This window comes from Arenibacter sp. P308M17 (assembly GCF_003426735.1).
GTDB lineage: Bacteria > Bacteroidota > Bacteroidia > Flavobacteriales > Flavobacteriaceae > Arenibacter.
Map to the genome: position 1 here is coordinate 230685 of NZ_QVON01000006.1, position 115343 is coordinate 346027.

General features: G+C 41.5%; 97 protein-coding genes, 1 tRNA gene and 1 other RNA gene (2 of these 99 cut by a window edge). 50 read left to right on the plus strand and 49 right to left on the minus strand.

What is annotated here, in order from left to right; translation table 11 throughout:
- The 7 genes from D0S24_RS15480 to D0S24_RS15510 all read left to right on the plus strand — a co-directional run.
- A protein-coding gene (locus D0S24_RS15480; RefSeq protein WP_117020728.1) for a DUF3857 domain-containing transglutaminase family protein crosses the window boundary here: on the plus strand, positions 1–646 show its final stretch. The gene continues 1268 nt to the left of window position 1, outside the view; 646 of the gene's 1914 nt are visible here — the last part of the coding sequence; its start codon lies beyond the left edge, outside the window; the stop codon is at positions 644–646.
- An 8-nt stretch (positions 647–654) separates the two neighbouring features.
- On the plus strand, positions 655–2670 hold the full coding sequence (locus D0S24_RS15485; protein ID WP_117020729.1) for a transglutaminase domain-containing protein: 2016 nt from the start codon (positions 655–657) through the stop codon (positions 2668–2670).
- A complete protein-coding gene (locus tag D0S24_RS15490; protein ID WP_117020730.1) occupies positions 2670–2996 on the plus strand; it encodes a nucleotide pyrophosphohydrolase in 327 nt (108 codons plus the stop codon). Before D0S24_RS15485 ends, D0S24_RS15490 begins: the two co-directional genes overlap by 1 nt.
- An 80-nt stretch (positions 2997–3076) precedes the next feature.
- Positions 3077–4306 carry a 3-phosphoshikimate 1-carboxyvinyltransferase gene (locus tag D0S24_RS15495; RefSeq protein ID WP_117020731.1) on the plus strand — a complete coding sequence of 410 codons (1230 nt, stop codon included), beginning with the start codon at positions 3077–3079 and terminating at the stop codon, positions 4304–4306.
- Between the two features lie 95 nt (positions 4307–4401).
- Positions 4402–5451: a tRNA preQ1(34) S-adenosylmethionine ribosyltransferase-isomerase QueA gene (gene queA / locus D0S24_RS15500; RefSeq protein ID WP_117020732.1), complete on the plus strand. Its 1050-nt coding sequence runs from the start codon at positions 4402–4404 to the stop codon at positions 5449–5451.
- Between the two features lie 75 nt (positions 5452–5526).
- Entirely contained in the window at positions 5527–6573 is a 1047-nt protein-coding gene (rlmN, locus tag D0S24_RS15505; RefSeq protein ID WP_117020733.1) for a 23S rRNA (adenine(2503)-C(2))-methyltransferase RlmN, read from the plus strand.
- A 169-nt stretch (positions 6574–6742) separates the two neighbouring features.
- A complete protein-coding gene (locus D0S24_RS15510; RefSeq protein ID WP_117020734.1) occupies positions 6743–7720 on the plus strand; it encodes a polyprenyl synthetase family protein in 978 nt (325 codons plus the stop codon).
- A 79-nt stretch (positions 7721–7799) separates the two neighbouring features.
- Here the strand turns inward: D0S24_RS15510 and D0S24_RS15515 are convergent, their stop codons facing one another.
- Positions 7800–8066: a zinc-ribbon domain-containing protein gene (locus tag D0S24_RS15515; protein WP_117020735.1), complete on the minus strand. Its 267-nt coding sequence runs from the start codon at positions 8064–8066 to the stop codon at positions 7800–7802.
- Between the two features lie 125 nt (positions 8067–8191).
- Between D0S24_RS15515 and dnaG the strand changes: the two genes are divergently transcribed.
- On the plus strand, positions 8192–10171 hold the full coding sequence (gene dnaG, locus D0S24_RS15520) for a DNA primase (RefSeq protein WP_117020736.1): 1980 nt from the start codon (positions 8192–8194) through the stop codon (positions 10169–10171).
- Positions 10172–10359: 188 nt separating this feature from the next.
- On the opposite strand, the gene D0S24_RS15525 is transcribed toward dnaG, so the two are convergent.
- Both D0S24_RS15525 and nadE read right to left on the minus strand, forming a co-directional pair.
- Positions 10360–10989, minus strand: a complete 630-nt coding sequence (locus tag D0S24_RS15525) for a response regulator transcription factor (protein WP_117020737.1) — start codon at positions 10987–10989, stop codon at positions 10360–10362.
- A gap of 169 nt (positions 10990–11158) precedes the next feature.
- Positions 11159–11947, minus strand: coding sequence for an NAD(+) synthase (gene nadE, locus D0S24_RS15530; protein ID WP_117020738.1), 789 nt, complete (start codon positions 11945–11947; stop codon positions 11159–11161).
- Positions 11948–12040: 93 nt separating this feature from the next.
- Here nadE and gldB point away from each other — a divergent pair, with 93 nt between their 5' ends.
- Together gldB and gldC are read left to right on the plus strand one after the other, a co-directional pair.
- A complete protein-coding gene (gldB, locus tag D0S24_RS15535; RefSeq protein ID WP_117020739.1) occupies positions 12041–13006 on the plus strand; it encodes a gliding motility lipoprotein GldB in 966 nt (321 codons plus the stop codon).
- A 27-nt stretch (positions 13007–13033) separates the two neighbouring features.
- Positions 13034–13369 (plus strand): gliding motility protein GldC, encoded by a 336-nt coding sequence (gldC, locus tag D0S24_RS15540; RefSeq protein ID WP_117020740.1) that lies wholly within the window; start codon positions 13034–13036, stop codon positions 13367–13369.
- A gap of 148 nt (positions 13370–13517) precedes the next feature.
- On the opposite strand, the gene yihA is transcribed toward gldC, so the two are convergent.
- Positions 13518–14132, minus strand: a complete 615-nt coding sequence (yihA, locus tag D0S24_RS15545; RefSeq protein WP_117020741.1) for a ribosome biogenesis GTP-binding protein YihA/YsxC — start codon at positions 14130–14132, stop codon at positions 13518–13520.
- Positions 14133–14169: 37 nt separating this feature from the next.
- On the minus strand, positions 14170–14934 hold the full coding sequence (locus D0S24_RS15550) for an alpha/beta fold hydrolase (protein ID WP_117020742.1): 765 nt from the start codon (positions 14932–14934) through the stop codon (positions 14170–14172).
- A gap of 266 nt (positions 14935–15200) precedes the next feature.
- Between D0S24_RS15550 and mraZ the strand changes: the two genes are divergently transcribed.
- From mraZ to D0S24_RS15650, 20 genes are all read left to right on the plus strand, one after another.
- Entirely contained in the window at positions 15201–15665 is a 465-nt protein-coding gene (mraZ, locus tag D0S24_RS15555; protein WP_117020743.1) for a division/cell wall cluster transcriptional repressor MraZ, read from the plus strand.
- On the plus strand, positions 15652–16548 hold the full coding sequence (gene rsmH / locus D0S24_RS15560) for a 16S rRNA (cytosine(1402)-N(4))-methyltransferase RsmH (RefSeq protein ID WP_117020744.1): 897 nt from the start codon (positions 15652–15654) through the stop codon (positions 16546–16548). Before mraZ ends, rsmH begins: the two co-directional genes overlap by 14 nt.
- A 90-nt stretch (positions 16549–16638) precedes the next feature.
- Complete coding sequence (locus D0S24_RS15565) at positions 16639–16962, plus strand: FtsL-like putative cell division protein (RefSeq protein ID WP_117020745.1); 324 nt, start codon at positions 16639–16641, stop codon at positions 16960–16962.
- Positions 16962–18968 carry a penicillin-binding protein gene (locus tag D0S24_RS15570; RefSeq protein WP_117020746.1) on the plus strand — a complete coding sequence of 669 codons (2007 nt, stop codon included), beginning with the start codon at positions 16962–16964 and terminating at the stop codon, positions 18966–18968. The genes D0S24_RS15565 and D0S24_RS15570 overlap by 1 nt, the downstream gene beginning before the upstream one ends.
- A complete protein-coding gene (locus D0S24_RS15575) occupies positions 18965–20428 on the plus strand; it encodes a UDP-N-acetylmuramoyl-L-alanyl-D-glutamate--2,6-diaminopimelate ligase (RefSeq protein ID WP_117020747.1) in 1464 nt (487 codons plus the stop codon). Before D0S24_RS15570 ends, D0S24_RS15575 begins: the two co-directional genes overlap by 4 nt.
- 53 nt (positions 20429–20481) lie before the next feature.
- Complete coding sequence (gene mraY, locus D0S24_RS15580; RefSeq protein ID WP_117020748.1) at positions 20482–21705, plus strand: phospho-N-acetylmuramoyl-pentapeptide-transferase; 1224 nt, start codon at positions 20482–20484, stop codon at positions 21703–21705.
- 1 nt (position 21706) lies between these two features.
- A complete protein-coding gene (murD, locus tag D0S24_RS15585) occupies positions 21707–23041 on the plus strand; it encodes a UDP-N-acetylmuramoyl-L-alanine--D-glutamate ligase (protein ID WP_117020749.1) in 1335 nt (444 codons plus the stop codon).
- A 3-nt stretch (positions 23042–23044) separates the two neighbouring features.
- Entirely contained in the window at positions 23045–24238 is a 1194-nt protein-coding gene (locus D0S24_RS15590; protein ID WP_117020750.1) for an FtsW/RodA/SpoVE family cell cycle protein, read from the plus strand.
- Positions 24225–25319 carry an undecaprenyldiphospho-muramoylpentapeptide beta-N-acetylglucosaminyltransferase gene (gene murG / locus D0S24_RS15595; protein ID WP_117020751.1) on the plus strand — a complete coding sequence of 365 codons (1095 nt, stop codon included), beginning with the start codon at positions 24225–24227 and terminating at the stop codon, positions 25317–25319. The genes D0S24_RS15590 and murG overlap by 14 nt, the downstream gene beginning before the upstream one ends.
- 4 nt (positions 25320–25323) lie before the next feature.
- Complete coding sequence (gene murC, locus D0S24_RS15600; protein ID WP_117020752.1) at positions 25324–26685, plus strand: UDP-N-acetylmuramate--L-alanine ligase; 1362 nt, start codon at positions 25324–25326, stop codon at positions 26683–26685.
- Between the two features lie 10 nt (positions 26686–26695).
- Complete coding sequence (locus tag D0S24_RS15605; protein WP_117020753.1) at positions 26696–27415, plus strand: cell division protein FtsQ/DivIB; 720 nt, start codon at positions 26696–26698, stop codon at positions 27413–27415.
- 3 nt (positions 27416–27418) lie between these two features.
- Entirely contained in the window at positions 27419–28747 is a 1329-nt protein-coding gene (ftsA, locus tag D0S24_RS15610; RefSeq protein ID WP_117020754.1) for a cell division protein FtsA, read from the plus strand.
- Between the two features lie 45 nt (positions 28748–28792).
- On the plus strand, positions 28793–30718 hold the full coding sequence (gene ftsZ / locus D0S24_RS15615; RefSeq protein ID WP_117020755.1) for a cell division protein FtsZ: 1926 nt from the start codon (positions 28793–28795) through the stop codon (positions 30716–30718).
- Positions 30719–30812: 94 nt separating this feature from the next.
- Positions 30813–31262 carry a GatB/YqeY domain-containing protein gene (locus D0S24_RS15620; RefSeq protein WP_117020756.1) on the plus strand — a complete coding sequence of 150 codons (450 nt, stop codon included), beginning with the start codon at positions 30813–30815 and terminating at the stop codon, positions 31260–31262.
- 182 nt (positions 31263–31444) lie between these two features.
- Positions 31445–31702 (plus strand): GIY-YIG nuclease family protein, encoded by a 258-nt coding sequence (locus tag D0S24_RS15625; RefSeq protein WP_117020757.1) that lies wholly within the window; start codon positions 31445–31447, stop codon positions 31700–31702.
- Positions 31680–31753 (plus strand) — tRNA-Arg (locus D0S24_RS15630). Before D0S24_RS15625 ends, D0S24_RS15630 begins: the two co-directional genes overlap by 23 nt.
- A 24-nt stretch (positions 31754–31777) precedes the next feature.
- On the plus strand, positions 31778–32179 hold the full coding sequence (locus D0S24_RS21165) for a hypothetical protein (RefSeq protein ID WP_181938117.1): 402 nt from the start codon (positions 31778–31780) through the stop codon (positions 32177–32179).
- Between the two features lie 231 nt (positions 32180–32410).
- Complete coding sequence (locus D0S24_RS15640; RefSeq protein WP_117020759.1) at positions 32411–32653, plus strand: type II toxin-antitoxin system ParD family antitoxin; 243 nt, start codon at positions 32411–32413, stop codon at positions 32651–32653.
- Complete coding sequence (locus tag D0S24_RS15645) at positions 32640–32933, plus strand: type II toxin-antitoxin system RelE/ParE family toxin (RefSeq protein ID WP_117020760.1); 294 nt, start codon at positions 32640–32642, stop codon at positions 32931–32933. Before D0S24_RS15640 ends, D0S24_RS15645 begins: the two co-directional genes overlap by 14 nt.
- 318 nt (positions 32934–33251) lie before the next feature.
- The gene (locus D0S24_RS15650) at positions 33252–35048 is read left to right on the plus strand and encodes an arylsulfatase (protein ID WP_251795803.1); all 1797 of its coding nucleotides are present in this window, start codon (positions 33252–33254) and stop codon (positions 35046–35048) included.
- A gap of 228 nt (positions 35049–35276) precedes the next feature.
- On the opposite strand, the gene D0S24_RS15655 is transcribed toward D0S24_RS15650, so the two are convergent.
- The gene (locus tag D0S24_RS15655; RefSeq protein WP_117020761.1) at positions 35277–35750 is read right to left on the minus strand and encodes a hypothetical protein; all 474 of its coding nucleotides are present in this window, start codon (positions 35748–35750) and stop codon (positions 35277–35279) included.
- Positions 35751–36250: 500 nt separating this feature from the next.
- Here D0S24_RS15655 and D0S24_RS15660 point away from each other — a divergent pair, with 500 nt between their 5' ends.
- Positions 36251–37900 carry a sulfatase gene (locus D0S24_RS15660; RefSeq protein WP_117020762.1) on the plus strand — a complete coding sequence of 550 codons (1650 nt, stop codon included), beginning with the start codon at positions 36251–36253 and terminating at the stop codon, positions 37898–37900.
- A gap of 19 nt (positions 37901–37919) precedes the next feature.
- Here D0S24_RS15660 and D0S24_RS15665 read toward each other — a convergent pair whose 3' ends face one another.
- The 4 genes from D0S24_RS15665 to D0S24_RS15680 all read right to left on the minus strand — a co-directional run bounded on the left by D0S24_RS15665 (position 37920) and on the right by D0S24_RS15680 (position 39848).
- Positions 37920–38351 (minus strand): PIN domain-containing protein, encoded by a 432-nt coding sequence (locus D0S24_RS15665; RefSeq protein WP_117020763.1) that lies wholly within the window; start codon positions 38349–38351, stop codon positions 37920–37922.
- Positions 38341–38595 (minus strand): DUF6364 family protein, encoded by a 255-nt coding sequence (locus D0S24_RS15670; RefSeq protein ID WP_117020764.1) that lies wholly within the window; start codon positions 38593–38595, stop codon positions 38341–38343. The genes D0S24_RS15665 and D0S24_RS15670 overlap by 11 nt, the downstream gene beginning before the upstream one ends.
- 200 nt (positions 38596–38795) lie before the next feature.
- Positions 38796–39248 (minus strand): hypothetical protein, encoded by a 453-nt coding sequence (locus D0S24_RS15675; RefSeq protein WP_117020765.1) that lies wholly within the window; start codon positions 39246–39248, stop codon positions 38796–38798.
- A gap of 219 nt (positions 39249–39467) precedes the next feature.
- Positions 39468–39848, minus strand: a complete 381-nt coding sequence (locus D0S24_RS15680; protein WP_117020766.1) for a DoxX family protein — start codon at positions 39846–39848, stop codon at positions 39468–39470.
- Positions 39849–39960: 112 nt separating this feature from the next.
- On the opposite strand from D0S24_RS15680, the gene D0S24_RS15685 reads away from it, so the two are divergent.
- Positions 39961–40323, plus strand: a complete 363-nt coding sequence (locus tag D0S24_RS15685; RefSeq protein WP_117020767.1) for a helix-turn-helix domain-containing protein — start codon at positions 39961–39963, stop codon at positions 40321–40323.
- Positions 40324–40406: 83 nt separating this feature from the next.
- On the opposite strand, the gene D0S24_RS15690 is transcribed toward D0S24_RS15685, so the two are convergent.
- From D0S24_RS15690 to kduI, 4 genes are all read right to left on the minus strand, one after another.
- Positions 40407–41936, minus strand: coding sequence for a pyruvate kinase (locus D0S24_RS15690; RefSeq protein ID WP_117020768.1), 1530 nt, complete (start codon positions 41934–41936; stop codon positions 40407–40409).
- A 159-nt stretch (positions 41937–42095) separates the two neighbouring features.
- Positions 42096–43274, minus strand: a complete 1179-nt coding sequence (locus D0S24_RS15695; protein ID WP_117020865.1) for a DUF4861 family protein — start codon at positions 43272–43274, stop codon at positions 42096–42098.
- 10 nt (positions 43275–43284) lie between these two features.
- Complete coding sequence (locus D0S24_RS15700; protein WP_117020769.1) at positions 43285–44079, minus strand: gluconate 5-dehydrogenase; 795 nt, start codon at positions 44077–44079, stop codon at positions 43285–43287.
- Positions 44080–44084: 5 nt separating this feature from the next.
- Positions 44085–44927 (minus strand): 5-dehydro-4-deoxy-D-glucuronate isomerase, encoded by an 843-nt coding sequence (kduI, locus tag D0S24_RS15705; protein WP_117020770.1) that lies wholly within the window; start codon positions 44925–44927, stop codon positions 44085–44087.
- Positions 44928–45070: 143 nt separating this feature from the next.
- Between kduI and D0S24_RS15710 the strand changes: the two genes are divergently transcribed.
- Positions 45071–46087: a LacI family DNA-binding transcriptional regulator gene (locus D0S24_RS15710; RefSeq protein ID WP_251795804.1), complete on the plus strand. Its 1017-nt coding sequence runs from the start codon at positions 45071–45073 to the stop codon at positions 46085–46087.
- 74 nt (positions 46088–46161) lie between these two features.
- Entirely contained in the window at positions 46162–47391 is a 1230-nt protein-coding gene (locus tag D0S24_RS15715) for a glycoside hydrolase family 88 protein (protein WP_117020771.1), read from the plus strand.
- A gap of 83 nt (positions 47392–47474) precedes the next feature.
- Here the strand turns inward: D0S24_RS15715 and D0S24_RS15720 are convergent, their stop codons facing one another.
- The 10 genes from D0S24_RS15720 to D0S24_RS15765 form a co-directional block, all read right to left on the minus strand.
- On the minus strand, positions 47475–48467 hold the full coding sequence (locus D0S24_RS15720; protein WP_117020772.1) for a YpdA family putative bacillithiol disulfide reductase: 993 nt from the start codon (positions 48465–48467) through the stop codon (positions 47475–47477).
- Entirely contained in the window at positions 48467–49126 is a 660-nt protein-coding gene (gene rpe, locus D0S24_RS15725; RefSeq protein WP_117020773.1) for a ribulose-phosphate 3-epimerase, read from the minus strand. The genes D0S24_RS15720 and rpe overlap by 1 nt, the downstream gene beginning before the upstream one ends.
- A gap of 111 nt (positions 49127–49237) precedes the next feature.
- Positions 49238–50473 (minus strand): DEAD/DEAH box helicase, encoded by a 1236-nt coding sequence (locus tag D0S24_RS15730; RefSeq protein ID WP_117020774.1) that lies wholly within the window; start codon positions 50471–50473, stop codon positions 49238–49240.
- Between the two features lie 62 nt (positions 50474–50535).
- Positions 50536–52737, minus strand: coding sequence for a radical SAM protein (locus D0S24_RS15735; protein WP_117020775.1), 2202 nt, complete (start codon positions 52735–52737; stop codon positions 50536–50538).
- 234 nt (positions 52738–52971) lie between these two features.
- Positions 52972–53835, minus strand: coding sequence for an RNA polymerase sigma factor RpoD/SigA (locus D0S24_RS15740; protein WP_117020776.1), 864 nt, complete (start codon positions 53833–53835; stop codon positions 52972–52974).
- Between the two features lie 205 nt (positions 53836–54040).
- Entirely contained in the window at positions 54041–56260 is a 2220-nt protein-coding gene (locus D0S24_RS15745; protein WP_117020777.1) for a polyribonucleotide nucleotidyltransferase, read from the minus strand.
- Between the two features lie 226 nt (positions 56261–56486).
- Positions 56487–56756 carry a 30S ribosomal protein S15 gene (rpsO, locus tag D0S24_RS15750; RefSeq protein WP_031442673.1) on the minus strand — a complete coding sequence of 90 codons (270 nt, stop codon included), beginning with the start codon at positions 56754–56756 and terminating at the stop codon, positions 56487–56489.
- Between the two features lie 117 nt (positions 56757–56873).
- Positions 56874–57734, minus strand: a complete 861-nt coding sequence (gene accD, locus D0S24_RS15755) for an acetyl-CoA carboxylase, carboxyltransferase subunit beta (protein WP_117020778.1) — start codon at positions 57732–57734, stop codon at positions 56874–56876.
- Between the two features lie 25 nt (positions 57735–57759).
- Entirely contained in the window at positions 57760–58827 is a 1068-nt protein-coding gene (fbaA, locus tag D0S24_RS15760) for a class II fructose-bisphosphate aldolase (RefSeq protein WP_117020779.1), read from the minus strand.
- A 60-nt stretch (positions 58828–58887) separates the two neighbouring features.
- Entirely contained in the window at positions 58888–61431 is a 2544-nt protein-coding gene (locus D0S24_RS15765; RefSeq protein ID WP_309545102.1) for a BamA/TamA family outer membrane protein, read from the minus strand.
- 75 nt (positions 61432–61506) lie between these two features.
- Between D0S24_RS15765 and D0S24_RS15770 the strand changes: the two genes are divergently transcribed.
- Positions 61507–62229: an RNA methyltransferase gene (locus D0S24_RS15770; protein WP_117020781.1), complete on the plus strand. Its 723-nt coding sequence runs from the start codon at positions 61507–61509 to the stop codon at positions 62227–62229.
- A 3-nt stretch (positions 62230–62232) separates the two neighbouring features.
- Here the strand turns inward: D0S24_RS15770 and D0S24_RS15775 are convergent, their stop codons facing one another.
- Both D0S24_RS15775 and ubiE read right to left on the minus strand, forming a co-directional pair.
- A complete protein-coding gene (locus tag D0S24_RS15775; protein WP_117020782.1) occupies positions 62233–62928 on the minus strand; it encodes a porin family protein in 696 nt (231 codons plus the stop codon).
- A 107-nt stretch (positions 62929–63035) separates the two neighbouring features.
- A complete protein-coding gene (gene ubiE / locus D0S24_RS15780) occupies positions 63036–63764 on the minus strand; it encodes a bifunctional demethylmenaquinone methyltransferase/2-methoxy-6-polyprenyl-1,4-benzoquinol methylase UbiE (protein WP_117020867.1) in 729 nt (242 codons plus the stop codon).
- Between the two features lie 345 nt (positions 63765–64109).
- On the opposite strand from ubiE, the gene trkA reads away from it, so the two are divergent.
- Together trkA and D0S24_RS15790 are read left to right on the plus strand one after the other, a co-directional pair.
- Positions 64110–65459, plus strand: coding sequence for a Trk system potassium transporter TrkA (gene trkA / locus D0S24_RS15785; protein ID WP_117020783.1), 1350 nt, complete (start codon positions 64110–64112; stop codon positions 65457–65459).
- 1 nt (position 65460) lies between these two features.
- Positions 65461–66951, plus strand: a complete 1491-nt coding sequence (locus D0S24_RS15790; RefSeq protein ID WP_117020784.1) for a TrkH family potassium uptake protein — start codon at positions 65461–65463, stop codon at positions 66949–66951.
- A gap of 70 nt (positions 66952–67021) precedes the next feature.
- Here D0S24_RS15790 and D0S24_RS15795 read toward each other — a convergent pair whose 3' ends face one another.
- Together D0S24_RS15795 and D0S24_RS15800 are read right to left on the minus strand one after the other, a co-directional pair.
- On the minus strand, positions 67022–68206 hold the full coding sequence (locus tag D0S24_RS15795; protein ID WP_117020785.1) for a pyridoxal phosphate-dependent aminotransferase: 1185 nt from the start codon (positions 68204–68206) through the stop codon (positions 67022–67024).
- Between the two features lie 14 nt (positions 68207–68220).
- Positions 68221–69324 carry an acyl-CoA desaturase gene (locus D0S24_RS15800; protein WP_117020786.1) on the minus strand — a complete coding sequence of 368 codons (1104 nt, stop codon included), beginning with the start codon at positions 69322–69324 and terminating at the stop codon, positions 68221–68223.
- Between the two features lie 116 nt (positions 69325–69440).
- Between D0S24_RS15800 and rsmG the strand changes: the two genes are divergently transcribed.
- Complete coding sequence (gene rsmG, locus D0S24_RS15805) at positions 69441–70076, plus strand: 16S rRNA (guanine(527)-N(7))-methyltransferase RsmG (RefSeq protein WP_117020787.1); 636 nt, start codon at positions 69441–69443, stop codon at positions 70074–70076.
- Positions 70077–70456: 380 nt separating this feature from the next.
- Here the strand turns inward: rsmG and pruA are convergent, their stop codons facing one another.
- Together pruA and apaG are read right to left on the minus strand one after the other, a co-directional pair.
- A complete protein-coding gene (pruA, locus tag D0S24_RS15810; RefSeq protein ID WP_117020788.1) occupies positions 70457–72085 on the minus strand; it encodes an L-glutamate gamma-semialdehyde dehydrogenase in 1629 nt (542 codons plus the stop codon).
- A 101-nt stretch (positions 72086–72186) separates the two neighbouring features.
- Positions 72187–72573, minus strand: a complete 387-nt coding sequence (gene apaG / locus D0S24_RS15815) for a Co2+/Mg2+ efflux protein ApaG (protein ID WP_117020789.1) — start codon at positions 72571–72573, stop codon at positions 72187–72189.
- A 660-nt stretch (positions 72574–73233) separates the two neighbouring features.
- On the opposite strand from apaG, the gene D0S24_RS15820 reads away from it, so the two are divergent.
- The gene (locus D0S24_RS15820; RefSeq protein ID WP_117020790.1) at positions 73234–75636 is read left to right on the plus strand and encodes a transglycosylase domain-containing protein; all 2403 of its coding nucleotides are present in this window, start codon (positions 73234–73236) and stop codon (positions 75634–75636) included.
- A gap of 262 nt (positions 75637–75898) precedes the next feature.
- On the opposite strand, the gene D0S24_RS15825 is transcribed toward D0S24_RS15820, so the two are convergent.
- From D0S24_RS15825 to D0S24_RS21170, 4 genes are all read right to left on the minus strand, one after another.
- Positions 75899–79069, minus strand: coding sequence for an efflux RND transporter permease subunit (locus D0S24_RS15825; protein WP_251795805.1), 3171 nt, complete (start codon positions 79067–79069; stop codon positions 75899–75901).
- Complete coding sequence (locus D0S24_RS15830) at positions 79053–80261, minus strand: efflux RND transporter periplasmic adaptor subunit (RefSeq protein WP_117020791.1); 1209 nt, start codon at positions 80259–80261, stop codon at positions 79053–79055. Before D0S24_RS15830 ends, D0S24_RS15825 begins: the two co-directional genes overlap by 17 nt.
- Before the next feature lie 12 nt (positions 80262–80273).
- Positions 80274–81671, minus strand: a complete 1398-nt coding sequence (locus tag D0S24_RS15835) for an efflux transporter outer membrane subunit (protein WP_117020792.1) — start codon at positions 81669–81671, stop codon at positions 80274–80276.
- Between the two features lie 411 nt (positions 81672–82082).
- Complete coding sequence (locus D0S24_RS21170; protein ID WP_181938118.1) at positions 82083–82235, minus strand: hypothetical protein; 153 nt, start codon at positions 82233–82235, stop codon at positions 82083–82085.
- 389 nt (positions 82236–82624) lie between these two features.
- Between D0S24_RS21170 and D0S24_RS20945 the strand changes: the two genes are divergently transcribed.
- On the plus strand, positions 82625–82882 hold the full coding sequence (locus D0S24_RS20945; RefSeq protein WP_147321471.1) for a CBU_0592 family membrane protein: 258 nt from the start codon (positions 82625–82627) through the stop codon (positions 82880–82882).
- On the opposite strand, the gene D0S24_RS15850 is transcribed toward D0S24_RS20945, so the two are convergent.
- Positions 82873–83481 carry a TetR family transcriptional regulator gene (locus tag D0S24_RS15850; RefSeq protein ID WP_117020795.1) on the minus strand — a complete coding sequence of 203 codons (609 nt, stop codon included), beginning with the start codon at positions 83479–83481 and terminating at the stop codon, positions 82873–82875. The genes D0S24_RS20945 and D0S24_RS15850 overlap by 10 nt on opposite strands.
- 163 nt (positions 83482–83644) lie before the next feature.
- Between D0S24_RS15850 and D0S24_RS15855 the strand changes: the two genes are divergently transcribed.
- The 4 genes from D0S24_RS15855 (at position 83645) to D0S24_RS15870 (ending at position 91093) form a co-directional block, all read left to right on the plus strand.
- On the plus strand, positions 83645–86890 hold the full coding sequence (locus tag D0S24_RS15855) for a TonB-dependent receptor (protein ID WP_220377774.1): 3246 nt from the start codon (positions 83645–83647) through the stop codon (positions 86888–86890).
- Positions 86891–87020: 130 nt separating this feature from the next.
- A complete protein-coding gene (locus D0S24_RS15860) occupies positions 87021–88793 on the plus strand; it encodes a RagB/SusD family nutrient uptake outer membrane protein (RefSeq protein ID WP_117020796.1) in 1773 nt (590 codons plus the stop codon).
- A 35-nt stretch (positions 88794–88828) separates the two neighbouring features.
- Positions 88829–89674: a hypothetical protein gene (locus D0S24_RS15865; RefSeq protein WP_117020797.1), complete on the plus strand. Its 846-nt coding sequence runs from the start codon at positions 88829–88831 to the stop codon at positions 89672–89674.
- Between the two features lie 180 nt (positions 89675–89854).
- A complete protein-coding gene (locus D0S24_RS15870) occupies positions 89855–91093 on the plus strand; it encodes an alkaline phosphatase family protein (protein ID WP_117020798.1) in 1239 nt (412 codons plus the stop codon).
- A 57-nt stretch (positions 91094–91150) separates the two neighbouring features.
- On the opposite strand, the gene D0S24_RS15875 is transcribed toward D0S24_RS15870, so the two are convergent.
- The 8 genes from D0S24_RS15875 to D0S24_RS15915 all read right to left on the minus strand — a co-directional run bounded on the left by D0S24_RS15875 (position 91151) and on the right by D0S24_RS15915 (position 100099).
- Positions 91151–92683, minus strand: coding sequence for a M81 family metallopeptidase (locus tag D0S24_RS15875; RefSeq protein WP_117020799.1), 1533 nt, complete (start codon positions 92681–92683; stop codon positions 91151–91153).
- A 511-nt stretch (positions 92684–93194) separates the two neighbouring features.
- Positions 93195–94082: a type IX secretion system membrane protein PorP/SprF gene (locus D0S24_RS15880; RefSeq protein ID WP_117020800.1), complete on the minus strand. Its 888-nt coding sequence runs from the start codon at positions 94080–94082 to the stop codon at positions 93195–93197.
- Positions 94083–94118: 36 nt separating this feature from the next.
- Complete coding sequence (locus D0S24_RS15885) at positions 94119–96350, minus strand: gliding motility-associated C-terminal domain-containing protein (protein WP_117020801.1); 2232 nt, start codon at positions 96348–96350, stop codon at positions 94119–94121.
- A gap of 840 nt (positions 96351–97190) precedes the next feature.
- Positions 97191–97817, minus strand: coding sequence for a Crp/Fnr family transcriptional regulator (locus D0S24_RS15890; RefSeq protein WP_117020802.1), 627 nt, complete (start codon positions 97815–97817; stop codon positions 97191–97193).
- A 245-nt stretch (positions 97818–98062) separates the two neighbouring features.
- Positions 98063–98248 (minus strand): Arm DNA-binding domain-containing protein, encoded by a 186-nt coding sequence (locus D0S24_RS15900; RefSeq protein WP_117020804.1) that lies wholly within the window; start codon positions 98246–98248, stop codon positions 98063–98065.
- Between the two features lie 324 nt (positions 98249–98572).
- Positions 98573–99553, minus strand: coding sequence for a HipA domain-containing protein (locus D0S24_RS15905; protein ID WP_309545103.1), 981 nt, complete (start codon positions 99551–99553; stop codon positions 98573–98575).
- Complete coding sequence (locus D0S24_RS15910; protein WP_117020805.1) at positions 99540–99875, minus strand: HipA N-terminal domain-containing protein; 336 nt, start codon at positions 99873–99875, stop codon at positions 99540–99542. The genes D0S24_RS15905 and D0S24_RS15910 overlap by 14 nt, the downstream gene beginning before the upstream one ends.
- Complete coding sequence (locus tag D0S24_RS15915) at positions 99872–100099, minus strand: helix-turn-helix domain-containing protein (RefSeq protein ID WP_117020806.1); 228 nt, start codon at positions 100097–100099, stop codon at positions 99872–99874. The genes D0S24_RS15910 and D0S24_RS15915 overlap by 4 nt, the downstream gene beginning before the upstream one ends.
- Before the next feature lie 2196 nt (positions 100100–102295).
- Here D0S24_RS15915 and D0S24_RS15925 point away from each other — a divergent pair.
- Both D0S24_RS15925 and D0S24_RS15930 read left to right on the plus strand, forming a co-directional pair.
- Entirely contained in the window at positions 102296–102547 is a 252-nt protein-coding gene (locus tag D0S24_RS15925) for a type II toxin-antitoxin system ParD family antitoxin (protein ID WP_117020808.1), read from the plus strand.
- On the plus strand, positions 102534–102836 hold the full coding sequence (locus D0S24_RS15930; RefSeq protein WP_181938119.1) for a type II toxin-antitoxin system RelE/ParE family toxin: 303 nt from the start codon (positions 102534–102536) through the stop codon (positions 102834–102836). The genes D0S24_RS15925 and D0S24_RS15930 overlap by 14 nt, the downstream gene beginning before the upstream one ends.
- A gap of 121 nt (positions 102837–102957) precedes the next feature.
- Here D0S24_RS15930 and D0S24_RS15935 read toward each other — a convergent pair whose 3' ends face one another.
- Both D0S24_RS15935 and ssrA read right to left on the minus strand, forming a co-directional pair.
- Positions 102958–104178: a site-specific integrase gene (locus D0S24_RS15935; RefSeq protein ID WP_117020810.1), complete on the minus strand. Its 1221-nt coding sequence runs from the start codon at positions 104176–104178 to the stop codon at positions 102958–102960.
- Positions 104179–104415: 237 nt separating this feature from the next.
- Positions 104416–104814, minus strand: a transfer-messenger RNA (tmRNA) gene (gene ssrA / locus D0S24_RS15940).
- A gap of 495 nt (positions 104815–105309) precedes the next feature.
- On the opposite strand from ssrA, the gene D0S24_RS15950 reads away from it, so the two are divergent.
- Entirely contained in the window at positions 105310–106530 is a 1221-nt protein-coding gene (locus D0S24_RS15950; protein WP_117020812.1) for an NAD(P)-dependent oxidoreductase, read from the plus strand.
- Positions 106531–106871: 341 nt separating this feature from the next.
- Complete coding sequence (locus D0S24_RS15955) at positions 106872–107231, plus strand: DUF1801 domain-containing protein (protein ID WP_117020813.1); 360 nt, start codon at positions 106872–106874, stop codon at positions 107229–107231.
- A gap of 99 nt (positions 107232–107330) precedes the next feature.
- Here the strand turns inward: D0S24_RS15955 and D0S24_RS15960 are convergent, their stop codons facing one another.
- Both D0S24_RS15960 and kdsA read right to left on the minus strand, forming a co-directional pair.
- Positions 107331–108938 carry a sulfatase gene (locus tag D0S24_RS15960; protein WP_117020814.1) on the minus strand — a complete coding sequence of 536 codons (1608 nt, stop codon included), beginning with the start codon at positions 108936–108938 and terminating at the stop codon, positions 107331–107333.
- Between the two features lie 477 nt (positions 108939–109415).
- Complete coding sequence (gene kdsA, locus D0S24_RS15965) at positions 109416–110234, minus strand: 3-deoxy-8-phosphooctulonate synthase (RefSeq protein WP_117020815.1); 819 nt, start codon at positions 110232–110234, stop codon at positions 109416–109418.
- A gap of 169 nt (positions 110235–110403) precedes the next feature.
- Between kdsA and typA the strand changes: the two genes are divergently transcribed.
- Positions 110404–112203, plus strand: coding sequence for a translational GTPase TypA (typA, locus tag D0S24_RS15970; RefSeq protein ID WP_117020816.1), 1800 nt, complete (start codon positions 110404–110406; stop codon positions 112201–112203).
- A 281-nt stretch (positions 112204–112484) separates the two neighbouring features.
- On the plus strand, positions 112485–113273 hold the full coding sequence (locus tag D0S24_RS15975) for an SDR family oxidoreductase (RefSeq protein WP_117020817.1): 789 nt from the start codon (positions 112485–112487) through the stop codon (positions 113271–113273).
- Positions 113274–113660: 387 nt separating this feature from the next.
- Here D0S24_RS15975 and ppgK read toward each other — a convergent pair whose 3' ends face one another.
- The gene (gene ppgK / locus D0S24_RS15985; RefSeq protein ID WP_117020819.1) at positions 113661–114413 is read right to left on the minus strand and encodes a polyphosphate--glucose phosphotransferase; all 753 of its coding nucleotides are present in this window, start codon (positions 114411–114413) and stop codon (positions 113661–113663) included.
- Positions 114414–114717: 304 nt separating this feature from the next.
- Positions 114718–115343, minus strand: the final stretch of a protein-coding gene (locus D0S24_RS15990; protein ID WP_251795807.1) for a sulfatase. Its footprint extends 778 nt past the window's final position; 626 of the gene's 1404 nt are visible here — the last part of the coding sequence; its start codon lies beyond the right edge, outside the window; the stop codon is at positions 114718–114720.

The following is a 115343-nucleotide window of genomic DNA, read 5'->3' on the forward strand; positions in this document are numbered from 1 at the left end:
TAAGTACGGGCCATCAGAAAATACCCAAGTTACAGATGCAGAGTTGCAGATACTGGAAGACGGAAGCGTTGAAGCCAGTGTTACCATTGTTTCAAAAGGCATACCCTACGGTAACAAATATCATTTAGAAAGGGAAGAAAGTCGTGAACAGGATAAATATTTCAAAAATCATTGGAATTATATTGGCAATATGAGCATTGATGAAATGAAGTTCTTTAACGATAAGGAAAATGTTGCGTTTACACAAGAAGTGAGTTTTAAGGCCATCGATTTTTGTTCCTTTACCGGGGAGCGAATTTTATTTACTCCCAATGTTTTAAATAGGAATACGAATACCCCAAATAGGTATCGCAATAGAAAATTACCATTACAAATTGAAAGAGGATTTATAGATAAGGATGAATACGAAATCAATTTGCCAAAAGGGTATACCGCTGAGTTTATACCGGAAAATGTTTCCTTAGAAAATATCTTTGGTAATTATACCGTGGCAATTGAAAAAATAACCGATACCAAATTAAGGTATGTAAGAAAGTTTGAGATTTCCGGAGGTTTTTATCCTAAGGAGCAATATGAAAACTATAGAGATTTTATAAAGGAAGTTTCAAAAAACGATAATGCCAAAATTGTATTAACAAAACAATAACCAACCCTATGAAAAAATTATTACTGATTTACCTAGCCCTGAACATTCAATTTTTGATGGGTCAGGATTATGATTTCGGAAAAGTCTCCAAAGAAGAATTATTGGAGGCGTTTAATCCATCGGATTCTGCTGCCACCGCTTCTTATTTATACAAGTATAGGAAGTCGTTTTTCGAATATTCAGAGGATAGTGGCTTTCAATTGATAACTGAGATTCACGAAAGAGTTAAGATTTATAACAAGGAAGGATTTGATTATGCTACCAAAAAAATAAATCTATTCAAGGATGGGGGCGAATACGAAAAGATGACAGAGTTAAAAGCCATTACCTTTAATTTGGTAAATGATAATATAGAGGAAAGCAAACTTAAAGGTGATGGTGAGTTCGATATTGAATTGTCCAAATTCTATGATCAAAAGTCATTTGCCATGCCAAACGTTAAGGAGGGTTCTGTGATCGAGTATAAGTACAAAGTACGATCTCCTTTTGTTTCTGTGGTGGACGAATTTAAGTTTCAACATGACATACCGGTAAAGAAATTGGTTGCGATATTCGAGGTGCCGGAGTATTTTAATTACAGTGTTAATGTTAAAGGATATATGTCCGTTGTTCCAAAAGTTGAAGTTCTTAACGGGGATATAACCTTTAATACAAAGTCAAGGTCTGGGGGTTCTTGGACCCCATCAAAAACAACCTTTAATACTTCCAAAATTTCCTACCTAAAAAACAGATCTTTGTATGAAATGAACGATGTTCCCGCGTTAAAAAGTGAACCTTTTGTGAACAATATAGACAATTATCGGTCATCCGTTAAGTATGAGCTATCCTACACTAAATTTCCCAACACCGGGCTTAAATACTATTCAACAACATGGGAAGATGTTGTGAAAACAATTTATGAAAGTTCCAATTTTGGTAGTGAATTGAACAAAACCGGATATTTTGAGAAGGATTTGGAGGCCCTCTTGTTAAATGTTATGGATCCTTTGGAGAAAACATCAAAGATTTTCGATTTGGTCAAATCAAAAGTGAAATGGAATGGCTACTTTGGCAAATATACCGATATTGGGGTAAAACAGGCCTATAAAGAGGGTAGTGGCAATGTTGCCGAAATTAATTTGATGCTTACCTCCATGCTTAGGAGTATTGGTTTAAATGCCAATCCTGTTTTGGTAAGTACCAGGGATAATGGGATTCCCATTTTTCCAACAAGGGAAGGTTATAATTATGTAATCTCCGGAGTGGAGGTTGCCAATGACACTATTTTGTTGGATGCCACCAGCAGTTATAGTACACCGAATATTTTACCATTAAGGGCGTTGAACTGGGAAGGTAGAATGATCAAAAAGGAAGGTAGCTCGGTAACCGTGAATCTATATCCTAAGGATAAGGCCCTTGAGTCGGTAACCTTTGATGTAAAGATAACGGATAATGGGGATTTGGACGGTATGCTAAGGAGAATCAAGAAAGGTCATGGCGCCATGTATTATAGGGGGGAGTATAATGACGCCAATGAAGACGAATTCATTGAAAAACTTGAAAATAAATATGGGAGCATGGAAATCTCGGGTTTTGAGGTGACTAATAAGGACGATTTATCCCAAGCTATTACGGAGTCCTATAAATTTAATACAGAAGATCAAATAGAAATTATTGGGAATAGGATGTATTTTTCACCTATGTTTTTTTTACGGACAGGGGAAAGTCCCTTTAAATTGGAAAAGAGGGAGTTTCCAGTGGATTTTGGGTATCCATCGGAAAGCAAATACCGGATAGGGATCAATATTCCCGAGGGATATGTTGTTGAAATTTTACCTGAACCCGCAATGCTAAAGTTACCGGATGGCTTGGGAAGCTTTACGTATAATCTTTCTGCCTCTTCCGATCGTATACAATTAATGGTGAACACTAAATTGGAGCAATCGGTCATAGCTCCCCTCTATTATGATACGCTCAAAGAATATTTTAAATTAATGATCGGAAAAATGAACGAAAAAATAGTTTTGTCCAAAAATTCTAAATAATGAACATAGAAAACGCACAGGAAGCCGTAGACGAATGGATAAAGGCCCATGGAGTACGCTATTTTAACGAACTTACCAATATGGCCCAGCTTACGGAGGAAGTAGGGGAGGTGGCCAGAATTATTGCAAGGCGGTATGGGGAGCAAAGCGAAAAGGAGTCTGACAAGGATAAGGATCTAGGGGAAGAACTGGCAGATGTGCTTTTCGTAGTACTCTGTCTGGCCAATCAGACGGGCATAAATTTACAGGAGTCCTTCCATAAGAAATTAAACCTTAAGGCCAAACGCGATCATAATCGCCACCACAATAATAAAAAGCTGAAATAGTGTTATATTTGTAGCTTGTTTTTGTTTCTTCGATCAGAAATAACAAATAATGTAAATAGGTATTAAAAATCCCATAAAAATTGAAGCTACATTTATCAGCCCCTTCAGAAACCCTTATTAAATCAGAAATAAAAATTACTGGATCCAAAAGCGAATCCAATAGGTTGTTGCTGTTACAGGCCTTATTTCCTTCTATAAAAATAAAGAACCTTTCCAATTCCGATGATGCGGAAGTGATGCAAAAAGGCCTGCAGATCGGCAAAGGAGTTGTGGATATACATCATGCCGGTACGGCCATGCGTTTTTTAACCGCCTATTTTGCGTCACAGGAAAACAAGGAAGTTACCCTCACAGGGTCTAAAAGAATGACCGAAAGGCCCATCAAAGTTTTGATAGAGGCATTGCGGGGCTTGGGAGCGGAAATAAGTTATTTAAAGGAAGAGGGTTATCCGCCCATTGCCATAAAGGGTAAAAGGTTGACAAAGCATAAAGTTAGTTTGCCTGCGGATATCAGTAGTCAATATATTTCGGCCCTGCTTCTGATAGCCCCAAGTTTGGAAAATGGAATCGAGCTGGAGCTGGTCGGTAAAATTACATCGGTACCCTACATAAAAATGACCTTGGGCCTACTTTCCCAAATTGGGGTAACGGGTTCTTTTCAGGGAAATACGATTCGGGTATTGCCAAAAACTACTGTTGAGCCCTACACCCTGGTAGTGGAATCGGATTGGAGTTCCGCCTCCTATTTTTATAGTATAGCGGCACTTTGTGATTTAGGTACGGAAATATCTTTGTCCGCCTATACTAAGAACAGCCTTCAGGGAGATAGCGTACTCCAGGAAATTTACCGGAATTTTGGTGTGGAAACCCATTTTCAGGACCACAAAGTTGTTTTGAAAAAAATTGCCGCTCCCAACAATATCATTTTCAATTTTGATCTGGCCAATGCCCCGGATATAGCACAGACCATTGCTGTAAGCTGTTTGGGTTTGGGAGTAGGATGTCATATAACGGGCCTTCATACCCTTAAAATCAAGGAAACCGATAGGTTGGAGGCATTAAAGACGGAAATGACCAAGTTGGGCGCATCCATATCCGTAACCAATAATAGCTTGACGCTGGAACCTTCCCAAGAAATTAAAAACGAAATAGCCATAGATACCTATAATGATCACAGAATGGCCATGGCCTTTGCTCCCTTGGCGCTAAAAACTCCTCTGTACATCAACGATGCGGAAGTGGTATCCAAATCATACCCGGACTATTGGGAGGATCTGAAAAATCTCAATTTCAAGGTGCAGGCCGTTTGATTTTTATTTATATAGGGATTTACTTGACATCGCCCTCTGCATAATCGTATATTTGCAGCCGCTAAACATGAATCTAAATTTAAGGAATATACTAAATGAAATTATCGCACTTCAATTTTGAACTTCCAAATGAATTATTGGCAGAGTATCCGGCAGAGAATAGGGATGAGTCCAAACTAATGGTCATTCATAGGAGTACAGGAAAAATAGAACACAAAATGTTCAAGGATCTAATTGACTATTTTGATGAGGGCGATGTTATGGTGCTGAACAACACCAAAGTTTTTCCTGCTAGATTATATGGTAATAAGGAAAAGACCGGTGCAAGGATCGAGGTTTTTTTATTGCGTGAATTAAATGAGGAACAACGTCTTTGGGACGTACTGGTAGATCCGGCACGTAAAATAAGAATAGGGAACAAGCTTTATTTTGGCGATGATGAAACCCTTGTGGCCGAGGTGATAGACAATACCACCTCAAGGGGCAGGACTTTGAGGTTCCTTTATGATGGCTCCTATGCCGATTTCAGAAGAAAACTAAAGGAACTTGGCGAAACACCATTGCCCAAATATATTAAGCGAAAGGTGGAGGCCGAGGACGAGAAAAGATATCAGACCATTTATGCAAAGCATGAAGGTGCCGTTGCGGCACCCACTGCCGGGTTGCATTTTTCCAAACATTTGTTGAAAAGATTGGAAATAAAGGGAATCGACTTTGCAGAGGTGACCCTACATGTAGGTCTGGGAACTTTTAATCCTGTGGAAGTTGAGGATCTTTCCAAACACAAGATGGACAGTGAGGAATTGATCATAGATGAAAGGGCAACGGAAATCGTTAATGCCGCCAAGCTAAAGAAACGTCGTATTTGTGCGGTAGGGACCACTGCAATGAGGGCCTTGGAAAGTGCCGTCTCCTCGCAACAGACCTTGAATACCTTTGATGGTTGGACGAACAAGTTTGTTTTTCCTCCGTACGATTTTAGTATTGCCAATGCCATGGTGACCAATTTTCACCTGCCAAAATCGACCCTCTTAATGATGGTTTCGGCCTTTATGGGACATGATTTGATGAAAAAGGCATATAAGGAAGCCATCTTGGAAGGATATAAATTTTATTCCTACGGGGATGCCATGTTGATCATTTAAGTATACAAATTAGTATTATAATCCCGTCAGTAGCGCAGATAATTGTGGATTGACGGGATTTTTTATCTTTAGGATGTGGAAGTTGTAAAAAACAAAAGGGATATAAGGGCCTATACCAAGGACCAGCTTAGGTCGTTTTTTGAAGATCAGGGGGACAAAGCCTTTAGGGGCAACCAGGTCTACGAATGGCTGTGGCAAAAGGCGGCCCATTCCTTTGCGGATATGACCAATATTTCCAAGGAGACAAGGCAGATGTTGGAAGATAATTTTGTGATCAACCATATAAAGGTAGATCAAATGCAACGGAGTAGCGACGGCACTATTAAAAATGCAGTCCGCCTGCACGATGACCTTATAGTAGAATCTGTCCTGATCCCCACAAAAACAAGAACTACCGCCTGTGTGTCCAGTCAAGTGGGCTGTAGTTTGGATTGTAAATTTTGTGCTACTGCCCGACTAAAGCGGATGAGAAACCTTAATCCGGACGAGATTTATGACCAAGTGGTGGCCATAGACAATGAGAGTAGGCTGTATTTTGATCGCCCATTGAGCAATATTGTGTTTATGGGCATGGGAGAGCCCTTAATGAATTATAACAATGTGCTTTTGGCCATCGATAAGATTACCTCCCCGGAGGGCTTGGGGATGTCTCCCAAACGTATAACCGTTTCGACTTCGGGGGTGCCCAAAATGATCCGTAAAATGGCGGACGGGGAAGTGAAGTTTAAATTGGCGGTTTCCCTGCATTCCGCCATAGAGGAAATAAGGACTTCCATAATGCCCTTCAATGCAACCTTTACCTTGACCGACCTAAGGGCGTCACTTGAATATTGGTACCAAAAAACAAAAAGTAGGATTACTTATGAATATGTGGTCTGGGAGGGTATCAACGACACTCGAAGGGATGTTGATGCCTTGGTAGATTTCTGTAGGTTTGCCCCTTCCAAGGTGAACCTTATCGAGTACAATCCAATAGACGATGGGGAATTTAAGCAGGCGAACAATGCCGCCATTGAAATGTACGTAAGTACACTGGAAAAAAATGGCATAACGGTAACGGTAAGACGTTCCAGGGGTAAGGATATTGATGCGGCATGCGGACAGTTGGCCAATAAATCCTAGATAAATCGGATCGTGGGGGGAAGTACCTTGGTTTTTGCCGATTTCCTCTACAAACTCGCCAAAATCTATAAAATAGGGTTACATAACCATTGCGGGCCGTTAATTACTATCTTTTTTTACCTAATTTTACGGAACTGAACAAACAGTCCAAAATAGCCCAAAAAATCCCTTGAAAGTTGTATCCCAAATAAAGGAACCGATTAATCAGGAAATGGAACTTTTTGAAAAAAAGTTTTATGAATCCATGTCTTCCAAGGTTGCCTTATTAAATAGGATTACGTACTATATTGTTAACCGAAAGGGGAAGCAGATGCGCCCAATGTTCGTATTTCTTACGGCCAAATTGCTGAATAACGGAGAGGTAAACGAAAGGACGTACAGGGGAGCATCGGTCATAGAACTTATACATACTGCCACTCTGGTCCATGACGATGTTGTGGACGATAGCAATAAACGTCGTGGTTTCTTCTCGGTAAATGCCCTATGGAAAAATAAGATTGCCGTTCTGGTGGGCGACTACCTACTTTCAAAAGGGCTTCTATTGTCCATAGACAATGGGGATTTTGATCTTCTCAGCATTATTTCCGTAGCCGTACGTGAAATGAGTGAGGGGGAATTGCTTCAGATTGAAAAGGCGAGGCGTTTGGATATTACCGAGGAGGTGTATTACGATATTATAAGGCAGAAGACGGCCACCCTGATTGCCGCTTGCTGTAGTTTGGGGGCCTGTTCCGTAAAACCGGATTCCGCGGATGTGGAAACTTTTAGGAAGTTTGGGGAGTTGATCGGTATGGCCTTTCAAATCAAGGATGATCTGTTCGATTACGGGGAGGAAAGAATTGGCAAGCCTACAGGGATAGATATTAAGGAGCAAAAAATGACCTTACCGTTGATATACGTACTTAATCAATGTTCCAAGACCGAAAAAAAATGGTTGATCAATTCCATCAAAAACCACAACAAGAATAAAAAGCGGGTAAAGGAAGTCATCGCCTTTGTAAAAATGAACGGAGGCCTTGAATATGCCGTGGAAAAGATGTTGGCGTACAAGGAAGAGGCATTGGCCTTGTTGGATACCTATCCGGATTCGGAATATAAAAGTTCACTTAAACTCATGGTGAACTATGTGGTAGATCGAAAAAAGTAGGTCTTGCCTGCCGTAATTCATTATAACATATCTTCGGGATGGCGTTTTTATTTTTAATATTAGAGTGGTCGGAACGATCTTAGTTTTTAGATTCGATGCCTGTGCTGGTACCAATGCCGCGTTCCATTTCTTCCGTAAATTCATCCTTATAATAGGTTCTTTTGCAATGGGAGCAGCTAATGGTCGTATGGGTGCCCACTTCAAAAAGGGAGATCCAGAATAGGTGAAAATAGGTGGTACCCGTAACCGCTGTTAGGGTTCCCTTGTTTTCGCAATAGGGGCATTCCACACTTTGAAGCAATTTTGAAGTGGTCTTTCCCGGTTTGGTGCCTAGAAATAATATCATTTCCTGTTCGTTTATCCTTCTATAATGAAAATTGCAATTTAACCAATATTTATTTTATAAGGATGGCTTTTCCTTTTTTCAACAGGCCTTAAAGTACTATCTTTAACTTGAAAAAAATGTAAAGATTGATATCTAAATCCACCATAGATAAAGTATACGAAACGGCCCGATTGGAGGAGGTGATAGGAGATTTTGTACAATTGAAAAAATCCGGTGCCAACTTTAAGGGACTAAGTCCCTTTACCGATGAGCGCAGTCCCAGTTTCATGGTCTCCCCGGTAAAACAGATATGGAAAGATTTTAGTAGTGGCAAAGGGGGGAACGTGGTGGCCTTTTTGATGGAACATGAACACTTTTCCTATCCGGAGGCCATAAAATATTTGGCCAGGAAGTACAATATAGAAATTGAGGAAACGGAACTCAGCAGCGAGCAAAAGGAACAGACCAATGAACGGGAGAGTATGTATCTGGTTTCCGAATTTGCAAAAAAATATTTCTCTGAAGTTTTATGGGAAAGGGAGCAGGGCAAGGCCATTGGTTTAAGTTATTTTAAGGAACGCGGATTTACGGACGATACTATCAAGAAGTTCGATCTGGGCTATTGTCTGGATCAGTGGGACGGTTTTACCAAAGCCGCCCTGGACAAGGGATATCAATTAAACTTTTTGGAGAAAACCGGCCTTACCATTGTCAAGGAGGATACGGCCGCTGGGGACAACCAAAAGACTTTTGACCGTTTTAAGGGCCGTGTTATGTTTCCCATACACAGTATGAGTGGTAGGGTGCTGGGTTTTGGGGGAAGGATATTGACGAACGATAAAAAAGCGGCCAAATATCTAAACTCCCCGGAAAGCGACATTTACCACAAAAGTAAGGTACTGTACGGTATTTATTTTGCAAAGCAGGCCATTGCCAAGGAAGACAATTGTTACTTGGTAGAAGGCTATACGGATGTTATCCAGATGCACCAATGCGGTATTCACAATGTAGTTTCTTCCAGTGGTACGGCCTTGACCTCGGATCAGATCAGATTGATCAATAGGCTTACCAAGAATATAACGGTTTTGTTCGATGGGGATGCGGCAGGATTACGGGCATCCCTTAGGGGAATAGATCTAATTCTGGAACAGGGGATGAACGTAAAGGTATGTTCCTTTCCGGAAGGAGAGGATCCGGATAGTTTTTCCAAAAACAATGACTATGGGGAGGTAGTGCTCTACCTACAGGAAAATTCCAAGGATTTTATTCAGTTCAAAGCCTCCTTGTTGGTGCAGGAAGCGGCCAATGACCCTATTAAAAGGGCGGATACGGTTAGGGATATTGTTAATAGTATCTCCAAGATCCCGGACCGGATACAGAAGGAAATCTATGTACAGGAGTGTGCGCAGATTATGAATATTTCCGAGGAGGTCCTGTTCAATACCCTGGCGCAGATGGGGAAAAAGGAGGTGTCCGATGCCAATAAAAAGATGAAGCAGGAGCAGCAGGCATTTGATGTGGTCAGGAACGAACCATTGCGGCAGAAGGTTGATGTGCAATATGAATTGGAGCGCAAAATTATAGAGATGTTGTTGCTTTATGGGGGCTCGGAACAGCAATTCGAGGATTTGGTCCTAAAGGAAAACGAAAAGGGCGATCTGGAGCTGGAGCCCGAGTCCTTGGAGGCCAAAGTATACGAAAAGATATATCTGGATCTTCAGGACGATGAAATTGAGCTAGCAAATGAGCAGTTCAGAAATATCTATTATAGATTGATGGAAGATCTTAATGGGAAGGAAATATTTTCCATTACCGGCTTCATGGCGAATTTGGACCAAGAACTGGCATCGGAAATTTCCTCTATCCTAATGGAAGAAGAAAAATACGTGCTACATCAGTGGGAACGAAAGGATATATATCCGAAAGATAAAAAAGTAGGGATTTCCCAGTTGGTGAGCGAAACCATTTTAACGCTGAGATGCTATTTGATAAAAAAGCGGATCGGTTCCCTACAGGAGAATACCATAAACAATGAGGACGGAAATATGGAAACCATGGAAGAGATTATGAACTATATACAGCTCAATGTATTGCTGAACAAAAAATTGAACAGGGTTCTTTCCTAGGGATTTGATAAAAAAAGACCGAAGTCCTATGGTAAGGAAATCGGTCTTTTTTTATTAGCTGTTGTATTGTTATTTTAAGTATATTTTGTCATTGAATTCAGGTCTCTCCCGATAGCTATCGGGATCCTCGACCGGACAATCGATAGTCACTTCGAGCGGAGTCGAGAAGTCAATCACGTTGACTAACACTAGTACAGTTCCAGAGCTTTGGCCTGCTGCAACAAATCCACTAAATTGTCAACGTTTAGTTTACGCATTAAGCGCGCTTTATAGGTACTTACCGTTTTTTCGTTCAGGTCCAGGCCTTGGGCCACCTCTTTATTTCGCTTTCCACTGGCGAGGAGCTTTAGGACCTCTACCTCCCTTGTGGAAAGCTTTCTAAAGAACCTTCTTGGTTTTTGTGTGCCTTCGTCAAAAGCAAGGCGTTGCGCCAATTCGTTGGTAATAAACATATTGCCTTCGCTAACTTTTCGTATAGCACTGATAATATAGTCTATTTCCGATGTTTTGGAAAGGTAACCAAATGCACCGGCACGGATGGTACTCAGGGCATAAACATCCTCAGATTGACCGCTATAGATCAAAACCTTTATGTGAGGGTACTCCTTTTTTATTTTTCTAAGGGTAGCAATGCCATTAATTTCCGGAATATCCATTTCCAGAAGAATCACGTCCGGATTAAAAAGTTCCAGCTTATGGAATAATTCCGTGGTGGTAGATGCATCGGCGATAACTTGGATATCCGATACCGAATCCAAGACTTGTTTTACGCCCATCCGTACTATGGGATGATTATCGGCAATTAAAATTTTGATCATTTTAGGTTATTTTTCTAGATTTCAACATCAATAATCATGTCTAAAAATACTGACATGCAATGTAGGGTTAAAATATCTAATTAGGTAAACAAAGCTTCATTTTTTTATCCGAAATCAAAAATTTTTACATGTTTTTTCGATTTAATCACTTGGTTCCTAGGTGAGAGGTTCATTTTAACGAATTTGGAATTTCACAAACGGGAATTGGTACCATCTTATGGTGGTTGGTACGGTTAAATCTTTTGTATATCCGAAAAACTTCTTTTTGCCTATCCGAAAAATCCGTATCCACTATTCCTTTTTCATCCATTTGCATGGCCCACTCCAATTCTGGATAGGACGCCCCAATTTGATCTTCGTCCGTTCTGTCATCGCCCCATAGCCCATCTGTGGGAGCCGCCTTAATAATGTCTTCATTAATGCCCAGCACCTTGGCAATCCCATATACCTCGGTTTTAAGTAGATCGGCGATGGGACTTATATCCACCCCACCATCCCCATATTTCGTATAGAAGCCTACGCCAAAATCCTCCACCTTGTTTCCGGTTCCCGCCACTAGCAACTTGTTCAAGGCGGCAAAGTAATACAGGGTGGTCATTCTTAACCTGGCCCTAGTGTTTGCCAAGGACATAAATCTATCTTCCTCATTGTCAACTTTGGGCAATGCATTTACCAAACTATCAAATGTGGGCGTAAGGTTTACCTCTAAACTTTCAACATTGGGGTAGTGTCCTTTAAGCCATTTTATATGCTCAGAAGCCCTGGTAACTTGGCTTTCGGCCTGGTGTATGGGCATTTCCAGACATAAAAGTTGTAGTCCCGTCCTTGCACATAGGGTAGAGGTTACAGCGGAATCTATACCACCCGAAATTCCAATTACAAAGCCTTCAATATTTGCTTTATTGGCATATTCCTGCAACCATGTTACAATGTGGCCAATAACTTTTTCGGTCTGCATATGAACAATTTATAAGGTTTAAAAACTTAACTTTGCACCGTAAAAATAAAGCCTAGAGTTCAATATTAAAAACATTAACCGAATTACTTTACAATGCGAAAGGCCATAATCCTTGTTTTGATCCCAATTATTATTTTTTGCAGTTGTGATGGCGGCGATAATTTGGCCAATGAGGTCGCCAAAATAAATGTAGATGTAAAGGTGAACAGGTTTGATAGGGAATTTGCCGAAGCAAAACCTTTGGATATTCCAAAGTTGAAAGAAAAGTACCCCTATCTATTCCCTGCCAATTATCCGGATAGCATATGGGTGGCCAAATTGCAGGATACCCTGCAAATGGAAGTTATGGAGGAGGTTGGAAAATCTTTCCCCGATTTTAAAAGTGAAAAGGAGGATTTGGAGTGGTTGTTCAAGTATATAAAATATTACTTTCCTAAATTTAGGGTTCCGGAGGTTCTTACACTAACCAATGATGTGGAGTACAACTATCGAGTTATCTTAACGGATAGCTTACTTCTTGTTGGCCTTGATAATTATTTGGGGGGTACCCATAAATTTTATCAGGGTATTTCCAAATATATCGCCAATGATCTGGATAAGAAGTTTTTAACCAGGGACGTGGCCAGTGCCTTTGCCAAAACCGCTATAGTGCCCCCGCGAGACCGTACCTTTTTATCGCAACTTGTTTATTATGGCAAAGAACTTTATTTAATGGAGAAGCTTATGCCCCAAAAAAATGAAGCTGTCATTATGGGCTATACACCAGAGGAATTGGATTGGGCCATAGCCAACGAGGAACAGATTTGGCGCTACTTTATTGAACGCGAATTGCTGTACAGTACCAACAGTAAATTGGGCCCTCGATTTCTGGATCCGGCTCCTTTTTCGAAGTTTGAATTGGAATTGGATAATGAATCGCCCGGTAAAATTGGGCGGTATATGGGTTGGCAAATCGTCAAGGCCTTCATGGAGAACAATACGATTAATTTAAAGGAAATGTTGACCCTCCCCGAGGAGGAGCTTTTTAAAAGGTCCGGATATAAACCTAGAAAACTGTAAAGGACAATACAAATAAAAAATTATACAATGGCAAAACTGCATACATCGGAAATTACGTTAAGGGTCGGATTGGATGAAAATAGGGTTCCCGAAGAGCTCAGGTGGTCTGCGCAAGATGGGGGCATAGTCAATGAAAAGGCCAAGGCAATGCTATTGTCCGTTTGGGACAGTAAAAACCAGGAATCCTTAAAGATCGATCTATGGACAAAGGACATGCCGGTTGATGAAATGAAAGTTTTTTTCCACCAAACCCTTGTTTCCCTATCCGATACTTTTATGAAGGCTACGCAGGATGAAAAAATGACGGCCACTATGAAGGATTTCTGTAATTATTTTGCAGAAAAATTGGAATTGAAAAAATAGTTGCCTTAGGTTGAACTTTGGGCCTGAAACTTTGAACTTTAAAGCTGCCAACTGTCACTGCCAACTGAAGACTATTTAATCTCCCGCTAGCGCAGGTGTCACGCCCGTGCCTGCGGAGTCGGGAAGAACTTTCACGCTTAGCAGTACACTAATTTATGGCCTTGAAAAAATTGGAGTTTAAATTATCAATAAAGCCAAGCAATTCTTCCTGGCCCATACCATTGGATGAAGAAGTGACAAAATAATGGGGAGCCTCTTCCCAAACCCCTTCCATTAATTCTTTAATATAGGCGTTTACGTGGTTTTCTATGGCCTTTGGTTTCAGTTTGTCCGCTTTGGTAAAGATCATGGAAAACGGAATCCGGTTTTCTCCCATCCATTCCAGAAATTCCATGTCCACCTTTTGGGGTTCGTGCCTTATATCGATCAAAACAAAGGCACATACCAATTGCTGACGTTCTAAAAAGTAATCGGTAATATATTTTTGAAAGGTTTTCTTGTCCTTTTTGGATACACGGGCATAGCCATAACCAGGTAAATCTACCAAAAACCAATTTTCGTTTATTTTAAAGTGATTTATAAGTTGAGTCTTTCCAGGTCTTCCAGATGTTTTGGCCAAATTTTTTCTTTGGGTGAGCATATTGATCAAGGAGGACTTTCCAACATTGGAGCGACCAATAAATGCGTATTCCGGCAAATGATCCTTTGGGCAATTTGCTACGTTGGAATTGCTCATGACGAAGTCGGCCGACTTAATTTTCATTGGTTCGTTTTTAAAGGTTACAGGTCTTGACCAGCAATTAGAAATTTCTTTTTACCAGCCAGGCGTCAAGAACAGTGTTGAATTCCTGTGGATGTTCCATCATTGGGGCATGCCCACACTTCTCGATCCAGAATAAATCGGAATCCGGAAGCAGCGCATGGAATTCTTCGGCCACATTGGGCGGTGTTACATTATCGTTTTTTCCCCATATTATACAGGTAGGGGTAAACATATGTGGTAAATCTTTGGACATATTGTGCCTGATGGCACTTTTTGCAATGGCCAAAGTTTTTACCAGTTTAATACGATCGTTCACAGTAGCAAAGACTTCGTCCACAATTTCCTTGGTGGCTACTTCCGGATCATAAAATACATCCTGGGCTTTTTTCTTTATAAACTCATAGTCGCCACGCTTGGGATAACCATCCCCCATGGCACTTTCGTATAATCCGGAGCTACCGGTAATTACCAGTGCTTTTACCTTTTTTGGGTATAATTTGGTATGGAGCAGGCCAATATGCCCGCCTAATGAATTGCCTAGAAGAATTGACTCTTTAAGGGCCTTGTGCTCTATAAACCCTTGCAAAAATTTAGCAAAGTTCATTACATTGGTCTTGAGCAATGGCATATCGTAAATTGGAAGCTCGGGGACCAATACCTTATATCCCTTGGGCGGAAAATGATTCATGACCCCATGAAAATTGCTCAATCCCCCCATTAGACCGTGTAATATTATAATAGGTGTTCCTTCACCCATTTCAATATATCGGTATTTCCCCTCTTTAATTATCTTTTTTTCCATTTAAGGACAGCTTCTGGTCTTAGTTGGCAAATATAGGCATTTCAATATAATGCAAGTATAGGCAAGTTTTCGGAACGGCAATATTTAATGATAAATTTTTGTTGAAAGATTTTTTTGCGGAGGAATTCCAAAAAATTTTTCGATCACAATCAGGGTGTCGTTTGTCGATAAAGTAGGTAATTTATTAACAAAGTGGTATTTTGTGGTAAATAGTGGTAATAATTTCTATATATTTGAGTTATTAAATTAAAAACCAGCAGCTTTAAGTGATCAACTTCATTGGGACATATGATTGTAAGGCCGATTCCAAGGGAAGGGTAATGCTTCCTGTGGCGCTTAAAAATCAAATGTCTCCTGTAATCAATGATGGTTTTGTGGTTAAACGTTCTGTTTTTCAGCCTTGTTTGGAGCTGTATCCCATGGCGGAGTGGAATCTGTTGATGCAGAAAATGAACAAAAAGAACAGGTTCAAGAAAAAGAACAACGATTTTATTAGAAGGTTTTCCGCAGGAGTAAAGGTGGTGGAAATAGATGTCACTGGTAGGTTGTTGATCCCAAAAAATTTGGCGGACGTGGCGGGAATTACGAAAGAGGTGGTATTGAGTTCGGCAATCAACATTGTTGAGATATGGGACAAGGACAATTATGAAAAGGTATTGGAGGAAACGGCAGAGGACTTTGCAAGTTTGGCCGAAGAAGTAATGGGAGATGACGACGATGACCTATCATAGCCCCGTTTTGTTGAAAGAGTCCGTTGAGGGGTTGAATATAAAGCCTGATGGGATTTATGTGGATGTGACCTTTGGTGGCGGCGGACATTCCAGGGAGATATTGAAAAGGCTGGGGGAAAATGGTAGGCTTTTGGCATTTGATCAGGACGAAGATGCCTTGCCCAATGCTATTGATGATGGCCGCTTTCAGTTGATCAATGAAAATTTTAGGTATATAAAACAGTTTTTGAAGTTCTATGGCATAAGGAAGGTGGATGGAATATTGGCCGATTTTGGGGTGTCGTCGCATCAATTCGATCAGGCGGAGAGGGGTTTTTCTACTCGTTTTGATGCTGATCTGGATATGCGAATGAGTAAGAAGAACCAGGTTTCAGCCTTTGATGTGGTAAATGTCTATGACTATGGGGAGCTGAGTAGAGTGCTTTTTCAATATGGTGACTTAAGGAATGCCAACGCTATGGCAAAAACCATTGTAGGGCAGCGGGAAATCGACCCTATAAAGACTACCGATCAATTGAAGGAAGTTCTTGGCCAATATCTGCCAAAGCATAGGGAGCATAAGATTTTGGCCCAGATCTATCAGGCGATAAGGATAGAAGTGAACCAGGAAATACAAGTGATAAAGGAGTTTTTATTGCAGGTACCGGAATTGTTGAACGAAGGAGGTAGGTTGAGTGTTATAAGTTACCATTCCTTGGAAGATAGGCTGGTGAAGCGATTTATAAGGGCCGGACAGTTTGAGGGAGAGCCGGAAAAGGATTTTTATGGGAATTTGGAAGTCCCTATGAAAAAAGTTGGAGGTTTGCTGGTCCCTTCCAAAGAAGAGATAAAGCGGAACAATAGGGCGAGAAGTGCCAAGCTGAGGATAGCCGAGTTGGTTTAATGTTAATGGAGCGGAATAAAGCATTATTCCTTGTGCGTCTAACGTAGTGCATTGGTATAATTTGGTTGGATAATATATAAGTAATAAGTAATGAGAAAAGGGATTCTGGACATATTAAAAGGAAAGTTTTTGGTGAGCGGTGGTGCTCCCAAGAACTGGATGTTTATCATTTATGTTTCCTTTTTGGCAACGGTGATGATTGCCAGTTCCCATAGTGCGGATGGAAAAGTCCATAAAATTGCGGCCCTCGATGAGCAGGTCAAAGAATTACGGAGCGAGTTTGTGGATGTCCGCTCCGATATGCAGGAGTTAAAATTGGAGTCCACCGTATTGAGAATATTGGAGCAAGATGGTTTATTGCCATCGGATACTCCTCCCAAAAAAATAAAAGTTAAAACCGAAACCGAAAAATAGTGCCTGTAACTGAGAAAAACATATTGACCAGATTATATATTGTGGCGGGATTCCTATTTCTGTTCGCAATTGCCGTTTTGGTCAAATTGGTGAGCATACAGATGGTGGAAGGGGAAAAGTATCGTAAACTGGCCATGGATCGCACGGAGAAAATGTTCACTATTGCCCCAAAGAGAGGGAATCTATATTCCGATGACGGCAGTTTGTTGGCAACTTCTGTATCCAGATATACCATACGATTTGATGCTGAAACCGTTGGGAAAAGGGATTTTGAGGAAAATGTAAAGCCCTTGTCCGATGCCTTGGCAAAATTGCTGGGCAATACCTCTTCCCATTACCAGCAATTGTTAAGAAAGGCCAAGGTAAATAAGAACAGATATGCTCTGATTGCCAGAAATTTGGATTATTCGGAATATGTGGCCGTAAAACAGTTTCCACTTTTTAATAAGGGGCCTTATAAAGGGGGACTCATTATTGAGCAAAAAATTGTGCGTGAACATCCCTTGGGGAAGATCGCTGAGCGGAGTGTTGGGTATGAAAGGGTAGATGAGGACGGATACTATACCAGGGTTGGATTGGAAGGGGCTTTCGGACAATACCTTAGAGGGGTAGAGGGGAAGAGATTGAAACAAAAAATTGCCAAGGGGCAATGGAAGCCGATCGGCTGGGATAATATTGTGGAGCCCAAGGATGGGTACGATGTGGTTTCCACTATAGACATCAACATACAGGATATAGCACATCATGCCTTATTGGGGCAGCTGGAAAAGTACAATGCGGAGCATGGCTGTGTAATCGTTATGGAGACCAAGACAGGTGAGGTCAAGGCCATATCCAATTTGGGAAGGACCAGTGAGGGCAAGTATTATGAGCGACTTAATTATGCCATTGGGGAGTCGCACGAACCTGGGTCCACTTTTAAGCTAATGTCCATGGTCGTAGCCTTGGAGGATAAGGTGATAGATACCAGTACGGTAATAGACACGGAAAATGGCACTTTTAAGGTCTATAACAGGACGGTTAGGGACTCCAAACACGGTGGGTATGGCAAGATATCCGCTGCCAAGGCATTTGAGGTGTCTTCCAATACCGCTTTTGCAAAAATTATCAATAATAATTATAAGGACAATCCGGAAAAATTTGTCAACCGTCTCATGAATATGAATCTTCACAGGGAATTGGGGTTGCCGGTTAAAGGGGAGGGGAAACCTGTAATCCGTTATCCTGGGGACAAAGGTTGGTCCGGGGTTTCCTTGGCATGGATGTCCCATGGGTATGAAGTTTCACTTACCCCATTGCAGACCCTGACTTTTTATAATGCCATTGCCAATGATGGGGAGATGTTAAAGCCCAGACTTATTAAGGCGGTGAAAGAGTGGGACAAAACCATTTTGAATTTTGAGAAAGAAGTTATCAATCCGTCCATCTGTTCCAAGGAAACCGCGCTCAAGGTGCAGCAATTGTTAAAGGACGTTGTGGAAAAAAAGCACGGGACAGGGCATGGGCTGTATTCGCCCAATTTTTCAATGGCGGGAAAAACGGGGACTACACAGAAGAACTATGTCTCCAAAGATCCGGAGGTGATGAAGTATATTTCCACTTTTGCGGGTTACTTTCCTGCGGACAACCCAAAATATTCCTGTATTGTGGTGATACATGAGCCGGACAAGAGCGTGGGTTATTATGGTGCCGATGTATCCGGTCCAGTATTTAAATCCGTTGCCCAAAAGATTTACGCTAGCTCTCCTGTGGTGGATGAGGTGGATATTAATGAAGCAGAAAACAAGAACTTGGAAAAGGATTTTCAAAAATATTTTGCAGCTTCCAATAGAAAATATGATGAACTCCCAAATGTGGAAGGTATGAGCGGTATGGATGCCGTATCCATCCTTGAAAATTTAGGGATCGAAGTGGAGGTAAAGGGGAACGGTAAGGTGAAGAAACAATCCATTGCTAAAGGAACGGATCTGAAAAAGGTCAATAAAATCGTATTGGTACTATCATGAAGACGCTAAAGGACATATTGTACGGTGTTGGTCTTTCTGCGGTAAGTGGATCCACATCCATCATGGTAAACCATATATGTTTCGATTCCAGAAAAGTGGGGAAGGATGATGTTTTTGTGGCTATAAAGGGGCTTGTTGTGGATGGTCATGAGTACATAGACAGGGCCATCGCTTCCGGGGCAAAATCCATAATCTGCGAAGTGCTTCCCGGGAAGATGGATAATGGAATAACCTATGTGGAAGTGGATAACGGGAATAAGGCTTTGGCCATTATGGCATCCAACTATTACGGGAATCCCTCCAAAAATTTGAAATTGGTAGGGGTAACCGGGACCAACGGAAAGACCACTATTAGTAGCTTGCTATATCAATTGTTTAAGAAGGCCGGTTTTAAGGTAGGATTAATTTCCACCATTAGGATAATGGTAGATAATAAGGAGTACGCTACCACCCATACCACTCCGGATGCCTTAACGATCAATAAGTACTTGCATTTGATGAACCATGCAGGGGTAGAGTATTGTTTTATGGAGGTCAGTTCCCATGGAATACATCAAAAAAGAACGGAAGGATTGGTGTTTGAAGGGGCTATTTTCACCAACCTTACCCATGATCATTTGGATTACCACAAAACATTTTCCGATTATAGGGATACCAAGAAAAAGTTGTTCGATCAGTTGTCCAAAAAGGCCTTTGCCCTTACCAATATAGATGATAAGAACGGCTTGGTGATGTTGCAGAACACAGCGGCAAGAAAGTGTACCTACGCCCTAAAATCCTATGCCGATTATAGGGCCAAGATATTGGAGAACCAATTTAACGGCCAATTATTAAAGATCAATGACAAGGAGGTTTGGTCCAAATTGATCGGGGATTTTAATGCCTATAATATGTTGGCAATATACGCCACTGCTGATTTATTGGGATTGGAAAAACTTGAAATTCTTCGTCTACTAAGTGAGTTGGAAAATGTGGATGGAAGGTTTCAGTATTATATATCAAAAGAAAGAATTACAGCTATTGTTGATTATGCCCATACACCGGATGCCTTGAAAAATGTGCTTGATACAATCAATACATTGAGGACTGGAAATGAAAATGTCATCACCGTCGTGGGGTGTGGTGGTGACAGAGATAAGTCTAAGCGTCCGGTTATGGGTCATATCGCAACAACATTGAGCAATAAGGTCATTTTCACTTCCGATAACCCTAGGTCGGAGTCGCCAACGGAAATTATAGAGGAGATGGAAGCCGGAGTGGAAGCCCAAAATGTAAACAAAACATTGTCCATCGTAAATCGTAAACAGGCTATCAAGACCGCTTGTCAACTGGCTGCTGCCCATGATATTATTCTCGTGGCAGGCAAAGGCCATGAGACCTATCAGGAAGCTAATGGGGTTAGGGAGGATTTTGATGATTTTAAAATTGTAAAGGAATTGTTGGCCGACTTGAATAAATAACCTTTTGGAAGGTCTCTAATGAAAGTGAATAACAAAAAATAATAAACCCGGGAATGCTGTACTATTTGTTCGAATATTTGGAAAAACACTATCAACTGCCAGGGGCGGGGCTTTTCCAATTTATCACGTTCAGGGCGGCAATGGCAGTAATGCTATCCTTGTTATTGGCTACGGTTTATGGAAAAAGAATTATTAATTATCTAAGGCATAAACAAATTGGGGAAACGGTAAGGGACCTTGGCCTGGAAGGGCAAAAACAGAAGGCGGGTACCCCAACTATGGGTGGGTTGATCATTATTATGTCCACTTTGATTCCAGTACTGTTGTTTGCTCGTTTTTTTGATAATATTTATATAATTCTCCTAATAGTTACTACGATATGGATGGGAATTATAGGTTTTGTGGATGATTATATCAAAATTTTCAAGAAGGATAAAGAAGGTTTAAAAGGAAGGTTCAAGGTAATTGGCCAGGTAGTTTTGGGCCTTATGGTGGGGGCTACTTTATATTTTCATCCAGACGTTACCATGAAGGAGCAGCCCAGGACGGAAATTGCCCAAGAATATAGTATAGAGCAAGTATCTGGCAAGGAGATCAAATCTACCATGACCACCTTGCCGTTTATCAAAAATAACGAATTGGATTATGCCCTTTTTATTTCCTGGATGGGAGATGGCATGGAGAAATATGCATGGTTGGTGTTTATTCCCATAATCATAATTATTGTAACCGCGGTCTCCAATGGGGCAAATCTGACCGATGGTATAGATGGATTGGCTGCTGGGACCTCGGCCATTATCGTATTTACATTGGGCATCTTTACCCTGGTTTCGGGCAACATCATCTTTTCCGATTATCTGGATATTATGTTTATTCCTAGGGTAGGGGAACTGGTGGTATTTATTGCTGCCTTTGTGGGGGCATTGGTCGGATTTCTTTGGTACAACGCCTATCCGGCAACTGTTTTTATGGGCGATACGGGTAGTTTGACCATTGGAGGGATAATCGCTGTGATAGCAATCATTATACGAAAGGAATTGTTGATACCTGTTTTGTGCGGGATTTTCTTTGCAGAGTCCATTTCCGTAATGCTGCAGGTGGGTTACTTCAAGTATACAAAAAAGAGGTCTGGAGAGGGAAAAAGGATTTTCCTAATGGCACCATTACATCATCATTATCAGAAAAAAGGATACCATGAAAGTAAAATAGTGACCCGATTCTGGGTGGTCGGGATTCTATTGGCGGTGATAACCATTGTAACCTTAAAGGTACGGTAGTATGGGGCGCTTGGTTGTTTTGGGAGGGGGAGAAAGTGGCGTAGGGACGGCGATCTTGGGCAAAAAGGAAGGTTTTGAAGTATTTGTCTCCGATAAGGGGATGATAAAAGAGGAATATAGAAAAGTTCTTGAACATTTTGAGATTGATTGGGAAGAAGGGCAACATACAGAGGAAAAGATATTGAATGCCGATCTGGTCATGAAAAGTCCCGGTATTCCGGATTCGGTTCCTTTGGCGGTAAAGCTCAGGGATGCCGGGGTTCCTATTATTTCGGAAATCGAGTTTGCCTCAAGGTATACCAAGGCAACCCTAATTGGGATTACCGGTAGCAATGGTAAGACCACCACCACCATGCTGACGAACCACATATTAAAAGAAGGCGGGCTACATGTGGGAATGGCAGGGAATATAGGTGATAGTTATGCCAAGATGGTCGCAGAAAAGGACTTTGATTTCTATGTGCTGGAGATAAGTAGTTTTCAATTGGACGGGATAGTGGATTTTAGGCCACATATAGCCATCCTTACCAATATAACTCCAGATCATTTGGATAGATACGATTACAAATTTGAGAATTATATAGCCTCCAAGTTTAGAATTGCAAAAAACCAGACCAAGGAAGATTATTTAATATATGATGCCGACGATGAAGTAATAGTCCAGTGGCTGCAAAAAAACCCGGTCCGATCAAAATTATTGCCCTTTTCCCTCAAAAAAATATTGGATGAAGGGGCCTATTTGGAGAATGATAAAATAATTATTAAGACACACAATAACACTATAGAAATGACTACAGATGCTTTGGCTTTGGAAGGGAAACACAATGTAAAGAATACCATGGCTGCCACAACGGCGGCTAAACTCATTAGTATTAGAAAGGAGACAATACGAAGAAGTATAGAAAACTTTCAGGGGGCGGAGCATAGGTTGGAAAAAGTATTAAAAATTCATCATGTACAATATATCAACGATTCTAAAGCCACCAATGTAAATGCTGCCTACTACGCCTTGGATAGTATGAAAACACCTACGGTGTGGATTGTAGGGGGGGTGGATAAAGGGAACGATTACAGGGAGTTAATGCCTTTGGTAAGAGAAAAGGTAAAGGCCATTATATGTTTGGGGACCGATAATACCAAAATAAAGGATGCCTTTGGCAATGTGGTAGACCTGATGGTGGAAACATTTGCAATGGAGGAGGCCGTAAAGGTGGCCTATAAGATAGCGGAGCGGGGAGATACGGTATTGCTTTCCCCGGCCTGTGCCAGTTTCGATCTTTTCAAGAATTATGAGGATAGGGGAAATCAGTTTAAAGAAGCAATAAAAAAATTATAAAGGGTGTTCGGATTTTTAAACAAAATTAATGGGGATAAAGCAATTTGGGCAGTAGTAGCCCTTTTGGCCTTGTTTTCATTTTTGCCTGTTTATAGTGCCAGCAGTAATTTGGTATACGTGGTGGGCAACGGGACTACCATTGGTTATCTGGTAAAGCATGCCATTCTTTTATTAATGGGATTTGGTATTATTTACGGGGTACACCGTATTCCCACTCATTTTTTTAAGGGCCTATCCTTGATTGCAATGCCTGTGGTATTGCTTTTATTGCTTTATACACTTGCCCAGGGGCAGGTCATAGATGGGGCCAATGCGAGTAGGTGGATCCGTATCCCCATTGTTGGTTTTACATTTCAGACCTCCAACTTGGCAGCAGTGGTGCTAATGATTTACGTTGCTAGATATTTGACAAAAATAAAGGATAGGACCATAACCTTTAAAGAGAGTATCCTGCCGCTTTGGATACCTGTTTTTTTGGTCGTAGTGCTCATATTACCTGCCAATTTTTCAACGGCCGGCATTATATTTTCCATGGTCCTGCTCTTATGTTTTATAGGGGGGTATCCCCTTAGGTATCTGTTGGGAATAGTTGGGGTAGGTATATTGTGCTTAACCTTGTTCATTTTAACGGCCAAGGCCGTACCGGATCTATTTCCCAATAGGGTGGATACTTGGATGAGCAGAATAGAAAGCTTTTCCAATCCTGAGGATACGGAGGCCGATTATCAAATTGAAAAGGCAAAAATAGCCATTGCAACAGGGGGAATAGTGGGTAATGGAGCAGGAAAGAGCGTGATGAAGAATTTTTTGCCACAAAGTTCCTCCGATTTTATTTACGCCATTATCGTGGAGGAGTACGGACTGTTGGGAGGCTTTGTATTAATGTTCTTCTATTTGTTGCTGCTTTTTAGGATAGTAGTGGTGGCAAATAGCAATGGAACCGTATTTGGGAAACTTCTGGTGTTGGGAGTTGGGCTACCAATTGTATTTCAGGCGTTGATAAATATGGCGGTGGCCGTAGAACTCTTTCCCGTTACAGGTCAGACCTTGCCTTTGATCAGTAGTGGTGGTACCTCAAGTTGGATGACCTGTTTGGCTATAGGAATTATACTCAGTGCAAGCAATAAACATGTCCAATCCGAGCCAGAGGAATTGGATGTGACCAACCCTTTAGAGGTATTAAGTGGGCAGTTATAGATTTATATTATCCGGGGGCGGCACGGGCGGACATATTTATCCGGCCATTGCCATAGCAAATGAGCTGAAAGTTAGGTATCCCGATGCCGAATTTTTGTTCGTAGGGGCAAAGGATAGAATGGAAATGGAAAAGGTGCCCCAGGCAGGGTACAAAATAGAAGGTTTATGGATAAGTGGGTTGCAAAGGAAGCTCACTTTGAAAAATTTAATGTTTCCTTTTAAAGTGATAAGTAGTTTGATAAAGGCAGCAAAGATAGTACGCAATTTTAAACCCCATGCCGTTGTAGGAACGGGTGGATTTGCCAGTGGCCCTCTCCTGAAGGTGGCATCGGGCAAGGGGATCCCGTGTGTGTTACAGGAACAAAATTCCTATGCAGGCATCACCAATAAATTATTGGCGGGTAAAGTGGCCAAAATATGTGTGGCCTATGATGGTATGGAGAAATTTTTTCCAAAGGATAAAATTGTAAGGACGGGCAATCCCGTACGTGGGGATTTGGTCTCTTTAACGGATAATAGGGCAGAGGCCTTGGGCTTCTTTGGTTTACAGCCAAGTAAAACTACATTGCTGGTTCTGGGCGGGAGTCTGGGGGCGAGACGTATAAATATGCTTGTTGAACGGAATTTGCCTTTTTTTAAGGAACAGGGAATACAGATAGTTTGGCAAAGCGGCAAGCTCTATTATGAAGAATATAAGAAATATGAAAGTGCGGATGTCAAAGTAATGGCCTTTTTAAATAGGATGGATTTTGCTTATGGGGCGGCAGATATTATTGTTTCCAGGGCCGGAGCAGGTTCGGTTTCAGAACTGTGCATAGTGGGAAAGCCCGTAATTTTTGTTCCGTCCCCGAACGTAGCGGAGGACCATCAAACAAAAAACGCCCAATCCTTGGTGGAAAAGGATGCGGCCATTATGGTAAAAGAAACGGAATTGGATGAAAAGTTCGGGACGGTGTTTTTGAAATTGGTCAATAACGAAGCATTGGGCAAGAAGCTGGGAACCAATATCAAAAGTTTGGCCAGACCCAACGCTACCAGGGAGATTGTGGATGAAATAGAAAAATTATTGGTACAGCAATAAGAAAATGGGCATAAAAGATATACATAACGTTTACTTTATTGGTATTGGAGGTATTGGTATGTCCGCCCTTGCGCGATATTTTAAATTTGTAGGCAAGAACGTTGCGGGCTATGATAAGACCGAGACACCGCTTACAAAGGATTTGGTGGATTTGGGCATCCAAGTGCATTATGACGATGATTTGGAACTGGTGTCCAAGACGTATTTGGAGGTCAATAATACCTTGGTGGTATATACTCCGGCAGTACCTAAAGACCATGGGGAGTTTAATTATTTTGTAGGCCATGGCTTTCAGGTGAAAAAGCGCTCGGAAGTGTTGGGATTGATAACAAAGGATACTTTTTGTTTTGCAGTGGCCGGTACCCATGGCAAGACTACCACCTCATGTATATTGGCGCATTTGTTGAAAGAGACTGGAACTCCCATTACGGCATTCTTGGGTGGGATTTCAGAAGATTTCAACAGTAATTTTTTATTGGAAGGTTCTGAATATTCAGTGGTAGAGGCAGATGAATTTGATCGTTCCTTTCTTAGGTTATCGCCTAATGTGGCCTGTATTACCTCTATGGACGCAGATCATTTGGACATATACGGCAACAGCGAAGGGCTTCAAAAGTCCTTCAAGGAATTTGTAGGGCGGATAAAGCCCAACGGTAAGCTGTTCGTGCGCAATGGTCTGGCTTTGGAGGGAACTACCTATGGTATTGAGGACGGTTCCGATTACTGCATTAGAAATATAAAAATAGATCAGGGCAGTTATATTTTTGACTTGGAATCTCCGGAAGCCAATCTTAAATCCGTTAGGTTCAATAAACCGGGAAGACACAATCTGCTCAATGGATTGGTAGCTTATGCCATGGCCGTTCAGGCCGGTTCGTCCCCAAAAAGTTTGGCAGCGGCCTTGGCCACTTTCAAAGGGGTGCAAAGACGTTTTTCCTACCAGATACAGAATTCCGATTTTGTTTTTATAGATGATTATGCACATCATCCTACAGAATTGGATGCCGCTTTTCAGGCTGTTTCCGAAATGCATCCCGGTAAAAGAGTATTGGCCGTTTTTCAGCCGCATTTGTTTTCCAGGACAAGGGATTTTGTAGATGAATTTGCTAAAAGTCTGTCCAATTTTCCGAGTTTGTTACTGTTGGACATCTATCCGGCCAGGGAAAAACCAATTGAAGGGGTTACCTCTCAATGGTTGTTGGATAAAATTATAAGCCCAAGGAAAAAATTAATTGAAAAGTCGGATTTGATATCGGAAATATTGGCCCAAAATCCGGACGTTTTAATTACCATGGGGGCCGGAGATATTGGATTGGAAGTCCCTAAAATTAAAAATGAACTAATCCTTAGCCATAAAAAACAATAAATATAAACAGATGAAAATGAATTGGAATTTCATAAAATTCGGGGCCCTGTTGCTAGTAATTACGGGTCTTTATGCATTTTCCAGTGCAAGGAACAAGCATAAAGGTATAGGCAATATTGAAATTGAGTTCGTGGGGGATCAAAATCTTTACATGACACAAGAGGCGGTTAATAAATTGTTAATACAAAATTCTGGGGACCTTAGAAACCTGCCCAAAGAAGATATAGTTTTGAATACTATAGAAAAAGCTATAGAAGCTAGTGAAATGGTAAAAAATGCCCAAGTTTATCTTACGGTAAACGGGGATCTTGTGGCTAAAGTCATACAGCGCAAACCAATCGGAAGAGTTGAGGGAGAAGCAAAGTTTTATATTGATGAGGATGGGAAACGCATGCCATTTTCCGAATATCATTCTGCCCGGGTGCCTATTATTACGGGAGTAATAACCAATAACAGTATGGTGGGAGTGTACGAAATTTTGACTTATATAAATTCTGATGAATTCTTACGAAAGAATATAATAGGCGTTCATATTACCGAGGAGCAAAAATATCAGTTGAAGTTTAGAATGGAGAATTTTGTGGTGGATTTGGGTCATGTGGATGAACTGGAGAAAAAGTTCGGCAATTTTAAAGCTTTTTACACCAAGGCGAATAAGGATGAAACGTTGAACGATTATAAGAGGGTGAGTTTAGAATTTAATAACCAGGTAGTGTGCACCAAAATTTAAGATATGGAACAAGGTAATTATTCAGTTGGGTTGGATATTGGAACCACCAAAATTGTAGCCATTATTGGTAAGGAAAATGAGTATGGCAAGATAGAAATATTGGGTATTGGCAGATCTAAAAGTTTGGGAGTGCACCGCGGAGTGGTCAATAATATTACGCAGACCATTAAGTCCATCCAGCAAGCTGTTGAGTTGGCCGAGGGCAATTCTGGTTTAAAGATCAGCTCTGTTGTGGTCGGTATTGCGGGACAGCATATTAGAAGTTTGCAACACAGTGATTATATCACCAGGGCCAAATCCGAAGAAGTGATCAATGAGGATGATGTGGAAAAGCTTTGTAACCAGGTATATAAATTGGTGATGCTTCCAGGGGAAGAAATTATCCATGTCCTGCCCCAGGAATTCAAGGTAGATGGTCAGGCGGAGATAAAACAGCCCATGGGGATGTATGGGGGGAGGCTTGAAGCCAATTTCCACGTTGTGGTGGGGCAGGTTTCCTCTATCCGTAATGTAGGAAGGTGTATTAAGAGTGCAGGTCTCGATTTAGGGAATATCACCTTGGAACCACTGGCATCCGCCAATGCGGTTTTAAGTCAGGAAGAGAAAGAGGCGGGCGTGGCGCTGATCGATATAGGTGGGGGTACCACGGATTTGGCCATCTTTAAGGATGGAATTATCCGTCATACCGCTGTAATTCCTTTTGGGGGCAATGTAATCACCGAGGATATCAAGGAAGGTTGTTCCATAATAGAAAAGCAGGCAGAGCTTTTAAAGATCAAGTTTGGTTCGGCCTGGCCGGGAGAGAACAAGGATAATGAAATTGTTTCCATCCCTGGTTTAAGGGGGCGTGAGCCCAAGGAAATTACCTTGAAAAACCTTTCCAAGATCATACATGCCAGAGTGGTGGAAATTGTGGAGCAGGTGTATGTGGAGATCAAAAATTATGGACACGAGGAACAAAAGAAAAAATTGATCGCAGGAATTGTATTGACCGGTGGTGGAAGCCAGTTAAAGCATTTAAAGCAATTGGTAGAATATATAACGGGAATGGACACTAGGATCGGATACCCCAATGAGCATTTGGCTGGGGACTCGGACGAGGAAATAGCCAGTCCGTTGTACGCCACAGCGGTGGGATTGTTGATGAACGCCGTTCAGAACAAGGCCAAGGTAAGGGAAATGCGTCAGGAAACCTTGGAGAAGGATCTGGAACATGAGGTTTTTACCGGAGAAGAACATACCCAGACCAAAACGGCCCTAAAAAAGGAGCGTAAATCTATTTTTGACAAATGGTCCGAGAAATTGAAGGATTTCTTGGATAATGCGGAATAGATTATAAAAACAGGAATAGTATAGTAAACCAGTAAAATAAAAAATATGAGCAAGAACACTGAATTTGAAAGTATATCCTTTGATTTGCCCAAGAATCAGAGCAATGTAATTAAGGTCATAGGTGTTGGCGGTGGCGGTAGCAACGCCATAAACCACATGTTCCAGGCCGGTATCAATGGTGTGGATTTTGTGATTTGCAATACTGATTCGCAAGCACTTCAAAATAGTCCCGTACCCAATAAGATACAACTGGGGGTTTCGTTGACGGAAGGATTGGGCGCTGGTGCCAATCCCGAAGTAGGGGAACAGGCCGCTATTGAAAGTATGGAGGAAATCAAGCAAATGCTGGATACCACCACAAAGATGATCTTTATTACTGCCGGTATGGGCGGGGGAACAGGTACTGGTGCTGCCCCTGTCATTGCAAAAATGGCAAAAGAAATGGATGTTCTTACAGTAGGGATCGTTACCATGCCTTTTCAATTTGAAGGGAAAATGCGTTGCCAACAGGCTCAGTTGGGAATAGAAAAATTACGTGCCAATGTAGATTCCTTGATTGTTATCAATAACAATAAATTAAGGGAAGTATATGGCAATTTAGGATTCAAGGCCGGTTTTTCCAAGGCGGATGAAGTATTGGCTACCGCCGCTCGCGGTATTGCAGAAGTCATTACACATCACTATACCCAGAACATAGATTTACGGGATGCCAAGACGGTATTGAGCAGTAGTGGAACGGCCATAATGGGATCGGCTATATCTTCAGGTTCCTCAAGGGCGCATGAGGCCATAATGAAGGCCTTGGACTCCCCCTTGTTGAACGACAACAAAATTACTGGTGCTAAAAATGTATTGTTGCTTATCGTTTCCGGTGCTCAGGAAATTACGATAGACGAAATAGGTGAGATTAATGACCATATTCAAAATGAGGCTGGTTTTGGGGCCAACATCATTATGGGTGTCGGTGAAGATGAGGGACTGGGCGAGGCCATCGCAGTTACGGTCATTGCCACGGGTTTTAATATAGATCAACAGGATGATATAGTAAATACGGAATCCAAAAAAATCATTCATACGTTAGAAGATGAACAGCGTGCGGAGCATAATCTTACTCCAAGGAACGTTGTTCACCAGTTGGTCGAAGAAGAGGAAATAAAGGCAACTCCGGTGAAGCACAACCCTGTGCAAGAGGAGCCAAAAATGGATTTGATATCTACTACCAATTTTATCAGGAATTTTAATGTGTTCTATGAGGAAGTGGTGGCGGAAAATGTTCAGGACGATTTTATCATTATCAATGCCTCCGATGAGATCAAGGATATGGAAGTGGTAGATCCACGGGTTGTATCCCATAAGATGGAAGAGGAAGATCAGTTCGAATTCAGCTTTGATATGCCTTTGGCCAAAAAGCCTGTGGAAGAGGAAGAAGAGGCGCAGCACATCATTACTTTCGATCTGGATGAAGAGGTGAAGGATTTTGAGGTAAAGGACCATGTAGAGGTAATTCCCGTGTTGGAGTACAACAAGAACGGCGAAAAACGCTATAGTTTGGACGATTATATGGAGTTGGAAAAAAAACTTACCGGGGCCAAATCCAAGGCCGAGGAGTTTGAGCCTCGTATTGTGGAGGACGAGCTGATATTTGAAAAGCGTACCATTGCCAAGCAGGAATCCAATCAGCAACGGGTGAAGGTGGAGGACGAAGATCCCGTTAATACCCCTATTGAGATTTTGTTAAAGGAACGCGCGGACGAGCGTAGAAAAAAATTGAAGGATTTTAATTATAAATTCCAGAATAGCCTTGGCAATCTGGATGAAATTTCCAAGCAGCCGGCCTATAAGCGGCAAGGGATAAGCTTAAATGAAAATCCCAAGGAAAGTAAGGTTTCCAGAACTAGTTTAAGTGAGGACAGCAATGACGATATACAATTGCGTTCCAACAACTCCTATTTACATGACAACGTAGACTAATTCTGTTTACAGAACTATAAATCCTAAAGTTTAGACCCGAAAATAGCTTTTATTTTCGGGTTTATTTTTATCTTCGCAGGGCTAAAAAAAAGATATGGGTTTACAGCAGCGGGTAATGGAAGATATGAAGGCGGCAATGAGGGCCAAGGACACCTTGGCATTGGAATCGTTGCGCGCTATTAAGTCGGCCTTATTGTTGGCGCAGACCGAAACAGGTCCGGGAACGGAACTGTCCGAGGAGGAGGAAGTAAAGCTGGTCCAAAAATTGGTAAAGCAGCGCAAGGATAGCGCGGTCATCTACAAGGAGCAGGGGCGTGAAGATTTGGCAGAGCCGGAATTGGCACAGGCCTTGATCATTGAAAAATTCCTTCCGGAACAATTGGGCGAGGAAGGGATAGAAAAGGTAGTAGTACAGACCATTGAAGCAGTTGGTGCTTCCGGGATGAAGGATATGGGCAAGGTTATGGGGATCGTTTCCCAGAAATTGGCCGGACAGGCAGATGGCAAGACCATATCGACTATTGTTAAAAAGAACTTAATGTAAATGTAGGCAGTTGCAGTGGGCAGTGTTTTTAAATATAGGACTGCTTACTGCCGCTGCCGACCGAGAACTAAATAATGGCCCCGTGGCGCAACTGAATACCCGCCCGTGCCCGAACGTGGTAGGGTAGATATATTGAACAACAGTTGGCACGTTCGGGCGGGGCGCATCAGATTTTATAGTGAATGTATAAGGTCTATGAAATATATAGTAGTAATTTTGAAAGATATTATGTTGGAATCACGGACAACATTGAAGTTCGTATAAAACAGCATAATTCTGGAAAGACAAAATCGACCAAGGCCTATGTTCCTTGGGAATTAGTTCTGACGGAGGATTACGAAACCAGGTTGGCAGCTAGAAAAAGGGAAAAATATCTAAAATCTGCTGCAGGAAGACGTTGGAGAAAATTAAATATACGGCCCCGTGGCGCAACTGAATAGCGCATCAGATTTCGGCTCTGAGGGTTGGGGGTTTGAATCCCTCCGGGGTCACGAATAAACCACAAAAAAGTGGTTGTGCAAGCGAGCTTCAAAAAAGAAGCTCGCTTCTTTTTTGAAGTTTGGCGAAGTGCAACTTTTTGTGGTTTTCAAAGCGGAGCTTTGAGGGATGGGCGCAGCCAATCCCCGAGTGCCGTAATGTTTCGAAAATTGTGGGATCCAGTTGAAACTCGCTTCTTTTTTGAAGTTTGGCGAAGTGCAACTTTTTGTGGTTTTCAAAGCGGAGCTTTGAGGGATGGGCGCAGCCAATCCCCGAGTGCCGTAATGTTTCGAAAATTGTGGGATCCAGTTGAAACTCGCTTCTTTTTTGAAGTTTGGCGAAGTGCAACTTTTTGTGGTTTTCAAAGCGGAGCTTTGAGGGATGGGCGCAGCCAATCCGTTAGTGGCTCAAGTCCAAAATCTGGGTTTTTACCATTTTAAGAATATATTTATTGTCGCTTCAACAATTATAAGGTCGTTTTGGCTAGGCTATTTTTAGTTAGATGTACCATGAAAATAGGTGCTGTTTCTAATTCTACAATCTTATATTCCTAATTGCAACTGGTTTACTATGCTCATTTTGATCGTACTATCCATAGAAAGTACTAATAAACAATTAAATAATTGTCAAGCGGTGCAAAAAAATACTATTTTGCATCAAAAAAGATATTTATGCAAACCACTAGAAAGTCAATAACGTTCACAGAACAACAGGACAATTGGATCAAGCTCAGAGTTGAGAGGGGGGATTTTACCAATGATAGTGAATACATCCGTGAACTGGTCAGAAAAGATCAGGCAGAAAATATGAAACTGTTGGAACTGAAGCAGGCCATAGATGAAGGTCTTCAGAGCGGCCGAAGCCCTTTGAAAATAAGCGATATTATCAAGAAAGTAGATAATGGGGAGCTATAATCTTTCCGCTAGGGCTCAATTTGATGTTATTGGAATTTATAAATACGGGATAAAGTATTTCGGTATCGAACAAGCTGTTGGTTATTTGACCGAGCTAGAAGATTTTTTGGAAGAACTGGCAGAACGCCCAGAACTCTCTAGAGATGCCTCACCAATTGCCAACGGATTAAAGTTCTATAAATTCAAAGGCCATGTAATTTATTATTTATTTGATAATCCTGGTGAAATATACGTTGTTAGGATTCTAGGTAAAAGAATGAATTTCGATGAGCATTTGTAAGTTCAAATAAAGGATACTCATTATAGATCTTACCTTTTGTAAAGTGTTATTTAGCCTTCTACATTTTGTGGTTTTCAAAGCGGAGCTTTGAGGGATGGGCGCAGCCAATCCCTTAGTTCAATTTAGGAGGGGACCGGTTGATTTGAAGTATAGCGAAGCGCAACTTTTTGTGGCTTTCTAGTCTAAGTGCCCTTAAGTCCATATCAAAAAAGAAATGGTCGACAAAGATTTAATGATGGGTTTTAGACTATATACATAGTAATCCACTAAGTTTCTTATCTTATATTTCCAAAATCCCACCAATTAAATAACTGTCAAATGAGGAATGTTTTAGTAAAGTATATGGCCTTGGCCCTATTTGGAATTCCACTTGGCTGTAAGGAAAAGGCAACATCTGAATCAACCTCCTATACCCAACAGGACCAAAAACCCAACATTGTACTCATTTTGGCCGATGATCAGGGCTGGGGAGATCTGGGAATTTCCGGAAATACCAATCTGGCCACCCCTAACATAGATGCCATTGCCAAAAACGGGGTCACTTTTGATCATTTTTACGTAAGCCCGGTATGTTCGCCCACTAGGGCGGAACTGCTCACAGGGCGTTATTTTCATAGAGTAGGGGTCTATTCCACTTCCTCGGGCGGCGAACGTTTAAATTTGGATGAAACCACTATAGCCGAAGTTTTTAAGGATGCCGGTTATGTAACTGCGGCATATGGGAAATGGCATAACGGGATGCAGCCTCCCTACCATCCAAATGCAAGAGGGTTTGATGATTTTTACGGGTTTGCTTCTGGGCATTGGGGCAATTATTTCAGTCCGATGTTGGAGCACAATGGAGAAATAGTTAAGGGAGAAGGCTTTATAATTGATGATCTTACCAACAAGGGCCTGGATTTTATGGACAGGAACAAGGAAAGGCCATTTTTCCTTTACCTTCCTTATAATACGCCCCATAGCCCAATGCAGGTACCCGATGAGTATTGGGATAGGTTCAAGGATAAGGAGCTTGCTATGAAATATCATGGGGAAGAGGAGGAAAACGAGAACTTTACTAGGGCGGCACTCGCCATGGTGGAAAATTTAGATTACAATGTGGGCCGGGTAATTGACAAACTAAGGGATCTGCAATTGGAAGAAAATACTATTGTAATATATCTTTCGGACAACGGACCAAATGGCTGGCGTTGGAACGGGGGATTAAGAGGTAAAAAGGGATCTACCGATGAGGGAGGGGTGCGTTCCCCCTTGCTGATGCAATGGAAGAACAAGTTGCCTAAAGGAAAGCATATATTACAAATAGCAAGTTCCATAGATATATTGCCCACCTTATCGGATTTGGCCCAAATTGAAGTGAATACCCGGAAACCCTTGGACGGGAAAAGCTTGAAGCCGTTGTTGATGGAGGATAACCCCACTTGGGACGATAGGGTGATCTATAATCATTGGAACAGTGGTACTAGTATTAGAACGCAAAAATACCGTTTAGATAGTGGGGACAGACTTTATGATATGCTCAAGGATGGGGGACAGACCATAGACCTTTCAGAGAAACTACCACAAATCACGGACTCCTTGAAACAATTAAAAGAAGATTGGCTTAAAGAGGTGATGCCAAATTCCAAAGAGACAGAGGATCGGCCCTTTACTTTGGGCCATCCAGATTATGTCTATACCCAAATCCCTGCAAGGGATGGGGTGGCATATGGTGGTATTCAACGTAGCAGCAGGCATCCCAACGATACTTTCTTTACCAACTGGAAAAGCACCAAAGATAGTATCAGCTGGGATGTGGAGGTATTGGCCGATGGCGAATTTGAAGTGGAACTCTATTATACCGCCAAAGAAAAGAATGTAGGCTCCGAATTTGAATTGCGCTTAGGGGATAGTGCCTTAAAGGGCACGGTAACCAAGGCATATGACCCACCGCTGGTAGGGGCAGAACGGGACCGCGACCCTAGAATTGAATCCTATACCAAGGACTTTCTTCCTATGGATCTGGGAAAAATACGGTTTAAAAAGGGTCGGGGCAATTTGGTGCTTAAAGCGCTAAAAATACCTGGGGAGGAAGTTATGGATGTACGCTTGTTATTATTCAAGAGGGTGAACTGATGTGATAAAGACAATTCGGTTCCAAGATAACATCCTTTAACTATCTACAAATCAGATGCTAGACTGCCTTTGTCGGTCTTTAGACAGAGCTCTGCCTCGGGGATGATCAGTTTCAATTTTAAATAAGGGTGTATAGGCCGTGAAGTGTAAAAGAGGAGGTCTAGATCAGAAACAAGTATTTGGCCATATTGCATCTAAGTTGCTGTGGCTTTGGTAGACCATAACCGTTTAGTTCTTCTTTTGGTTAGGTATTCCAAGGGTGTTTTTTAATTGGATCTGCTTTTCATCGACCTCAATAATGACCGTGTCTCCATAGTTCAACCCGTCAATTTTTGGAAGAATTAGCTCCAATATGGTCGGATTCTGAAAATGTTCTGCCTTGGTGGCAGGATCGGGCATATAGATTAACCCATTATAGGTGTTTTTATTTATTTGAAGCGATATATCGAAAAAGTAAAAATTTTCCGGAGGGATAAATGGAGACCAATGGATGTCCTCAAGAAAATATTTTGGTTTTACTATTGTAAAGGAATACGGTGCAATGTCCAAATTAATGGTCCCTAAAAAGTATGGATCCAAGTCTAGTCCTTTTTGCAAAAAATGTGGCGATTGGGCTTGTATGGTTCCCTTGGGATAACGAGGGTCCTTTGCCTTCCCTGAGGCAACCCCATGACCTTGTTTTACTATTGCCTGCACTTTCATTGTACCTTATTTTCAGTGATTTTTCTGTAATCTTATTTGTTGAATATAAGTATTCCAAAATTAATAGGACAGCTTTTGGAAGAGGGAACCAAAAATAGGTTATGGCATTAGGATTGTCATGTACTAAACATTAGGATATTAAATAGGGGGAAACATATTTATTTTGAAACATAGACTGTCAGGTTCATCGGGTACAAAGCTATATTTTCAAGTCCGTTCGGTCGTAAAACCTCTGTAACCAACTATATTTCAAATATTTTAAAGAGCAATTTTAAACTTTAATGGGACAGCAATGATCAACAGTCAGAACCAACTACAGCACTATGGTTTTTGGAAGAAAATGTTTGAAATGAGCCTTAAAATCTATATTTTGTATGTTTATAGAAAATACGGATTACATCCCTGATACTATAATGCCATGAAATGCCCATTAACAAATTGCAAACCAACCAACATGATCAACAGGGCATTACATCTGACCTATAAAAAAAAATGAGCAGATGAAAAATATTCCTATTCTTTTAATAGCGGTACTACTACTTGTAGGCTGTAAAAACCAGGGGAAAGTCCAGGGAAAAAACCCAACGGAGACCAATCAAAGACCCAATATTCTATGGATCGTGGCGGAAGACCTTAGTCCGGTAATCCCATCGTTTGGAGATTCCACAGTGGTTACTCCCAATATTAGCAGATTGGCGGCAGAAGGGGTCCGTTATACCAATGTCTTTTCGTCCTCAGGGGTATGTGCCCCCAGTAGGGCCGCTATTGCCACGGGCATGTACCAGAACCATATAGGGGCGCACCATATGAGAAACCACGGTAACGGACCCAGTTATCCTGTTGGACTCCCATCTTATGAAGCCCTGCCTCCTGCAGTGGTGAAGATGCACAGTGAATACCTTAGAAGGATAGGATACTATTGTACCAATAACAGTAAAGAGGATTATCAATTTAAGGCCCCTGTAACTGCATGGGATGAAAGCAGTAAGACCGCACACTGGAGAAACCGCAAACCCGAACAAGCTTTTTTTTCCATATTTAATTTGGGGGTTACGCACGAATCACAGATTTGGGCCAAGGCCCAGGATTCCCTTTGGGTGGATAAAGATCTTGAAGTGCCTGTTCCTCCTTATTTACCGGACAATGAAGTAGGCCGAACCGATCTTAGGAGAATGTATTCCAATATCAAGGAAATGGACCATCAGGTGGGAGAAATACTAACACAATTGGAGGAGGATGGACTGTTGGAAAATACGATTATATTTTGGTATGCCGATCACGGCGGTCCCTTGCCCCGACAAAAGCGATTATTGTACGATTCCGGTATGAGATTGCCTTTGGTAATCAGATATCCGGACAAGAAAGATGCCGGTAAGGTAGATGATCGGTTGATAAGTTTTGTTGATTTTAAGCCCACCCTATTGTCCTTGGCCGGGATTGAGCCCCCGGAATATTTGGATGGCAGGGCTTTTGCCGGGGGATTTGAATCCAAGGAGGCCAGGAAATATTTGCATGGGGCCGCAGACAGGCTGGATGCCATCTATGATATGATCAGGGCGGTTAGGGACAAGCGTTATAAATACCTGGAGAATTTTAGACCGGACCAAGGCTATTATTTGCCGGTAGTTTACAGGGAGCAAATGCCCGTAATGCAAGAATTGCTCCGTATGCGGGATAATAATGAACTTAACGAAGTTCAGGCGCAATGGTTTAGGGACAAAAAAGCGCCGGAAGAATTGTTCGATACATGGAACGATCCTTATGAACTTCATAACTTGGCCTATAACCCACAGTATAAGGATAAATTAATTGAGCTCAGAGAGGAATGTGAGCGCTGGATGACGGCTATTGAGGATAAAGGTTTGCTGCCCGAAAAGGAGTATATAGCCTCTATTTGGCCACATGGGGAACAACCCGTTACCCAACCTCCCATCATACGACAGCGGAACAATATGGTGGAAATTCATAGCGAAACCGAGGGAGCCTCCTTGGGGTACCAAGTGTTAAAGGAGAATGAGGGGTTAAAGAAATCCTGGCAAGTGTATACCGGAGCTTTTCCCATAGATCCTGACAAGCGTGTCATATCCGTGGCACATAGGATCGGATATGTGCCAAGTGATCCTATAAGCTTTGAAGCTGGCAAATACTGACCGCACGAACGCTTAATTATTAGCTCTCATTTTTTTCTTTCATTTTTAGAAAATTCAGTGGTGTCATAACTGCAATTGAAGAATTCCTATAATCCTTTATATTCCTGGTAATAATGGCATCCAGATCTTTGATCATTAAGGCAGAAGAATATTGGACAGAATCTTCATAGTCGGTGAAATTATTCTTTAATGCTTGAATAATCTCTTTTTTTGTCGTTCCAACAATTTCAGTCATTTCAGTTAATGTCTCAATAACTTCAAGAGTTTTTTTGTGTCCTAAAAATCTCCTCACGATATAGTAAATGTTATTGATGCTTACAACGGATAGATACAATTTTACGCTTCCTTGTTCATTTAGTTCAAAAAGTTCACTTGCAGGGTTTACGTGAGGTTCGCGGTCGGTAAAAAAGTCAATGACTACATCCGAATCTACAAAAAGCTTATACTCCATATTTTTTTGAAAGCTCTTCGGTTAAAATTTGTTTGTAGTCAAAATTCTCATCAGTTTTAATAATTCCCCTTAGTTTTCTAACTTTAGGGGAAAGTTGTTTTTCCTTAATCTTCATTCTTTTGACTGTAACAAACTTAAAATAGTTTTCAACCATTTCCGAAAGGCTTTGTCCTTTTTCTTTTGCATATTCCTTTGCAATTTCAATGACCTCTTTTTCTATTGTTAAAGTTAATTTAGTATTCATACTATTTTATTTTCAATAAAAATACGTGTTTTATTTCATATTTACAACACGTGTTTTTTAAATAAGAGCTTAGGTTTAGGCTATGATTTTGGTCATAAAATTTACTTTTTCGATGGTACGTTCCTTGATACTTTTCTTTGTAAGAATCGTTTAAAAAAAATAGTTATGGTTTATTGCAAGACCAGCCATCAAAAGTCCAGTTATTCGTGGATGTTTTTTAGTTTCATCTGCTCTTCATCGACATTAATAATGACTTCGTCCCCATATTTTAATCCGTTAATTTTGGGAAGTATTAGCTCCAATATGGTCGGATTCTGAAAATGTTCTGCCTTGGTGGCAGGATCGGGCATATAGATTAACCCTTTATAGGTGTTTTTGTTAATTTGAAGCGATACATCGAAAAAGTAAAAATTTTCCGGAGGGATAAATGGAGACCAATGGATGTCCTTAAGAAAATATTTTGGTCTTACTATTGTAAAGGAATACGGTGCAATGTCCAAATTAATGGTCCCTAAAAAGTATGGACCCAGGTCTAGTCCTTTTTGCAAAAAATGTGGGGATTGGGTTTGTATGGTTCCCTTGGGATAACGAGGGTCCTTTGCCTTCCCGGAGGCAACCCCATGACCTTGTTTTACTATTGCCTGCACTTTCATGGTACCTTATTTTCAGTGATTTTCAGGTAATCCTATTTGGTGAATATAAGTATTTCTGAAATAGCAGGACAGCTTAAGAAAAGAGAACAGGAAATAGGCAATGGCTTTTGGATATTGAACTGTTTTTTTATCACTAGCGTGACCATCGCGCCAACGGGTGTTTACTAGATTTTTCAATTATTGACTTAAATAGTATAAATTCTTTGTTCATGTATTCTCTTATTCACTTACTATTATTGGTTTGTATTTATTCCAATTGTCTACAATTGCCCAAATGTTAATGGCAAATAAGATTAGTGCCATTCCAATACCTGAAATATCCAGTACTAAATGATGAACAAATATTCCTACCATAACCGGAAGGATTATGATTGCTCCCAAGGCCCTTGTTTTCGGAATTGCCATTATAACCCCTCCTATAATTTCTACAATGGCAACAAGGGGTAAGATCCATTTTATGGTTATAAAGCTACCCATAATTTGCATCATTTCTTCAGACATTTCGGGCATAGGCATATAGTTGAAGAATTTGTTTAATCCGGCATTGACCATCATTAGTCCGAATAGGATACATAGACCATTTAGAATTTTATTTTTCATATATCAAATATTTTAATGAACAATGAGGCAAAATTAATTATTTTTGATTACCTATAGTAATCAGTTTCCTTTTGGTAACCAGTTACTTTTAGGTAATCAATAAGAAAAGTAGATGATGAAAAAGGAACATAAAGAGTGTATGTCCGCCCTTTTGCCCGTAAGGGATACCTTAGATGTAATAGGCGGAAAATGGAAACTGTTGATCCTGATCTCCATATGGGAAGGAAACAAGCACTTTAGGGGAATTGAGCGAAGTATTCCCAAGTTGAGTACCAAGGTTTTGTCCAAGGAATTGAAGGATATGGAAGCAAATCAGTTGATTACAAGAACTGTTATAAATGGGTTTCCAGTCCGCACCGAATATAGACATACCGAACATTCCAACACCCTAAAAAAAGTTATCATGGAATTGCAGAACTGGGGTATAAACCATAGAAAGAAAATCTTTGGGGACAAGTCCGAAATCAGTAATTAATTGCTTCTATGTTGATAATAGTTGGGTTTTGTTACGAGCGTGATGCCTGTCTGCCGACCAAGGTAGGCTCGCGCCAACTGCTACTACTTCACCTGAAAATCCTTATGGATATTTTTGAGTCCCGTTTTGGCCACTTTTAGGGCCCTTAAAGTGTTTTTGGATTTTTGGGAGTGGGCTTCCATGCGCTTCAGCACATTCTTTAAGGTTTTGGTGGCCTCCACTATAAAAGGGCCCTTGTTGAGCATTACGCATTCTGCTTGGGCACTAATGGTGGCATCCGAAATTTCCGCCCTGGTGGCCATGCCCTTTTTGGCCATGGTGTCTAACACCTGGGTAGCCCAGATGACGGGTATCTGTGCCGCCTCGCACAACCATAATATTTGGTTCTGTACTTCGGAAATACGTTCAAAACCAATCTCCACCGCCAAATCGCCCCTTGCGATCATCACTCCTATTTTTGGTCTTTTCATGGCACTGAAGAGTATGGAAGGTAAATTCTCAAAGGCGGTCCTGTTCTCTATCTTAAATACCACTCCGGTATTCGTATCCCCCAATTGGTCCAGTTCCTCATAAAGAAAGGCTACATCCTCGGCATTTCGTACAAAGGAATAGCCCATAAGGTCCGAATTGGCACTAATGAAGGGCAATAGCTGCACATCTTCCGAAGTTAGGGAGGGCAGGTTAAGGTGGGTAACCGGTAAGTTGATGCCCTTCCCGGACCTTAATTTTTTCTTATGTGATTTTTTCACCACCAAGGATGCCGTTTCCTCGTTGAGGCTAATTACTTTGGCCTCTATGGCACCATCATCAAAAAATACAGGCTGCCCCGTTTTAAGGTCGTCAATGATCTGTGGTAGGGTAACTTCTATCAGGATGTTTTCCTTGGAAGTCGATATCTTTTTCTGTTTTCCTGAAGCATAGGGAGAGTTGGGCTTTATCAGCAATAATAGATCCCCTTTGCCAATCTTTACGAACGGAACGTTTTCCATTGGCGTAACGGTATCCATTTTATGGTAGATATTGCCAATTCTTATTTTGGGGCCCGGTAGGTCCATATAAATATGAATTTCCTTGGAAACGGATTTTATTTTGCCCAGGATCTTTGTCCAAAGTGCTTCATTGCCATGGCTCAGGTTTAAACGGGCAATGCCCATACCTGCCGAACGTAATTTCTCAAGTAGTTTTTTATCGGTGGCCGCTTCATCGGGCATGGTAACCATTATTTCCGTATCCCTGCCGCCACGATCCGATACAAAGAGGTCATTGGCGTGATCCCTCAATAGTTGTTTACTTTCCGTAAACCCTAGTGTGTCCCGTTCGGTGTCGCTTTCCCAAGTTTTTCCGTTCAATAATTTGACCAACTTAAGGGCGTTGGAGACATTTTCATAGACATATCCGGCTCCTGTTCCCAAAGAGGAAATCCCTATTTCGGACAGATCGCTCTGTAACTTGCGGATATCCACACTGCGAAGCAGTAAATAATGATAGAGGTTCTTGGCACTGAATCTAAATTGTGGGTGTACGGAATCAGCAATTTTATCCGCAGTGGCCTCATGCCTTATCAATTTGTTATAAATTGTTTCGAGTTCCCGTTCCAGTTTTTGAAGGTCCATATGGCATTTTTTAAAATATAAAAATACGCATATAAAACAGGGATACTTACCGTAGGAAATACAAAAAGAAGTTAAATTTTGTGTAAAAACAGCTGTTCTACCAAGGTATTGTACCGCTTTTGTGGTACGGCCCAAAAAATGTAGGTCAATTGCCGATCCCTATGGGGATACCGTAACTTCCAAAGGGTGTTGTAGCTGTTCTGAAAAGGCGTTCAAATACTGCTCCCATTCCGATTTGCCGTTAAATTGCCCGCTTTTTTTCCAGCCGAAACCGGCGTAGTAGGTTACTTCCCTGTTCTTGACTTTTAAATGGGCATAGGCATTGCTTAAGTCCTTCGCCGCTACATCATACTTTTCAAAATCCATGAAAGTGTCCTTAGGGGCAAGAATGGCCGTACCCAATTCCGAATCCCCATGGGGCTGCCAATAGCTTACCCATCCCTTTTCGGTATTCCCACTTACTTCTCCATCTTTTTCGTGTAGGGCTAGTCCCGCGTATATATCTTCTACCCCCTCTAAGCTGATATTGAATTTGGATAAATTTTGGCCCAGGTCCAAGCTTATGATTTTCGATTCTTTGATGGTCTTTCCATTGGCGTCCCAGGCTTCGTATTCCAAATAAAAACTGGTCCTTATAGGGCCGGTGGTAATGGTGCGCCATTGGGTATAGTTTTTGGAATAGTAAAATGTAGTGTCTACCTTGGCGGCAATACCGCCCACCCCGCGACTGGCACCTACATGAAAATCGTCCAGGCCTTCCCCGGTATCTTCATGGTAACTACCGGTTCCACTTAGTTCCTTTTTGTACCATTTGTCGATTATAGGATAGTCTACCCGCTTCAACCAGGCATCGACACCGCTGGAAAGGGTACCGCCCGGTATTTTATCCTCTACCATTTTCTGTGCGGTGGGTCCGTAGACCCTAAAGGCGACCTTGTTGTTTTCCCAAGTGTAATCATCCGTACGTTCCGGAACAAACCTGGAATAACACAATTCCTGTGCCTTGGGATTTTCCCCGGGTTCCACTGTAACTACTTCAAATTTGCTTTCCCCCTTCGCCGCCATCCTCGGCTGAAATAAGACTATGTCCATGGTACCATCGCCATCATTATCTACCGTTTGGATAATTTCAAGGGTATTGGTTTCCTTGTTCCTTAAACCAATAATGGATAGATCTTCCACCTTTAGCATGGCCTTGGTAAGTTCTACGGTCTCTGTAGTCCGCTCCCGGTCAAGAATATTTTTTACCGTTATGGTGGTGGGTATTTTTTTTTCGGAACAGGCAGTGGACAGCACCGCCAACACAGAAAATAGAACTGATTTGGTAAGTATTTTCATGATCCTTGTTTTAATTTTCATTTGCTGGTTTTCCAATGGTGGCCAATAGGCCCCCATCTACATAAATTATTTGTCCGTTAACGAAATTGCTGGCCTTGGAGCTTAGGAATATGGCAGCACCCTGCAGGTCGTCCGGATCTCCCCATTTACCGGCAGGGGTTCTGCCCACTATAAAATCATTGAAGGGGTGTCCGTCTACCCTTATTGGGGCGGTCTGTGTAGTGGCAAAATAACCAGGTCCTATGCCATTGACCTGTATATTGTGTTTGGCCCATTCGGTGGCCATATTGCGGGTAAGCATTTTTAATCCGCCTTTTGCAGCGGCATAGGCGCCTACCGTATTTCGACCCAGTTCGCTCATCATGGAACAAATGTTGATGATCTTGCCTTCCTTTCTGGCGATCATGCCCTTTACCACCTGTTTGGAGACGATAAACGGACTCACCAAATCTACTTTTATAACCTCTTCAAAATCGGCAACTTCCATTTCCTCCAAGGGAATTCTTTTAATGATCCCGGCATTGTTTACCAAAATATCGATATGGCCTATTTCTTTTTCAATTTTAAAAATGTTTTCCTTGACCTTGGCTTCATTGGTAACATCAAAAAGGAAGCCGTGGGCCTGTAACCCCAAAGCCTTGTATTCGGTAACGGCATTGTCCAATTTTTCGTGGGAGGAGGCCCCGTTAATGACCAGGGTGGCGCCTGCTTTTCCCAATCCTATGGCCATGGCTTTTCCAAGGCCGTGCGTAGCCCCGGTAATCAGTGCTGTTTTTCCTGTTAGATCGAATAGGTTTAATGACATATTGGTTATTTTAGATCTTTTATTTTGCAGTGGTCCATATCTCCGTAGTCCAAGTTTTCACCGGCCATTCCCCAAATAAAAGTATAATTGCTGGTTCCCGAACCGGAGTGTATGGACCAGGGTGGGGAAATTACGGCTTCATTGTTGGCCATCCAGATATGTCTTGTTTCTTGGGGTTGTCCCATAAAATGGCAAACGGCTTGCTCTTCAGGAATTTCAAAATAGAAATACACTTCCATTCTCCTATCGTGTACATGAGCGGGCATGGTGTTCCAAACACTGCCCGGTTTTAATTCCGTCATTCCCATTTGCACCTGACAGGTCTCTACCAGACTGTTTACGATCAATTTCCTTATAGTTCTGGCATTGGCGGTTTCCATAGCGCCCATTTCTACGATCTCGGCATCGGTCCGACTTATTTTTTTGGTAGGGAATACTTTGTGCGCAGGGGTGGAATTGAGGTAAAATTTGGCAGGTTTGTCCGCATTGTCACTACTGAAAGTGACCTCCTTGTTTTCTTTGCCAATATATAGGGCCTCTTTGTAGTCTAAATCGTATTTCCGGCCATTGACACTTACAGCTCCTGTACCGCCCACATTGATGATGCCGATCTCCCTCCGTTCCAAAAAATAATTCGATTTCAATGGGTCTATGGTGTCTAGCTTTAATGGGGTTTTAACGGGCATTGCCCCTCCAACTATATATCTATCAAAATGGGTGTACACCAAATTGATGGTATCCGCTTCCATCAAATTTTGGATTAGGAATTCTTTTCTCAGTCCTTCTGTGGTCAGCTCTTTGGTCTCTTTGGGAGAGCAGGCATATCTGACCTCATAATTATTTTTCATGATTCTAAATTATTAGGTTTTTAAAAAGTGGTGAGTATAGAAGTGTTTCTACACCAGTTCGTAAATATACTAAAAACCTATCAAAATACAATCGATTGTATTTATAAGTTTATATATTTGTGCAAGTCAACTTACTAATAATTGTGGAAAATAAAACTACCATACACGATATTGCCAGGGCCATGAAGATAGATGCTTCTACCGTTTCAAGAGCGTTGAACAATAGTCCAAGGGTGAGCCTGAAGACCAAGGACAGAATATTGGCAAAGGCTAATGAATTGGGGTATCAACGTAATGTGCTGGCTTCAAATCTACGTAAAAGCGTAAACAATACCATAGGGGTAATTGTACCGAGAATCTCACGTCACTTCTTTTCATCCGTAATTTCGGGTATAGAGGAAGCCGCCTATGATGCGGGCTATAATGTAATTATTTGTCAGTCCTTGGAACAGTTGGAAAGGGAGCGCAAGATTGTAGAAACTTTATTGGCCAATAGGGTAGCCGGAGTATTGCTGTCCGTTTCCATGGAAACCGTTAAATTCGACCATTTGTTGAATATGAAGAACAATGGGACCCCATTTTTGTTCTTTGACAGGCATTGTGGGATAGAGGGGGTTAGCAGTGTGCTTATTGATGACTTTCAAGGTGGATTTGATGCTACGGAGCATTTAATTTTAAAGGGATGCAGAAACATAGGGCATTTTTCCGGGCCCCAAGCATTGGCTATTTATAGGAATAGGACTGCCGGGTACATAAGCGCCCTGGAAAAACACAAAATTTCATATAGACCTGAATTGGTACTTCATTCAGGCCTTATGGAAAATGATGGAGAGGAAGGGGCAAGGACCTTGCTTTCTTTGCCATATACAGTAGATGGGTTATTTTCCGCCAATGATGTTGCCGCCATTGGTGCCATGAAGTATTTTAAGAGGGAAGGAGTAATAATACCGGATGAAATGGCCATTGTTGGGTTCAGTAACGAACCCGTTTCAGGGATAATAGATCCTTCCCTAACCACAATAGATCAGCCGGGCTTTGAAATTGGGCAGCTTGCCACCAGGCTATTGCTGGAAGAAATGAGCCGTACAACCATTACCGTCAAGGCCAAGACAACAATTCTAAAATCATCCTTAATTGAACGCGATTCCTCGAGAAGATGAAACTAAAAAGTCCGTGGATTAAAATACGAATGATCTGGAAGCAATAAAATAAAACCATAATATAAATAAATCCTATGAAACCATTTCTCATTTCCCTTCTTATTTGTTTGGCAAGCTGCCAAAGTTGGACCAAGAATAAAAATAATGAATTAGATAGTAAGGCTTTGGCCAGTATAGCTTCCTTTGACCTGGATGAGGAAATTAAAAACTGTGAGGCTCAATTAAATAGGGTTGTCCCCAAACTTAAAGATCTTACCAAACATCCAAGACTGATCGAGACCAACGAAACCGAATGGAAGGAAATTTCCAATGGGAGATTGGTTTGGACCTCAGGTTTTTATCCGGGAATCCTATGGTATATGTACGACCTTACCAAGGATCCAAAATGGAAAAATGAGGCTATAAAAAGAACAGAAGTATTTGAAGATTTTAAAACGATCAACGAGCACCATGACATAGGGTTTATGATGTTTCCTGCTTATGGCAACGGCTTTATATTAGGAAACAAAAAGGAGTATAAGGACATTCTCCTAACTTCGGCCAAATCCTTGGCCAGCAGGTACGATCCAAATGTTGGCACCATAAGATCTTGGTCCAATAAGATGCACCCGCGTTGGCAACAACATATTACCATAATCGACAATATGCTGAATTTGGAGCTTTTGTTCTGGGCCTCCAAAAATGGAGGTGATCAACGGTATTATGATATTGCCGTAAAACATGCGGAGACGACTATGGCAAATCATTTCAGGCCGGACTACACTTCATGGCATGTTATTGAATATGACACCCTTTCCGGAGATGTGCTGAACAGGCACACGAAACAAGGCTACGCCGATGATAGTAGGTGGTCTCGTGGACAGGCATGGGGAGTATACGGGTACTCCATGGTGTATAGGGAGACGGGAGATAAAAAATTCTTGGATTTTGTAGTAAAGTTAGCGGATAGGTATCTGGAACTTCTTCCTGAGGATTATGTGCCTTATTGGGATTTTGATGTGCCCAATAAAGAAATGGAAGAGCGGGACGCATCTGCCGCTGCCATTGTGGCTTCCGGCCTATTGGAGTTAAGTACTTTGGTACAGGATAAGAATAAACAAAAACAATATTACGATGCGGCTATACGGATGTTGGAATCCTTGAGTTCGGATAAATATTCAGGAGTAGGGAAGGCAGATTCCTTTTTGTTGCATTCTACCGGTGCAAAGTCCTTGGGCCATGAAATTGATGTAGCCCTGATCTATGCGGATTACTATTATATTGAAGCTTTGGACAGACTAAAGAAAATGGGGACGTACAATTAATGGATGTGTGTCCATCACGGAAGGGAAGATGAATCTTCTGTTTTTTACGATTTGCAGGCACTGCCACATAAGGGTTGTTAAACCTACTTATCTTGGCCGAGATTTACCGGTTTCGTCTTCTGTACAATATGGTCCATAATCATATTGGCATGGATCCTGGAGTTTTCTATAAACCATTTATGGGTTTCCATTCCCCCGCAAATTACTCCGGCCAAGTATAAATTATCGATGTTGGTTTCCATGGTCTTGGGGTCGTATTGGGGAAGTTTTTTCTGATCATCGGACAAATGGATCCCTATTTTTTCCAAGAAGGCAAAATTGGGCATATATCCGGTCAGTGCAAGAACAAAATCATTCTTCAAGCTTTTTAAACCGCTAGGCGTATCAAGGATAATTTCATCTTCCTTAATTTCCTGAACGGTGCTGTTGTAATGGACTTTTATATTGCCTTCCTCGATCCTATTGATAATATCGGGCCTTACCCAATATTTTACACGTTGGCCCACTTCCGGCCCTCTAATGATCAAGCTAACATCTGCCCCTTTCCTGTAACACTCCAGGGCAGCGTCTATGGCCGAATTACTGGCCCCGATGACCGCTACCTTCTGGCTGGAATAAAAATGGGGGTCCTTGTAATAATGGGAAACCTTTTTTAAATCTTCACCCGGTACGTTCATTCTGTTCGGAATATCGTAGAATCCTGTGGCAATGACCACATTGTTGGATACGTAAGTGTTCTTATCGGAAACAATGTGGAAGAGCCCTTCCGTTTTATTGATCGAATTTACTTTTTCAAACAGGGCAATGTTAAGTTGATTGGAGGTCACTATCCGTCTATAATATTCCAAAGCCTCATTTCTTTTAGGTTTCGCCTCTATGCTGATAAAAGGAATTTCATCGATTTCCAGTTTTTCGGAAGATGAAAAGAACTGCATGTTGAGGGGGTAATTGTATAAGGAATTAACGATACATCCCTTTTCAAGGATTAAATAGGATAATCCTCTTTTTTTGGCTTCCAGGCCACAGGCAATGCCAATGGGACCACCACCTACGATTATTACGTCCCAAATTTTCATTATCCTACTATTTTTTTGAGTTCCTTAATGGTCAGGGCCGGATTGTTACTCTTAAATATGAAACTCCCTGCCACTAAAATATCCGCCCCTGCATCTATTAGTTGCTTGGCATTTTCAGAGGTAACGCCCCCATCGACCTCAATTAGGGTATGGGCACTTTTCCTGTTGATGAGTTCCTTTAGGGCCTTTATTTTTTGATAGGTATTTTCAATAAACGATTGTCCACCAAAACCAGGATTTACACTCATAATACATACTAGATCGATATCATTGATAACATCCTCCAGTACATTGATATTGGTATGCGGGTTTAATGCCACACCTGCCGCCATTCCTTCGGCTTTTATGGCCTGTAAGGTACGGTGTAAATGTGGACAGGCTTCATAATGTACGGTCAGGTTGTTGGCCCCCAATTTGGCAAAGGTCTTAATATAGCGATCCGGATCTACAATCATAAGATGTACGTCCAAGGTTTTGGTGGCATGGGCCGCAATTGCCTTTAGGACGGGCATTCCAAAAGAGATGTTGGGCACAAAAACCCCATCCATAATATCAATATGGTGCCAATCGGCCTCACTGTGGTTTACCATTTCAATATCGCGCTGTAGATTGGCAAAATCGGCGGCCAGAAGGGAAGGGGCAATAATTTTTTTGTCCATTATTTTTATAGAAATTATTTCTACAAAGGTAGTGAAATGATATGGTTTATAGGAATTGGCGAGTGCGTTTATGAGTGTGGGACCAGTAGTTGGTTTTAGGAATATATGCTCTTAATACCAGCGTTTCTTTTTCTTTTTGGAGGCAACGGACTTCCTGCCCTTTTTATATTTGCTGCCCTGTTTTTTGTGCACCTGTGGTTTGGCCTTGGGATCCAAGGGATATGGGTGGTCCTCAACAACCTGGATGTGTTTTTGCATCAGTTTTTGAATAGTGGATACATATCCTTTTTCATCCGCGGAACAAAAGGCATAGGATGTCCCTGTATTCCCTGCTCTTCCCGTCCTTCCTATACGGTGCACATAGGTCTCCGGTACATTGGGCAGGTCAAAATTGATAACGGCATCCAGTTCTTCTATATCCAATCCTCTGGCCGCGACATCCGTGGCTACCAAAATGTTGGTTGCTCCTTGTTTAAATTTACCCAATGCTGCTTGTCGCTCGTCCTGAGACTTGTCCCCGTGTAGGCTATCTACCTTGAAATTATTGTTGCGAAGGGTTTTTTCCAATTTTTCCACTCCGTATTTTGTACGTCTAAAGATGAGGATATTGCCCTTTATGGTATTTCTTAGCAAGTAGAGACAGAGTTCTATTTTATTGGGTTTTGGAGTATAGTACAATAATTGGTTCACGGTGGCCGCTGCCGAAGAAGTGGGGGTTATGGCTACTTTCTTGGGATCTTTTAATATTGTGTCTGCCAATTGTACCACTTTAAAGGGCATAGTGGCCGAAAAAAGGAGGGTCTGTTTTTCATTGGGGCAAAGACGCTCTATTTTTTTTACGTCATCAATAAATCCCATAGCTAGCATCAGATCGGCTTCATCCAGCACCAATGTCTCCACATAATCCAAATTTGCCTTATCTTGTTTGTGCAGGTCCAATAACCTGCCCGGTGTGGCCACCAAGATATCCACTCCCTTTTTTAAAGCGGCTATTTGTGGTTCTATCTTTGTACCTCCGTAAATAACGGCCGATGTTAAATGGGTATATTTTCCATAATCCAAGAAGCTTTCATGGATCTGCGAGGCCAATTCGCGGGTGGGGCTTATAATCAGGGCTTTAATTTTTCTGCCTTTTTCCGAAGTTTCCTGCTTGTCAAATAAGAGCTGCAGTATGGGCAGGGCAAAAGCTGCAGTCTTGCCCGTTCCTGTTTCGGCAGAGGCTATAATGTCATTTTTCTGTAAGACCAGGGGGATGGCAATTTCCTGAATGGCAGTTGGGTCGTCATAGTTTTTTTCCGCGACAGCTCTCAGGAGATGTTTATTAAGCTTCAATTCTTTAAAATTCATAAGGTTTAGGTAGTGATGTGTACAAAGGTAAGCTAAAATGGCAAGTCAGGCGCTGGGATGGTCTACAAGCTTAAGAGACCATGGGCCCTTAAAGTTTGTAGAGGCTTGGAATACCAGAACAGTTCAAAATTTTCAAAATGCGATTGAAAATCGGTTTTAAGCTCGTCAAAAGTGGCGATTTTTCCATTAGCACCTAATCTATTGGCCAAGGCGTCCTTTAGCCATTCCCCATGCTCCTTGTCTACGGTAATGCAGATAGGGCCTGCCTTGTCATGAAATGTCATTTGGAGCAATTCCCAGGTATTTCCTTTCTTGGATTTAGTAAGTGTTTCCGTAATGGGGGTACTTCCCAGCCAGATTATTTTGGCATTGGGTTTGGTGCTTAGAAAGGGCTCTTCTACAAGGGCATTTTCTATAAAGTTGGGGGCAATGGTGGTTTTGGGTATTTTAAAATTGAACCATTTCTGCAAGGGGTGGTCCAAACAAATGCCGTGCATATAGTTAAAAAGGGATTTTTTTAATCCATGGCCAAACTTTTCGTGATCTATACCAGTGGTATCCCTATACTGGATGTCATTATTGGCAAAAGTGATGGGCTGATAGTCCGGTACAATATGGTAATCCTCGGGATTGAGACCTACCGGGCTGTGGGCGGTAAGGGTAAATTGATGCCAGAAGCCCGATTGTAGTATCCCCAATTGAAACATTTGCCTTACCATTTCCAGGCTATCTACGGTTTCTTGGACCGTTTGGGTAGGGTAGGCGTACATAAGATAGCAATGCACCATAATACCTGCCTCCGTAAAATTACGGTTCACCCTGGCCACCTGTTCTACGGTAACCCCTTTTTGGATCAGGGCCAACAATCTGTCCGACGCCACTTCCAGTCCACCGGAAACGGCAATACAGCCCGATACCCTTAGTAATTTGCAGAGGTCCCGGCCAAAGCTTTTTTCAAACCTAATATTGGTCCACCAGCTAACGCTTAACTTCCGTTTTATTATTTCAAGTGCCAAGGCCCTCATCAATGCTGGGGGAGCGGCTTCATCAACAAAATGAAATCCTGTTTCACCGGTTTGTGCAATGAGCTCCTCCATCCGGCCTACCAATAGTTTGGCAGTTAGGGGTTCATAGATTTTTATATAATCTAGGGAGATATCACAAAAGGTGCATTTGCCCCAATAGCACCCATGTGCCATGGTAAGTTTGTTCCAGCGGCCATCGCTCCATAGGCTGTGCATGGGGTTGGCGATTTCTATGACAGAGATGTACTTGTCCAGTAATAGATCGGAATAATCCGGGGTACCTACCTCGCTCTGTCTGTAATCTGTCCTTGGGGAGAGATTATTGTAAAATACCGTACCGTCCTTTAATAAAAAGGTTCTTTTTAATAGGGCGGCACTATCTTCGGCTAGTGGGTCCAGGCAATGGGCCGTCAACAGTTCCAGGGCAAGCTCTCCATCGTCCAGACTAATGAAATCGAAAAAATAGAATACCCGTATATCCGAGACCGATCTCAATTCCGTATTAGGAAATCCCCCACCCATGGTTACTTTGATTTTGGGATAGTTCGCCTTTATAAATTGGGCAGCTCTAAACGCGCTGTACAGGTTGCCCGGGAAGGGAACGGAAAAGCAAACCAACTTGGGATTCACAGTCCCGAGGGTTTTGGCCAAAATATCCAGGGCCAATTGGTCTATATAAGTGATTTCACTTTGTAAATGCCGGTAGAGTTCATCAAAGGAATTGGCGCTTCTTCCCAAGCGTTCCGCGTAACGGCTAAAACCGAAATTTTCATCAACACATTCTACGATAAAATCGGACAGGTCTTCCAAATATAAGGTAGCCAGGTGTTTGGCCCTATCCTGATGCCCCATACTCCCGAAGGCCCATTCCAAATCGTCCAATTGATCAAACCTCCCTGCCTGGGGCAAAAAGTAGGGAGTACAGATTTGTCTGGCAAAGGTGGCATTATGGCCTTGTAAAAAGGAAACCACGGAATCTATGGTATTTAAATAATCCTCCTTTAGTGCGTTTATTCTTTGGCAGTTGTTGGATCTTATGGAATTGTTGGTCCAGGCCAGGTCAAAAATATTCCTAAGTCCGTTTTTGGAGAAAATTTCCAATATAACCTCTATGCCCAGATCCATTTGAAAGGCGCTTATTCCCTTGGTATTTAAAAAACCTTTTAAATAGGCGGTTGCCGGATAGGGAGTGTTCAATTGGGTAAAGGGAGGTGTTATTAAAAGGAGGTCTTTCGCCATGGAATGTTTGTGTACAGTGATACAAAGATAGGAGTGTTTTTTGTTGAATATGGAAAAGACTTGTTAGGAATTATAAAATGCATAAACAAAAAAACTCCGGTAATCAGCCGGAGTTTATTCATCAATCAAAAAACGAACAGTCATGATAACTGTTGTTACTGTACACAATTTACGATTTTTGGACCAACTTTCCCATGGCGGGAAGTATTTGTGCAAAAAAAATAATTGTTTGGATTAACCAAGATATGTTTTCAGGATTTTGCTTCTTGAAGTATGTTTTAGCCTTCTAATAGCCTTTTCCTTTATTTGGCGGACCCTTTCCCTGGTAAGGTCAAAAGTCTCCCCAATTTCTTCCAATGTCATGGAATGTTGTCCTGCCAGGCCAAAGTACAGGCGAATTACATCCGCTTCCCTTGGGGTCAAGGTTTCCAACGCCCTTTCTATTTCCGTTCTAAGGGATTCGTGCAACAATTCCTTGTCCGGATTTGGGGATTCCCCACTACGCAATACATCGTACAGGTTGGAATCTTCACCGTCTATCAAGGGAGCGTCCATGGATACGTGGCGCCCTGAATTTTTTAACGATTGTTTTACGTCCTCTACGGTCATATCCAATTCCTTCGCTATTTCTTCCGCAGAAGGCTGTCTTTCATGGGCCTGCTCCAAGAAGGCAAAGGTCTTATTTATCTTGTTGATAGATCCGATCTTGTTCAAGGGCAGTCTTACAATACGCGATTGTTCCGCCAAAGCCTGTAAAATGGATTGGCGAATCCACCAAACCGCATAGGATATAAACTTAAAACCTCGGGTTTCATCAAAACGTTGTGCAGCTTTAATCAGGCCAAGGTTGCCTTCGTTGATCAAATCCGGAAGGGTCAGACCTTGATTTTGGTATTGCTTTGCAACGGAAACCACAAATCGTAAATTGGCTTTGGTCAATTTTTCAAGTGCACGTTGATCACCTGCCTTGATCCGTTGTGCCAATTCTACTTCTTCATCTGCCGTAATTAAATCTACCTTACCTATTTCCTGTAAGTATTTATCCAAAGAAGCAGTTTCTCTATTGGTAACCTGTTTTGTAATTTTAAGCTGTCTCATCGAAATTTTATCTTTCTAAATTATGTGCATTAAGCATAAGCTGCATAAGATTATACGTTGAAAACTTGGAAATGTTACAATTGGTCCGTTTAATTTTATTTTTTTAGATAAAATGCATAAAAAAAGCCACGCTCTCCTTCAAAAAAGGTGAAAACGTGGCTTTTGGTACCTGTAACGTTATTTAAAAACTAGTGTTAATAGGACACTAATCCCTTCTCGGCTTACGATCCCTATCCCTATTTCTATCGTTGCCCCTATCATTTCTGCCGCGATCTTCCCTTGGGGGTCTTTCCTTATAACCTTCCGGTTTTGGCATTAATGCCTTACGTGACACTTTTTCCTTTCTTGTCCTTGGGTCCAGGCCAAAGTACTTCACATCAAAAACATCCCCCATATTTACCACATCGGAAACATTTTCTGTTCTTTCCCAGGCCAATTCGGAAACGTGGAGCAATACCTCGTTACCAGGGGCATCCGTATATTCCACAACGGCACCAAAATCCAGCATTTTGATCACCTTCACTTCGTATACGCTACCTACCACTGGTTTAAATAATAAGGAATCGATTTTGGCAAGAACCATATCTATACCTTCCTGTGATGTACCCAGTATTTCAACAATACCTTCCTCGGTAATCGGATCTTCATTGATTACGATGGTTGTTTTGGAAGCTTTTTGTAATTCTTGTATTACTTTTCCTCCAGGTCCTATCAATGCTCCAATGAATTCTCCAGGAATAACTCTGGTAACCATCTTGGGTGCATGTGGTTTAACATCTGCATTGGGTGCGGCAATGGTATCTACCAATTTGCTTAAGATGTGCAAACGCCCTGCTCCGGCCTGCTTTAATGCGTTGACCAAAATTTCATAGGATAGTCCTTTTACTTTAATGTCCATTTGGCAAGCGGTAATTCCGTCTGCGGTACCGGTAACTTTAAAGTCCATATCCCCTAGGTGATCTTCATCCCCAAGTATATCGGATAATACTGCATATTTTCCTGATTCACTATCGGAAATCAATCCCATGGCAATACCGGAAACAGGTTTCTTTAATTGTACCCCGGCGTCCATCAATGCCATGGTTCCTGCACAGACAGTTGCCATAGAGGACGAACCGTTGGATTCCAATACTTCCGATACCACACGTACTGTATAGGGACAATCCTCAGGGACCATTCCTTTTAGGGCACGTTGGGCCAAGTTACCATGTCCTACCTCTCTACGTGAAGTACCTCTAATAGGTCTGGCTTCCCCAGTCGAGAAAGGGGGGAAGTTGTAATGTAGATAGAAAGTTTCTTCACCTTCAAACGATGGCATGTCTATTTGGTTGGCTTCCCTGGAAGTTCCCAAAGTAACCGTAGCCAAGGCCTGGGTTTCCCCACGGGTGAAAATGGCGGAACCGTGTGTTGAAGGTAAATAGTCCACCTCGCACCAGATCGGTCTAATTTCATCGGTTTTTCTACCGTCCAAACGAAGTCCCTCATTTAAGGTTAGGTCCCTTACTGCGGCTTTTTCGGCCTTGTAGTAATACCTTGAAATTAAATCTCCAAAATCTGCAGATTCCTCTTCAGAAAATGTAGCTTTTATTTCTTCCTTTATGGCATCGAAGGCAGCACTTCTTTCGTGCTTTGCCGAACCGGCCTTTGCAATGGCATAAACCTTATCATAGGCCATGTCGTGGATTTTTTTGGCCAAAGCTTCATCTTCCCTTTCCGACTCGTACCCGCGAACTTCTTTTCTGCCGAATGCTTCCGCCAATTTAAGTTGGGCAGCACATTGTACCTTTATGGCATCATGGGCAAATTTAATGGCCTCTACCATCTCCTCCTCGGAAATTTCCTTCATTTCCCCTTCAACCATCATAACGGAATCTGCTGAAGCTCCAATAACCATATCGATATCCGATACCAATAATTGGGCCCTGGTAGGATTGATAATAAATTCACCGTCGATACGACCAACACGTACCTCTGAAATAGCACATTCAAAAGGGAAATCTGAAAGTTGAATGGCAGCGGAAGCGGCCAATCCTGCCATAGCATCGGGCATTACATCCTCATCATGGGACATTAATTGGATCATCACCTGGGTCTCTGCATGGTAATCCTTAGGGAAAAGGGGACGTAAAACGCGATCCACCAATCTCATGGTCAATACTTCACCGTCGCTAGGTCTGGCTTCCCTCTTGAAGAAACCTCCCGGGTAACGTCCGGAAGCTGCAAATTTTTCACGGTAATCTACCGTAAGTGGAAGGAAATCCACATCACTTTGTTTGTAATTGGAAACGACCGTACATAACAGCATACATTTTCCAGACTGTACAACAACAGAACCATGGGCCTGTTTTGCCAATTTTCCGGTTTCGATAGAAATCTCCCTACCGTCCCCAAGGTCTATGACCTCTCTAAATACTTTTGGTATCATAAATACGAATTAAAACCTGTCTCTTTCAGGTTTGTTAAACAATGGTCTTTCGTCTGTTATAGACGTGTTGTTGTGTTGTAGTTGTGTGTTGTTGACCAATGAAAAACTATGTGCAAGCTTTTTGTTTGTGCCCATTGGAAACCTTTGGGGCTTTGCAGTAGTACCTAAAAACAATGCTACTGGTATTGTAAAAAAGGGGAAAGTAACACTTTCCCCTTTTGGTAACTTATTTTCTAATTCCTAATTCCTTAATGATGGCACGGTATCTAATGATATCCTTTTTGATCAAGTAATCCAAAAGGGATCTTCTCTTGCCTACCAATTTTACCAATGAGCGCTCCGTGTTAAAATCCTTGCGGTTCTTTTTCAAATGCTCAGTCAAGTGGTTGATTCTGTGGGTAAACAAGGCTATCTGCCCTTCAGCGGAACCTGTGTTTTTTTCTTCTCCGCCGTGTTTTTTAAAAATCTCGGCCTTTACTTCTTTGGTTAAATACATTCCAATATTATTTAAATGATTTTTATGTACATGATTGATTTTCAATCAGGGCGCAAAGATAGACTTTTTTTTAGAAACCTTGTGCAATCCTATTATTTTTTGAAAAGGGATTATTTTTTATATCCTAACAGGGTTGTTTTCTATCAGATCTATATATAGATTAATTTTTTTCTTTAGGTCCCTGCGATGGACAATGAAATCCAAAAAACCATGTTCTTGAAGGAATTCGGCGGTCTGGAACCCTTCCGGCAATTCCTTACCGGTCGCCTCCTTTACCACACGGGGGCCTGCAAAACCGATCAAGGCTCCCGGCTCGGAAATGTTTATATCCCCAAGCATGGCGTAGGAAGCCGTTGTTCCTCCAGTGGTCGGATCCGTACACAAGGAAATATAAGGGATACCGGCATCCGCAAGTTGTGCCAATTTGGCCGATGTTTTGGCCAATTGCATAAGGGACAATGCTGCTTCCATCATACGTGCTCCCCCGGATTTGGAAATCATTACAAAGGGAATTTTCTTTTTGATGGCATGATCTATACCCCTAGCTATTTTTTCCCCTACCACACTGCCCATAGACCCACCAATAAAGCTGAAGTCCATGCAGCAGATCACAACTTCCTTTCCCAATGATTTTCCAACTCCTGTCCTTACGGCATCCTTAAGGCCTGTTTTTGCTTCGGCCGCCTTTAACCGGTCCACGTACTTTTTGGTATCCTCAAATTTCAATGGATCCTTGGAAGAAAGTTTGGCATCCAGTTCGGTAAATTTGTTATTATCGAAAAGAATTTCAAAGTATTCCTTACTACCTATTCGTACATGGTAATCATCTTCCGGGCTAACATAAAAATTCTTGGCCAACTCATCGGATTCAACAATTTTTCCGGTAGGCGATTTGTACCAAAGGCCCCTTGGGGTATCCTTTTTTTGGTCAGTGGCAGTTTGTATTCCTTTTTCCTTTCTCTTGAACCAAGACGACATAAGCTTTCTTTTTGGGTTGGGGGAATTATAGGGTATTTACGTTATTAAGGTCTTCAAATGCCTTTTTTAGGCGTGTAACAAACGTTTTTTCTCCTTCTCTTAGCCAAACACGTGGGTCGTAATGCTTTTTGTTGGGTTCGTCGGCCCCGTTTGGATTGCCTATCTGGGATTGCAAATAATCTTTCTTGTTTTGGACATAGTCCCTTATTCCTTCCAGGAAGGCATACTGTAGATCGGTATCGATATTCATTTTAATAACCCCATAGCCAATGGCCTCACGTATTTCCTCTACGGTAGATCCCGATCCACCATGGAATACAAAATCGATATGGTTGTGTTCCACACCGTATTTCTTGGTGATGAACTCCTGTGAATTCTTAAGGATCTTAGGGGTCAATTTTACGTTCCCTGGCTTGTAGACACCGTGGACATTGCCAAAAGCAGCGGCAATGGTAAATTTTGGGCTAACTTTGGACAGCTCTTCGTAGGCATAGGCAACCTCTTCAGGTTGGGTGTACAATTTGGAATCGTCCACATCGGAATTGTCCACGCCATCTTCCTCTCCCCCTGTAATTCCCAACTCTATCTCCAGGGTCATTCCCATTTTTGCCATACGGGCAAGGTAGGTCTTGCAAATTTCGATATTCTCTTCCAGAGGTTCCTCGGATAGGTCTATCATATGGGAGCTGAACAAGGATTTTCCCGTTTCGGCAAAATGTTTTTCACTGGCATCCAATAGGCCATCTATCCAAGGCAATAATTTTTTGGCACAGTGGTCTGTGTGCAATATAACGGTTGCACCATAGGCTTCGGCCAACTGATGAATGTGTTTTGCCCCTGCCACGGCACCCAAAATAGCTGCTTGCTGGCCATCGTTGGACAGCCCTTTTCCAGCATTGAACTGTGCTCCTCCGTTCGAGAACTGTATAATTACGGGAGCATTTAAACTGGCTGCAGTTTCCAAAACTCCATTTGTTGTGTTCGATCCTATAACATTGACTGCAGGTAGGGCAAATCCTTTTTCTTTGGCATAATTGAAAATTTTCTGTACCTCATCACCGGTTGCAACTCCTGGTCTAATATTGTGTGCCATATTCTTGTTTTAATGTAGTTAATTATAAATAATGGGACAAAAGTAATAAAATAATCAGCTTTAAAAAGGATAATTTATACCTATGTTGAACACTGCGTTGGACAGATTGTAGTCCCTAAACCATCTTTTTGAGGATTCCTCGGCAGGATTATAGGTCTTAAGGCCCATATCCAACCTAAAAACAAAATACGTAAAATCATAGCGGATTCCAAGTCCTGTTCCCAATGCAATATCTGCCAAGGAGCCAAAATTCTCAAAGGTGGCCTTCTCGTTGGTAACGTTGTCCAGGGCATTCCAGATGTTACCGGCATCGGCAAAAAGCGCCCCTTTGATATCCCCGACTATTGGAAACCGATATTCGAGATTGAAGGCAATTTTTAAGTTTGCTTCGTTAAAGTCGTTTACATCTTCGGTCCTGCCCGGTCCCAGCGAATAGGGCAGCCAGGCGCGGTTATCGTTAGACCCACCGGCGAAATAGCTTCTTACAAAAGGAATGTTGTCCGAATTGCCATAGGGTATGGCAATACCAAAGAAACCCCTAAAGGCCAATACATTGGTCCTTGAGGTACTCCAGTGTTTTATATAGTCGAATTCCGTTTTTATATATTGGGAATAGGGCACACCAAAAACCAGGAGTTTGTTGTCCTCGTTTTCGTAGAACGGGATCAAATTGGAAATACCGGTCAAGAGGTTTCCGGCACTTTCCAACTTAAGCCTGAACTGATAAAAATCGTTATCGGTTGCACCGCTTTTATTGTTTTTGGTAAACGTGTAATTGCTTGCGAATATTAAATTGTTTTCGGTAAGTCGTATTCTTCTTTCCTCAATGCTGCCTATCTCTTCCAAATCGGTATTACTGGAAGGTACCTCTCCATTTATAATGGCGTTGGTAAAACCAGTGGTGCCTTCCGGAATAATCAATCGGGGATCAGTACTGTCGCCTAAGGTCTCATAAAAGTCCGCCAATGCCGGTTCGGTCTCATAATTGTCGGCAATTTCATCTAAATTGGAATAGGTGTTCTGGTAGACCGTAAAAAACCTATTGGGGTTTACATTGCGTACAAACTGTACGTTCAAGAGCTCCAACGCATTCTTTTTCAAATCTGTTGGGGACCAATTATAGCCAAAAACAGTATTAAAGGTTTGTTTGTCCAGACCAATATTCTGTTGAAAACTCGTCCCGATGGATAATCTGGTTTTCGGCAGCATATAGTTGGGTATAATCCTTGATGTTTTTACGAAGGGGAACCAAATACGGGGTAGATTTAGGTTGATATCCCCCCCAGTTTCCAAAATGTTGAAAAATCGATTGTCCGCTATGTTGGGGTCACTGGAGGCCCCTATACTTATCCTTCCGGAAATACTAAGGTTTTCCGCACCTTTGAATAAATTTCTAGCTTGTAGCGATGGGCTAAACCCTATGCCCAAAAATTGAATGTTGGAGTGGGTTACATCAAAATCGGTCCCCAAGGAATATTTTGGGCGTGGAGAAAGATAGATATTGGCTGTTAATTCTGAAGTAACACTATCGGCTACAAATTCAATATTGGGATATTTAAAAGTGTTAAGGTTGGTAATCTGCCTATACGTTCTTATACGGTTAATTTCCCTGTAAATACTGTCTTTTTTTAGGAAAACGGCATCCGTTAGAGTTTTGGGCTTGTAGCGCAATTTTCCTTGGTAATGGATCGTAACATCCTTATAGTCCACTTTTTTTAAGCTGTCCAAGCCATTATTGAAGGTATAGTTGGTATAAATATTGATTTTTTTAAAGGTATGGACCCTGTATTCCGAGGTGGAAATGGCGTTATCCGTCCTGGTTTTTAAATCTTCGATATTCAAAAGGATATCCAATTTATGATTGTTCCCCAGTTTGGTAGTATCCCCGATTAGATCATAGGAAATGGAACTCTCCTGAAAGTTATGGATACCGGTGTTTCTAAAAAGATTGGTCAGTCGTTCCCTTTCACTATTAAAATTGTCGAGGTCTATTTGCTGCCCTGTTTTTAAAAAGGAATCACTTTTGTTGGCCTTGTTAATGGAGTCCAGGGCGGAGGAGGTAATTTTTGTAGATATGGAATCTATAATATAGGGTGAGCCTAGATCCAATTTGTAGTTTATGTTGGCCCTTTGTTTTCTTGCGCTCGTATCTATTTCATAAGTGGTGGAATTGTTAAAATATCCCTTGCTCTTATAATAGGCGTTCAGTCTTTGCAAGGACCTTCTTGTTCTTGAAGTATCCAGGATAACAGGGGGTTCCCCGATGTTCTGTAACCAAACACTGGCACCTTTGACCAAAAAGGATTCTCCCAGTCTTTCCACTTGTTTTTTTGATAGCAAATTAATGAGGCGCTGCTCCCTTTTTTCATTTTTGTGCAACCAGGCCTGATAGGAAGAATCCGGGTTTTTCTTGGCCAGGTTGTAGAGATTTAATCTTAGGGGATAGCCCAACAAGGTGCTGTTGGGTTTCTGAAAAATAAGGCTATGTATATCTTCATCGGTTATTTTTGTGCTATCGGCATATATCTGGTTTTTGGTCAACAGCAATTCGTCATCACCAACTCTTTTTATTGCATTGCAGGAGGTAATTGCAATTACTAGCAATAATAATCCTATTTTCGTAATGTTTAAATTCATACACGACCGTGTCCTCATAGAAGTCAAAAATACATCATTTGTATGGTTGTTAAAAGCCAAATAAAATTTATAAAAAATTTACAGCTAAAAAAGTACCGATCGCAAAATAAGTTGTTTGTGATGGAGGGGATAAAGACCGTTCGGGAGCTACTAAATTCTTCACTGAAGGTCTATAAAATATATGTTACGGATAGCACTATCCTGGAGCGGAAGGGTAGTTTTATAGAAGTTGTAAGTGAGGGGGATTTGAAAAAAATGAGCGGGTTGTCCACTCCCAATAAGGTCTTGGGGGTTTTTCATATTCCGGAACCGAATCCACTGGATTTTTCCGATTGGGTCGTTGCTTTGGACGACGTTCGGGATCCTGGAAATTTGGGTACAATTATCCGTCTTTGCGATTGGTTTGGAGTCAAAAATCTCCTATGTTCGTCCAATTCCGTAGATTGTTATAATCCCAAGGTTTTACAGGCTACCATGGGATCCATAAGCAGGGTAAATATTGTGTACGGGGATCTCCAAAAGGTTTTAAGTAATTCCGAGGTTCCTATTTATGGGGCCTTTATGGATGGTGCCAAGGTGTATAATGAGCAATTTCCCCAAGGGGGAATATTGGTGATGGGGAATGAGGCCAATGGGGTTTCGGAAGCTATTGCTGCCTTGGTTGGAAAAAAAATCAGCATTCCGCAATTTGGTCCCAAAACTACCGAAAGTTTAAATGTGGCAACGGCTACCGCTATTCTATTAAGCGAAATTAGAAGGGGGTAATCCCTACTCAAAGGTAAAGTTGATAAACATCCCCCTGGTCATCATTGCCTCAATATTGCCCGTCCAAGGACTATTGGGGTCATTGTCCCGCACCAATTCATCATTTATGGCGAAGACCCCTCGGATAGAAGGGGTGAACTTGAAATATTCCAGATAGAAATCGATCCCGAAACCCATTTCGTAATAATAGGTGGTCTTCTTCATTCGGAAAGTGCCACTGCTGTTATCGTCCAAACTTTGTTCATTGCTGCCCAAGTTCATTGAGGTTGACGCCCCGCCAATAAGAAATGGTTTCCAGTTTCCCAATCTTTTGGTGCTTACTTTTAGGAGTAATGGGAAATTAATATAGGTCGATTTCACTTCCCTAATGGCATCCCTTTCGTTGTCAAATCCTGGAAAGCCCAAATTTCTCTGGTTGTAGTGCAATCCAGGTTCAAAACGAAGGTCCAAAAATTTGTTGAGACGCAGTTCTCCGATAAGCCCTACATTGAATCCAAATGATTTGTCCACCAAAATATCGGGGAGATCATCTTTGTATTCAAATTTAAAATCGTATTGATTGAAGCCTAAAAAATATCCCCAATTTAGTAATGGCTCGTCCTCACTTTCAAGGTTCATTACGGGTTTTTCATTAAACTGGGCATTGGTCGTGTTGCCCAGCGTACAAAAAACAATTAAAAGAACAAAAATAGTTTTCATCTGTTGATAATTATTTATTTTTAAAGGTCAGATGTAATTCGCCAATCTATATTTCGTCCCGAAAGCTATTGGGAGGTGTCCAGAATTGTTATGGCTCATTTCATGTTTTACTTTGTAGCTACGTATATAGTGGCAACCCCAAATGTCTGGGGCCTATCTTCTATATCTATAAACCCAATTTTAGACAAAATATTGTTGAACTGTTTTCCATAGGGAAAGGCCGCAGCGGATTCGGATAAATAGGCATAGGCACTGCGATCTTTTGAAAATAACTTTCCAATGGCCGGTAAGATGAACTTGGTATAGAATTTATAGCCTTGTTTATAAGGTGCTTTTGAAGGAATGGAGGTTTCAAGAACCACAAATGAGCCTTCAGGTTTTAAGACCCTATGTATTTCCTGGAGTCCTTTTTCAAGATTTTCGAAATTCCTTACTCCAAAGGCCACAGTAATGGCATCAAAGGAATTGGATTCGAAAGGCAGATTTTCACTGTCACCAACTATCATCCAGATAGTGTTGCCTAGATTTTTTTCCAAAACTTTTCTTCTGCCAATTTCCAACATTCCCGAAGAAATATCCAAACCGATAATCTCCTTGGCTCCGGTCTTGGCCATGTTAATTGCCAAGTCGCCCGTTCCAGTAGCAATATCCAAAATTTTAGAAGGATTTTTTTCGGAGATTATGGATACTACGCGCTTTCTCCATTTAATATCTATTCCAAAAGATATAACCCTGTTCAGTCCATCGTAATTTCCGGAAATGGTATCGAACATTTTTGTAACCTGTTCCTTTTTGCCCAGCGTTGAATCTTTATAAGGGGTCACCTTTTTATCCATAATCATTAATTTTTGGTAAAGATACTATTTAGACCTAAAGTTGTACTTCTAATTTTTGGAATAGGAACCGGCACCTATCTGTTTAACTCGTATGTTTTGGGATACAACCCAATTTAATTATGTAATTTTGTCGCTTATATTCAGGTTTTATTTGGAATGTGCTTTAATGGGAGAACGGGGTACCGCAATGTGGTTGTACCGATAGCAATCGGGATTCTTAATTTATAATCACATATTACTAAAATTTAAAGGGGTGAAATATCCATTAGCAAAATTTTCAAACCCACCGAAAATGATTACTTGGATATTACATCTGACCGATAAAAAAACAATAAATACAAACAGATGAAAATTATTATTGCAGGGGCTGGGGAAGTAGGTTTTCATTTGGCTAAATTATTGTCTTATGAATCCCAGGATATTACGCTTATAGATAGTAATAAAGATAGTCTGTCCTATGCAGACAGTCATTTGGACATTAGGGTCCTTAAGGGAGACGCCACGTCCATAGCCATTTTAAAGGATGCGCAAGTTGAGAAATCGGATCTGGTCATTGGGGTAACCTCTTCGGAGACTACTAATATTACTTTGTGTATGCTGGCAAAACAATTGGGTTGCAGGCGTACCATTGCACGTATTTCCAATGCTGAGTTTATCCATAATAAGGATGCTATTCGATTTTCGGACCTGGGTATCGATGAGCTTATTTCACCGGAGGCTTTGGCCGCTACTGAAATACAACTATTATTGAATCAATCCGCGTTTAACAATACCTATGAATTTGAGGAAGGGCTTTTGATCATGGTGGGCGTATCCCTGCCAAGTACCGCCCCTTTTGTAGGAAAGACGGTCATGGAGGCCGCAACCATATTTCCCGAGCTTCATTTTATGCCCATTGCCATTCAAAGGATGGGTACCCAATACACTATTGTGCCTAGGGGCGATACCGTTTTTAAGGATAACGATCAGGTGTACTTTATAACGTCCAAGGAGGGCTTGGATGAACTGTACAAACTCACCGGAAAGGAGAAAAAGGAGATCAAAAACGTTATGATACTTGGTGGCAGCAAGGTGGGCTTCAAAACCGCCAGGGACCTTTGTAGAAATAGGTTTAATGTAAAATTGATCGAGAAAAATAAGGAAAAGGCCTTCGATCTGGCAGATGAACTGCCCAATGCCCTTATCATTAACGGCGATGGTAGAAATGTAGAACTGTTGGAAGAGGAAAATCTGGGGGCCATGGACGCTTTTGTAGCGGTTACCGGAAATTCGGAAACCAATATAATGTCTTGCTTGGTGGCCAAATCCAAGCATGTTAAAAAGACAATTGCCCTGGTGGAGAATATGGATTATTTTCAATTGTCGCATTCCATAGGGATAGATACCCTGCTGAACAAAAAGCTGCTCGCCGCCAATAATATCTTCAGGCATATCCGGAAAGGGGAAATAGTGGCGATGACCCGGCTCAATAATCTGAATGCGGAGATTTTGGAATTTATCGTTAAGCCGACCTCCCAGGTAAACGGGCAATTGATCAGGGAACTGGAATTTCCTCGGGAAGCCACCATTGGCGGGGTAATCCGTGATAATCAGGGAATTATTGCCTTGGGAGGGTTTAGGATAACAGAGGGCGATAGGGTAGTGGTATGTTGTTTGCCAAGTGCCATCCCAAAAATAGAAAAGCTTTTCCTTTAGTATGGCCTTAAATTCAAAAATTATCTTTCACCTCATGGGATTGCTATTACTTTGTAATGGTTTTTTTATGATTTTGGCCGCTGTGGTAAGTGGAATTTATGACGATGGGGCTACGTTGGATATTACTCTTGCGGCCGTGGTTACGATGCTTGTTGGTGTTTTGGCCATGTTTTATACACGAAATCACAAAAAAGAGGTTAAACGAAAGGAAGGATATATCATTGTTACTTTTGGTTGGTTGGTAATGTCCGCATCAGGAATGTTGCCCTATCTTTTTTCCGGGGCCATACCGGACGTTACCAATGCCTTTTTTGAGACCATTTCCGGTTATACCACTACAGGTGCTTCGGTAGTGGATGATATAGAGGCGTTGCCCGAAGGCATCCTATTGTGGAGAAGTTTAACGCATTGGATAGGTGGGATGGGGATTATAGTGCTTGCTATTGCCATTTTGCCATTATTGGGTATAGGGGGCATGCAATTGTTTGCTGCGGAGGCCCCCGGGCCAAGTGGGGATAAATTGCACCCAAGGATTACGGATACGGCCAAGCGACTTTGGTTAATTTACTTTAGTTATACCATGGCCGAGACCCTATTGTTAAAATTGGCGGGAATGTCCTTTTTTGATGCCATAAACCATTCTTTGGCAACCCTTTCCACTGGAGGTTTTTCTACCAAAAATGCCAGTATGGCTTATTGGAACGATCAACCCCTGATTCAATACATTGTTATTTTGTTCATGTTTTTGGCCGGGAGCAATTTTGTATTGAGTTATTATGCCTTTAAGGGCAAAGTTCAAAAAGTGATTATGGACGAGGAATTTAAATTTTATTCCATTTTTATTATTTGCTTTACCATAGTGGCCAGTTTTGTAGTTTATTTTCAGGCCAATGTACCGGTGTCGGATTTTCATCCCATGGTATTGGGAGAAGGCGAGAGTGCCTTTAGACATACCTTGTTCCAAGTGGTCTCGGTAATTACCACTACAGGCTTTGTTACCGCCGATTTTACTTCGTGGACGCCCTTCCTGACCATATTCTTTTTTGGACTGTTTTTCCTGGGGGGTTCTGCCGGTTCAACTGCAGGAGGCATTAAGGTAATGAGGCACTTGCTTATTATTAAGAACGGGCTGTTGGAGTTTAAGCGTACACTGCATACCAATGCCATTATTCCCGTTAGGTATAACAACAAGACCGTGCCCGAAAATATTGTATACAATATTATTGCATTCTTTGTACTCTACATGTTGTTGTTTATTATTGGATCTTTGGTACTGGGTGCGCTTGGGTTGGATTTTGAAAGTGCGGTAGGAGGTGCGGCATCCTCGCTGGGGAATGTAGGTCCTGCCTTGGGTTCCTTAAATCCCTTGGTCAATTTTAACAGCCTTCCGGCTTTGGGAAAATGGTGGTGCGGATTTCTAATGCTTTTGGGCAGGTTGGAACTATTTACGGTATTGATCCTATTTTCACCCTATTTTTGGAAACGCACTTAAGAAGATAAAAGGGTAAAAAAAATGGACGTCCTGATCGACGTCCATTTTTTTTATGTTTATAGGCGGGGAATTATAGGACAGCCTTTATTCTGGCCATGGCTTCCCTTAGTTCCTTCTCCGAGGCAGCATAGGAAATACGTATGCAATTATCATTTCCAAAGGCTTCTCCGGTTACGGTGGCTACATTTGCCTTTTCCAATAGGTACAGGGCAAAATCGGAAGCATTATTGATCAATGTTCCGTTAATTGTTTTGCCAAAAAAGCTGGAAATATCAGGAAACACATAAAATGCTCCCTCCGGGACATTAAGGTTGAACCCTTTTATTTCTCCCAATAGCTCCAAAACAAGATCGCGTCTCTTATGGAATTCGTCTATCATAAATTTGATGGAGGAAATAGGGGCATTGAGCGCAGCTATGGTAGCGCGTTGGGCAATGGAATTGGCACCACTGGTAATCTGTCCCTGAAATTTGTTACAGGCCTTGGCAATCCATTCCGGCCCTCCTATATATCCTATACGCCATCCGGTCATGGCAAATGCCTTGGAGACACCGTTTACAGTGATGGTGCGGTCGTACATACCTTCTATATTGGCAATACTTACATGTCCGCCCCTAAAGTTGATGTGTTCGTAAATTTCATCGGAAACCACAAAGATATTGGGATGTTTTCTCAATACTTTGGCCAAACCTTCCAATTCCTCCTTGTTGTATACGGATCCACTTGGGTTGCAAGGGGAGCTGAACCACATCATTTTGGTTTTGGGGGTAATGGCTTTCTCCAATTGTTCCGGCGTCATCTTAAAATCGGTATCAATGCTGGTAGGCACTTCTACGGGCACACCTTGGGCCAGTTTTACAATATCGCTATAACTTACCCAATAAGGAGCTGGAAGAATAACCTCATCGCCATCATTGAGCATTACCATCGCAATATTTGCCAAGGATTGTTTTGCTCCCGTAGAGACCACGATCTGATTTAGGCCATAGGTAAGTCCGTTGTCCCGTTTAAATTTATTGGCAATGGCCTGCTTTAAATCTGCATAACCATCTACAGGGGAATAGCTACTGTAATTTTGGTCTATGGCCTCTTTGGCAGCCTCCTTGATGAAATCAGGGATGTTAAAGTCCGGTTCCCCTAGACTTAGGCCAATAATGTCTTTGCCTTCATTCTTTAATTCTCTGGCTTTTGCGGCCATAGCCAATGTTGCCGAGATGGACATGGAGTTGATCCTATCGGATAAATGGTTCTTCATTTTTCTGTTATAATTTACTGATATTGTAATTTGGGTTTTTTGCCCAGTTCCTTCAGATGTTTGAAGTGCGAAATTATAGCTTTTCTTGTAGTTTTATATTCGTTGTAGGGTAAATTAAACTCTTTTGCCGTCTCTTTAACAATTTTGGCAATTTTTGTGTAATGAACATGACTTATGTTGGGAAAAATATGGTGTTCCACTTGATGGTTCAACCCTCCTGTAAACCAATTTACTATACGGTTTTTAGTGCCAAAGTTTACAGTGGTGAACAACTGGTGAATGGCCCAGGTATTTTTCATGCTACCATCCTTTTCCGGTAGTGGTGTTTCCGCTTCGTCTACAACATGTGCCAATTGAAAAACTACGCTCAGAATTACTCCTGCAACATAATGCATTATGAAAAATCCTAAAAGAATTTTCCACCAAGCGATTTCCAGAAATACCATAGGAACTATAATCCATACGGTTATGTATATCAACTTGGTTACTACCAGCATACTCCAGTTCATGAACGGATTTGGGAATTTACCATAGGCCAATTTTCTTTTGGTATAACGGTACATCTGTTGAAAATCTGTGGTTATGGCCCAGTTAAATGTGAGAAGGCCATAAAGGAATATAGAGTAGAAGTGCTGAAATTTGTGAAATCTATGCCACTTGGCATGTTTTGAAAATCTCAGTATCCTTCCAGCTTCCAAATCTTCATCGTGTTCATGGATGTTGGTATAGGTGTGGTGCAGTACATTGTGTTGCACCTGCCAGTTGTATACGTTGCCTGCAAGGATGTAGATGCTGCCCCCCATGAGTTTGTTCACCCATTTTTTGTTGGAATAGGAACCATGGTTTCCGTCGTGCATTACATTCATCCCAACTCCTGCCATGCCTACGCCCATGGTAATGGTGAGTAATAGATTGGCCCAATTTGGAAGCCCTAGGGTCAGAATTAGAAAATAGGGAGCCAAAAATAGGGCAAACATTACTGCAGTTTTTAAGTGTAGTTTCCAGTTCCCTGTCTTTTTAAGGTCGTTTTCCTTGAAATAATCATTAACACGCCTATTTAGGGTTTTAAAAAATTGTGCAGAGTCTTTTCTTGAAAATCTTATGGGTTTATTATCCATGATTTAATTTTTTGTAAATATACGGCAAATTGGGCCTAAAATAGGTATAACCGCTCTGTTAAAACATAGGTCATGCCTATTAAAGTGCTATTTTTGCAAAAAATTAACGAAACAAAATGGACTACACAATCATTTATAAATATTTTCCGGATTTAACGGATTTGCAGAAGTGCCAAATTGAAAAATTACAACATTTGTACCAGGACTGGAACCTAAAGATAAATGTGGTCTCCAGGAAGGATATAGATGAGTTGTATCTACGACATGTTCTACATTCATTGGCGATAGCCAAATTTCAAAGGTTTAATTCCGGGGCAGAAGTATTGGATGTAGGAACCGGGGGGGGCTTTCCTGGGATTCCTTTGGCCATTTTGTATCCCGAGACCCATTTTACCCTGGTCGATGCCATTGGGAAAAAGATCAAAGTGGTTCAGGAAGTTGTTGCGGGACTGGAAATTGAAAATGTCACTTCGGTGAATTCCAGGGTGGAAGAAATTAAGGGGCAGTTCGATTTTATTGTAAGTAGGGCAGTAGCGGCCATGCCAACATTTACACATTGGGTAAAAGGTAAGATAAAAAAGAAATCGGAACACGAACGGAAAAATGGAATCCTTTATTTAAAGGGAGGGGATTTGGAAGAAGAATTAAAGGAGTACCGTACCGTTGAGATATATAATCTTTCGGAAATTTTTGAAGAGGAATTTTTTAACACCAAAAAGTTGGTATACCTGCCCGTAAAATTTAAAGGCTGATATTATAGACTTAACATGTGATAATAAGATTCCCTGCACGTTTTGGCATAGGCCTTTATGTAATTGTGCATGTTCCTAAGAGAAAAACCTTTTATCTTCACGGGTGTTTTGTTTTCGATGCTTTCTTTCATGACCTTTCGCTTTTGGGATAACTTTAATCTGATTGTAAATTTACAATAACTTAACGTTAAATTTACATTATAATTGTGCAGGACAGCGTTTAATTTATGTTAAATCTGACCTTTGGTCATGGATTGATGCATATTTAAAAGGTTGGGCGGCCTAAATTATAATTTATTTTAGAGTAACAATTAAACTAAAAATGCCAAGGCCCGTATCTACAGGAAGCAAAAACGGGCCTTGTCAATGGTTTTGTACCTTTATCCCAAAAAGGGGTATCTGTAGTCTACAGGGGTTACAAAGGTTTCTTTTATCAATCTTGGGGATACCCAGCGCAAAAGGTTTTGTGCGGAACCCGCCTTGTCGTTCGTACCGGATGCCCGTGCCCCACCAAATGGCTGCTGTCCTACTACGGCACCTGTAGGTTTGTCGTTTATATAGAAGTTACCGGCACAGTTCTGCAGTACTTTGGTTGCTTCGGTAATGGAATAACGGTCTCCGGAGAGTACGGCACCGGTAAGCGCGTACTCCGATGTGCTATCGATCAATGTAAGGGTTTGGGACCAATCCTTGTCCTCGTAAACATATATGGTGACCACAGGGCCGAAAAGTTCGGTTTCCATGGTGGCATATTTTGGGTCGGTCGTTACAATTACTGTAGGCTCTATAAAGTAGCCCTTGGATTTGTCGTAATTTCCGCCCACATAAATTTTGGCATCCTTGTCTTTTTTGGCCTGGTCTATGTACTTGGCCAATTTATCAAAAGAGGCTTCATGGATAACGGCGGTAATAAAATTGCCCATATCCTCGGGAGAGCCCGGTTTGTTAAAAGATTCCACATCGGTTTTAACATAATCCAAAATTTCCTTGGATATGGATTTAGGGAGGTAGACCCGTGATGCGGCACTACATTTCTGCCCTTGGAATTCGAAAGCGCCCCTAACGATTGCGGTTGCAACCTGCTTTGGATTGGCTGTAGGATGTGCAATAATAAAATCCTTGCCACCGGTTTCGCCAACAATCCTAGGGTAGGTTTTGTATTTGTGGATGTTGTTCCCGATCTGTTTCCACAATTCCTTAAATACATGGGTGGATCCGGTGTAATGGATCCCGGCAAAATCAGGACTGTCCAAGGCTATTTGTGTAATCATGACAGGATCCCCATATACTACATTTATGACGCCATCCGGTAGGCCGGCCTCCTTAAAGATATCCACGATGACCTTGGCGGAAAACACCTGACTGTCACTTGGTTTCCACAATACCACATTTCCCATCATTGCGGCACTTGCAGGAAGGTTTCCGGCAATGGCAGTGAAATTAAATGGGGTTATGGCGTAGATGAAACCTTCCAAGGGGCGGTATTCCACCCTGTTCCAAATACCTTCCGCAGAATCTGGTTGTTCTTCGTAGATCTGGGACATGTATTCTACATTGAAACGAAGGAAGTCTATAAGTTCACAGGCAGAATCGATCTCGGCCTGATGTATATTTTTGGATTGCGCAATCATTGTTGCGGCATTGATTTTTGCCCTGTACGGTCCTGAAATCAATTCGGCCGCCTTTAGGAATATAGCGGCACGTTGTTCCCATTCCAGATCCGCCCATTGTTTTCTGGCTTCCAAAGCGTTGGATATGGCATTGGACACATCTTCCTTATTGGCCGTATGGTATTGGCCAACTATGTGCTTGTGGTCGTGGGGAGGGGAAATAGGTTTGGTGTTTCCAGTTTTTACATTCTTCCCACCAATGTACATTGGAATGTCTGTGTTGCCATTGAAATAGGTACTGTATTGTTTTAGTACTTCTTCCCGTTCCGGGGTTCCGGGGGCATAACTTTTAATAGGTTCGTTATATGCCGTGGGGACATGAAAAAATCCTTTGCCCATGATATAATTTTTTTTAAGTTCAAATTAATGGCAAAGGTACTAAATGCATTAGCGATAATAAAGCCGGGTACCAAGGGAATTTTGGTAGATGGGGAAAGATTTTAATTTAGGGCAAAAGGGGCGCTAAACTTAAATGTGGGAATGTATACCCTAAATTTCTCGGATTTATTTATACCTACCATATTGTAATGGCCCTTCATGGCCCCAATGGTAGAAGCCAATAGGCATCCGGAACTGTAAGTATGGGATTCTCCAGGTTTGATAACCGGTTTTTTGCCAATTATCCCTTCGCCATCCAATACTTCCAATTCATTCAAGGAATCATAAATTTGCCAATGACGTGATGTCAATTGAACCGAATCCTTACTTTGGTTTTCTATGGTTATGGTATAGCCGAAAGCAAAATGCACTTTATAGTTCTTGAAGAAAGTTCCTTCAAAACTGGTATTCACCGAAATTTTAATGCCTCTTGTTACCTGTGTTATCATAAGATCGGATACTAAATGTAAATAAATTTCCCATTGAGGACATTTTACCCTATAATGCCTAAAACAAAAAATACAATATCTTTAGATACGTATTATAATGTGGTTATCAATCTACTTTGTCCAAATGAATTCCTAAATTGTCTTACAAAGATAAAGTGCATATATTACAATTTATCTTAAAAAATTAATTCTTATTTAAGAATGAATTAAGGACTTCTAAAATACAATTGGTCAGCAAGGTATATAACAACAATAAATTATAAAAATTAAAGTAAATATAATCGGTGTAAGTCTATTTATTTCTGATATAAATCAATACAAGCTGTCACTTCCGGAAGGTCCGAAGGCGATAATTGGAAATTTGCAGCCGTTCCCGACCCAATACAACAGCTGGTCTCAGCACTATGTTAATACTGATATTAAAATCAATAGTACCCTTGAATATTATGTAATGCAATTCCCTTGAAATATATTTAAGATGAAAAAGGCAGCGGATAATGAATATTGGATTATTTTTATTTGCAGTCTAATTTTAATCCCTTAAATGGGTATAATTCCCCGATGCTCTGCATCATAATGGGTAATGTTTAGTTTGTTTGAATACCTTGTGGGCTTGCCTAGGGGTAGTTGATTTATAGAAATTTATCAAAAGCTAATATAATGTTTGAAGGTGTAAAAAATGTTTTGGAGCCCGTCTGGTCAAGGTTCCGTAGGTTTGTCGCCTACGTTCGGCAATACCCCTTTAAATCATTGTTGTTTGCGGCCATTATCGGAATTTGTAGTCTGTTTTTACTTTTTCTGGCCATTTATCTTGGCGCTTTTGGGAAATTGCCTACCAAGGCCTATTTAAAAAGCCTTAAAAATCCGATTACTTCCACTATCTATGCCTCCAATAATGAGCCCATTGGGTATTATTACCTTCAAAACCGATCGAACGCCGATAGTTCACAAATAAAATCCGCCTTAAGGCAGGCCCTTGTTGCCACGGAAGATTCACGGTTCTATGAGCATAACGGGATAGACTATAAAAGTTATGTAAGGGTGTTGGTAAAATCCATCATTTTACAGCAAAATGCAGGTGGTGGCAGTACTATTACCCAACAGGTGGCCAAAAATTTGTTCGGAAGGGAGAAACAGTTCTTCCTTTCTACACCTATTAATAAGATTAGGGAGATATTCATAGCCAAAAGACTGGAAAGTATTTATGATAAGGAAGATATTATTTTGCTTTACTTCAATACGGTTTCCTTTGGCGAAAATATCTACGGCATTGAAAAGGCGGCATTTCGTTTTTTTAATAAGGCCCCGGAGGAGCTGACTTTATCGGAAAGCGCCACTTTGGTAGGGCTCTTGAAGGCCCCGTCCTATTACAATCCAAGAAATTTCCCGGAAAGGGCCCGGCAAAGACGGAATGTGGTGCTGTCACAGATGCTTAAATACAATTATATTGTCCCTGAAACTTTTGAAGAGGCCAAAGTTCCCTTAAAATTGGATTATCAGACCCCAAAGAAGGTATCTTCCTTTTCCGCTTACTTCAAGGATTATGTAGCGATGGAGTTCGACTTATGGGCCAAAAACAATCCTGCACCCGACGGTCATATATACGATTTGGAGGCGGATGGACTAAATATTTATACTTCCCTGAATATCAATATACAGAAATACGCGGAAGCTGCCCTGCATAGACAGGCGGACCATCTTCAAAAACTTATGGATACCTATTGGGCGGCGGCAACTACAGAGGGGGGTAGGGAGGCGTTGCTGCAAAAATTGGTAAATCAAAATAGGGAAGTACGGAATATGCGGCAAAGAGGCAGGACCGAAGAGGAAATAGCGGTCTTGGTCAAGAAAAAGCGAAAAAGAAAATATTGGGTAATCGGAAAGGGATTTGAAGAGCAGATGCAGTCATTGGAAGATTCCATTTCAAAAAGTATCAATAGATTGCATGCGGGAGTTATAGCGGTAAGTAGTAAATCTGGCAGGATAATGGGGTACGTAGGTGGTATCGATTACGGGTTTAGCCAAATAGACAATGTTGTTACGCCCAGACAGGTAGGCTCTACCTTTAAACCGATCACCTATTTAACCGCTTTGCAGGCAGGGGAGGATCCCTGTAATTATTATGATAATAATCTAGTGACCTATTCCAAATACGAGGATTGGAGACCCCGAAATGCAAATAATAAATATGGGGGCAGTTATTCCATGCATGGTGCCTTGGCCAATTCCATAAATACGGTTTCGGTTTCCCTGCAACTAAGAACCGGCACGGAAAGGGTGCTGGCACAGGCCAAGAGGATGGGAATAATGTCGGAACTTCCCAATGTGCCCTCCATTGTATTGGGTACGGCCGATATAAGTTTGTTGGAAATGGTAGCGGCATATGCCAGTATTTCCAATGGAGGCAACAAAATAAAACCCTATGCCATAGATCGTATAGAGAATGAAGATGGCAAAGTGCTGTATGAGGCAAAACCACGGTATGAAGGAAGGGTGGCCAGTACTGAAAATATAAAGGCCTTACAAAAAATGATGGATGGTGTTATTAGGGATGGCACAGGGTCACGGTTGTTGGGTTACAAGATTCCTTATAATATTATTGGAAAGACGGGAACCACGCAGAACAATGGCGATGGTTGGTTTATTGGTTGTTCTCCCGAACTGGTTGTTGGCTCCTGGGTGGGTACCTTTGACAAACGGGTACAGTTTGCGTCTACCAGTATGGGATCGGGGGCCAATACCGCCCTGCCGATAGTAGCTTCCATATTTAAAAATTTAAGCTATTGGAAAAGACCGTTGCTTAGCAATTTTGAGTACGATTTTGATTATTTTCCCTGTAGGCCATTCGTAGAATCAAGTGCGAAGGAGGCTTATGGGCTGGCACAAACAGATTCTGTTTATTTACTGGAAATGCGTATTAAGGATACCCTTGCCCTACTAAAGGATAAACCCATAGAGATAGACACCGTTCAAGGAATTGTTCCCGGCGAAATGCCCCTGGATTCAATTGCAAAGGATAGTCTCCTGCCCAATATCGATATTTCCAATACAAAAGTCGATTAAAGAAGTAATTACTTGTAAGGATCTGTTTTTGGGAATGGAAGAAGGAACCCTTTTAATAATATTTTTGCTATAAGCAATGAACTGGATGCTAGATACTAGATGTTAGAATTGAGATTTTTTGAGCCTTCAACTTTCAAACTTTCAACTTTCAAACTTTGAACATTCAACTTTCTCCCTGCCTACCATCCCTTGTCTGCCTTTGCCTTCCGGAAGGGCCAGTAATTTCATTGCATATTGGTTTGGTTGCCGGTACCTTTCTTTCTTAGTATTTGGTGTTGGATACGTCCATTTGTCTTACCGTTCTACCTTTTTCAATGAGCAGCCTTATGTCTTCCAAGCTTAAATATAGGCAAGGAACTATGACCAAAATGATGGTGGTGGCAAATACGATTCCGAAACCCAAGGATATGGCCATGGGGATTAAGTAATGGGCCTGACTGGAAGTTTCAAGGATAATTGGAGCCAGACCGCCAAAGGTGGTCATGGTAGTTAGTACTATTGGTCTAAACCTTCTAAGGCCCGCTTCGTGTATGGAGGTGTAAATAGGGTTGCCCTCCTTGCGCCGTTTGTTGGCATAGTCTATCATGATGAGGGAGTCATTGACAACCACTCCGGATAATGCGATGACCCCCATTAAACTTACCAGAGAGAGGTCGTAGCCAAGCAGGATATGGCCTATAACGGCACCTACAATACCAAATGGAATGGCGGTCATGACGATCAAGGGCTGGGCGTAGTTGTTGAAGGCTATGGCCAGCAATACATAAATTAGGCCCATAGCAATGGCGAACCCGGCCCTAAGTGTGCTGGTACTTTCCCTCATATCTGCCTGACCTCCTTCGAAGCTCCAAGTGATTCCGGGAAAATCGGCCCGTAATTGTGGCAGCGTTTCTTCCTGCACCATATTGATGACCCTGGTAACAGTATTGGCCGGTTCCACATCCATACCAACATTGACTATTCTGCGGCCGTCCCTACGGTTGATACTGCTAAAGGCCTCCCGCTGTTCTACCTTTACTACATCCATTAAGGGAACTTCCATTCCATTGGGGGTGCGTATCAGGAAATCTTCCAAATTTTTGATATTCTTTCGTTCTTCCATCGGCAGTTTTACCCGTACTTCAATTTCGTTCATTCCCCTTAACTGCCGCATTGCCAATGCTCCAAAAAAACCATCCCGAACCTGTTGTCCTACCTCGTCCGAAGTAAGTCCAAGGCTCCTACCTTGGGGCAATAATTTAAAGTCGAGCTGCAATTTCCCCTTGTTGTAGTTGTCCGTAACATCCCTAGTATTGGAAAACGCTTTCATCCTCTCCACAAATGCTTCACTGGCCTTTTCCAACACCTTGATATTTGAATGGCTAAGATCTATACTAATGTCCTGCCTTGCGCCTCCGGGGCCTCGTTCCGCTTCAAAGGTTATTTGGTCAACGCCCTCAATATCCCCAATGTTATCGCGCCATAGGGAAATGACTTCGGCGGCCGTTATATCCCTTTGGTCCGGGGGCAACATTACAATTTCAACGTCTATAAAGTTTTGTCCCCGTACATTGGTCTTAATTCCTTCCGCAACTTCATAAAGATTGTGTTCCTCGAACATGCGCTGGGTGGAATTGGAGATGGCATGTGCCACTTTGGCCGCCTGATCCGGAGTTGTGCCAACAGGTAAACGTACCCCTGCCTCTATTTCGTCGGCCGCCACTTCGGGCATCATGATCATTCCCATATGCCCACTATAGCCATAACCACCTACAATGAGCAATAGTACTACCGCTGCTGTAAGGGTTATGTATCGGTGTTGTAGGCATTTGTCCAACAACGGGCGATATCGATTTTCTATAAAACGGTCAAAACCGTTGGCAAATGAACGTTGCCACCCTTCAAGCTTTTTCACCCATTTGTTCTTATTGGTCTCTTTTTTTAGATGGGCCAAATGGGATGGCAAAATAAATAGAGCCTCCAGTAATGAAACCCCTAGAATAACGATTACTACAGCAGGTAAGGGTTGCCAAAATTTTCCGGTTTCACCGGGCATGAACAAGAGGGGTACGAAAGCAATAATGGTTGTCAAAATACTAAAGACCACAGGTTGTGAAACATCCTTGGTTCCTTCAATGGCAGCTTTGATGGGGCTTAAGCCTTTCTGACGATATTCGTAGACATTTTCCCCTACCACAATGGCATCATCTACCACAATACCGAGCACGACCAAAAAGCCGAACATGGAGATCATATTTACACTGATACCTATCAGGGGCAGGAATATCATTCCTCCTATAAAGGAAACCGTCATACCGACCATTACCCAGAAGGCCAAACGGTACTCTAAAAATAAGGTTAATATAAGCAGTACAATGATAATGGCTAGAACCCCATTTTCTGTTAGCAGGGATAGTCGCTCCCGATAATCCTCGGCGTTATTGCTATCTGTACGAAGTTTAATTCCTGGGGGCAATTGAAAATCCTTCATAATGTCTTCCACGGCATCGGCAATCTCCAGGGGGGACTGATTCCCAATTCGGAAAATTCGGAGTTCTACATAGTTTTCCTGATTGAATTGTCCGTGAAATCCGGTTTCTTCAAAACCGTCGGTGATGGTGGCAATATCGTTCAAGTTAACCTTGGCCCCTGAGGCAGAGGTGACCACAGTGATATTTCCAAATTCTTTGGCCCACTGTTTTCGCTCCTGCATCCGCAGCAATATTTCCCCGCTTTGGGTCTGTACCGCCCCGGCGGGTACATCACTACTGCTTTGTTCTATAATGTCCGCTACCCGTCCTAGGGTCAGGTTATATTTTTGTAGATTATGACGGGGTATTTCCACTCGGGTTTCATAGTCGGGTACATTTCCCAATTCCACCTGCGTAATCTTGGGATTGCTGAGAAGGATATTCCGGAGGCGTTCGGCCAGTTGGCGTAGCGTCCAAATGTCCGAATTGCCATATAAACCGATTTGAAGCACATCCCGTTGACGGGATTGTAGACTTACTATGGGCTGTTCAATATCATCGGGGAAGGTGCGTATGCGGTTAATGGCCTGATCTATGTCCTGGAAGGCCTTCATACGTTCCGATCCGGCAACAAGTTCAATAAGAATCTGTCCGGAACCTTCATTGGCTTCGGAAGTAATTTCCTTGATGCCTTGAACTGCCCTAACGGCTTCTTCTACCGGTTGCAGAATACCCTGTTCCACCTCTGCCGGTGAAGCACCTGGATAGGCCACCGAAACCTCAACAAAATCCAACTGAAATTCAGGAAATACTTCCTTTTGTATTTGGAACATGGTGAAAATTCCACCGCCGAGAAGCACCAACATAAGTAGGTTGGTGGCAATGGAGTTCTTGGCCATATAGGCAATGGCCCCTTCTTTTCTTGGTGTTTTATTTTCTCTTTCCTCCGTTTTGTCCATGGTCCATTTATTGTGTCGGTTCATTTTCGGAACTTTCCGACCGTGTTCTTAGTCCAATTCCATTGCTTACCGTACTCAAATCTGTGATAACGACATTGTCCCCCTCTTTTAAGCCCTTACGGATGTAGGCGTACTCATTGTCCGTAAGGACGATATCAACTTCGCGTATTTCCAATTTGCTCTCCTTCATCACCCAAACGGTTTCGTTACTTCTAATATGGTCCCGGCTTAGACGAACTACACCGTCCAATGTATCGGCTAGAATATCCACTTCAACAAAACTCCCTATCATGAGTTTGGGGCTATCTTTCAAATCGGTATTTTTGGCCAGGGGATCCGTAACTTTTACCAATACCCTGGCGAGGCGGGTCTGCCCGTCCAAGGCACCGATCTGTTTGTCCAGATAACCTTTACGATACTGACCTTCGGGCCAGGCCGTGGAATTCTTGATAAGCACCGTAGAACCCTTCTCTTTATCGTTTTCAGGGAAGCGCAGCCATTGTAGTTTGGAAACGGGTACGGTTGCGGTAACCCAGTAATATTCCGTACCAACGAGACGGCCTAAATCATCCCCGGGACCAACTTGGGAACCTGTGGTGACGTTCTGGCTAAGAATATGTGCATCAAATGGAGCACGGATGGTTGTTCTTTCCAAATTCAATTGTGCCTGGTCCACCGAAGCTTTGGCACCTACAATGGTGGCATTAACGGCATCAAGTTGGGGCTGTCGTAAAATTAGTTGCCGCTCCTCTGCGGATAACGGACTGTCCTTAAAAAGGGAATCTGTGGTTATAAGCTTTAAATCCTGCTCCGCTATTTGCTGTCGGCCCATTTCGGTGTCCAGGGTAGTCTGGGACTGTAGTAGTTCACTCTTTCTAAGTGCCAGGGTATTTTTATAATCCGAGGGGTCTATTTGTAGCAGTGGCTGATTTTTTTTAACAAAGCCCCCTGGCGTAAAGGCGGGATCCCTATGTATTATCTGCCCTGGGACCAACGGACTTAGGGTAATATCCTCTACTGCCTGCACTGTTCCCGTTGCCGCTATGATGGGTTCATATGAATCCACTTTTACGGGAATCACATCCACAAGGATGGCCGTTTCTATACTTGCCCCTTCGGTCTCTGCCTCCGGTTCCGTATAAAATATTAGGGTGGTGATAGCAATCCCGATAAGGAGTATAGCCAAACATATCCACAGTATTTTTTTATTGCTCATAAAGTTAAATTTCTATTGATTGTCAATCTCTCTTTCGGTTTCAAAACCACCTGCCAAGGCCCTATATAATGCAATTCGTATTTGAATTAATTGTCGTTGGGAGGCTACATAATCCCTTCGGAGCTGTTGTTCCGCATCCAAACCGATGAGAACGTCCAGGTAGGGGCTAAATCCATTTAGGAACTCTATTCGCAGTTGTCTGTTACTTTTTTGTGCCAATTCCAATTGTCTCCCAATATTGTCTACCCTTTGCTTTTGCTTTAATTCCTGTATCAGTCCATTTTCCACTTCTTGGAATGCCTCCAATGTGGTCTGTCCGTATTGCAAAATTCGTTGTTGCTTAATGGCCCGGGTCCTGTCCGCTTCGGCACTGAGCTGTCCGCCATAGAATAGGGGGGCCAATATGTTTCCGGCCAGGGTATAGGCCCAATTGTCAAAGAGATTTTGAAAACTGTTGGATCGTAGTTGCCCCCTACCACTTATGGATATTCTGGGGTATTTGCTGCGCACTGCGGAGGCCATATCCCTATCTGCCGCCAATAATAGCGCGTAGGATCGTTGTATGTCCGGTCTACGCCTAATAAGTTCCAAGGGCATACCGGCCTGTGGAAGTTCTGGTAGTTTGGGTAAGTCCGTGGTTTCAAAAGCGACCTTAATTTGTGGTTGTTTTCCCAAAAGTACCGCTAATTGATTTTCCAGGAGGGCTATATTGGTTTCGAAGATAATCCGTTGTTCTTTGGTACTTTCCAATAACTGCGCTTGTCTCAGAATGTCCACTGCCCTGATCTGCCCCCCAACAAACCTCGTTCTAATTAGGCTAATAATGTCCTCATTGGTGGCAATTTGATCCAAGGTAATTTGCAGTTGTTTTTTTGCTGCTATGAGTTGGTACCAAGTTGTTGCAATTTCAGCGGAAAGGGATATTGCTGCGGTTTGGTAATCATAAAAGCTGGCCTCCGACCTGAATTTTTCGGCCTGTACCGAACTTTGTATCCTGCCCCATAAATCCAGTTCATAATTGGCGGACAGACCCAACTGGGTGTTTTCCCCACCTACAAAATCGGGTTCCGGTAAATTTATGGCCGATTGGGCACTAGCTTCAATTTGTGGCCATTTATTGGCGCCTTCACGTGTTACTATGGCCCTTGCCGCCAACAATTGCTGCCAAGTAGCGGCTAGGTTCAGGTTGGACTTCAATGCGGAATCGATAAGCATATTCAGTTGCTTATCGTTAAAGGCAGTCCACCATTTGTCTTCCAGAACATCCGTTCCTTGGTTGGGGAATTCCTTTAAATTATTTATGGGCAGGGCTATATTGGAAAATTTAGGGGAACAACTATAAAAGGACAGGACGATTATGGAAAAACAAAATAAAATGGTTTTTTGTATTCCTATTGGGCTGAATTGCATTTTTAACTTTAGAAAAGTGGGTCGAGTGTGCAACGGCAAGGTTTTGTATTGGTTTTTCCTAAAATACTTATTTTAACGCTATTTTAGTATTAATGAAATCTTAATTGTTAAAAATCTATTAAGGAAATTAGTTGGTGGCTTGTTTATACCAATTGGGTTTGAACTATTTCTTTTTTGATTTATTGGTTGGGGTTTTTGGGAGATATTTGGTTTATTTTGGAGTGATATGTTAAATATTTTTTTAGTGAATTCAGGTATCGACTCCGCTCGACCGGACAATAGATAGTTACTTCTAGTTGTAGTCGAGTAGTCATTTCTCAGTTAAGCTAATACTAGTTAATGGTTAAAATCGTGCCTGAACTTTGTCGGGCAGGCCTGCCTTTGCCGGTCTGCTCCCAATAATTACCGTGATTAATTTCCATAAGCTTTGATAGTCCACAGGGAAATCGGTTTTTTTGCAAACTGCTTACTGCCTTCTGTCCACTTTGCATCCAGTCCTTGACAAGGAATTCCATTCCGTTCCACAACCCCTTCCTTTGCGGGCAGGCAGTTATGTTGTTTCATTGTATAATAGTTTAGTTTGTTTTGTCTTGGTGTTGTATGGACAATTTTATTCTTCAACGGCAACTTTGAAAAATATCTCCCGGCCTTCAAATCCCTTAGGGCCACCAGCGAAGTAGGTCCATGAATCCATTGGTGAACAATGGAAATGCTATGTATTCCATTAAAATAAATTTCCTGACTTTTTTGGAAATGGAGCAGGAGGCCACAGAACCTAATGGTAAAGTAAACTGTTCATCGCCGTCTCCAAAGGGTTGGTTTTATAAGGTTGACCGAATGGGTCGGTTTAGAATTCTGAAGGGTATATTATAATAGTGTTTTATGATACTGGAAACATGGAAAGTATTAATTCTGAAAATTCGAATTATATTGCCGATTTAAAATAGAGCCAAGTGAAAATATTCGAAATCATTGGGTGGACAGGTTCCGCCTTATTCATTATTTCTTATTTCCTGTTGAGTATTAACCGACTTAGTGCTAGAAGCATGCTTTATCAATTGATGAATGTTGTAGGGGGTATATGTTTGCTTATTTGTGCATACGATACCCAGGATAGGCCCAATCTTTTTACGAACCTGATATGGATTTTTATCGGGGTATTTGCCATTGTTAAAATTCAAGTAAGAAATAGGGATGCCGATCAGGAGTAGGAGGTTGGGTTGAATTGAAGCATGTCTATGGCTGCCTCCTTGTAATTTTCCAGCTTTTCATAGTACTCCTCATTTGGTTTAAACAGGGAAAGGTAGTAATATGCGCCTTCTACCAAGACGAAGATTAAATCTGCCGTTTCCTTGGAACAATGAACATTGACCTCTCCATTTTTTTTGGCTTCTTCAATAACTTCCGAGAGTAATAATCTTAAATAATCGTGCAATTCCTTATAGGCCGATTTTATTTTTTCATCCCGAAATATCAAGGCAAAACAGCTATAAAATACCCCATCGTCTATTAATTCGTTCCATTCTCTGGAAAATAGATTATTTATAATACTTATCAATCGGGAGCCACTTCTTTCTTTATTATATTCTGAAGTATATAGTTTTTTGTAGCGCTCGAGGATAAAATTGATCAGCCCGAAAAGAAGTTCTTCCTTTGACTTAAAATAATGTAGTACCAAACTAGTGTTCACATCCATTTCCATGGCCACTTTGGCCAAGGAAACGTTCTCCAGGCCTTCCTTTTGCGCCACCTTGTAGAAGGCTTCTATAATTTCCGATTGACGCTCTTTTTTTAAACTTTTTCTTCCCATGAGCTGCACAAGTTAATATAATCTTAACAATAATAATACAAAAATTTTAAATTGATTGGTCATTCAATCAATTTATTTTGTTACTTTCGTTTTTGTTATTCTGCTTCAATGGAACAACGATTTATTTGACCATAACCAAATAGTTAAATTTTAAATAGTTTTTATGAAAAAAGAAAAGAACCAATGCTTAGCCAATCCTAGATTTGGTCTCAAAATCTTCTGTGGCTTTGTTTTTATGCTGCTTATGGGACATTTTACCTATGCCCAAGGACGGATTATTTCTGGATCAGTTTTGGATTCGGAAACCAACCAGCCTTTGCCCGGGGCAAGTATTATGGTAAAAGGAACAACAACGGGAGTCGTAACGGATTTTGATGGGAATTTCAGTATTGATGTTCCGGCAGATGATGCCACTTTGGTTGTATCCTATATAGGTTTCCAGGCCCAAGAGTTGAATGTAGATGGGAATTCTGCTATCAACGTTCTTTTGGTCCCGGATTCCCAAGCGCTTAATGAGGTAGTGGTAGTTGGGTACGGTACCCAAAAGAAAATTAACTTGTCCGGTTCCGTGGCAGTGGTAGACATGAAACAATTGGAGGACAGGCCAATTGCCAATGTATCCCAGGGACTTCAGGGTACTGTGGCCAATTTAAATATTTCCTTCGCCAATGGGGCCCCAGGGAGTACGGCCAGTATTAATATTAGGGGCTATACCTCTATAAACGGTGGGAGTCCCTTGATTATGATAGATGGTGTGCCATCATCCGAGGCCGACCTCACCCGTATGAACCCTAATGATATCGCTTCCATTTCCGTACTAAAAGACGCTTCGTCCGCTGCAATATACGGAGCTAGAGCGGCATTTGGGGTGGTATTGGTTACTACCAAGGAAGGAGGGCAAAGTAAGATTACCTATTCCAATTCCTTTATTTGGGGCAAGCCTACCATTACACCGAACCCAATAACCGACCCCTACATTTTTTCCAGATTATTGGACACGGCCACCAATAATACCCCATGGGACTATGTAAATTATACGGATGAAACCTATGCCTGGGCCAAGGCCCGTTCCGAAGATCCTACTGTGCCCAATGTAAGATTGGATCCCCAGAACCCTAATAGATGGCAGTATATGGGAGATACCAATTGGAACAAGTACTTTTTTAATAGCGCTGCCTTTTCCCAAAACCACAACATCTCGATAAGTGGAAAAAAGGAAATAGTGGATCCCGATAGTGAAAAAAAAGAAGTTATAAGCTATTATGTTTCCGCTAACCACACTCTTGAAAACGGATTAAATAGACTGGCCGAAGACTCTTGGGAGAGAAATGCCCTTAGGTCTAAAGTTTCCATAACCCCATATAAGTGGATGGATTTTGAAAACAATACCTTTTTAACTTTTACCAATAGAAACCTACCTACTTATGGGATTACCAATATTTACAACCTTCGACCTACCGATGTAGTAAAAAATCCTGATGGCACCTGGGCCAATACCGATGCCGGATTTGCCGCTGCGCGTATGATAGACGGTGGTAAAACGGCCATTACCGAAACCGGTATCCAGACTACGAACAGGCTAAATTTATATTTATTGGACAAGGCCCTGACCCTTACTGCGGAACACACATTTAAAAAGGATTTTGATCGTAGGCACTGGGATGGTACCAAGTATAAAATAGGATTTGGCCCCAACGATGTAAGGGAACAAGTGAGCGAAGATTATGCTTATGAGGCCTTAGGGGAAAACAAATACAATGTATTGAATCTTTATGCCACCTACGCCAAAGAAATTAACAATCATAATTTTACTGCCATTGTTGGTTACAATAGAGAGGTAAATGAATACGAATGGTATTCTGCCAACAGGGATAATCTTATCTCATCAGATCTTCCGAACCTTGCGCTGGCCACAGGCGAACAAACAGTTGGATGGGCCTATTCCGATTGGGCCTTGAACGGGGTCTTTGGCAGGTTGAACTATATCTACAAGGAGCGTTATATTCTGGAACTGAACGGGAGATATGACGGTTCCTCAAGGTTCCCAAGGGAGGATAGATATGGCTTTTTCCCATCGGTTTCATTGGCGTGGATTGCGAGCAAAGGTTTTAGCGAAGAGGTAAGTGATGTGATAAACCATTTAAAATTTAGGATTTCAAGTGGCTCGTTGGGAAACCAGAATGTTGGTAATTATGGACATATAAACACTATGTCCACCGGGCAATCCGGCTATTTGATAGATGGAGAATACCCAAAAACGGTCTATGCACCGGGATTGGGAATCAATCCCAATACCTATACTTGGGAAAAGGTGGTTACCACCAATTTTGGAGTCGATTTGGGATTTTTTGACAACTCCCTCAATCTGTCCGTAGATAATTATGTCAGGAATACCATAGGTATGCTTACTCCTAGCCAGGAACTGCCTGGGGTATTGGGTACTGCCCCTCCCAGTGCCAATGCAGCCGACCTACAAACCTACGGTTGGGAATTTACATTGGGTTACAAGAATAATTTTATGCTGGGGGGAAGCGCTTTCGATTTTGGCACTTCCCTGGTCCTTTCGGACAATGAAACTACCATCACGAGGTTTGACAATGATGGACAACTGTTTTCCCAATGGCGGGAAGGGGCTAAGGTTGGGGAGATCTGGGGCTTGGAAAATGATGGTTTCTTCCAAACAGAGGAGGAGATCGCCGCGCTCGATGAATCGGCCATTGTGCCTTGGGGCGCCCTATCCATAGTGCCGGGATGGCCCAAATATGTAGATCGGGACGGGGATGGAAAAATATTACGGGGGGAGTCTGCCAATGATCCCAAGGACTTAAAATTAATAGGGAATTCCCGACCTCGATACCAGATAGGTCTTAATATGAACATGGCATGGAAAGGATTTGATGTTAGCGGATTCTTGCAAGGGGTGGGTAAAATGGATTATTATCCTACCAATTATCTTTTTTGGGGAGCCTATCAGCAGCCTTATGCCAATATGTACCCCCATCTCTTGGATTTCTATAGAGGTTCTGCCGATAGTGATGCCCTAAGGGCACAGCATTCCCAATCCTATTTGGATGCAGGTTTGGCCGATGCCAATACCGATGCGGAATATCCCGTACTGCAAAGTTGGTTGGCCGATTCCAATTATGGGGCCGGGCTGGATATCCCCCAAACCAAGTATTTAAAAAGCGCCGCCTATTTGAGGCTTAAAAACATAACCATTGGTTACGCCCTGCCAAAAAATTTGTTGGATAAAATGCATATTTCCAAACTGAGATTTTTCATGACAGGTGAAAATATATATGAATGGTCTACTATAAAGAAACATATAGATCCAGAAGCAACCGGGGAAAGGGGGTATGCGTATCCATTTCATCGCAAGTTCTCCGTTGGTATGAATCTTACTTTTTAAAGGGTTGAACAAAAAAAACAAACAATGAAATATCCATTAGCAAAATCTTCAAACTTCCCGATAATTATAGGGACGAAAATAATTACTTGGATATTACATCTGACCGATTAAAAACAATAAAGAAAAACAGATGAAAAATACATACAAAATAATAGTAGTTTTTTTACTGGCACTTGTGGGGTGCAACGATGATATTTTAGATACAAATCCTGAGTCAGCTATAGCTAAGGATAATTTCTTCAATTCGGAATCGGACCTGCAATTGTATATCAATGGCCTGCATTCCCTTCCGGGTTATGGGATGTTCTTAAGTGATCAGGGTACGGATGACATGGCCACGACCGGTGCGGTAGAGATCAAGAACATAACAGTTGGTAGTCCCAGCGCAGAGAACATAAGTTCTGGTTGGTCTTGGAGCAGGTTAAGAAGTATTAATTTTTTTCTTGAAAATTTTAGTAAAGCCGATATTGAAGAGGAAGCCAAAATGCATTTTGAAGGCCTTGCAAAGTATTATCGTGCAGCATTTTATTTTGACAAGGTAAAGAGGTACTCCGATGTTCCCTGGTACTCCAAAACATTGGACCCGGAGGACGAATCCTTGTACAAACCGCGGGACTCGAGAGCTATGGTCATGGATAGTATTATCGGCGATATTCAATTTGCTTCCCAACATATTCGGGAGGATGTCGCCTATGGGAACATCAACAAGTGGTCGGCCATTATGCTCCAAGCCCGGATTGCCCTATATGAAGGTACCTATAGGAAATACCATTCGGAGCTAAATTTACAAGGTACTGCCAACGTATACCTTGAAATGGCCCAAAATGCGGCCAAGGAATTAATGGATTCCGGGAATTTTGAGATCCATAATACTGGAAACCCTCATGAGGATTATGCTGTCCTGTTCAGCTCTGAAGATTTGTCCGGTAATTCCGAGGCAATTCTTGTTAACGTATATGATGTGGACAAAAAGAAGACCAGCGGAGAATATACCGTATTTGGAAATTATGAGCAAAGTCCCGCCAAGGCCTTAATGGATTCTTATTTAATGTCCGATGGTACTCGGTTTAACGACCAGGCAGGGTATGATACCTTCACTTTTGTTGAGGAATTTCAGAACAGGGACCCTAGACTTTCCCAAACTTTTGTCTACCCTGGATGGATATCTGCGGGAAGTACAAACCCTTACATTCTGGAACTGAACAAAAATTTTACGGGGTATCATCAACTTAAAGGGTATAACAATAGTGTTGAAAGTGCAGGGGTGGATGTTGCTGTATATAGATATGCGGAAGCGCTTTTGACCTATGCGGAAGCAAAGGCCGAATTGGGAGATATTGAACAAAATGATTTGGATATAAGTGTCAATTTACTGAGGCAAAGAGCTGGATTGCCTAATTTGGATTTAAATACAGCCAATGCCAGTATAGATCCGTCCCTCGAAAGTAATTTTCCCAACGTATCCGGTATCAACAAAGGGGCGATTTTGGAAATTAGAAGGGAAAGACGTGTAGAATTTGCTGCTGAAGCGTTCCGATTTGATGATCTCATGCGGTGGCATGCAGGAAAGGTATTGGAAGAAATTCCACAGGGACTTTATTTTCCGGGCTTGGGGAAATATGACATGACGGGGGATGGGGTTTTGGATATCCATATTATTTCCAGTAATGAGGATATTCCTTCCCCAAAGGAAACCAATTCCCTGGGGGTTGATCTGATTTATTACAAAGCCGGTTTTTTTGGCGACAGTAACGCCAGTTTATTTTTGACGAACGGCACATCTGGCAATATGGTTACCTCCCAGGATCGGCCAAGTTTTGTGGAACCCAAATACTATTACCGTCCTATTCCTGCCCATCAAGTGGCACTCAACCCTAAACTTGTCCAAATAATGGGCTGGTAATTAATGATACATTTTTCAATTTTAATAACGAACCAATGAAAACTATATATTCCCTAATATTTATCCTAATGGCCCTGATCAGTTTTGGGTGCGAGGAAGACGTAAGCCACTATGACTTTGAACAATACAAGTTTGTCTCGTTTATAGCATCGGACATTACCGTCCCGGAAACCTATTCCACGGACAGTGGGGTAGCATACCCTATTTACCTTAGGTATGATGGTAGTGTACTTGAGGAGGACTTTAACGTTACCGTGAATGTTACGGCCAATAACGCACAAATAGGAATAGATTATGATGTGGCATCTACTACTGTAGTCTTCAAGGCCGGTGAAATAAGGTCGGAACCGTTACTTATCAATATTGTGGACAATTTATTGAACAGCGATCAAGACAGAAGTTTGACCATCGATATTGTTAGCGCTAGCAACCCTTTGATCGATATAGGTGTGGGTATCGTCAATCAATCCAACAAATCGGTTACCATGAATATCACGGATGATGAATGTAGTGAGACCATAAGTATTTTTGATGCTCCAAATTTAATTAGTTCGGCAGGGAACCATACTGTGGCGGGAGCAGTGGCCGACAATGTGGTAACCCTGACAGGTGATCTGATCGATTACGGTACATTTCCAAATGCCCAACTTGGTATAGCCCTGACACCGACCGTTGAAGGAGGTACTGCCGGTACAGCCACATTTAGTAATTACCCTGCAGGTACGGATAATGATGGTTATGTGTATGAATTTAGACAAAATGGGCAGGGAACGTATAACATATGTACGGGGGAAATTTTGGTCTCCATAGATGTTTATTATGAATCCGGAGGTTCTTGGGTTTTTTGGTATACCTCCCAGAATATATTTTCCATTCCATAAAATTAAGTTGATCCGGTCAGGATTTGGTTTTTGCAAGATGTGGTTTTTTCGAAAATCACATCTCTCTTTCAAGTTCTTAATTCCATTCTATGGTCACCACAATAGGTACATAAAATACTAATGTGATTACACGAAAATTTTGAAAAAATAGTTTTAATTTAATTCAGTTATTAACAAGAGATGATTAAAATAGTACAGCATATAATAATATTGGTCTGTTTTGGATTGGTGGGCCATGGCCAAACAAAGGCCTTGCCAAAAGTTCTTTTTGTAATAGTGGATGGAATATCCGCCGATGTTATTGAAAAGATTCCTACGCCCTATTTGGATGCCATTTCAGGAGTTGGGGGATATACCCGTGCCTATGTTGGGGGAGAGGCGGACGGATATTCACAAACGCCTACCATATCGGCCGTAGGATACAACAGTCTGCTTACAGGAACTTGGGCCAATAAACACAATGTCTGGGGGAACGGGATCAAAGATCCCAATTATAACTATTGGACCATTTATAGGATGGCCAAGCAATATCGTCCCGAGTTGAAAACGGCCGTATTCTCCACATGGGAGGACAATCGCACCAAATTAATTGGGGAAGGGCTTTCCCAGACGGGAAATATTAAGCTCGACTATCACTTTGATGGTTTTGAAAACGACACCATTAATTTTCCCCATGATGATGATCGCTTGTTTATCAATAAAATAGATGAACATGTTGTTCAAGAGGCTTCCGGATATATCAGTGAAAAAGGCCCCGACCTTTCTTGGGTATATTTGGAATTTACGGATGACATGGGCCATAAATACGGGGATAGCGAGCAATTTTATAATGCTGTAAAAATTATGGATAAGCAAATGGGACAATTGTGGGAATCCATTCAATACAGGGAAGCACATTTCAATGAAATTTGGCAAATCTTTATCACCACGGACCATGGAAGAAGCACGGAAACAGGGAAAGGACACGGTGGGCAAAGCGAGAGGGAACGTCTTACCTGGATCGTAACCAATGCCAAGGGATTGAACCCTTATTTTTATAATAATGAACCCGGGATCGTAGATATTATGCCCACCATATTGCGAAGCTTTGATATCCGCCCCCTAAGGGAACAATTATGGGAATTGGATGGAGCTCCCCTTACAGGTCCTATCTCCATTGCCAATGTCAAAGGCACTCTTGCGGGCAATAAGGTCCAAATTACCTGGGAGGCATTTGAAAGAAACGGAAGTCTTAAAATTTGGGTTTCCCTTACCAATAATTTTGCAAAGGGCGGCGAGGATAAATATTTGTTGGTTAAAAAGGTGAAAACCAAATTGCAAAAAGCCGTTATCGACCTATCCGATTACCCTTCCGGTTTTTACAAGATTATCCTAGAGGGGAAACACAATACCCTAAACACTTGGGCAATTAAGGAATAATGGGGCTTTAGGATCAATTTTTTTGGGCACAAGCGTGGCGCTTGCGCCTATATACCATTATTGGTCGCTTGAATTTGAAGCCGGTATAAAATGGGCCTTCAGATCCGGTTTTGCCATGGTACTGTCCAACGGAAACATAGGTCTTTTAATACGTTTATACCCCAATCTATTAAGATCTTGATCAACACCACCGGGGGTCAATGCCATAACCCAATCGCCGCGCAAATCGTACAGTTCCGGGACCAGGTAACCAATCTTGACTACAATGATGTCCGTTTTCATTGGTTTTAGACCTAAGTTTGTGAAGTCGCTTAAATAATGGTAAGGCTTTCTTTTTTTGGTAACTATTACCTGTATACCGCTTATCTTGACCACTACCTCCAGTTCTGCGTTTACATCACCGGACTTGATGGCCGTAATGGTTCCCTCCAGTTCCAAAGGACCGGCAAATCGGTCGTCCACTGCGGCACCGGCCGTAGCCTTGATTTTTCCGCCAACACCTATTTCAAGGGCCTTTTCAACAAATTCAGGGCCAGGAATGGAGGCATAGATTAGGGAAGGACCTTTGTCCGATTTAAATTCAGGTCTGGCCAAAAGTTGCTGTAAGGTCCAGGTTACGTCTCCTGAACCACCGGCAGTGGGGTTATCTCCCATATCACTAATCATGAACGGACGCTTTGTACTGGCCAGGGCCATTTTTAAACTTTCGTTCAAGGAAGTGGTCGGGGCCACAAATTCAAATTGATTTCTCACGTCCCAAAAGCTTTGCGCCAAGGTTTCGGCCCCTTTTTCAACTTTTGCCCTATCATCGCCTGTAACCATAACTACGGCATGGTTTCGAGGTTCATCTGCCCATGCATATCCGATCCAGATAGCGGCATCGATAATTCCTTCTTCATTGGCTATCCCAGGGACTTTGGCGTATAGGCTTTTGCCCGGTTCTATTCGGGTGCTTGTTTTCTCGCCGGGCAATAATATGGGTACAGGAATCCATGCCTTGTATTTGGGTTTGCCCTTGCCATTTTCAAGTCGGTCCAGAAGATTGGTTACTGCCCTTTTTTTGGATTGGATGGCATCTTCGTGGGGCGCCATTCTATAACAGGTGATTAAATCGGTATGTTTTGCCAATTTTTCGGACACGTTTCCGTGAAGGTCCATAGAGGTGGATATAAGTACCTCGGTCCCGATAACTCCCCTAATTCGTTCTATGAAGTCGCCCTCAGGGTCATCCAGTCCTACCACGCTCATTGCCCCATGTATATCAAAGAAAAGTCCGTCATAGGGACCATTTTCCTCTAATAATTTTAAGGTTTTTGTTACCAAGGATTCGTAGGCTTCCCGAGTGACCGTACCTCCCGGCAATGATTTTCCAACTAAGGCAGGTACCCATTGTGCCCTATTTCTATTTAGGGAATCTATTTGTAGAAATGGGTATTTTGTAAATATGGAATCCCCTACTTTGGCATGAAACGCTTCTTCGTGCGTCAGGGCGGGTGAAAAGGTGCTGCTTTCTATTCCAAGCCCTGCAATGGCAATTTTAGGCAGTTCTTTGGTTTCTTTTTGGTTTTTGCATTGTTGGCATGAAGCCATTAGGATCAGGAGAAGGATATAGCAATTGTAAAGTGGTTTCAATTTTTATCTTGTTTTAGGTTTCAAATAGTGAAAGGGAAGTGTTTTCCTAGGAAAACTCCATTATTGCAACCCAATATAAGAATTTAATGAGGAGTTTTTTGAATAAAAGGAAACAATGTTCGATGTTCCGCAAACAGTTAACAATAAACAATTATCAATTGTAAGGTATTGAAATAAGAAGTTTGATTGTTGCCCATTGGTTTGCCCAATATAGTTTGCCAAGGAATTTTCTTCCTTTCTAAGAATCTTTGCAGATAGGGTTTTCTTCCGTAGCCTTGATAGGATCCCGAAAGTTTCAGTGATTCAAGAGCCTTCAACTGCAAACAAAATCGCTAATTCCTATCCTTACCGGATCGGGCGGGTCACAGCTACCATCCCAAAAGTTTAAAACACTTTAATATAAAAGGTGGGATACCCAATTTCCGGGACCCCACCTTTTTTAATTTTTTAAAAAATACGTTATTGGTTCTTATAAATTTAATTTTAAAAGTATTTCGTGGCTTCCATTGCTTATGTTGTTAATGGTAGACTGTGTGGCGGCTTCATAGGCATATCCCAAATGAAGCCTTTTACTGGCCTTAAAAATAAAGAAACCACCAAAGCCTTCATTCAACCGATATGCCACACCGGGTTCAAATCTCTCTCCCAACATAAAGGCTGCGGTAAAGTCCATTGAAAGGGGCGATGCATCTACATATCGGGCCAGTATGGCAGGCTTAAAAGTAATGTTGCCGTTCAAAGGTATGTCGTAACCGGCCGACGCATAGATATGTATCCTATCTTCTCCTTGCTTTGCAATTCCGTTGTCATTGTCCAAACGATTTGGGGTAAGAATTTTGGGAACGGACAGGGAGGCGAAGTAGGATTTTCCTTTTAGGTAGGCCCCGGCTCCGACATTGGGTGAAAAACCGCCATCAACATCCATTAAACTTGGATCTGCCTGTATACTATAGGTAATCAGTCCGTCCGTGTTTACCTTATAGGAGTTCAATCCTGCTTTTACTCCCAAAAATAGTAGCGTATTTGCATTTAATTGCAGTTGATAAGAAAAATCCAGCGTTATCGAAGTCTGGTTTTCTATGAACGTCCTATCATTTATGACAGAGATTCCAAGGCCAAGATTTTTCCCGACGGGGGTTCCGAAGAAAACGGTCTGGGTTTCCGGGCTACCTTCTACACTGGCCCATTGGCTCCTTATTCCCACCCCAATATCGGTCCCCTCGTTAGACCCCGCGTAAGCGGGGTTAATAAGGTTCATATTATATCTGTAAAATGTGAAATTAGGGTCCTGCTGGGCCGATAATGCACCTATGGCCAAAAAAGCGATTAGGACGAAATATATTATTTTAAATTTCATTTTGATTTTGATTTTTTAATTGGTTAACGATCGGTCTTAATAATTGATGAACAGCCATCCCTGAATTGGTGCGGTACCATTGGCCAGATCTATGGTATACATATAGGATCCGGCAGGCAATTTGTTGCTGTTGGACTTATAGGTGGCGTTCCAATCGTTTCTATAGCCTTTGCTTGCAAATACCTCATGTCCCCATCGGTTATAGACCTTTATAAGTGCATTGGAATAATTCTCTACTCCTGGTATTATCCAGTTATCATTTATTCCGTCCCCATTGGGTGTAAAGGCCTGGGCAGGTACCAAAATTGGTGTCACTGGTGTCTCTTCTCCCCCTGGAACAAAAAAGCTCGTATCGTCCAACGGATCCGTATTGTTTGCCAGCTCCTCCTCATCCGAATCCCCATCGTTGTCATCATCGGTATCGGAATTATTGCCTATGCCGTCTCCATCCGTGTCGGTATCTTCGGTCCCATCCAATGGGAAGGCATCCTCCTCATCAAGAGTACCATCGTTATCATCGTCGGTATCGGAATTATTGCCTATGCCGTCTCCATCCGTGTCGGTATCTTCGGTCCCATCCAATGGGAAGGCATCCTCCTCATCAAGAGTACCATCGTTATCATCGTCGGTATCACAGGAATTGGCTATTAAATCCCCATCCGTATCCTCTCCGGTCAAGGTAAGGATCGCTGTTTCTGTTGTAGTATTGCCACTGGCGTCCGTTGCCGTTATGGTAATGGTGTAATCCCCTAAATCGGCACAGTCAAAATCTGTACGGTCAATACCAATGCTTGCCATACTGCAACTGTCATAACCCTCCACTATAAACTCTTCCGCTGTGATGCTGGCCGAACCTGTTTCATTTAGTGGCTTTACAACATTCTGTACTACTATTGTTGGAGCCGTTAGGTTCACCAACGTTACCTCAAAAGTGGTGCTATCGGTATTTCCGTTCCCATCGTCGGCAGTAAGCGTAATGATCTGCACTGTTCCGTGTCCGCTAATTACGGTACCCGCCATTGGCGATTGGGAGACTGTAACTGTACCACAATTATCCACAGCCGTTGTTAGGCCCGTATAATCCGGGATGGTAAAATTACAATAGGCGTCCAGATCTTCCTCCTTATCAGTTACGGCAGTCAATGTGGGGGCCGTTACGTCCTTCAATGTAACCTCAAAAGTAGTACTATCGGTATTTCCGTTTCCATCGTCGGCAGTAAGCGTAATGATCTGCACTGTTCCGTGTCCGCTAATTACGGTACCCGCCATTGGCGATTGGGTAACTGACGCTGAGCCACAATTGTCCATGGCCGTTGTTAGGCCGGTATAATCAGGAAGGGTAAAATTACAGTTGGCATCCAGATCTTCCTCTGTATCTGCTACGGCAGTCAATGTAGGCGGAATAAGATCATTAAAGGTTACATCAAAGGTCTGTGTCCCTATTTCCCCCAAACTATCCTCAATCGAAACCGTAATGGTGCTTGTTCCTGCCGCATCCACTACCGGTGTTATGGCAATTGAACGGGTATTGCCACTTCCAGTAATGATAATGTCCGCATTCGCAACTATGCTTGTATTTGAAGAAGCTGCGGTAACCGTAAAGGTATTGTCCCCCGGAAAGGTATCCGTAATCGTTAGTGAAAGTCCTGAAACCGACCCGTTAATACATTCGGACTGGTTTGCCATGGTTGAACCTGAAGGTGTATCGTTGGATGTAGTCGTAAAAGACACTTCATCGCCATAACCTGTTCCTACTGAGGTAGTGGCGTAAGCACGTAAATAATAGGTGGTACCTGCTGTTAAACCGGATATATTGCTACTGTACGATCCCGTTCCCGTACCATTGGAAGTTTTTGAATCTGCTATTGTTGGAGTTCCAGTTGTGTTCCAGCAAACACCCCTTTCCGTGATTTCCTCGCCACCATCATCAGTTATATTACCTCCACTCATAGCTGCTAATGATGTAATGGCAGACATTGCTGTAGTTGTAACCGTTGGTCCCAATGAGGCTAAAACCGCATCAAAGCACATGGTCATTAATAAACCACTTCCATCACCATTGTGAGAAAATGAAATAGTGGAGAAATTGTTGGATGAATGAATTTTTAATCTACCTCCTCCAATTGAGTTAAAAGTAATTACATTGTTATTGATAAAAGTATTGGCAGAACAACTGCCGTCTTCATAAGTGATTGTCAGGGTTCCTCCAGTATCAGTAGTAATTGTAACTATTTCTCCACTGTTGGCTCCTAGTACATTATATACCATATCATTAACAGGGGATGAAAAGGTATTGGTGAATGTGCTTGCAGATTGACCAATATAGACACTACTTGCTTTTGTTGTTAATCCGCAACTGGTATATGAGCCACTATAGTTGGTATATCCACCAGTTCCTGAGGCAGTTACTGTTAATCCATTTTCTGTAAAAGGAAAATCACTATAACCTTTTTCGGTTGTACAGGTTACTTGGCCAAATGCACTAAGATACCCTCAACAGGATGTCATCAGTAATAGTAAAGATATTTTTTTCATAAAATAGGTTTGTGGGTATGTGACTGGTTATTTGTCTTTAAAAATGTTGGTTTGTGCCATTTCATTACTGTAGTATTTTTCGTCATATGAATTTTTGTTTTTCAGGATAACGGACCAAGAATATGTCTAGTACTTACAATCTTCAACCGGCTTGATATATATCAAGACATTCCTACATTTTTAGGTAAATGAACCAATATAAATGCTTTTTATCGATCATTTTATTGATTATCCTACAAAAATTGAGAGCGGTAATTGATAATAAAAATCAGTGGGCTAGGCGTTGAATCGCCCATTTTACTGCCTTTATAAGGGAGTTGACAAAGGAATGAGTTGTAAAAATAGGATTACAGTATAATAGGGCCGATGTACGAATGTACAAATTGGAATATTGTGGGCCGCTATTGAAAATATTTTTGCAATAGGCCATAATCAATTAACAATGGCAAGGTAATGAAATAAGAAGTTTGATTGTGGACAATTCCTTTACAGGAATACTGTTTGTCCAGGAATATGATTCCGTTTCAAAACACTTGTCTTCCTTAGCCGAAAGTTATGTGATTTTAAAGTAGTTTAATTTTGCTCAATATTGGATTTAAGTTCTTTGGCATGTTCGTTGAATATTCTGGAAAGTGTTTCGGGACGCATGGTAAGGAAGGAAGCCAAATATTTTTTGGGGATTCTTTCGCTCATTTTTGGGTCAGTATTTCTTAAAAAATAGCTTAAACGTTTGTCAGCACTGGGAATTCTGGTCATAAAGGCCCTATTCTCTGCATGTATGTAATATTCAACCATCATGATCCGGTTTATTTCCCGCATTTCGGGAAAGTTCCTTAAACAATATTGAAAATCCTGATATTCCAAATATTCACAATGCGTGTCTTCTAGACATTGGATGTTTTCCCTGGCGGGCTCATTTTTAAAAAATCCCGTAATCGAGGTGAAAATTTCACTGTCAAAACTGATCCAGGTAGTGACATCAACCTTATCACTAACGAAATATCCCCTGACCAATCCTTTTTTTATGACATATAGTTTATTACAAATTTCACCCTCTTTATGAATGAGTTCATTTTTTGCGAAGACTGATCTTTTTATTTTGTTGGCCAAGAACGACTTTAATTCAGAGGAAAGTGGGACAATTTCATTTAGATAAATTAATATAAATAGGTTTTTATGAATTTTACTTAGAGGAGACATTTTAATAAATAGTGGTTGAATGGTAAAAATAACAAAAAAGTTGGTCTTGGGGCACGATGTATTGGTTTTTACGTTTTTAACAAAATGTCGGCACCAATTGAAGTCAAATATTCAAATTGGAATAATGAATCTGGAAAAATTGTCATATTCAGGACGTTGCCTAAAGCAAGGAGAAAACTACGTTTATCGCCGATAACCTTGCTGACTGGATTAACAAAATTAAATGTCGATCGGGAAAGGATAATTTAATGTTCGGAAGAGAGCTTCATTTTCCCCGTCCGTGCACTCCACTTTTCAGGATCCACTTTGCGTGAAATACTTAATTCACTTCGTTGGCCATTTACCGTCAAACATAAGTATATCGGGACTTTCACGTCTTTTTCGCAATGTTTTCCTTTTAAGTATAATTGCTGTGAAAAAGAATGGTTCATTTTTGGTGTCCTTTTTAATAAAAACAAAGGCACAAAAATAAAAATACCATTTTTATAATTAACATATTATCAGTTAATTACAAGGAAATCGGTAAGTGTTTTTGGTTTAAAATATACTCACCGAATAGGTGACTTTTTACTTGATATCAAACGATATTAAATAAAATAAAAAACCCTGTAATCATATGATTACAGGGTTTTGGTGTGAAATGATATCATTTCAGTGGAGCCGGAGGGACCAGAACCTACGGCTGGAATGCCCTGTATATAGGGGTTTTAAGAGAGTCGGGTTTTTATGCTCACCGAATAGGTGACTTTTGGGGATTACTCTGACAATTTTATTTTTTCACTAGTTGATTTTTCATCAAAAATTCTCGAATAGCGTTCGTTTAATAGCCTTTTATATTTTTCCTTCATTTCATTGGATAAAAAAGAATTATTTACCCATTTCATTGCATCGTCCTTCTTTTTGTAAAAACGATTGAATACACGTTGGATTTGCCTGTCGTTTAACCCTAAACCTTGTCCCAATGATTCAAAATGACCCCGTTTTAACTTACTTTTCTTTCCTTCCAAGGTAAGGGCCAACTCTTCTTTGTCATTGGGATTCAAAATAGATACATTCAGTAAATCATAGGCCGGTGCCAATAACCAACCAGGGGTTGACTTGATCATGGAGAAATTTTTTAAATGCATATCATTGTTCCCTGAGAGGAAACTAAATAGGGCCAATTCGAAAAAGAAGATCTTATCCAATAGGGTGTTGTCCGAATATGAATCCAAAGCTTTCCCAATTTTCTCCATAGAGCTTTTGTATTTATCAAAGGCCTCCGTTATTTGGAACATATCGATCATATGTATTTTCTTATTATCATCGGTTCTATCAATGCGTTTGGTGATATAGGACAATTCACCCGACTTTAATCGGATCAAACTTGAAGGTACGGTCCGTATGCCAAAGGATTCGGCAATTCGCATAGTTACATGCTCGTTTTGTGGCATTTCGGGATAATCTGTCGATGGGGGTTTAAAAATGTAATTACCACCTAGGGCACCAACAACTGTTAGTCTAAAATTACCGGCATCCTTAACCTCGTTGATCAATGACATGGACAACTTGGGCTGTACCCCTGGGACGGAGACACTTCGTTCCACAATGTTCTTCGCCAATTCGGACATCTGTTCCAACGAATATTCTAATTTAGGAGGTTCTTTGGTTCCAAAAAAAGCCAGACTACAGAACTCATGAAAATCCTTCTCTCCTTTCAAATCGTTATAACAGTATAAACACTTATGCTTCATCATTGGTCATTATGGGTTGTACACTAACTGCACCAATACAATTCTGGCAACAGGCCAATAATAGTCCCATCCGATCATTTGGGTTCAGCTTCCAGTTTTTGGCGGCGATGTTTAAGAGCCAACCCTCTGGAATAAGACCTTCGAAAAACGGAAACAACCTATTTTCTGTGTAGGCTTCTTTTCTTACGGGCATGGAGAAGGTTATAAACTGTTCTGGATAGTTCTTAATATAGTCGGTGTTGTATTGGAAGACATAATCACCTTCATTGGTTTCGGTTAGTTGTCCGGCCTTAATATCGTCATATAATATAGTTGCTTTTCTCATGGGGCGGTATTGTTTTTACCCTTAAATTCCTTGGTGCTGACTGCTGCCAGGGTGTGGCCAAACATACTTAGTATCAGATTGACCTTGTCCATATTCAGGTTGGTTTTTCCCTGTTCAATTTTGCGTACAACGGTCAGGGCTACACCTGCGCGTTCGGCAAACTCTTTTTGGGTAAGGTTTACCTCTTTCCGCCTTGCTTTGACAAATTCGGATAGTTCTTTCATTATATGCTTTTAGATATAAAATAAAGTAAATATACATAAATATACGTAAAAACATATAAAATGGATGTTTTATAAATAATTATACGCTTTTGCATATATTAGTGACATGCTTCATATAGACGTTCTTTATAAAACTAAACTGTGTGCTTTGACCTCTTTTAGGTTCCGGTCAAAGCGCGTCGTAGAAAAGTCTTGGACACAAGTAGATTTAAAATAGAAAACGGCTTAAGCCCGCTTTAGTATCCGACTTGATTTGGTTTTTTTTTTTTCAAAAGCGCAATTTTTAAAGGAATTTTAAAAGCTAACAAATGATATCAAATAACTTTAAATGCAATTAAGTTATTGCTAATCAAATAATTACTATTTTAAAGCGCTCTATTGAATTAAATAAAGAGGAAATAACCGCTACTATTTGCGGAAGGGAAAATACGCTAGAATCATGCTTAAAATTCCAAACAAGACTATGTTTAAGTATAAGATTTGAATTAAAATTTAATATAGGGCGCTATGGCGTTTTTGAAAAAACGTCCCCCCTTTATATACGTTTTAATTTGTTTAATAATGTTTTATATAGTTTATATTTATGTACCACCGCTAGTCCACCACTAGTTTAGAACTTGTCCAAGGGTTGTCCCACTAGTTGTCCCTGATTGGGGAAGTTGTTGGCATGCATGTCAAAATCTATCAAAAAAACATCAAATGGTATTTGTATAAAAACACAGTTTGTATTCTCCTTTTCCCGATACCAAAGTGAACCGATTTTGTCTTAATCGGATTGCATAACCGGGCTCGTACCTCGCTCCTTTTATAAATCCTCTATAAGCCCAAATCGATTAGGGGTCTGCATCGAAAAAGTGAAAAATTAGTAGGGGGGCAGGGGGAAAAATAATATTGTTTTTGCGATTGGTCAAATCTGAAATGTCTGGTGCGCCTGGCGTATACGTTTTGAAACGAACCTTTGTGAGTGAATAAGGGGGTATAGCAAGAGGGTAACACGCCAAGGCGGTGTTACGTATTTTAATATGCTTATTTTTAAGCACTTATGTCAATTGTAGTTTTTGTATTTGTGCTACTATTGGGTCAAATCCCTTGGGAGGTCCAATAAACATTGAAAGAATATGACCCAATTTTAGTTAAGAGGAATGGTTTTGAGCCTTTTTGTGGATTTATTCATTATCCACTTAGAATTGGGGATTGAAACCTTCATTAGTATTAAAGGCAAAGAACCGCCAAAAACATATATTTTAGTTTTTTATAATCTCTGAAAAGCCTAAAGCGTAGTTCCTGATGTACTTTTATCCCCCATGGTCATGGTTTTAGGATTTTATTTTTTTCTGTTAGTTAGTAATTAGCTCTCTTTATTGGTCTTTAAGAGTGCTTAAACTGTGGTATAATGCATCGTATTCGTATGATTGATATATGATTTAACTTTGTCAGGAAAAGTAGGCATTAGTATGTAGCTGCCGATTTAGTTGCTATTTGCCACCTCCTGTACTGTTATAAGAGCAAATTGTACTTAGGATAGAAACTTTAAGTTAGGCGTCATTAATCTATTTAATCAAGTATCTTTGTTCTATAAAAAGACCCTATTGGAATTCCTGTTGCCCTGTGCGGCCTCAAGGCTCTGCCTTTAGGGTTTTTGATTTCAAATACTTTGGATGGAAAGTCTAAAGTATGTAGGTTTTTAGCCAAGTATTGTATGGGATTACGTGTTCTTGTTAGTGTATTTCCAATGTTGTTCGTAGGTGGAGGTATTGAATGGAAAAGCATATTAACTTTCAAGTCAAACTTTGCAATTCTTTGTTCATCATTAATTTGTTATTTTTGTTCCAACGATCCTTATAATACGGTTAAGGCGCGGCTTACCTTATGGGGCGATGGGAGCGGCAACGGCTGATAAGGACAGCGTATAAAGGATAAATCCATAGATAGACCCTTCAAATTTGGAGGGTTTATTTTAAAACTGCCCTGTCTTTTTTCTTTAGATTTTCGTATTCTTCTTTCCCTATTTTCCAAAAGAGCCTTTTTTTCACCCATGGATCAATACATCACTATAGCATTCATTTACCTTAAACAGTTAGGATACTCGGCAGAAGAATGAATTTTGAGGAACATCTCTAAAGTTTAAATAAAGGATAGTTGTCTTCCTCAAAATATATTCTTAAATTGAACCATTATTAATAATATTGGTTCATTATGGCGGTAATTAGAAAATCAATCACATTTACAGAACAACAAGAGGCATATGTGAAAAGCTTGATCGAACAAGGCTTTTATACTAATGATAGCGAATACGTCAGAGATATTATTCGTAAAGATCAGGAGCGAAGAAAGCGAATTGTGGATTTGAACGAAGCACTCATCGATGGAATGGAGAGCGGTCCATCTGATGCGACTATAGATAGTATTTGGGAGGAGGCCATAAATGAGCATAATGCCGGAGAATAGATATGTCATTAGTGTCAAAGCAAGTAGTGACATTAAGTCAATTGCCAAATACACGATAAAGGAATTCGGGATAAGTCAATCTTTGAAATACGCAGAAGGCTTAAAGGATATTTTGAGGGAATTGGCAAATAATCCAGATATGGGTAGGAGATATGTTGCCGTCAAGAACCAAATGCTTTTGAGGTATCGATACAAATCACATGTTATTTTTTATTATATCGACCCCAGAGGTATTTTCATAGTAAGGGTCTTAGGCGGTAAGATGGACTTTCCAAAACACTTAAAGTAAAGTTTAAAAAAAGGATAATTTAGGTACGGACGTAAACGGTAAAGTGAATTTAAAAATTTAAGTTAAGCTTACAGGGGCATCCGAGATCCAAGAAGTTTTAGTAAAAAGTATCTTGTGTGGTCTATGTAGAAAACTGCCCCAACTTCTCCCTCAATACCTTCATATCTTCTTCCACCTTGGAATCAATTATTTTGGCATAATGCTGGGTAGTCCGCAGGTTCTTATGCCCCAACATTTTGCCCACGGTTTCAATGGGGACCCCATTGGTCAAGGTGACGGTGGTGGCAAAGGTATGTCGTGCCAGATGGGTAGTTAGGTTTTTGTGGATATTGCATCGATCGGCAATTTCTTTAAGATAGGCGTTGGACTTCTGATTGCTCAATACCGGGATCACACAATCTTTGTTTACTACCTTGGGATGATCCTTATACCTTTCAATGATGGCCACTGCTGTAGGCAAAAGGGGAATGGTAAAACCGGTATCGGTTTTGGTGCGTTTGGATTTGATGTAAAGACTGCCATCGGAATTTTCATAAATCTCATCTGGGCGCAACGATTGTATATCTACATAGGCCAAGCCAGTAAAGCAACACAGCACGAACATATCCCGCACCACATTGAGGCGGTCCCCTTCAATTTCTTTGTCGATAAGGGCTTGGAGCTCCTCTTTGGAAAGAAATTCACGCTCCACGATCTTAAACTGCACCTTGTAGTTGTAGAAGGGATCTTTGGAAATCCAATCGTTGCCAACGGCGATCCGGACAATCTTTTTAAAATTGTTTACATATTTGAGGGCGGAATTGTGGTTGCAAGCTTTGGTTACTTTTAAAAAGTACTCAAAGCCTTTAATGAACTTTAAGTCCACATCCCGTACCGGAATATCGTTTTTTCGATATTCGCTCTTGATGTATTCCGCAACATGGCTACGGGTAGTGTGGTATCTTTTATAGGTACCCAGGGCAAACTCAATTCCGACCAGTTTTTCCATTTGTTGGTTGTGTTCGTCAAAGAGTTGGATCAACATTTTTAGCTTGGCATCTTTGCCCAAGTATTTATCCTTAACATCATGAACGGTAAAAGGCTGCCCTTCCTCAATTAAGTCGTGTTGAATTTTATTGACCTTATGCCTAATAGTGGCCATAAAGCGATTCAGTTCTTCTGCTTCATAGCCTTTGCCCTTCAATTTATTCATTCGGGAATCCCATTTGGACGGATCAATTTTTCGGTTCAGACTAATTGAAGTTCGTCTCCCATCCACTGTAATTCTTAGGTATAGGCCTGCTTTTCCGTTTTTGTCACGACGCTCATCTTTAAGATAAAAAAGTGTAGAAAATGAATTCATCGATTTTTGGTGTCGATTTATACGTAATAAAGGTATAAAAAAGAATTCAAATAATTTTGTAATTATCTAAAAAATAGATATTTACAAGGATATCGACACCACTTTTAAATTTTAAAAACAGGTGTCGATTTGGTGACTTTTTATTGGATATCATTTGATATCAAATGATATCCAATAAAATAAAAAAACCCTGTAAATCAATTGATTACAGGGTTTTGGTGTGAAATGATATCATTTCAGTGGAGCCGGAGGGATTCGAACCCTCGTCCAAACAAGCAATTACAATGCCTTCTACATGCTTAGTTTCCAATTGATTTTCGATGTGCAGCTGACCGGAAACAGCCTAATACACACTTATCCTCTTAAGTTTTGGTGATAGTGCCGAAGCCTCACTACCCTTGTGTTGACTTTGATGGTGCTTCTGAAAGGGACGCCGTCAACAAGGGCTTCCCAGAAACATCTCGCTTTCCCGCCTTGCGGGAACGAGGCTAAATCCTACTATGATTCGGATTAAGCGGCAAGAGCGTAATTATTTTCGCCAATTAAAAAGTGTGGAAAATGAGATTAACGAGCTGTAGCCCAGCGCTCGGCATGCTTACATTCCAATTGGTCTCGCTGTCAAAACCAGTCGGCCCCTTCAATGAGATAGGCATGCTTTGCATGCCATAATCGAATTGAATCCCGCCATCGGCGGGATATTCTATTCCTACCTGCCTAACCATAGGAAGTAGATAGGTTGCATCCCGCCAATGCCGGAATGTTTTTATCCTGTCTCCCTATTTAATATTTTTTAGGTTAAGTCTGGTCAAACCCCGTCCATAACGGAATCTTGTTCACTCATCTTTTTTTTCAATGAACTAAGTAATCTTATCTTTTCTTGGGCGTTCCCTTTTTTTTCTCCTGCAAGGTGTTCAAAACCTTGTAGGTGTCAAAAAAAGGTCGGGCTTTCGGCTGTATTTTTTTGATTTTTTTCCGGACAAGGTCCAAAAAAATCAAAAAAGATGCCGCCTCTATCCCTAACGCGGTCGCCAAAGGTACTCCAAAAAGTATTCCAAAAAAAGTTTTGCTTGCCATCCTGTCATATGTTATATTTATAACCATATTGATACTTTAAGTTATAAATATAAACATATGATATTTGGGATTATTAGGGAACGGAAAAATCCGCCCGATCGGCGCGTGGTACTAACACCGGATGCCTGTGTACGGATCCTTGCCAAATTCAAGGAAGCCAAAATAAGGGTAGAGCCTTCTCCTATTAGGATCTTTACCGATGGGGAATATAGGGAACAAGGGGTGGAAGTGACTGGGGAAATGGAAAATTGCGACGTGCTTATTGGGGTAAAGGAAGTTCCTATAGCCTACTTGGTTCCCAATAAAAAATATTTCTTTTTTTCGCACACCATAAAAAAACAGCCCTACAATAGAAGTTTGCTTAAGGCGGTATTGGAAAAGAATATTGAACTGTATGATCATGAAGTGATTACAGCTTCCAAAGGGCAGCGCTTGGTGGCATTTGGAAGGTATGCCGGAATTGTGGGTGCCTATAACGGTTTAAGGGCGTATGGACTTAAGTTCGCTTTGTTCCGATTGCCAAAGGCGGAAACCTTGGCCAATAGGCAGGCTTTGATTTCGGAACTTAAAAAGGTGAAATTGCCCAATATTAAAATTCTCCTTACAGGGAGGGGAAGGGTGGGAAATGGGGCCAGGGAAATGCTGGATGCCATGGAAATCAAAAAAGTTAAGGTGTCCGATTATCTGACAAAAACTTTCAAAGAACCCGTTTATTGTCAGATAGATGCTTCCGATTATAATAAACGTAAGGATGGCGCCAGAGGAAATAAGGCCGACTTTTTTGCCAGCCCGGAATCGTATAGATCCAATTTTTTTCGTTTTGCAGAAGTGACCAATTTGTATATAGCCGGTCATTTCTATGGTGATGGCGCCCCCTATTTATTTACACGTGAGGATGCCAAAGATCCCAAATTTGGAATAAAAGTGGTCGCCGATATCAGCTGTGATATAGATGGGCCCGTTGCTACGACCATAAGGTCCAGTACTATAGCAGATCCCATTTATGGCTATGACCCCCGCACAGAAACCGAAACCGAATTCAAGGATCCAAATGCCATTGCAGTGATGGCCGTTGATAATTTGCCCTGTGAATTGCCCCGAGATGCCAGTATAGGTTTTAGCGATGCTTTTGTAAAATATGTAATCCCCGCCTTTTTTAACGGAGATGCGGACGGGGTTTTGGAACGCGCAAGAATGACCAGGAACGGGAAGCTGACCAAAAGATATTCCTATCTGCAGGATTATGTGGACGGCCCAGGGGCAGTAGGCAGTAAGTAGTGGGCAGGGATAAAGTTCATTTCCAAGGTTGAAATTTGAACTGAATTCCCCTCTTGAGAGAGCCTGTCCCGCTTTTTTGCGGGAGGTTAGGGGTGTGTATTGATGGAGGTTGAATAGCGGAGTCGAAATCTTTTTATTGGAGTAGGCAATTGCAGTGAGCAGCGAAAACTTTTTTTTGACAACTGCTTACTGCCAACTTATCATCCCGTCCTTTTCAGGAAATTCCATTCCCTTCCAAAATTTATGTAATTTCATTGCATAGTTTAGTTTTGGAATGTTGGCTTCCCCTGTCGGAATTTCAAATACTGGGGGGCTATCGTAAAACGTAAATTAAGTCCATCATGAATCCAGCTGAAGTATATATACTTAATCAATCGGAACCCTTTAAAAGTATTCTATTGTATTTGCAAACGGTTATTGAGGGTACTGTACCGGAGGTGGAACTGAAATATAAATACAAACTCCCTTTTTATTACCTCAATGGAAGACCGTATTGTTATTTACATCAAAGCAAGGATTACGTAGATCTCGGTTTCTGGAACGCTGCCCATTTAACGGTCCAACTGGAGCAAATGAACACGGAAGGGCGAAAAATGATGAGATCCCTTCGTTACAGATCCCTGGAAGAAATTGATGTTGCTATTCTAAGGGAAGTCTTGGAGGATGCCTATAGCGTTAAGGATAAAAAGTTTTGGAAATAGAGCCTTTGCTGTACCGTTGGTAATGACAATAACCAAGCTTGAAATTATGACCAATCACTTTTTTTTATTTTTTTGCTACTGACTACTGAACTTCCCTGATTATTCCCCAATAAGCCCCTTGTCCTTGTAAAGTTGAATATATTGGTTGCTCAACGAATCGGAATCCTTATATTTTTTCCTTAGTCCGTCCAGTTTCTCCTTCAATTCGGCTACCACTTGAGCATAATCGGGATCGTTAAATACATTGTTCAGTTCTTGGGGATCTTTTTCCCTATCATAGAGTTCCCATACATCAACATCGTAATAAAAGTGTATTAGTTTAAATTCCTTGGTGGCCATGCCATAATGGCGTTTTACCGCGTGCTCCGCAGGATATTCGTAATAGTGGTAATACACGGCATCCCTATCCCATTTTTCCTTTTCCCCTTTCAGCAACGGTACTAGACTTTTTCCTTGCATGTCTTCGGGGGCTGTTACCCCGGCCACTTCCAAAAAGGTCTGGGCAAAATCCAGGTTCTGTACCATCTCATCCTCTGTGGTGCCTGGGGTTATAACATTTGGCCATTTTATAAGTAATGGAGTTTTAAAGGATTCATTGTACATAAAACGTTTGTCGAACCAGCCGTGCTCCCCCAGGTAAAAACCTTGGTCCGAGGTGTATATCACTAAAGTATTTTCGGCAAGTCCCTCATCATCCAAATAGTCCAAGACCCTCCCCACATTTTCATCTACTGCGGCAATGGTCCCTAGATAATCCTGCATATACCTTTGGTATTTCCAGACCATTAGGGTAGAATCGTTCATATTGCCGTATTCCTTTTTAAACGCCTCGTTGATGGGGCCGTATACCTTGTCCCATTCCGCTCTCTGTTCGGGATTAAATTTGTTTAGGCCTCCAATGCCCAAGTGTTCCTCTATATTTAATTCCTCCAGTACCGCGTCGGTAATCTTTAGGTCATAGCGCAGGGTCATGTGTTTTAGGATGTTCATTTCGGCAGGTCCTGCGGTAGTTTCGCGTGTAGTATAATCGTCGAACAAAGTAGCCGGTAAAGGATAGGTGTTTTTTGTAAATTCATTGTAATGTCTAGGGGCCGGCATCCAAGACCTATGCGGTGCCTTGTGCAAATACATCAACATAAAGGGTTTTTGGGCGTCCCTCCGATTTTGTAGCCAATCCAAGGTGAGGTCGGTGGTAATATCCGTAACATAACCTGTTATAGTGGTGTCCCCGCTAGCCGTAATGAAACGGGGATTGTAATAATCTCCCTGTCCCGGTAGGATCTTAAATTCATCAAAACCTTTGGGATTGTTGCCAAAATGGAGTTTCCCGAACATAGCGGTCTGGTAACCTGCTTTTTGTAACAATTGCGGAAAGGTAACATTGGTAGTGTCGAAAGGGGAGAGGTTATCGATCTTGCCGTTAATGTGGCTATGCTTTCCTGTCAGTATAACCGCGCGCGATGGGGCACAAATGGAATTGGTGACACTGGCATTGGTAAAGCGCATTCCTTCCTTGGCAATCCTGTCTATGTTCGGGGTGTTGATCAGGCGGTTATCATAGGCACTAATGGCCTGGTAGGCATGGTCATCGGACATGATGAAAACAATATTCGGCTTTTTTAAAACTGGTTCTTTTGTTTCCCGCTTACAGGAGGTACATAATAAAAAATAGGCTCCAAAAAGGAGATAGGGGAATATGCGGTTCATAACAAGGTATTTATGGTCTTAAAAGTAAAAATAGGGTTTTGTTATTAAAATTCAATAACTGCCCGCCCATTTGTATCGGTTCGGCACTCGTTGGAATACGGCTATTACTATACCTTGAGCCGTGGGATAGTCATTCGGTCACAATAGATTTTTTAAGGGTTTTATATTATAGCATTGCCAGGTTTGCACAAGAGGTTTCCGCTATTTAGCAATTCGTAAAAGTTTGAATCAATTGGTAAAAACTATTTCACTTTATATCGAATTGGAAACAAAAATGCCGCACTTTAAGGCGGCATTCAAAAAAATATGTTTAATCAATAGGCCTTGCCTCGGGTGTAGCTGACAGATAGTCTCCGATGCACGGTAATGGATTATTTTTACTTGTATCTTGGTTCTTGTAGTGCAGCGGTCTTGATTCTCATTCCTCCTACACTATACCTAGAGGTAGTTCATTGTTTTTACAGTTGGAAGCCAAATTTATAAGGAGTTTACCGTTTTGCGTATTGCCGTTAAATTGGTCAATAATTTTTCCAAATGATCCAAATGCAGCATATTGGCGCCGTCACTTTTGGCATTGGCAGGGTCAAAATGGGTCTCTATAAATATGCCATCCGCACCGGTGACAATTCCTGCCCTGGCAATGGTCTCTATCATATCCGGCCTCCCTCCGGTAACCCCTGAGGACTGATTGGGTTGTTGTAATGAATGGGTTACATCCAAAACTACCGGTGCATACTGCTTCATAGTGGGAATACCACGGAAATCCACAATCATATCCTGGTAGCCGAACATGGTGCCCCGGTCGGTAACCATTACCTGTCCATTGTTGGAATCCAACACTTTTTGTACCGCATGCTTCATACTTTCCGGGCTCATGAATTGCCCCTTTTTTAAATTCACCACTTTTCCGGTTTCAGCCGCTGCCACTACTAGATCGGTCTGGCGCACCAAAAAAGCCGGTATCTGCAATACATCTACATATTCGGCGGCCATGTGGGCATCTGAAATTTCGTGTATATCCGTTATGGTAGGGATCTTAAAGGTTTCGGATACTTTTCTCAAAATTTTTAAGGCCTTTTCATCCCCAATACCAGTAAATGAATCCACCCTACTGCGGTTGGCCTTTTTAAAACTTCCCTTAAAAACATAAGGAATATTGAGTTTATCGGTAATGGAAACTACCTTTTCCGCTACGCGCATAGCCATTTCTTCCCCTTCAATGGCGCAGGGGCCACAAAGAAGAAAAAAGTTGTTGCTTTTGGTATGTTTAAGCTGGGGTATAAGTTCTAGATTCATAGAGCCTGATTTTGGTGCAAAGATAATGGAATTTGAGGGTTATTTGTACTTTACAAAACTGCTTCAATATCAATAAGATAAGAAAAATCGAGCTTTTGTAGTTGGCGAAAAAAAAATGAGTATCTTTGCGCCCGCATTTAGGGTGCTTAGATGCGTTTAAAATCATATTATGGGAGTTACAAAAAATATAGCTATTATAGCCCACGTTGACCACGGTAAGACCACCTTGGTAGATAAAATTATGTATTACTGCCAATTATTTAGGGATAACCAGAACACTGGAGACCTAATATTGGACAACAACGATCTGGAACGTGAAAGGGGTATTACCATTACCTCCAAGAACGTTTCCGTTGTTTACAAAGGTACCAAGATCAACATTATAGATACCCCTGGCCACGCAGATTTTGGAGGTGAAGTAGAGCGTGTACTGAACATGGCAGATGGCGTACTTTTGTTGGTAGATGCCTTTGAAGGTCCTATGCCGCAAACCCGTTTTGTACTCCAGAAGGCAATAGATCTAGGTCTAAAACCCTGTGTGGTGATCAATAAGGTGGACAAGGAAAACTGTACTCCGGAAGAGGTACATGAGAAGGTTTTTGACCTTATGTTCGAACTGGGTGCCGAAGAATGGCAATTGGATTTTCCTACCGTTTATGGTTCTGCAAAAAACAACTGGATGAGCGATGATTGGAAAAACCAAACAGATAACATTGAGCCACTTTTGGATATGGTTATAGAGCATATCCCTACATTTAAGGCCAAGGAAGGGAATACCCAGATGTTGATTACTTCTTTGGATTTTTCATCTTTTACAGGCAGGATCGCTATAGGAAGATTGCAAAGGGGCAGCCTTAAGGAGGGACAGCAAATTTCTTTGATTAAGAGAAATGGTACCATTGTAAAATCTAAAATTAAGGAACTATATACTTTCGAAGGGATGGGCCGATTAAAGGTTCCTGAAGTAGCCACGGGCGATATTTGTGCCCTTGTGGGCATTGAAGGTTTTGAAATTGGCGATACCGTTGCCGATATTGAAAACCCGGAGCAATTGAAAACCATAGCCATTGATGAGCCAACCATGAGTATGTTGTTTACCATTAATGACAGTCCATTTTTTGGAAGGGATGGCAAATTTGTAACTTCCAGACATATCAATGACCGCCTAAAAAGGGAATTGGAAAAGAATTTGGCACTGAGGGTCAATGAAACCGATAGCGCCGATAAATTTTTAGTTTTCGGACGTGGGGTACTGCACCTTTCCGTTTTGATCGAAACTATGAGAAGGGAAGGTTACGAATTGCAAATTGGGCAGCCACAGGTAATCATCAAGGAGATCAATGGAGTGAAATGTGAGCCGATCGAGCAGTTGACCATAGATTTGCCGGAAGAAGTTTCCGGTAGGGCCGTGGAAATGGTTTCTATCCGTAAAGGGGAAATGACCAGTATGGAGGCCAAGGGCAACCGTATGATCTGCCAATTCTTAATTCCATCAAGGGGGATTATAGGCCTAAGAAACCAATTGTTAACGGCTACCGCAGGTGAGGCCATTATGGCGCATCGCTTCTTGGAATACCAGCCTATGAAAGGGGATATTCCCCAAAGACAAAATGGTTCTTTGGTATCTATGGAAACAGGAAAGTCCATTCCCTACTCCATAGATAAATTACAGGATAGAGGGAAGTTCTTTGTTGATCCGGGAGAGGATATCTACGAGGGACAGGTAATTGGAGAAAACTCCAGAGGAGACGATATGACGGTCAACATTACCAAGACCAAAAAATTGTCGAACGTTCGTTCCTCGGGAGCCGATGACAAGGCCAAGATTGTTCCTGCCATTAAGTTTTCTTTGGAAGAGGCATTGGAATACATCCAAAAAGACGAGTATGTTGAGGTTACTCCGAAACATTTGCGTCTTAGAAAGATTTATTTAACTGAAAATGACCGTAAGCGTAATAAAATAGCTTAAATGGAAAGGCCCTTTTTTTAAGGGCTTTTTTGTTCTATTCATATATAATCCATGGGCCACCGTTATAGGTGGCTTTTTGTTTATTCAATTTTAACCAAGGAAGCTTCATGAAATAGCCGGTAAAATGGTTATTTTGATCTCTCGGATTAGGAAATCGCTAAAATTTTGGGCTACATTTTCCTACTTTCTGAATAATTTGAACATAGTCTATTTTTCTTCGCTTTGAATATGAATTTTAATTAATTTAAAGTTTAATTCGGCCTAATCCAAATTAATAAAATATGCAACTAGAAGGAAAAAATGTACTCATCACAGGCGGTACCAGAGGGATTGGAAAATGTATAATACAGGAATTGGTGAAAGGCGGTGTACGCCATATTGCCGTAATTGCCCGTGATAAACAAAATTTAAAACAGCTCTCCCAGGAGTTTGAGGGCGTTAAGTTTATTCGTATTGCCGGCGATGTGGCCAATATAGAAGTTTTACGGGAGGCTGCGGCACGTATAGAGGACAAATGGGGACATGTGGATATCTTGATCAATAATGCGGGCATAGTAGCTGCTGGTCCCTTGGAAGATATAGAGGATGAAGACCTGTACGATCAGGTAGCGGTAAATATTACAGCGGTACTTTTACTTACCAAATATTGCATACCGCTTCTAAAAGCATCCAAGGAGGCTGCAATATTAAATATTTCTTCCGGTTTGGGGTTGTTGGGGATGCCCTTTTACGCAGTCTATGGAAGCACCAAGGCGGCCGTACGCCAATTTTCCGATGCTATGCGAAGGGAACTGGCCCCTTTTAACATTAGTGTTACCTGCTCTTTTCCAACGGCAACGGCAACGGATATGATGGAGAAATTTAAGGGTAGGGAGATGGATTCTCCGGAATACGTGGCCCGACGTTCAATTGAAGGGTTGCTGAATAAGGAATTGCAGGTAATATTTGGAGGGGAGGAACGGATAAGGGAAAATATCATGAATTTTGAGGCGCCCGAGGAATTTGACAAAATGGTGGCAAAGAATTATGAGGAGCGGAAAAAAGCAAGTATAGGCCATAAAACCGTTTAATCCAAAGATTCCCTGGAGGGGCGGAATATTATATAGTATCCGCTATCCAAGCGGATACTTTGTAAGGATTGTCAAAATTGCACCCACCGAAGTATGTTCCGAAATAGAAAGGGATTTCAGGGTTTCTAAGTACATGACAACAATCGTATTAATAAGGTCTCTCGGAAAATCCGTTTTACCCCAAACCCTAAAGCCTGCCTGTCCGGTAGGCAGGGGATCCGGATTTACCTTGATTTCTTCCCTGGCCGACTACTTTGTTCACGTCCTTACCGGAACGGGCGGGCTTTATTGTCGGGGTCAAAAATTGAGGAAAATCTTGCGAAATTAAATTCTGTCATGCACTATTGGTTTACTTTTTGGTAAAATACCGGATAACCTAAGCCGCTTTTATTGCAGGACCCCTTTCTTGTTATAGGCAGCGGCGGCCGCTCCTATAATGCCGGCATGATTTTGCAATTCTGCCGGAATTACCGGGGTTTCTATACTGATATAGTCTTTAAACTCTTCCCAATCCTTGGAGGTGCCGCCCCCTAATATAATTAGATCGGGAGAAACGATCAATTCAACATATTCCAGGAAAACGTTAAACCTCTTGCCCCATTTCTTATAACTAAGTCCTTCCCTTTCCTTGGCGGAAGCCGCTGCCCAAAGTTCTATTTTATCATATTTTTTATAGGGAATCTGCCCCAATTCAAAATTGGGGATCAATTCTCCGTTGTAAAAGGCACCGCTACCTAGGCCGGTTCCTATGGTAATCATCAGTACAAGGCCCTCCTTTCCCCGGCCCACACCGAAATTGATGGATGCATATCCTGCGGCATCGGCATCGTTTACCACGGTAACAGGTAATCCGGTAGCTTCGCTGAATAATTCATTTACATTTACACCAGTCCACCTTTTATGAAGGTTTCCGGGAGTTTTACAAACACCATTTTTAATAACCGTTGGAAACCCACAGCCAATAGGCCCGTTATAATCAAAATGTTGTACAATTTTGGCAACAATTTCGGCCATAGGTTTTGGTTTTCTCGATTTGGGAGTAGGTATCCTAAATCGCTCCGTTATCATTTCACCGGTTTCCATATTTACTAAAGCTCCTTTTATGCCCGAGCCACCGACATCTATTCCTAGGATTTCCATGTATTGTATTAATAATTTGTAAACAAAGTAACAAAAAACTTTTGGGAGTTATGGTATCCGTTTTTTTTGAATCAATATTTGTAATTTTGTTGAGCCTTAATTGTATAAAAATACCATCTTGGTTTCTGTAAATTTAGGATACCCAGGGTTGGCCAAAAAAAATAGCTTTTAAGCCATTGCCCTCTACTTAGGGCATATATCTTAGAGCCAGGAGCATATAGCCTACAGCCCACTTATCACACGTTCCGTTCCAAAGCCATAGGATACGGACATGGATATAAATTTATGGCATAGGAATAGTAACTTAGTTGTAGAGACCTGTATTTCCCTCTTCCAATATGGGCATAAGCGCCTTGATGATGTCCGGATTTAAATGGGCAATATTTTTGGTTTCATTGGGATCCGATATATGATCGTACAGTTCTACCCTAGGTTCGTTCTGGCCATAATATTTGGTTAACCTATATCTTTCCGTTCGCAACGAAATTCCATTGTTAAAATAGCTGTAGGCCACTTGATCTTCCTTTGGTGCAGCACTTGTGAAACTATCCCTAAAGCTTTCCCCGTCTATTTTGTGCTTCATTTCAATTTGGCACATCTCCATCAAGGTGGGGTAAATGTCCACCGTTTCTACAATGCTGTTTATTTTTTTATTCTGATGTTCTTGAAAGGGAGATCTAATGATCAAGGTGCTGTTCAGGGCATTTTCGAACAGGGTGTGCTTTCCCCAAACCCGCTGATCCCCCAAATGCCAACCATGGTCTCCCCAAATCACGATGATGGTATTTTTATCCATTCCCAACACCTTTAGCTCTTTCCAAATGTGTCCTATTTGGGCATCGATATAACTTATGGAGGCCAAATAGGCGTGCCCCAATTTTTTTGCATAGGCATTGGAAACCGGCTCTGATAGCTTAGGATGTTCTTCAC

Excerpts from the sequence above, each read along its gene's own strand:
- rsmG (WP_117020787.1), top strand. The coding sequence starts at position 69,441 with ATGGACTACACAATCATTTATAAATATTTTCCGGATTTAACGGATTTG.
- D0S24_RS15715 (WP_117020771.1), top strand. The coding sequence starts at position 46,162 with ATGAAACCATTTCTCATTTCCCTTCTTATTTGTTTGGCAAGCTGCCAA.
- D0S24_RS15625 (WP_117020757.1), top strand. The coding sequence starts at position 31,445 with ATGTATAAGGTCTATGAAATATATAGTAGTAATTTTGAAAGATATTAT.
- D0S24_RS15925 (WP_117020808.1), top strand. The coding sequence starts at position 102,296 with ATGGCGGTAATTAGAAAATCAATCACATTTACAGAACAACAAGAGGCA.
- D0S24_RS15675 (WP_117020765.1), bottom strand. The coding sequence starts at position 39,248 with ATGAAAGTGCAGGCAATAGTAAAACAAGGTCATGGGGTTGCCTCCGGG.
- D0S24_RS15770 (WP_117020781.1), top strand. The coding sequence starts at position 61,507 with ATGGTTGTTAAAAGCCAAATAAAATTTATAAAAAATTTACAGCTAAAA.
- D0S24_RS15655 (WP_117020761.1), bottom strand. The coding sequence starts at position 35,750 with ATGAAAGTGCAGGCAATAGTAAAACAAGGTCATGGGGTTGCCTCAGGG.
- D0S24_RS15550 (WP_117020742.1), bottom strand. The coding sequence starts at position 14,934 with ATGGAAAAAAAGATAATTAAAGAGGGGAAATACCGATATATTGAAATG.
- D0S24_RS15820 (WP_117020790.1), top strand. The coding sequence starts at position 73,234 with ATGTTTGAAGGTGTAAAAAATGTTTTGGAGCCCGTCTGGTCAAGGTTC.
- accD (WP_117020778.1), bottom strand. The coding sequence starts at position 57,734 with ATGTCGTCTTGGTTCAAGAGAAAGGAAAAAGGAATACAAACTGCCACT.
- D0S24_RS15790 (WP_117020784.1), top strand. The coding sequence starts at position 65,461 with ATGGCCTTAAATTCAAAAATTATCTTTCACCTCATGGGATTGCTATTA.
- D0S24_RS15620 (WP_117020756.1), top strand. The coding sequence starts at position 30,813 with ATGGGTTTACAGCAGCGGGTAATGGAAGATATGAAGGCGGCAATGAGG.
- D0S24_RS15875 (WP_117020799.1), bottom strand. The coding sequence starts at position 92,683 with ATGGCTTCATGCCAACAATGCAAAAACCAAAAAGAAACCAAAGAACTG.
- D0S24_RS21170 (WP_181938118.1), bottom strand. The coding sequence starts at position 82,235 with ATGAAACAACATAACTGCCTGCCCGCAAAGGAAGGGGTTGTGGAACGG.
- D0S24_RS15855 (WP_220377774.1), top strand. The coding sequence starts at position 83,645 with ATGAAAAAAGAAAAGAACCAATGCTTAGCCAATCCTAGATTTGGTCTC.
- D0S24_RS15605 (WP_117020753.1), top strand. The coding sequence starts at position 26,696 with ATGAAAATGAATTGGAATTTCATAAAATTCGGGGCCCTGTTGCTAGTA.
- D0S24_RS15955 (WP_117020813.1), top strand. The coding sequence starts at position 106,872 with ATGAATCCAGCTGAAGTATATATACTTAATCAATCGGAACCCTTTAAA.
- D0S24_RS15870 (WP_117020798.1), top strand. The coding sequence starts at position 89,855 with ATGATTAAAATAGTACAGCATATAATAATATTGGTCTGTTTTGGATTG.
- D0S24_RS15830 (WP_117020791.1), bottom strand. The coding sequence starts at position 80,261 with ATGAGCAATAAAAAAATACTGTGGATATGTTTGGCTATACTCCTTATC.
- D0S24_RS15720 (WP_117020772.1), bottom strand. The coding sequence starts at position 48,467 with ATGAAAATTTGGGACGTAATAATCGTAGGTGGTGGTCCCATTGGCATT.
- D0S24_RS15935 (WP_117020810.1), bottom strand. The coding sequence starts at position 104,178 with ATGAATTCATTTTCTACACTTTTTTATCTTAAAGATGAGCGTCGTGAC.
- ftsZ (WP_117020755.1), top strand. The coding sequence starts at position 28,793 with ATGAGCAAGAACACTGAATTTGAAAGTATATCCTTTGATTTGCCCAAG.
- D0S24_RS15665 (WP_117020763.1), bottom strand. The coding sequence starts at position 38,351 with ATGGAGTATAAGCTTTTTGTAGATTCGGATGTAGTCATTGACTTTTTT.
- D0S24_RS15775 (WP_117020782.1), bottom strand. The coding sequence starts at position 62,928 with ATGAAAACTATTTTTGTTCTTTTAATTGTTTTTTGTACGCTGGGCAAC.
- D0S24_RS15950 (WP_117020812.1), top strand. The coding sequence starts at position 105,310 with ATGATATTTGGGATTATTAGGGAACGGAAAAATCCGCCCGATCGGCGC.
- D0S24_RS15885 (WP_117020801.1), bottom strand. The coding sequence starts at position 96,350 with ATGGTATATAATGTACTAGGAGCCAACAGTGGAGAAATAGTTACAATT.
- D0S24_RS15915 (WP_117020806.1), bottom strand. The coding sequence starts at position 100,099 with ATGAAAGAACTATCCGAATTTGTCAAAGCAAGGCGGAAAGAGGTAAAC.
- gldB (WP_117020739.1), top strand. The coding sequence starts at position 12,041 with ATGCGAAAGGCCATAATCCTTGTTTTGATCCCAATTATTATTTTTTGC.
- D0S24_RS15800 (WP_117020786.1), bottom strand. The coding sequence starts at position 69,324 with ATGGATAATAAACCCATAAGATTTTCAAGAAAAGACTCTGCACAATTT.
- D0S24_RS15645 (WP_117020760.1), top strand. The coding sequence starts at position 32,640 with ATGGGGAGCTATAATCTTTCCGCTAGGGCTCAATTTGATGTTATTGGA.
- rpe (WP_117020773.1), bottom strand. The coding sequence starts at position 49,126 with ATGGACAAAAAAATTATTGCCCCTTCCCTTCTGGCCGCCGATTTTGCC.
- queA (WP_117020732.1), top strand. The coding sequence starts at position 4,402 with ATGAAATTATCGCACTTCAATTTTGAACTTCCAAATGAATTATTGGCA.
- D0S24_RS15490 (WP_117020730.1), top strand. The coding sequence starts at position 2,670 with ATGAACATAGAAAACGCACAGGAAGCCGTAGACGAATGGATAAAGGCC.
- D0S24_RS15740 (WP_117020776.1), bottom strand. The coding sequence starts at position 53,835 with ATGAGACAGCTTAAAATTACAAAACAGGTTACCAATAGAGAAACTGCT.
- D0S24_RS15960 (WP_117020814.1), bottom strand. The coding sequence starts at position 108,938 with ATGAACCGCATATTCCCCTATCTCCTTTTTGGAGCCTATTTTTTATTA.
- D0S24_RS15850 (WP_117020795.1), bottom strand. The coding sequence starts at position 83,481 with ATGGGAAGAAAAAGTTTAAAAAAAGAGCGTCAATCGGAAATTATAGAA.
- murC (WP_117020752.1), top strand. The coding sequence starts at position 25,324 with ATGGGCATAAAAGATATACATAACGTTTACTTTATTGGTATTGGAGGT.
- D0S24_RS15795 (WP_117020785.1), bottom strand. The coding sequence starts at position 68,206 with ATGAAGAACCATTTATCCGATAGGATCAACTCCATGTCCATCTCGGCA.
- D0S24_RS15660 (WP_117020762.1), top strand. The coding sequence starts at position 36,251 with ATGAAAAATATTCCTATTCTTTTAATAGCGGTACTACTACTTGTAGGC.
- D0S24_RS15695 (WP_117020865.1), bottom strand. The coding sequence starts at position 43,274 with ATGAAAATACTTACCAAATCAGTTCTATTTTCTGTGTTGGCGGTGCTG.
- D0S24_RS15640 (WP_117020759.1), top strand. The coding sequence starts at position 32,411 with ATGCAAACCACTAGAAAGTCAATAACGTTCACAGAACAACAGGACAAT.
- D0S24_RS15485 (WP_117020729.1), top strand. The coding sequence starts at position 655 with ATGAAAAAATTATTACTGATTTACCTAGCCCTGAACATTCAATTTTTG.
- rpsO (WP_031442673.1), bottom strand. The coding sequence starts at position 56,756 with ATGTATTTAACCAAAGAAGTAAAGGCCGAGATTTTTAAAAAACACGGC.
- D0S24_RS15730 (WP_117020774.1), bottom strand. The coding sequence starts at position 50,473 with ATGAATTTTAAAGAATTGAAGCTTAATAAACATCTCCTGAGAGCTGTC.
- yihA (WP_117020741.1), bottom strand. The coding sequence starts at position 14,132 with ATGAAAATTAAGTCGGCCGACTTCGTCATGAGCAATTCCAACGTAGCA.
- D0S24_RS15515 (WP_117020735.1), bottom strand. The coding sequence starts at position 8,066 with ATGATATTATTTCTAGGCACCAAACCGGGAAAGACCACTTCAAAATTG.
- trkA (WP_117020783.1), top strand. The coding sequence starts at position 64,110 with ATGAAAATTATTATTGCAGGGGCTGGGGAAGTAGGTTTTCATTTGGCT.
- D0S24_RS15890 (WP_117020802.1), bottom strand. The coding sequence starts at position 97,817 with ATGTCTCCTCTAAGTAAAATTCATAAAAACCTATTTATATTAATTTAT.
- D0S24_RS15910 (WP_117020805.1), bottom strand. The coding sequence starts at position 99,875 with ATGAGAAAAGCAACTATATTATATGACGATATTAAGGCCGGACAACTA.
- D0S24_RS15680 (WP_117020766.1), bottom strand. The coding sequence starts at position 39,848 with ATGAAAAATAAAATTCTAAATGGTCTATGTATCCTATTCGGACTAATG.
- D0S24_RS15975 (WP_117020817.1), top strand. The coding sequence starts at position 112,485 with ATGCAACTAGAAGGAAAAAATGTACTCATCACAGGCGGTACCAGAGGG.
- pruA (WP_117020788.1), bottom strand. The coding sequence starts at position 72,085 with ATGGGCAAAGGATTTTTTCATGTCCCCACGGCATATAACGAACCTATT.
- rsmH (WP_117020744.1), top strand. The coding sequence starts at position 15,652 with ATGACCTATCATAGCCCCGTTTTGTTGAAAGAGTCCGTTGAGGGGTTG.
- D0S24_RS15650 (WP_251795803.1), top strand. The coding sequence starts at position 33,252 with ATGAGGAATGTTTTAGTAAAGTATATGGCCTTGGCCCTATTTGGAATT.
- D0S24_RS15900 (WP_117020804.1), bottom strand. The coding sequence starts at position 98,248 with ATGAACCATTCTTTTTCACAGCAATTATACTTAAAAGGAAAACATTGC.
- D0S24_RS15860 (WP_117020796.1), top strand. The coding sequence starts at position 87,021 with ATGAAAAATACATACAAAATAATAGTAGTTTTTTTACTGGCACTTGTG.
- D0S24_RS15685 (WP_117020767.1), top strand. The coding sequence starts at position 39,961 with ATGATGAAAAAGGAACATAAAGAGTGTATGTCCGCCCTTTTGCCCGTA.
- D0S24_RS15690 (WP_117020768.1), bottom strand. The coding sequence starts at position 41,936 with ATGGACCTTCAAAAACTGGAACGGGAACTCGAAACAATTTATAACAAA.
- kdsA (WP_117020815.1), bottom strand. The coding sequence starts at position 110,234 with ATGAATCTAGAACTTATACCCCAGCTTAAACATACCAAAAGCAACAAC.
- fbaA (WP_117020779.1), bottom strand. The coding sequence starts at position 58,827 with ATGGCACACAATATTAGACCAGGAGTTGCAACCGGTGATGAGGTACAG.
- D0S24_RS15565 (WP_117020745.1), top strand. The coding sequence starts at position 16,639 with ATGAGAAAAGGGATTCTGGACATATTAAAAGGAAAGTTTTTGGTGAGC.
- ppgK (WP_117020819.1), bottom strand. The coding sequence starts at position 114,413 with ATGGAAATCCTAGGAATAGATGTCGGTGGCTCGGGCATAAAAGGAGCT.
- nadE (WP_117020738.1), bottom strand. The coding sequence starts at position 11,947 with ATGCAGACCGAAAAAGTTATTGGCCACATTGTAACATGGTTGCAGGAA.
- murD (WP_117020749.1), top strand. The coding sequence starts at position 21,707 with ATGGGGCGCTTGGTTGTTTTGGGAGGGGGAGAAAGTGGCGTAGGGACG.
- D0S24_RS15575 (WP_117020747.1), top strand. The coding sequence starts at position 18,965 with ATGAAGACGCTAAAGGACATATTGTACGGTGTTGGTCTTTCTGCGGTA.
- ftsA (WP_117020754.1), top strand. The coding sequence starts at position 27,419 with ATGGAACAAGGTAATTATTCAGTTGGGTTGGATATTGGAACCACCAAA.
- D0S24_RS15735 (WP_117020775.1), bottom strand. The coding sequence starts at position 52,737 with ATGGCGAAAGACCTCCTTTTAATAACACCTCCCTTTACCCAATTGAAC.
- D0S24_RS15880 (WP_117020800.1), bottom strand. The coding sequence starts at position 94,082 with ATGAAATTTAAAATAATATATTTCGTCCTAATCGCTTTTTTGGCCATA.
- D0S24_RS15745 (WP_117020777.1), bottom strand. The coding sequence starts at position 56,260 with ATGATACCAAAAGTATTTAGAGAGGTCATAGACCTTGGGGACGGTAGG.
- D0S24_RS15905 (WP_309545103.1), bottom strand. The coding sequence starts at position 99,553 with ATGATGAAGCATAAGTGTTTATACTGTTATAACGATTTGAAAGGAGAG.
- mraY (WP_117020748.1), top strand. The coding sequence starts at position 20,482 with ATGCTGTACTATTTGTTCGAATATTTGGAAAAACACTATCAACTGCCA.
- ubiE (WP_117020867.1), bottom strand. The coding sequence starts at position 63,764 with ATGGATAAAAAGGTGACCCCTTATAAAGATTCAACGCTGGGCAAAAAG.
- apaG (WP_117020789.1), bottom strand. The coding sequence starts at position 72,573 with ATGATAACACAGGTAACAAGAGGCATTAAAATTTCGGTGAATACCAGT.
- D0S24_RS15835 (WP_117020792.1), bottom strand. The coding sequence starts at position 81,671 with ATGCAATTCAGCCCAATAGGAATACAAAAAACCATTTTATTTTGTTTT.
- D0S24_RS15930 (WP_181938119.1), top strand. The coding sequence starts at position 102,534 with ATGCCGGAGAATAGATATGTCATTAGTGTCAAAGCAAGTAGTGACATT.
- typA (WP_117020816.1), top strand. The coding sequence starts at position 110,404 with ATGGGAGTTACAAAAAATATAGCTATTATAGCCCACGTTGACCACGGT.
- D0S24_RS15700 (WP_117020769.1), bottom strand. The coding sequence starts at position 44,079 with ATGTCATTAAACCTATTCGATCTAACAGGAAAAACAGCACTGATTACC.
- kduI (WP_117020770.1), bottom strand. The coding sequence starts at position 44,927 with ATGAAAAATAATTATGAGGTCAGATATGCCTGCTCTCCCAAAGAGACC.
- D0S24_RS15865 (WP_117020797.1), top strand. The coding sequence starts at position 88,829 with ATGAAAACTATATATTCCCTAATATTTATCCTAATGGCCCTGATCAGT.
- D0S24_RS15525 (WP_117020737.1), bottom strand. The coding sequence starts at position 10,989 with ATGATCAAAATTTTAATTGCCGATAATCATCCCATAGTACGGATGGGC.
- D0S24_RS15825 (WP_251795805.1), bottom strand. The coding sequence starts at position 79,069 with ATGAACCGACACAATAAATGGACCATGGACAAAACGGAGGAAAGAGAA.
- gldC (WP_117020740.1), top strand. The coding sequence starts at position 13,034 with ATGGCAAAACTGCATACATCGGAAATTACGTTAAGGGTCGGATTGGAT.
- D0S24_RS15670 (WP_117020764.1), bottom strand. The coding sequence starts at position 38,595 with ATGAATACTAAATTAACTTTAACAATAGAAAAAGAGGTCATTGAAATT.